Annotated in this window: 105 protein-coding genes, 2 tRNA genes and 2 pseudogenes (2 of these 109 running past the window's edge); 65 read left to right on the forward strand and 44 right to left on the reverse strand. The window is 67.1% G+C overall.

Going from position 1 to position 113355, the window contains the following annotated elements; genetic code table 11:
- A protein-coding gene (locus FG323_RS05340) for an aminotransferase class IV family protein (protein WP_141453474.1) crosses the window boundary here: on the reverse strand, positions 1-438 show its 5' portion. 360 nt of this gene lie to the left of the window's left edge; the window shows 438 of its 798 coding nt (coding positions 1-438); it begins with the start codon at positions 436-438; its stop codon lies off the left edge, out of view.
- Positions 439-560: 122 nt separating this feature from the next.
- A complete protein-coding gene (gene ffh / locus FG323_RS05345) occupies positions 561-1931 on the reverse strand; it encodes a signal recognition particle protein (protein ID WP_141453476.1) in 1371 nt (456 codons plus the stop codon).
- 123 nt (positions 1932-2054) lie between these two features.
- On the opposite strand from ffh, the gene ccsA reads away from it, so the two are divergent.
- Together ccsA and FG323_RS05355 are read left to right on the forward strand one after the other, a co-directional pair.
- Positions 2055-2846: a cytochrome c biogenesis protein CcsA gene (gene ccsA / locus FG323_RS05350; RefSeq protein ID WP_141453478.1), complete on the forward strand. Its 792-nt coding sequence runs from the start codon at positions 2055-2057 to the stop codon at positions 2844-2846.
- A gap of 143 nt (positions 2847-2989) precedes the next feature.
- The gene (locus FG323_RS05355; protein WP_141453480.1) at positions 2990-4291 is read left to right on the forward strand and encodes a S41 family peptidase; all 1302 of its coding nucleotides are present in this window, start codon (positions 2990-2992) and stop codon (positions 4289-4291) included.
- Here FG323_RS05355 and radA read toward each other — a convergent pair.
- Entirely contained in the window at positions 4227-5603 is a 1377-nt protein-coding gene (gene radA / locus FG323_RS05360) for a DNA repair protein RadA (RefSeq protein WP_141453482.1), read from the reverse strand. The two genes, FG323_RS05355 and radA, sit on opposite strands and share 65 nt — an antisense overlap.
- A 341-nt stretch (positions 5604-5944) precedes the next feature.
- Here radA and FG323_RS05365 point away from each other — a divergent pair, with 341 nt between their 5' ends.
- Positions 5945-6802, forward strand: coding sequence for an AraC family transcriptional regulator (locus tag FG323_RS05365; RefSeq protein WP_141453484.1), 858 nt, complete (start codon positions 5945-5947; stop codon positions 6800-6802).
- A 48-nt stretch (positions 6803-6850) separates the two neighbouring features.
- Here FG323_RS05365 and FG323_RS05370 read toward each other — a convergent pair whose 3' ends face one another.
- Positions 6851-8752, reverse strand: coding sequence for a M61 family metallopeptidase (locus FG323_RS05370; protein ID WP_141453485.1), 1902 nt, complete (start codon positions 8750-8752; stop codon positions 6851-6853).
- Between the two features lie 126 nt (positions 8753-8878).
- Here FG323_RS05370 and FG323_RS05375 point away from each other — a divergent pair, with 126 nt between their 5' ends.
- Complete coding sequence (locus FG323_RS05375) at positions 8879-9202, forward strand: hypothetical protein (protein WP_141453487.1); 324 nt, start codon at positions 8879-8881, stop codon at positions 9200-9202.
- A 247-nt stretch (positions 9203-9449) separates the two neighbouring features.
- Here FG323_RS05375 and FG323_RS05380 read toward each other — a convergent pair whose 3' ends face one another.
- The 4 genes from FG323_RS05380 to FG323_RS05395 form a co-directional block, all read right to left on the reverse strand.
- On the reverse strand, positions 9450-9674 hold the full coding sequence (locus tag FG323_RS05380; RefSeq protein WP_141453489.1) for a hypothetical protein: 225 nt from the start codon (positions 9672-9674) through the stop codon (positions 9450-9452).
- Between the two features lie 393 nt (positions 9675-10067).
- Positions 10068-10310 (reverse strand): hypothetical protein, encoded by a 243-nt coding sequence (locus FG323_RS05385; RefSeq protein ID WP_141453491.1) that lies wholly within the window; start codon positions 10308-10310, stop codon positions 10068-10070.
- Positions 10311-10568: 258 nt separating this feature from the next.
- Positions 10569-10644 (reverse strand) — tRNA-Thr (locus tag FG323_RS05390).
- Between the two features lie 256 nt (positions 10645-10900).
- Positions 10901-11905 carry a glycoside hydrolase family 16 protein gene (locus tag FG323_RS05395; RefSeq protein ID WP_141453493.1) on the reverse strand — a complete coding sequence of 335 codons (1005 nt, stop codon included), beginning with the start codon at positions 11903-11905 and terminating at the stop codon, positions 10901-10903.
- Between FG323_RS05395 and FG323_RS05400 the strand changes: the two genes are divergently transcribed.
- The 3 genes from FG323_RS05400 (at position 11904) to FG323_RS05410 (ending at position 13234) form a co-directional block, all read left to right on the forward strand.
- Positions 11904-12143 carry a hypothetical protein gene (locus tag FG323_RS05400; protein ID WP_141453495.1) on the forward strand — a complete coding sequence of 80 codons (240 nt, stop codon included), beginning with the start codon at positions 11904-11906 and terminating at the stop codon, positions 12141-12143. The genes FG323_RS05395 and FG323_RS05400 overlap by 2 nt on opposite strands.
- A 336-nt stretch (positions 12144-12479) precedes the next feature.
- Positions 12480-12806, forward strand: coding sequence for a hypothetical protein (locus tag FG323_RS05405; RefSeq protein ID WP_141453497.1), 327 nt, complete (start codon positions 12480-12482; stop codon positions 12804-12806).
- Between the two features lie 17 nt (positions 12807-12823).
- The gene (locus tag FG323_RS05410; protein WP_255470041.1) at positions 12824-13234 is read left to right on the forward strand and encodes a hypothetical protein; all 411 of its coding nucleotides are present in this window, start codon (positions 12824-12826) and stop codon (positions 13232-13234) included.
- A 9-nt stretch (positions 13235-13243) separates the two neighbouring features.
- Here FG323_RS05410 and ispH read toward each other — a convergent pair whose 3' ends face one another.
- The 5 genes from ispH to murJ form a co-directional block, all read right to left on the reverse strand.
- Complete coding sequence (ispH, locus tag FG323_RS05415; protein WP_141453499.1) at positions 13244-14194, reverse strand: 4-hydroxy-3-methylbut-2-enyl diphosphate reductase; 951 nt, start codon at positions 14192-14194, stop codon at positions 13244-13246.
- Between the two features lie 80 nt (positions 14195-14274).
- Positions 14275-14784 carry a signal peptidase II gene (lspA, locus tag FG323_RS05420; RefSeq protein WP_141453502.1) on the reverse strand — a complete coding sequence of 170 codons (510 nt, stop codon included), beginning with the start codon at positions 14782-14784 and terminating at the stop codon, positions 14275-14277.
- 287 nt (positions 14785-15071) lie between these two features.
- The gene (gene ileS, locus FG323_RS05425; protein ID WP_141453503.1) at positions 15072-17903 is read right to left on the reverse strand and encodes an isoleucine--tRNA ligase; all 2832 of its coding nucleotides are present in this window, start codon (positions 17901-17903) and stop codon (positions 15072-15074) included.
- Positions 17900-18847 carry a bifunctional riboflavin kinase/FAD synthetase gene (locus FG323_RS05430; RefSeq protein WP_141453504.1) on the reverse strand — a complete coding sequence of 316 codons (948 nt, stop codon included), beginning with the start codon at positions 18845-18847 and terminating at the stop codon, positions 17900-17902. Before FG323_RS05430 ends, ileS begins: the two co-directional genes overlap by 4 nt.
- An 82-nt stretch (positions 18848-18929) precedes the next feature.
- A complete protein-coding gene (gene murJ / locus FG323_RS05435) occupies positions 18930-20540 on the reverse strand; it encodes a murein biosynthesis integral membrane protein MurJ (RefSeq protein ID WP_141453505.1) in 1611 nt (536 codons plus the stop codon).
- A 110-nt stretch (positions 20541-20650) separates the two neighbouring features.
- On the opposite strand from murJ, the gene rpsT reads away from it, so the two are divergent.
- Positions 20651-20920 (forward strand): 30S ribosomal protein S20, encoded by a 270-nt coding sequence (gene rpsT, locus FG323_RS05440; protein ID WP_141453506.1) that lies wholly within the window; start codon positions 20651-20653, stop codon positions 20918-20920.
- A 532-nt stretch (positions 20921-21452) separates the two neighbouring features.
- Here rpsT and obgE read toward each other — a convergent pair.
- The 3 genes from obgE to rplU form a co-directional block, all read right to left on the reverse strand.
- A complete protein-coding gene (gene obgE, locus FG323_RS05445) occupies positions 21453-22505 on the reverse strand; it encodes a GTPase ObgE (RefSeq protein WP_141453507.1) in 1053 nt (350 codons plus the stop codon).
- A 202-nt stretch (positions 22506-22707) separates the two neighbouring features.
- On the reverse strand, positions 22708-22968 hold the full coding sequence (gene rpmA, locus FG323_RS05450) for a 50S ribosomal protein L27 (protein WP_141453508.1): 261 nt from the start codon (positions 22966-22968) through the stop codon (positions 22708-22710).
- A gap of 12 nt (positions 22969-22980) precedes the next feature.
- Complete coding sequence (gene rplU, locus FG323_RS05455; protein WP_141453509.1) at positions 22981-23289, reverse strand: 50S ribosomal protein L21; 309 nt, start codon at positions 23287-23289, stop codon at positions 22981-22983.
- 382 nt (positions 23290-23671) lie between these two features.
- Between rplU and uvrA the strand changes: the two genes are divergently transcribed.
- Together uvrA and FG323_RS05465 are read left to right on the forward strand one after the other, a co-directional pair.
- The gene (uvrA, locus tag FG323_RS05460; RefSeq protein ID WP_141453510.1) at positions 23672-26596 is read left to right on the forward strand and encodes an excinuclease ABC subunit UvrA; all 2925 of its coding nucleotides are present in this window, start codon (positions 23672-23674) and stop codon (positions 26594-26596) included.
- On the forward strand, positions 26593-27012 hold the full coding sequence (locus FG323_RS05465) for a thioesterase family protein (protein WP_141453511.1): 420 nt from the start codon (positions 26593-26595) through the stop codon (positions 27010-27012). The genes uvrA and FG323_RS05465 overlap by 4 nt, the downstream gene beginning before the upstream one ends.
- A gap of 121 nt (positions 27013-27133) precedes the next feature.
- Here the strand turns inward: FG323_RS05465 and FG323_RS05470 are convergent, their stop codons facing one another.
- Positions 27134-27583 carry a copper chaperone PCu(A)C gene (locus FG323_RS05470; protein WP_141453512.1) on the reverse strand — a complete coding sequence of 150 codons (450 nt, stop codon included), beginning with the start codon at positions 27581-27583 and terminating at the stop codon, positions 27134-27136.
- Positions 27584-27621: 38 nt separating this feature from the next.
- Between FG323_RS05470 and FG323_RS05475 the strand changes: the two genes are divergently transcribed.
- Entirely contained in the window at positions 27622-28398 is a 777-nt protein-coding gene (locus tag FG323_RS05475; RefSeq protein ID WP_141453513.1) for an enoyl-CoA hydratase/isomerase family protein, read from the forward strand.
- Positions 28399-28416: 18 nt separating this feature from the next.
- The gene (locus FG323_RS05480; protein WP_141453514.1) at positions 28417-29343 is read left to right on the forward strand and encodes a restriction endonuclease; all 927 of its coding nucleotides are present in this window, start codon (positions 28417-28419) and stop codon (positions 29341-29343) included.
- Positions 29344-29355: 12 nt separating this feature from the next.
- Here FG323_RS05480 and FG323_RS05485 read toward each other — a convergent pair whose 3' ends face one another.
- The 4 genes from FG323_RS05485 to FG323_RS05500 form a co-directional block, all read right to left on the reverse strand.
- A complete protein-coding gene (locus FG323_RS05485; RefSeq protein WP_141453515.1) occupies positions 29356-30693 on the reverse strand; it encodes a substrate-binding domain-containing protein in 1338 nt (445 codons plus the stop codon).
- A 111-nt stretch (positions 30694-30804) separates the two neighbouring features.
- Positions 30805-31659: a sulfurtransferase gene (locus tag FG323_RS05490; RefSeq protein ID WP_141453516.1), complete on the reverse strand. Its 855-nt coding sequence runs from the start codon at positions 31657-31659 to the stop codon at positions 30805-30807.
- Positions 31659-32459, reverse strand: a complete 801-nt coding sequence (locus FG323_RS05495; RefSeq protein ID WP_141453517.1) for a DUF1289 domain-containing protein — start codon at positions 32457-32459, stop codon at positions 31659-31661. The genes FG323_RS05490 and FG323_RS05495 overlap by 1 nt, the downstream gene beginning before the upstream one ends.
- A 114-nt stretch (positions 32460-32573) precedes the next feature.
- Positions 32574-33275, reverse strand: a complete 702-nt coding sequence (locus FG323_RS05500) for an FKBP-type peptidyl-prolyl cis-trans isomerase N-terminal domain-containing protein (protein ID WP_141453518.1) — start codon at positions 33273-33275, stop codon at positions 32574-32576.
- Between the two features lie 171 nt (positions 33276-33446).
- Here FG323_RS05500 and FG323_RS05505 point away from each other — a divergent pair, with 171 nt between their 5' ends.
- From FG323_RS05505 to FG323_RS05590, 17 genes are all read left to right on the forward strand, one after another.
- Positions 33447-34229 carry an enoyl-CoA hydratase-related protein gene (locus FG323_RS05505; protein ID WP_141453519.1) on the forward strand — a complete coding sequence of 261 codons (783 nt, stop codon included), beginning with the start codon at positions 33447-33449 and terminating at the stop codon, positions 34227-34229.
- A gap of 7 nt (positions 34230-34236) precedes the next feature.
- Positions 34237-34614 (forward strand): hypothetical protein, encoded by a 378-nt coding sequence (locus FG323_RS05510; protein WP_141453520.1) that lies wholly within the window; start codon positions 34237-34239, stop codon positions 34612-34614.
- A gap of 7 nt (positions 34615-34621) precedes the next feature.
- A complete protein-coding gene (gene nth / locus FG323_RS05515) occupies positions 34622-35293 on the forward strand; it encodes an endonuclease III (RefSeq protein ID WP_141453521.1) in 672 nt (223 codons plus the stop codon).
- Positions 35294-35724: 431 nt separating this feature from the next.
- Positions 35725-36891, forward strand: coding sequence for an OprO/OprP family phosphate-selective porin (locus tag FG323_RS05525; protein ID WP_141453523.1), 1167 nt, complete (start codon positions 35725-35727; stop codon positions 36889-36891).
- Between the two features lie 310 nt (positions 36892-37201).
- Positions 37202-38218, forward strand: coding sequence for a phosphate ABC transporter substrate-binding protein PstS (gene pstS / locus FG323_RS05530; RefSeq protein WP_141453524.1), 1017 nt, complete (start codon positions 37202-37204; stop codon positions 38216-38218).
- Positions 38219-38593: 375 nt separating this feature from the next.
- The gene (pstS, locus tag FG323_RS05535) at positions 38594-39691 is read left to right on the forward strand and encodes a phosphate ABC transporter substrate-binding protein PstS (RefSeq protein ID WP_141453525.1); all 1098 of its coding nucleotides are present in this window, start codon (positions 38594-38596) and stop codon (positions 39689-39691) included.
- Between the two features lie 77 nt (positions 39692-39768).
- The gene (pstC, locus tag FG323_RS05540; RefSeq protein WP_141453526.1) at positions 39769-40740 is read left to right on the forward strand and encodes a phosphate ABC transporter permease subunit PstC; all 972 of its coding nucleotides are present in this window, start codon (positions 39769-39771) and stop codon (positions 40738-40740) included.
- 1 nt (position 40741) lies between these two features.
- Positions 40742-41593, forward strand: a complete 852-nt coding sequence (gene pstA / locus FG323_RS05545) for a phosphate ABC transporter permease PstA (protein WP_141453527.1) — start codon at positions 40742-40744, stop codon at positions 41591-41593.
- Positions 41586-42404 (forward strand): phosphate ABC transporter ATP-binding protein PstB, encoded by an 819-nt coding sequence (pstB, locus tag FG323_RS05550; RefSeq protein ID WP_141453528.1) that lies wholly within the window; start codon positions 41586-41588, stop codon positions 42402-42404. The genes pstA and pstB overlap by 8 nt, the downstream gene beginning before the upstream one ends.
- 122 nt (positions 42405-42526) lie before the next feature.
- Positions 42527-43237, forward strand: coding sequence for a phosphate signaling complex protein PhoU (gene phoU, locus FG323_RS05555; RefSeq protein WP_141453529.1), 711 nt, complete (start codon positions 42527-42529; stop codon positions 43235-43237).
- A gap of 132 nt (positions 43238-43369) precedes the next feature.
- Positions 43370-43906, forward strand: coding sequence for a sigma-70 family RNA polymerase sigma factor (locus tag FG323_RS05560; protein ID WP_141453530.1), 537 nt, complete (start codon positions 43370-43372; stop codon positions 43904-43906).
- A 65-nt stretch (positions 43907-43971) separates the two neighbouring features.
- The gene (locus tag FG323_RS05565) at positions 43972-44418 is read left to right on the forward strand and encodes a calcium-binding protein (RefSeq protein ID WP_141453531.1); all 447 of its coding nucleotides are present in this window, start codon (positions 43972-43974) and stop codon (positions 44416-44418) included.
- A 77-nt stretch (positions 44419-44495) separates the two neighbouring features.
- The gene (locus FG323_RS05570; RefSeq protein ID WP_141453532.1) at positions 44496-45350 is read left to right on the forward strand and encodes a DUF692 domain-containing protein; all 855 of its coding nucleotides are present in this window, start codon (positions 44496-44498) and stop codon (positions 45348-45350) included.
- Positions 45343-46092, forward strand: coding sequence for a putative DNA-binding domain-containing protein (locus FG323_RS05575; protein WP_141453533.1), 750 nt, complete (start codon positions 45343-45345; stop codon positions 46090-46092). The genes FG323_RS05570 and FG323_RS05575 overlap by 8 nt, the downstream gene beginning before the upstream one ends.
- 78 nt (positions 46093-46170) lie before the next feature.
- On the forward strand, positions 46171-46794 hold the full coding sequence (rnt, locus tag FG323_RS05580; RefSeq protein ID WP_141453534.1) for a ribonuclease T: 624 nt from the start codon (positions 46171-46173) through the stop codon (positions 46792-46794).
- A gap of 48 nt (positions 46795-46842) precedes the next feature.
- On the forward strand, positions 46843-47424 hold the full coding sequence (locus FG323_RS05585; RefSeq protein ID WP_141453535.1) for an isoprenylcysteine carboxylmethyltransferase family protein: 582 nt from the start codon (positions 46843-46845) through the stop codon (positions 47422-47424).
- Entirely contained in the window at positions 47424-47936 is a 513-nt protein-coding gene (locus FG323_RS05590) for an O-acetyl-ADP-ribose deacetylase (RefSeq protein WP_141453536.1), read from the forward strand. Before FG323_RS05585 ends, FG323_RS05590 begins: the two co-directional genes overlap by 1 nt.
- Positions 47937-47957: 21 nt before the next feature.
- Here FG323_RS05590 and rhtA read toward each other — a convergent pair whose 3' ends face one another.
- Complete coding sequence (gene rhtA, locus FG323_RS05595) at positions 47958-48848, reverse strand: threonine/homoserine exporter RhtA (protein WP_141453537.1); 891 nt, start codon at positions 48846-48848, stop codon at positions 47958-47960.
- Between the two features lie 116 nt (positions 48849-48964).
- Between rhtA and FG323_RS05600 the strand changes: the two genes are divergently transcribed.
- Complete coding sequence (locus FG323_RS05600; protein WP_141453538.1) at positions 48965-49504, forward strand: XRE family transcriptional regulator; 540 nt, start codon at positions 48965-48967, stop codon at positions 49502-49504.
- A 15-nt stretch (positions 49505-49519) separates the two neighbouring features.
- On the opposite strand, the gene FG323_RS05605 is transcribed toward FG323_RS05600, so the two are convergent.
- From FG323_RS05605 to rnr, 3 genes are all read right to left on the reverse strand, one after another.
- Positions 49520-50653 (reverse strand): P1 family peptidase, encoded by a 1134-nt coding sequence (locus FG323_RS05605; protein WP_141453539.1) that lies wholly within the window; start codon positions 50651-50653, stop codon positions 49520-49522.
- 95 nt (positions 50654-50748) lie between these two features.
- Entirely contained in the window at positions 50749-51495 is a 747-nt protein-coding gene (rlmB, locus tag FG323_RS05610) for a 23S rRNA (guanosine(2251)-2'-O)-methyltransferase RlmB (protein WP_141453540.1), read from the reverse strand.
- 103 nt (positions 51496-51598) lie between these two features.
- Positions 51599-54031 carry a ribonuclease R gene (gene rnr, locus FG323_RS05615; protein WP_141453541.1) on the reverse strand — a complete coding sequence of 811 codons (2433 nt, stop codon included), beginning with the start codon at positions 54029-54031 and terminating at the stop codon, positions 51599-51601.
- 95 nt (positions 54032-54126) lie between these two features.
- On the opposite strand from rnr, the gene FG323_RS05620 reads away from it, so the two are divergent.
- The 4 genes from FG323_RS05620 to FG323_RS05635 all read left to right on the forward strand — a co-directional run bounded on the left by FG323_RS05620 (position 54127) and on the right by FG323_RS05635 (position 57742).
- Positions 54127-54211: transfer RNA gene (locus FG323_RS05620), tRNA-Leu, on the forward strand.
- Between the two features lie 134 nt (positions 54212-54345).
- Complete coding sequence (locus FG323_RS05625) at positions 54346-54723, forward strand: carboxypeptidase-like regulatory domain-containing protein (protein WP_181444095.1); 378 nt, start codon at positions 54346-54348, stop codon at positions 54721-54723.
- A gap of 116 nt (positions 54724-54839) precedes the next feature.
- Positions 54840-57083, forward strand: coding sequence for a DNA topoisomerase IV subunit A (gene parC, locus FG323_RS05630; RefSeq protein ID WP_141453543.1), 2244 nt, complete (start codon positions 54840-54842; stop codon positions 57081-57083).
- Entirely contained in the window at positions 57083-57742 is a 660-nt protein-coding gene (locus FG323_RS05635) for a thiopurine S-methyltransferase (protein WP_141453544.1), read from the forward strand. The genes parC and FG323_RS05635 overlap by 1 nt, the downstream gene beginning before the upstream one ends.
- Positions 57743-57794: 52 nt before the next feature.
- Here the strand turns inward: FG323_RS05635 and bfr are convergent, their stop codons facing one another.
- The 7 genes and pseudogenes from bfr to map form a co-directional block, all read right to left on the reverse strand.
- Positions 57795-58280 (reverse strand): bacterioferritin, encoded by a 486-nt coding sequence (gene bfr, locus FG323_RS05640; RefSeq protein ID WP_141453545.1) that lies wholly within the window; start codon positions 58278-58280, stop codon positions 57795-57797.
- 96 nt (positions 58281-58376) lie between these two features.
- On the reverse strand, positions 58377-60050 hold the full coding sequence (asnB, locus tag FG323_RS05645; RefSeq protein ID WP_141453546.1) for an asparagine synthase B: 1674 nt from the start codon (positions 60048-60050) through the stop codon (positions 58377-58379).
- 294 nt (positions 60051-60344) lie between these two features.
- Complete coding sequence (gene dapE, locus FG323_RS05655) at positions 60345-61481, reverse strand: succinyl-diaminopimelate desuccinylase (RefSeq protein ID WP_141453547.1); 1137 nt, start codon at positions 61479-61481, stop codon at positions 60345-60347.
- Positions 61478-61849, reverse strand: coding sequence for a Spx/MgsR family RNA polymerase-binding regulatory protein (locus FG323_RS05660; protein ID WP_141453548.1), 372 nt, complete (start codon positions 61847-61849; stop codon positions 61478-61480). Before FG323_RS05660 ends, dapE begins: the two co-directional genes overlap by 4 nt.
- 102 nt (positions 61850-61951) lie before the next feature.
- Positions 61952-62785, reverse strand: a pseudogene (dapD, locus tag FG323_RS05665) (2,3,4,5-tetrahydropyridine-2,6-dicarboxylate N-succinyltransferase); the annotation flags it as partial.
- A 50-nt stretch (positions 62786-62835) separates the two neighbouring features.
- A complete protein-coding gene (gene glnD, locus FG323_RS05670; protein ID WP_141453550.1) occupies positions 62836-65547 on the reverse strand; it encodes a [protein-PII] uridylyltransferase in 2712 nt (903 codons plus the stop codon).
- Positions 65469-66263: a type I methionyl aminopeptidase gene (gene map / locus FG323_RS05675; RefSeq protein ID WP_141453551.1), complete on the reverse strand. Its 795-nt coding sequence runs from the start codon at positions 66261-66263 to the stop codon at positions 65469-65471. Before map ends, glnD begins: the two co-directional genes overlap by 79 nt.
- Positions 66264-66582: 319 nt before the next feature.
- Between map and rpsB the strand changes: the two genes are divergently transcribed.
- The 26 genes and pseudogenes from rpsB to FG323_RS05800 all read left to right on the forward strand — a co-directional run bounded on the left by rpsB (position 66583) and on the right by FG323_RS05800 (position 93633).
- Complete coding sequence (gene rpsB / locus FG323_RS05680; protein WP_141453552.1) at positions 66583-67386, forward strand: 30S ribosomal protein S2; 804 nt, start codon at positions 66583-66585, stop codon at positions 67384-67386.
- 132 nt (positions 67387-67518) lie between these two features.
- Positions 67519-68397, forward strand: coding sequence for a translation elongation factor Ts (gene tsf / locus FG323_RS05685; protein ID WP_141453553.1), 879 nt, complete (start codon positions 67519-67521; stop codon positions 68395-68397).
- 206 nt (positions 68398-68603) lie between these two features.
- The gene (locus tag FG323_RS05690) at positions 68604-70094 is read left to right on the forward strand and encodes a GGDEF domain-containing protein (RefSeq protein ID WP_141453554.1); all 1491 of its coding nucleotides are present in this window, start codon (positions 68604-68606) and stop codon (positions 70092-70094) included.
- 109 nt (positions 70095-70203) lie between these two features.
- Positions 70204-70929: a UMP kinase gene (gene pyrH / locus FG323_RS05695; protein ID WP_141453555.1), complete on the forward strand. Its 726-nt coding sequence runs from the start codon at positions 70204-70206 to the stop codon at positions 70927-70929.
- 86 nt (positions 70930-71015) lie between these two features.
- The gene (locus FG323_RS05700; RefSeq protein ID WP_141453556.1) at positions 71016-71933 is read left to right on the forward strand and encodes a cation diffusion facilitator family transporter; all 918 of its coding nucleotides are present in this window, start codon (positions 71016-71018) and stop codon (positions 71931-71933) included.
- Between the two features lie 87 nt (positions 71934-72020).
- Complete coding sequence (gene frr / locus FG323_RS05705) at positions 72021-72578, forward strand: ribosome recycling factor (protein ID WP_141453557.1); 558 nt, start codon at positions 72021-72023, stop codon at positions 72576-72578.
- An 8-nt stretch (positions 72579-72586) separates the two neighbouring features.
- A complete protein-coding gene (gene uppS, locus FG323_RS05710; protein WP_141453558.1) occupies positions 72587-73342 on the forward strand; it encodes a polyprenyl diphosphate synthase in 756 nt (251 codons plus the stop codon).
- Entirely contained in the window at positions 73339-74196 is an 858-nt protein-coding gene (locus FG323_RS05715) for a phosphatidate cytidylyltransferase (protein ID WP_141453559.1), read from the forward strand. The genes uppS and FG323_RS05715 overlap by 4 nt, the downstream gene beginning before the upstream one ends.
- A gap of 1 nt (position 74197) precedes the next feature.
- The gene (locus tag FG323_RS05720; RefSeq protein ID WP_141453560.1) at positions 74198-75391 is read left to right on the forward strand and encodes a 1-deoxy-D-xylulose-5-phosphate reductoisomerase; all 1194 of its coding nucleotides are present in this window, start codon (positions 74198-74200) and stop codon (positions 75389-75391) included.
- Positions 75392-75421: 30 nt separating this feature from the next.
- Positions 75422-76783 carry an RIP metalloprotease RseP gene (gene rseP, locus FG323_RS05725; RefSeq protein WP_141453561.1) on the forward strand — a complete coding sequence of 454 codons (1362 nt, stop codon included), beginning with the start codon at positions 75422-75424 and terminating at the stop codon, positions 76781-76783.
- Positions 76784-76890: 107 nt separating this feature from the next.
- Complete coding sequence (bamA, locus tag FG323_RS05730; protein WP_141453562.1) at positions 76891-79368, forward strand: outer membrane protein assembly factor BamA; 2478 nt, start codon at positions 76891-76893, stop codon at positions 79366-79368.
- Positions 79369-79480: 112 nt separating this feature from the next.
- A complete protein-coding gene (gene lpxD, locus FG323_RS05735; RefSeq protein ID WP_141453563.1) occupies positions 79481-80497 on the forward strand; it encodes a UDP-3-O-(3-hydroxymyristoyl)glucosamine N-acyltransferase in 1017 nt (338 codons plus the stop codon).
- 2 nt (positions 80498-80499) lie between these two features.
- Positions 80500-80958, forward strand: coding sequence for a 3-hydroxyacyl-ACP dehydratase FabZ (fabZ, locus tag FG323_RS05740; RefSeq protein ID WP_141453564.1), 459 nt, complete (start codon positions 80500-80502; stop codon positions 80956-80958).
- A complete protein-coding gene (gene lpxA, locus FG323_RS05745) occupies positions 80955-81737 on the forward strand; it encodes an acyl-ACP--UDP-N-acetylglucosamine O-acyltransferase (RefSeq protein ID WP_141453565.1) in 783 nt (260 codons plus the stop codon). The genes fabZ and lpxA overlap by 4 nt, the downstream gene beginning before the upstream one ends.
- Positions 81738-81739: 2 nt before the next feature.
- Positions 81740-82909 (forward strand): annotated as a pseudogene (lpxB, locus tag FG323_RS05750) (lipid-A-disaccharide synthase); the annotation flags it as partial.
- Between the two features lie 9 nt (positions 82910-82918).
- Positions 82919-83536 (forward strand): ribonuclease HII, encoded by a 618-nt coding sequence (rnhB, locus tag FG323_RS05755; protein ID WP_141453567.1) that lies wholly within the window; start codon positions 82919-82921, stop codon positions 83534-83536.
- 193 nt (positions 83537-83729) lie between these two features.
- Positions 83730-84245, forward strand: coding sequence for a hypothetical protein (locus tag FG323_RS05760; RefSeq protein WP_141453568.1), 516 nt, complete (start codon positions 83730-83732; stop codon positions 84243-84245).
- 131 nt (positions 84246-84376) lie between these two features.
- Positions 84377-87940 carry a DNA polymerase III subunit alpha gene (dnaE, locus tag FG323_RS05765; RefSeq protein WP_141453569.1) on the forward strand — a complete coding sequence of 1188 codons (3564 nt, stop codon included), beginning with the start codon at positions 84377-84379 and terminating at the stop codon, positions 87938-87940.
- A 94-nt stretch (positions 87941-88034) separates the two neighbouring features.
- Complete coding sequence (locus tag FG323_RS05770; RefSeq protein ID WP_141453570.1) at positions 88035-88994, forward strand: acetyl-CoA carboxylase carboxyltransferase subunit alpha; 960 nt, start codon at positions 88035-88037, stop codon at positions 88992-88994.
- Between the two features lie 44 nt (positions 88995-89038).
- Positions 89039-89731 carry a transglycosylase domain-containing protein gene (locus FG323_RS05775; RefSeq protein ID WP_181444096.1) on the forward strand — a complete coding sequence of 231 codons (693 nt, stop codon included), beginning with the start codon at positions 89039-89041 and terminating at the stop codon, positions 89729-89731.
- A complete protein-coding gene (locus tag FG323_RS05780; protein ID WP_141453572.1) occupies positions 89728-90480 on the forward strand; it encodes a tetratricopeptide repeat protein in 753 nt (250 codons plus the stop codon). The genes FG323_RS05775 and FG323_RS05780 overlap by 4 nt, the downstream gene beginning before the upstream one ends.
- 176 nt (positions 90481-90656) lie before the next feature.
- Positions 90657-90800 (forward strand): hypothetical protein, encoded by a 144-nt coding sequence (locus tag FG323_RS19615; protein WP_181444097.1) that lies wholly within the window; start codon positions 90657-90659, stop codon positions 90798-90800.
- A 158-nt stretch (positions 90801-90958) separates the two neighbouring features.
- Positions 90959-91144, forward strand: coding sequence for a hypothetical protein (locus FG323_RS05785; RefSeq protein WP_141453573.1), 186 nt, complete (start codon positions 90959-90961; stop codon positions 91142-91144).
- Positions 91145-91174: 30 nt separating this feature from the next.
- Positions 91175-92458 carry a tRNA lysidine(34) synthetase TilS gene (gene tilS / locus FG323_RS05790; RefSeq protein ID WP_141453574.1) on the forward strand — a complete coding sequence of 428 codons (1284 nt, stop codon included), beginning with the start codon at positions 91175-91177 and terminating at the stop codon, positions 92456-92458.
- A 46-nt stretch (positions 92459-92504) separates the two neighbouring features.
- Entirely contained in the window at positions 92505-92765 is a 261-nt protein-coding gene (locus FG323_RS05795) for an exodeoxyribonuclease VII small subunit (protein WP_141453575.1), read from the forward strand.
- Positions 92755-93633: a farnesyl diphosphate synthase gene (locus FG323_RS05800; RefSeq protein WP_141453576.1), complete on the forward strand. Its 879-nt coding sequence runs from the start codon at positions 92755-92757 to the stop codon at positions 93631-93633. Before FG323_RS05795 ends, FG323_RS05800 begins: the two co-directional genes overlap by 11 nt.
- 82 nt (positions 93634-93715) lie before the next feature.
- On the opposite strand, the gene FG323_RS05805 is transcribed toward FG323_RS05800, so the two are convergent.
- Together FG323_RS05805 and pmbA are read right to left on the reverse strand one after the other, a co-directional pair.
- Positions 93716-94144 (reverse strand): DUF4870 domain-containing protein, encoded by a 429-nt coding sequence (locus FG323_RS05805; protein ID WP_141453577.1) that lies wholly within the window; start codon positions 94142-94144, stop codon positions 93716-93718.
- An 89-nt stretch (positions 94145-94233) separates the two neighbouring features.
- Entirely contained in the window at positions 94234-95592 is a 1359-nt protein-coding gene (gene pmbA, locus FG323_RS05810) for a metalloprotease PmbA (RefSeq protein WP_255470050.1), read from the reverse strand.
- A gap of 109 nt (positions 95593-95701) precedes the next feature.
- Here pmbA and yjgA point away from each other — a divergent pair, with 109 nt between their 5' ends.
- Positions 95702-96259, forward strand: a complete 558-nt coding sequence (yjgA, locus tag FG323_RS05815) for a ribosome biogenesis factor YjgA (RefSeq protein ID WP_141453579.1) — start codon at positions 95702-95704, stop codon at positions 96257-96259.
- A 44-nt stretch (positions 96260-96303) separates the two neighbouring features.
- Here yjgA and tldD read toward each other — a convergent pair whose 3' ends face one another.
- The 4 genes from tldD to FG323_RS05835 form a co-directional block, all read right to left on the reverse strand.
- The gene (gene tldD, locus FG323_RS05820) at positions 96304-97746 is read right to left on the reverse strand and encodes a metalloprotease TldD (protein ID WP_141453580.1); all 1443 of its coding nucleotides are present in this window, start codon (positions 97744-97746) and stop codon (positions 96304-96306) included.
- A 54-nt stretch (positions 97747-97800) separates the two neighbouring features.
- Positions 97801-101688 carry a YhdP family protein gene (locus FG323_RS05825; RefSeq protein WP_141453581.1) on the reverse strand — a complete coding sequence of 1296 codons (3888 nt, stop codon included), beginning with the start codon at positions 101686-101688 and terminating at the stop codon, positions 97801-97803.
- Positions 101689-101832: 144 nt separating this feature from the next.
- Positions 101833-103320: a ribonuclease G gene (rng, locus tag FG323_RS05830; protein WP_141453582.1), complete on the reverse strand. Its 1488-nt coding sequence runs from the start codon at positions 103318-103320 to the stop codon at positions 101833-101835.
- A 63-nt stretch (positions 103321-103383) separates the two neighbouring features.
- Complete coding sequence (locus tag FG323_RS05835; protein WP_141453583.1) at positions 103384-103953, reverse strand: Maf family protein; 570 nt, start codon at positions 103951-103953, stop codon at positions 103384-103386.
- Between the two features lie 153 nt (positions 103954-104106).
- Between FG323_RS05835 and FG323_RS05840 the strand changes: the two genes are divergently transcribed.
- The 3 genes from FG323_RS05840 (at position 104107) to FG323_RS19835 (ending at position 106777) form a co-directional block, all read left to right on the forward strand.
- Entirely contained in the window at positions 104107-104847 is a 741-nt protein-coding gene (locus tag FG323_RS05840) for an SIMPL domain-containing protein (RefSeq protein WP_141453584.1), read from the forward strand.
- 202 nt (positions 104848-105049) lie between these two features.
- Positions 105050-105718, forward strand: a complete 669-nt coding sequence (locus FG323_RS05845) for an energy transducer TonB (RefSeq protein ID WP_141453585.1) — start codon at positions 105050-105052, stop codon at positions 105716-105718.
- 213 nt (positions 105719-105931) lie between these two features.
- Positions 105932-106777 carry a hypothetical protein gene (locus tag FG323_RS19835; protein WP_255470051.1) on the forward strand — a complete coding sequence of 282 codons (846 nt, stop codon included), beginning with the start codon at positions 105932-105934 and terminating at the stop codon, positions 106775-106777.
- A gap of 504 nt (positions 106778-107281) precedes the next feature.
- Here the strand turns inward: FG323_RS19835 and rlmH are convergent.
- Positions 107282-107752, reverse strand: coding sequence for a 23S rRNA (pseudouridine(1915)-N(3))-methyltransferase RlmH (gene rlmH / locus FG323_RS05855; RefSeq protein ID WP_141453586.1), 471 nt, complete (start codon positions 107750-107752; stop codon positions 107282-107284).
- Between the two features lie 119 nt (positions 107753-107871).
- Between rlmH and FG323_RS05860 the strand changes: the two genes are divergently transcribed.
- Positions 107872-109428, forward strand: a complete 1557-nt coding sequence (locus tag FG323_RS05860; RefSeq protein WP_141453587.1) for an alkaline phosphatase PhoX — start codon at positions 107872-107874, stop codon at positions 109426-109428.
- A gap of 73 nt (positions 109429-109501) precedes the next feature.
- Here the strand turns inward: FG323_RS05860 and rsfS are convergent, their stop codons facing one another.
- From rsfS to leuS, 5 genes are all read right to left on the reverse strand, one after another.
- Complete coding sequence (gene rsfS, locus FG323_RS05865) at positions 109502-109924, reverse strand: ribosome silencing factor (protein ID WP_141453588.1); 423 nt, start codon at positions 109922-109924, stop codon at positions 109502-109504.
- A gap of 31 nt (positions 109925-109955) precedes the next feature.
- Positions 109956-110633, reverse strand: coding sequence for a nicotinate-nucleotide adenylyltransferase (gene nadD / locus FG323_RS05870; protein ID WP_141453589.1), 678 nt, complete (start codon positions 110631-110633; stop codon positions 109956-109958).
- 68 nt (positions 110634-110701) lie between these two features.
- Positions 110702-111733 (reverse strand): DNA polymerase III subunit delta, encoded by a 1032-nt coding sequence (holA, locus tag FG323_RS05875; protein ID WP_141453590.1) that lies wholly within the window; start codon positions 111731-111733, stop codon positions 110702-110704.
- Complete coding sequence (gene lptE / locus FG323_RS05880; protein ID WP_141453591.1) at positions 111723-112298, reverse strand: LPS assembly lipoprotein LptE; 576 nt, start codon at positions 112296-112298, stop codon at positions 111723-111725. The genes holA and lptE overlap by 11 nt, the downstream gene beginning before the upstream one ends.
- 331 nt (positions 112299-112629) lie before the next feature.
- Positions 112630-113355, reverse strand: the final stretch of a protein-coding gene (gene leuS, locus FG323_RS05885) for a leucine--tRNA ligase (RefSeq protein ID WP_141453592.1). 1905 nt of this gene lie beyond the right edge of the window; 726 of the gene's 2631 nt are visible here — the last part of the coding sequence; the start codon falls outside the window, past its right edge; the stop codon is at positions 112630-112632.

The raw sequence follows: 113355 nt of genomic DNA on the forward strand, positions 1-113355 counted from the left end.
CTGCCGCCGGTAGTGGAACAGCGGGAAAGTCCCGACATGCTTCAGGTGCGGCTGCGACCGCTCGAATGGATACGATTTCACCCGCAACGGCGGCTTGTCAGCCGGAGCGGCCGGGCCGAGCGTGATCAACACGTCCGGCTCCACCGGCCGCAACGGCTGGCGGTAGTCGAATCCGCGCGCGAACACGGTGAAGCGCAGCGAGACGTCGGCGGGACCGGCCCGCAGCGCGGCGACCAGTTCGGCGACGACGCGCCCGCGCGGCAACTCGGTGCCGAACAGTTCACGGGTGGCGCGCTGCAATCGCGCGACGTGGAAATCCAGTCCCTGCACCGCCCGATCGCGCACCTGCATCGCGGTGAAGTGGCCGTAATTGACCACCGCCAGCGCGCGCAATGCATCGGCGTCGGCGGGCTGTCCGTTGAGCAGGGCGATGGACATGGTTCCGTCTCAGCCGTTGTTGTCGAACACCATTGTGGGAGCGACGTCAGTCGCGATTCGACGGCGTTGGAACATCCGGGATTTCGCGACTGACGTCGCTCCCACAGGATGAGCCACCAGGACTAGCGGAACGGCAGGCCGCCGCGCGCGCCCATCATGCCCTTCATGCCGCGCATCAGGCCCTTCATGCCGCCGCCGGCCATCTTGCTCATCATCTTTTCCATCTGCTGGTACTGCTTCATCAGCTTGTTGACGTCGGCCGGCGTGGTGCCGGAACCGCGCGCGATGCGGGCGCGGCGCGAGCCGTTGAGCAGCGCCGGATTGCGGCGTTCCTTCTTGGTCATCGAGCCGATGATCGCGATCATCCGCGGTACTTCCTTGCCCTGGCTGACCTGCTGCTTCACGTGGTCGGGGATCTGGCCCATGCCCGGCAGCTTGTCGAGCAGGCCGCTGATGCCACCCATGTTCTGCATCTGCTCCAGCTGATCACGCATGTCGTTGAGGTCGAACTTCTTGCCCTTGGCGACCTTGGCGGCGAGTTTCTCGGCCTTCTCGCGGTCGACGTTCTGCTCGACCTGCTCCACCAGCGACAGCACGTCGCCCATGTCGAGGATACGGTTGGCGACACGCTCGGGGTGGAACACGTCCAGGCCGTCGGGCTTCTCGCCCACGCCGATGAACTTGATCGGCTTGCCGGTGATGTAGCGCACCGACAGCGCGGCGCCGCCGCGCGCGTCGCCGTCGGTCTTGGTCAGCACCACGCCGGTCAGCGGCAGCGCCTCGCTGAAGGCCTTGGCGGTGTTGGCCGCGTCCTGGCCGGTCATCGCGTCGACCACGAACAGCGTTTCCACCGGCTTGACCGCCGCGTGCAGCGCCTTGATCTCGGTCATCATCGCTTCGTCGATCGCCAGGCGGCCGGCGGTGTCGACCAGCAACACGTCGACGAACGACTTGCGCGCGTCGTCGATGGCGGCACGCACGATGGCTTCCGGCTTCTGCGAGGCCTCGGACGGGAAGAACAGCACGTCCACCTGCTCGGCCAGGGTCTTGAGCTGCTCGATCGCGGCCGGACGGTACACGTCGGCGCTGACCACCATCACCTTCTTCTTGCGACGTTCCTTCAGGTGCTTGGCAAGCTTGCCCACGGTGGTGGTCTTGCCCGCGCCCTGCAGGCCGGCCATCAGGATGACCGCCGGCGCCGGCACGTTGAGGTTCAGATCGGCGGCCTGGGATCCCATCACCGCGGTCAGCTCGTCGCGGACGATCTTGATCAGCGCCTGGCCCGGGGTCAGCGACTTGAGCACTTCCTGGCCGACCGCGCGCACCTTGATGCGCTCGATCAGCGCCTGCACCACCGGCAACGCCACGTCGGCTTCCAGCAGGGCGATGCGGACCTCGCGGGTGGCCTCGCGGATGTTCTCCTCGCTCAGGCGGCCACGGCCGCGCAGCCGCTCGATGGTGCCGGAAAGACGCTGGGTGAGGGATTCGAACATGGGGAGCGGGAACCTGGGAAAAACGGAGGCGGATTATAGCCCGGCGGGGCGGAAGGTCCCGGCGCGCGGCTTTCCCGCGCCCTCGCGCTGTTCCCGGTTCCGGCCCTATGCGACACTTCGCCGATGACAATCGTTCTCATCGCCATCCTCGGCTACCTGACCGCCACCGCCCTGCTGGTCCGCGCGGCCGCGCAATCGGCGCTGGACGTGCGGCGGGGCTGGCTGTGGCCGGCGCTGATCGCGGTAATCCTGCATGGCGGCTACCACCTGCTGGTGGCCTGGCGCACCGCCGGCGGACCGGACATGCATTTCTATTCGGCGCTGTCGCTGGTCAGCCTGGGCATGGCCGCGCTGACCGCGCTGGCCGGCGCGCGCGGGCGGATGGCGACGCTGGGCGTGGTCGCCTTCCCGCTGGCGGCGGTGCTGCTGCTGGCCTATCACGAGTTCGGGCACGCACCTTCTCCGGGCCTGGACTGGCGCCTGCAATTGCACGCCTGGCTGGCCCTGCTGGCCTACGCCACGCTGGCGGTCGCGGCACTGCTGGCGATCATGCTGCTGGTGCAGGAACGCGCGCTGCGGCGACGCCAGTTCCATGCTTGGTTGCGCGCCCTGCCGCCGCTGACCGAACTGGAGGATCTGCTGTTCCGGACGATCGCGGTCGGTTTCGCCCTGCTCACCGCCACCCTGCTGACCGGCGTGCTGTTCGTGGAGAACCTGCTGGCCCAGCACCTGGTCCACAAGACCGTGCTCAGCGTGCTGTCGTGGCTGGCTTTCGGCGCGCTGCTGGTCGGCCGCTGGCGCTACGGCTGGCGCGGCAGCAAGGCCGCCGGCTGGACCCTGTTCGCGATGGCACTGCTGCTGCTGGCGTTCTTCGGCAGCAAGTACGTGCTGGAACAGGTGCTGCACCGCGCCTGAGCCCGGAACGGCGGCGCTGCCGCCAGTTTCATACCTGCTACACCCGGGTTCGTCGCCCGGCAGCGCCTTCCATCGGATCCGCCGGCTTTCCCGCATCCGCCCTCGCTATGGTCGCGTCTTCCGCCGTCAAGGAATGAACGCGCATGGCCGCATCGAATGTTGTTGCCCGCCCTCCCCGCCGCTGGCGCTGGCTGCGGCGGTTCTGCCTTGCCATCGTTGCGCTGGTGCTGGCGGCGATCGCCTGGGACGTCGCCAGCTACGACGCACGCCCCTGGCTGGCCGACTACCAGCGGCTCAAGCACGACATGGCGCAGGGCTATGCGAACCTGGACTGGATCGCCACGCACCGGCGACTGGATCTGGCCGCGCTGGATCGCGACACCACCGCCGCATTGAATCGCGCGCATTCGCGCGTGCGTGCCTTCCTGGCGCTGCGCGGCTTCGTCAAGCGTTTCGGTGACCCGCACCTTCGGCTGGAACCGGCGCAACGTCCGGCGTCGCAGCCGTTGGCCTCCACAACCGACCGCATGACCGAACCCGCCGATCCCGCGGCCGGCGCCGACTGCAAAGCCGCCGGCTACGAAGAAGACGAACACGCCTTCATCCTGCCGTTCGCAACGTTGCCGGACTGGCACGCCTTGCCGGGCAAGCACTTCCCCGCCGGCCGTTTCGGCGACGTCGGCGTGCTGCGCATCGCCCAATTCGGCGAGCAGCGTTATCTGGCCGCGTGCCGGCAGGTGTTCCGGGCGGGCGTCGGCCAACGCGCCCTGCAACTGAAGGTGCGCGCGTACCTTCAGTTGGAACTGGCCCGCACGCTGGCCGCCCTGCATGCAGGCGGCGCCCGCCGGCTGCTGGTCGACGTGACCGGCAACGGCGGTGGCAGTGAATGGGTCTCCGAAGTCATCGCCCTGCTTGCTCCCGGCGAGCTGGAGCGCGCCGCACCGCGGATGAGCGCGCCGACCTGTGATCGCGGCCGCGTCTGGTACGGCGAAACCGGCTGTCCGGTACTCGCGCCGGACGGCGAACGTGAACGCATCTCCGGGCGCGGCGCCTGGCCCGGCCGCATCTTCGTCCTCACCGACCACGGCACCGCCTCCGCATCGGAAGACCTGGTCGCCTGGTTGCAGCAGAACCAGGCGGCCACCGTCCTCGGCGAACGCACGCTCGGTGCAGGCTGCGGTTATGTCGATGGCGGCGGTCGCACCACGTTGAGCGTCGCGCCCTTCGATGTGGTCATGCCCAACTGCGCGCGCTTCCTCGCCGACGGCACCAACGAAATCGAAGGCATCGCGCCCGACGTGGCGATCGCGTTGCACGATGAGGACGGCATGCAGCGCCTGGTCACCGCGCTTGCGCAACCCGCCTTGCGCGCTGCGCTGGTTACTCCGCCGCCGCCTCCAGCGCCTGCGACAGCCGTTCCACCGCGATCACGTCCAGCCCCTTGAACGTGCCCGACTTGGGCGCGTTGCCCTTGGGCACGATGGCGCGCTTGAAACCGTGCGTGGCCGCCTCGCGCAGGCGTTCCTCGCCGTTGGGCACCGGGCGGATCTCGCCGGACAGGCCCACCTCGCCGAACGCCACGGTCTTCTCCGCCAGCGGCCGATCCCGCAGCGACGACAGCACCGCCAGCAGCACCGGCAGATCCGCCGCGGTTTCCTGCACGCGGATGCCGCCGACCACGTTGACGAACACGTCCTGATCGCCGACCACGATGCCGCCGTGGCGATGCAGCACCGCCAGCAGCATCGCCAACCTGTTCTGCTCCAGGCCGACCGCGACGCGACGTGGATTCGACAGCGGCGAGGCATCCACCAGCGCCTGCACTTCCACCATCAGCGGACGGGTGCCTTCGCGGGTCACCAGCACGCAACTGCCGGGCTGCTGCGCGCTGCCGCCGGACAGGAAGATCGCCGAAGGATTGGAGACTTCCTTCAGGCCCTTCTCGCCCATCGCGAACACGCCCAGTTCGTTGACCGCGCCGAAGCGGTTCTTGAACGCGCGCAGCAGGCGGAAGCGGCTGCCGCTCTCGCCCTCGAAATACAGCACTGCGTCGACCATGTGTTCCAGCACGCGCGGGCCGGCGATGCCGCCTTCCTTGGTGACGTGGCCGACCAGGAACACGGCGGTGCCGGTTTCCTTCGCATAGCGCACCAGCCGCGCCGCGCTCTCGCGCACCTGGCTGACCGACCCGGGCGCGGCGGTCAGCGACTCGGTCCACAGCGTCTGCACCGAGTCGGCCACGATCAGCCGCGGCCGCGCGGAGGACGCGTGCTGGAGGATGTTCTCGATGCCGGTTTCGGCCAATGCTTGAAGGTTGTCCAGCGGCAGATCCAGGCGCACCGCGCGCCCGGCCACCTGCGCCAGCGATTCCTCGCCGGTCACGTACAGCGCCGGGAAACTGGCCGACATCTTCGCCAGCGCCTGCAACAGCAGGGTGGACTTGCCGATGCCGGGATCGCCGCCGACCAGCACCACCGCGCCCTCGACCAGTCCGCCGCCGAGCACGCGATCGAACTCGCCGATGCCGGTGCTGACCCGCGCTTCCTCGCTGTGGCGAACATCCTTGAGCGCGGTGATCTTCGGCGCGTCGGCCTTGCCCGCCCAGCCGCTGCGACGGGTCGCCGGCGGGCCGGCGGCCGCTTCCAGCGCGATCTGGGTCAGCGTGTTCCAGGCATTGCACTCGCCGCACTGCCCCTGCCACTTGCTGAATTCCGCGCCGCACTCGTTGCAGACATACGTGGTCCTGGCCTTGCCCATCGTCTCGCCTTGCCAAACTGAAGGCGCTCAGGATACCGGAGCGGGATCGCAGGGATGGAGACGCGGTTGGCGCCGGCGGACATCCCGCGCAAATCCCCCGTCGGCCGCTGCGCGGCCGCCCGCCCCCTTTTTCAAAGGGGGCTAAAGCAGCTCTTCGGGCTCCAAAGCATTCGAAATCCTCAAGCAAGTCGCTTTTGCCTCCCCCTTGACCAGCCATTCGGCTGTTGAAAGCGAAAAAGGGGGATTGAGGGGGATTTGCTTCCACCACCCGCCACAATGCGCAACCCGGGTCAACGCCATCCCGGCAGGCTGTCCCCGCGCCCCGAGGAACCCCGGACCGAATGAAACGCCCCGCCACCCGCCGCAGCTACGCTGCCCGCATCGAGAAAGTAGTCACCCACCTGGTCGCCCACCTCGACCAGCCACTGACCCTCGAACACCTGGCGGAGATCGGCCACTTCTCGCCCTATCACTTCCACCGCATCTACCGTGGCGCGATGGGCGAGACCGTGGCGGACACGCTGCGGCGCATGCGCTTGCACCGCGCCGCGGTGGAACTGCGGCACGGCACCCGCTCGCTGTCGGCCATCGCCGGCCGCTGTGGCTACGGCAGCGCGGCCGCCTTCAACCGGGCATTCGCGCAGGCCTACGGGGTTCCTCCGGGCGCATTCCGCCAGCGCGGCATGGAAGCGACGCTTCCACCGCGCCCCGACCTGTCAGAACCCGAGGATTTCCCCATGTACGACGTCAGCATCCAGACCTTCCCCGATCTCACCGTCGCCGCCCTGCCCCATCGCGGCAATTACCAGGACATCGGCGAGAGTTTCGAGAAACTCGCCGCCTGGGCGGCCGGCCAGGGCGTGCCGCCGCAGGCACGATCGTTCGGCCTGTACTACGACGATCCCGAAAGCGTGCCCGCCGACGCGCTGCGCTCGGATGCCTGCGTGGAAATCGCCGCGACCGCCGACGTGCAGGCGCCGTTGCGCCCGCTGACCCTCGCCGGTGGCCGCTACGCGGTGCTGGTGCATGTGGGGCCTTACGCGGAGCTGGATCGCCCCTACCGCTGGCTGTTCAGCGAATGGCTGCCGGCCAGCGGCGAGGAAGCCGCCGACGCGCCGGTGATGGAGGAATACCTCAACGATCCGCGCAGCGCGCCGCCCAGCGAGTGGCGCACGGCGATCTGCCTGCCGCTGCGCTGAGCGAAGTTGAACGGTGCGGCGGCGACATCGCCGCCGCGCCTTCGCGCCTCAACGCGCCTTGTACAGCTCCGCCAACCGATCCGGCTTGCCGGCGATGCGCTCCAGGTGCGGATACTGCAGGCCGTCGAAGTACGGGATGCGCACGGTCTCGATACGGTCGAAGCGCTTGACCACCAGTTCGATCGGCGTCTTGCCGCCCTTGGCCGCGGTCACCGCGTCCTTCAGCGCTTCGGCGCTGTACTCGCGCCCGTTGACGCCCAGCAGGGTCATGCCCGGCGCCAGCCCGGCGTTGAACGCAGGGCCATCCCAGCGCACGTCGCCGAGCACACCCGCGCTGTTGGCGGACAGGCCCAGCGAATAGGTCAGGTTGGCGTCCTTGCGCTCGCTTTCCATCGCCTTGAACGCATCGCTGGGCTTGTCGGTGTAGACCAGCTTCCAGCCCGCCGCCTCCAGCCCGCCGATCAGCGGTCCGTGCCCGTCCACGCGCGAACGCAGGAAAGTCGCCCAGTCGAACGGTGCGATGCCATTGAGGGTGGCGACGATGTCGTCGAAGGTGTACGGATTCACCTCCCACACGCCGTTGTCCATGCCGAAGAACGCCTTGGCGAAATCGTCGATGGAACGCTTGTTGCCACTCAGCTCGCGCAGCTTGCCATCCACTTCCAGCCAGATCATCTGTCCGCCGGAGTAGTAGTCCTCGCTCATCTGGTAATTGCGGAACGGCAGCGAACGGCGCGAGGCGATGGTCGGATCGTTGGTGGTGTCCTGGATGTTGCGCCAGGCCAGGCCGGGACGGCCGCGGTCGTACACGCCGGCCACCAGCGCCAGCGAATCGCGCGCCTGCTCCTGGCTCCACAGGCCCGAGCGCGCGGCCAGCACGTGGCCCCAGAACTGGGTCTGGCCTTCGTACAGCCACAGCAGGCTGTCGCCCATCGGCACGTTGAAGCTGGGCGTGGCCAGATCCGCGCCACGGCGGTACTTGCCGTTCCAGGAATGGTTGAACTCGTGCGGCAGCAGATCCCGGCCCTGCCAGGTCTTGTCCCAGTCGGTGAAGTAACCACGATCACCGCTGTTCTCGCTGGAGCGGTGGTGCTCCAGGCCGATGCCGCCCAGCTTGTCGGTCAGGGCGAGCAGGAATTCGTAGTGATCGAAATGGCGCGCGCCGTAGAGCTTGCTGGCCTGGGTGACCAGCGCCTGGTGCGCCTTGATGTGCTCGGGCTTGGCTTCCAGATCCTTGGCCTCGTCGGCGAACACGTTCAGATGTACCGGCTGCTTCGCACCCGGATCCAGATCGATGCGCTTGTAGTGCTTGCCGGCGAACATCGGCGAGTCGACCAGATCGTCAAAGCGGATCGGCTTGAAGCAGACCGTATCGCCGTTGCGGGTGTCGGTGGTCAGCGCGGTGGCGTACGACCAGCCCGGCGGCAGCTTCACGCAGGCCTGCGCCTGCACGTTGCGGCTGTAGTAACCCGCCGGATACAGCGAGGTGGAATCCCATTGCAGGTTGAGCATGTCCGGGGTCATCACCACCCGCCCCTGCGACCCGCCCTGCGAGGACAGGAACTGGAACTCGGCGGTCACTTCGCTCACGCCCGCCGGCACCTCCACGTGGAAGGCATACACGTTGAACTGATCGCGCACCCACGGCAGCCGCTGGCCGTTGGCGGTGATCACCAGGCCTGCCATCTTCTCGATGGGACCGGCCGGCGAATGCTTGCCCGGCAGCCACTGCGGATACAGCAGGGTCAGCCGGCCCGCCTGTGCCGGAATGGTCTCGCGCACGCGAAAAATGCGGCGATTGAGATCGGTGGCATCCACTTCGATGCGCAATTGCCCGTTGAACGGCACATCCTTCGGCGCGGGCACTTCGTCCGCCCGCGCGGCGGACGGCGCGAGTCCGGCCAGGGGCATCAACAGGGACAACGAGACGGCAAGGGCAAGCGGCTTCATCAAGGATTCCACGAAACGGTAACCGCCCGATGCTAAGGGCTGGGTCCGGACGGGTCCGTAGGCCATTGGTCATGGTCGCCGCGACGGACTACCCTGTTGTCGACAACCGTCCCGACAGGATTTCCCATGGCAGAGTGGATCTGCACCGCCTGCAACACCAGCAACGAAGGGGCCTTCGACATCTGCTGGCAATGCGGTACCGGCCGCGATGGCGCGCCACCCGACCCGGCCTTCGACCGCAGCCAGGAAACCGTCCATGAGTCCTCCCGGACACTGCAATGCCTGCGCTGCCAGTCGCCCATGCGGCTCATCGGCACCCGGCGCTTCCACGAAGGCTCGCGCATGGCCCCCTTCCTGCTCGCCGAACTCGGCGGACTGCTGGTCAACCGCGAAAGCTTCGACCTCTACGCCTGCCACCAGTGCGGCAAGGTCGAATTCTTCCTCTCGTAGGGTGGTACAGGGCATACGCGCAGATGAAGAAAGCCGACAGGAGCCCAAGTTGCTGTCGATGGTGTGAGACGTAATCCCTGGAAGCCATTTTTCAGATGCACCGCGCTGCAAATGGCGGGCCAGCGGAAAGGTTGAAGGCGCCCCGCAAGCCACAATAGATCCCGGACGGCAAATAGCCCCCTTTTACAAAGGGGGCGGGCGCCTGCAAAGCAGGCGACGGGGGATTTGCGCGATCAACCGCCTCGGCTCAATGCCGATCCGCAGGCAAATAAACCAACTCGCCAAGAACCCCGTCCACCTCGTCGGCCATCCGCTCGAACTGCGACATCAACACCTCATCCGGAATCTTGAGCAGGGCCGCCGCCTCGCGGAACTGATCGGACCCGGACAACTGCCGGAACGTATCGCGCATCTGCACGAGCTGCGCGTGGGCTTCCTCGCTGATGATGTAGGCACTGTGGGAATGGGACATATCGCCTCCTGTTCTGTGGACCGCCGTGACCGGCGCACGGCATGTGCGCCGGGATGTCGGGAGGTCGAAAAACCGCACACACAGAACGGCGGACCTGTTCCCCGCAAGCGGGTCTTGTATTCGGTCCACTCCCGACGCGGAAACGCATCGGCCCAAGCCCGCAGGCGAGGAAGTCCACCGGCGAACCCGCCCTGGACCCAGGCTGTGTGTGAGGAGTTTCGACACTCCTTGGTCAGCGATTCTTGTCGGGACCAGGTGCAAGCTCAACTAACATTGGCGGTTTGGAGGTGGAAGGACAAAGCCTGCAAACCCGGATGTCCGTGGCTCCTGAAAAGCGGTCATTCGACATCGGCGCAAACAAAAGACCCGCCTTCACAGGCGGGCCTTCGGACGTCACTTGTCCCGCAGGGACATCCACCGCATTCGCCGGAGCACCCGGCCCAGATCATCGGACATGCCGGCAAAACAATCGGCCATCGCCTGCAACTTTATCGGCAGCCTCATGTGTTCGTCCTGCGGATTGCGCGGACTGCTGACGTCCGACATCAGCCGAAGCTGATCCCTCAGTTGCACCAATCGGAGCTGGTGCTCTTCACTCACCCAGTAACCCATGCTTGTATGGGACTTGCGGCTCATTGCATTGCTTCCTTGAAAAAGCCGCCGGATTTCGGTGGCGGCTTGCCGCTGTCTATCGGAGTTTCGACGCTCCAGGCCGGAAGTCTGCTCATGCCGGCAAAACCATTCAACCGGCTTTCCGGCCTGGATTGCGACTCAACAACGAATGCAAATGCATGCGGACAGAAGCCGCACGTCCCCTGTTTCCTGGTGAGCCATACGCGGTTTGCCCGGCCCGGAAAAACAAAAACCCCGCCGAAGCGGGGCTTTTGCCTGGACTGGTGCCGGAAATAGGAATCGAACCTACGACCTACGCATTACGAATGCGCCGCTCTACCAACTGAGCTATTCCGGCGGAACCGCAAATTCTAGGGGGCCGCCTGAATCCGGTCAATTGACCTTGCACAAGTGCTTGATGCCAAAGGATTCCAGCATCAAATGGCCTGCACGAACGTGGTCCTGGTAAGGGCCCAGCTTGGCCGTGCCGACGTCGCCAGGCCCGTCCGTGTGAGCGGACCACAGCCGACATTCGGTTCGACGCACTCACGACGCACGAAGACTACGGGGATGCCTGGGGCATCCCCGCGACAAACACCTTCAGGCAGTGCGACTCAAAGCCCGCAAGGCGACGGCAGCACCGGGTTCTGTTCCTTCACGTTGTCGATGTGCGCCACTTTCTTGCCGCGCAGGCCGGCGACCTGGGCTTCCACCTCGGCGGTGGACAGGGCGACGCCTTCTTGGAAGAATACCCAGTCGATGTCTTCCTGGTACTCGCGCATTTCCGGGGAGTCGACCGGGCCCAGCGAGCCGTCCGCGCCCTTGGGCATGAACCACAGGTTGAAGTTGATCGACATGAAGTCTTCCGGGTACACGGCGCTGCTGTGCTCGGAGAACAGTTGGCCGTCGACGTAATAGGTGACCTTGTTGTCGGCGACGGTCAGCACCAGCGTGCGCCAGCCGGCGTAGCTGCCTTCCTTGCGGGAGAACTCGTTCACCTTGGTCCAGGGTTCGAGCTGGAAGGTTTCCCAGGTGGTGGTCCACATCGCCGGCTTGGTGTTTTCGCCCCAGCCGCCGTTGGGCAGGTATTCGAAGTCGGTTTCGCTGTAGTCCTTGTCCATCGGCGCCTTCAGCGGGCTGATGGCATAGAAGGTCTGGATGACTTCATCGCCGTCCGGGCCGTAGCTCGGTTCGTCGCGGAAGAAGATGCGCGCGGCGTAGGTGCCTTCGCGGTACTTGCGGGAATGGCAGAACTGGGTCTGGCGGGTTTTTTCGGGCGTGCCGTTGGTGATCGAGCTCATCCGGACGGCGCCGCCTTCTGTTTCCGGAATGTCCGCATGGAACGTCAGGCCATCGCCCGACCAGGTCGCGCCCTTGATACCGGGATGGCCGGTTTCTGTCCGGACTTTCCAGCCATTTTTCTGGAACGCCGCGAAATCCGGATAGCTGAAATCATCGAAGAAAACCGGTGCCGTGGTGGGTGCCGTGGCAGGCGCGTCGGCCTTGGCTTCCGCAGGTGCGTTTGCCTGCTCCGTGGCTGTTTCGGTTTTTGAATCGCAGCCGACAACGGCGAGCGATGCAGCGAGCAGGCTTACGACGAAAATACGATTCCGCGCCATGTTCCTTTCCCTCTCCTGGATGATTCTTGATGGATTGAAGGGGGCGAATCTGGCGCATTGCAGACAACGTTGTCAAATGATCGGTGCGGGCTTGCATGCGGTGTCGGAAGCAATGCTTTCTTGTGGAATCACATCTGACACGATCCAAAATTCCGCTCTGGATCCATCACGTGCAGATCAACTTCGCAGTCCGGATTCGCTTGTTTCCCGAATTGTCCATTCGATGGAAACGGAATGACTCATCTTGTCGCCAATGAGCGTATTCACCTGACTTCCGAGACAAGCGACAGGCCAAGGCAGGAACCGTGCAGGACGCTCTACCGATGGCAGACGTTGTTGATGCTGGTTCCCGACGAAGGGAGCCTTGGCAGACATGCATCGACTACGAGTGATGGGAAGGGTTTGCTGAAAGCGCCCCCATCCCAGCCTTCCCCCGCAGGCGGGGGAAGGGGCAAAAGCTCGCGGCGGCACGCATACGGCCCCCTCCCCTGCCCGCGGGGGAGGGTTGGGGTGGGGGCAATCGGAACAATCGGCTGACGGGTACGATCCTTCCCTGGCATACGGAATCATGCCCGTGACGAACAATCCCTATGCCCCACCTCAATCCACCGAGCAGTCTCGCCGGGAGACGGACTGGCGCAGCACGCTACTGGCGCCTTTCCTGTCTTCGATGATCCTGGTGCCTGCCGGCCTGGCACTGATAGGTGCGCTGAGACGGATACCCGACCTGTTCACCCGTCCGGATTTCCTGCTGCCCCTCATCGCGGGATCCGCCGTGGCGGCGACCGTACTGCGTTGCTACCGCAGCGCCAATGGCCTGACCCGCACATTTCTGGCGCCGCCCATCGGCTTCGCCGTGTACTTCATAATCGTGGTCATCCTGCGCCTGGCATCCACCTGAAAAAAGGACACCGATACGTGAGCACGCAACCCACACTGATGCGCAGGCTGGGCCTGGGTCGCATGTCGACCGGCGAATATCAGGCCAACCTCAACGGATTGAACATGTTCTTCGGCGCGGTGCTCGGGCTGGTGCTGACCGGCACGGAAAAGCTGGACGCGTGGCAGTTCGGCGTCCTACTGTTCTGCCTGGCCGGGAACGTCATCACGATCCTGTTCATTTCATCGAGCCGGAATCGGGTGAGCTACGCGGTTTTCGCGCTCGTCAACGCGCTGCTTTTCCCCTACGTGATGGGTTTTCTCCTGCGGGCACCCGATCTGGTGCCGGACAAGATCCAGCCGACCCTGCTGGTCTGGACGGTGATGACCATCGTCGTGGAATTCTGGGCGCGGCAGAAGGAACCGGAAGCGACCGCGCAGGAAAACTGAGCGGCGCGCTCAGCTGACCAGTTGCAGCCGCAATTCCTTCGGCAGGGCGAACACCATATTTTCCGGTTCGCCGTCGAGTTCGCCGATGCTGGCGGCGCCCAGATCGCGCAGGCGCTGGATGACGCCATCGATGAGGATGTCCGGTGCGGAGGCGCCGGCGGTCACGCCGATGCGCTGCTTGCCCTGCACCCAGGCCGGATTGATTTCGTGGGCGCCGTCGATCAGGTACGACTCCACGCCATCGCGCTCGGCCAGCTCGCGCAGGCGGTTGGAGTTGGAGCTGTTCGGCGAGCCGACCACCAGCACCAGATCGCACTGCCTGGCCAGATCGCGTACGGCGTCCTGGCGGTTCTGGGTGGCGTAGCAGATGTCGTCGTTCTTCGGGCCCTGGATGGCCGGGAAGCGCGCCTGCAGGGCCTGGATGATGCCGATGGTGTCGTCCACCGACAGCGTGGTCTGGGTGGTGTAGAACAGGTTGCCGGGCTGGCCGACTTCCAGTTGCGCGACATCGTCGATGTCTTCGACCAGATAGATACGGCCGGTGCTGCCCTCGCGGTTCCACTGGCCCATGGTGCCTTCCACCTCGGGGTGGCCGGCGTGGCCGATCAGCACCACGTCGCGACCGGCGCGGCAATGGCGGGCCACTTCCAGGTGGACCTTGGTCACCAGCGGACAGGTCGCATCGAACACCTTCAAGCCGCGGCGATCGGCTTCGGCGCGGACCGCCTGGGAGACGCCGTGCGCGCTGAAGATGACGGTGGCGTTGTCCGGCACTTCGTCCAGTTCCTCCACGAACACCGCGCCACGGTTGCGCAGGTCGTCGACGACGAAGCGGTTGTGCACGACTTCGTGGCGCACGTAGATCGGCGCACCGAGGGTCTCGATGGCGCGCTTGACGATTTCAATGGCGCGGTCGACGCCGGCGCAGAAGCCGCGGGGGTTGGCGAGCAGGACATCCATGGCGGCGATTTTACCGGAGCCGGCGACGGGAACGGTGAATCGGCGCTTCCGGCCCGGAATCCCCTTCACCCGGCCCTGGCTCAAGCCTTGGCCGGCTTGTTGCGCTTGCCTTCGAACAGGCCGAACAGGGCGATGCCGATGGCGCCGGCGACGATCGCCGAATCGGCGAGGTTGAACGCCGGCCAGTAATGGTCGCGCCAGTACCATTGGACGAAGTCGATGACGTGCCCGTGGATGAGGCGGTCCACCACGTTGCCCAGCGCGCCGCCGATCACCAGTGAATACGGCAGCGCCTGGCGCCAGTCACCGCGCGGGGTGCGGCCCAGCCAGAAGGTCAGCAGGCCGCAGATGCCGATGGCGAGGGCGGTGAAGAACCAGATCTGCCAGCCGCCGGCGCCGCTGAGGAAGCTGAACGCCGCGCCGGTGTTGTAGGTGCGGAACCAGTTCCAGAAGCCTTCGATGACCGGCACGGCGGTGTACTCCGGCAACGAGGCCAGCACCCAGGCCTTGGTCCACTGGTCCAGGCCGATGATGACGGCCGAGAGCAGCAGCCAGATCAGGGCGTTGGGTTTGACGGCGGTTTGGCTCATGGGTCGGGGTCGCGGTTTCTGGAGGATGTTCTGAAGGGTGAGTATGCCGGGTAAGCCGTTCGGTGATGGCGCCCGGTGTCCTTCTACGGGGTATTTGGACGAAGGATCGAAGGCGTCGGGCCGGGCCTATCGGGGAGGCATTCTGGGAAGGGGTGGCTGGAGGGGGGCTGACTCGTGGACTTGGGTGGGCGGTTCCGGGGTTCCGGGTGGGGACTTCGGAATCACCGCGCTGCCCCCATCCGGCGCTGCGCGCCCCCTTCCCCCGCTGGGCGGGGGAAGGGGTTTGGTCAGAACCAACGGCGGTCTTCGCCGGGGCCGTCGACGTTGCTGGCGCAGCGGCCGCACAGTTCCGGATGGGCCGGGTTGGCGCCGATGTCGGCGCGGTGGTGCCAGCAGCGCACGCACTTGGCCTTGTCGGTCGGCTGGGCGAGCACGAACACCTCGTCCGCCTCCACCACGCCGACGCTGACGTCGCCGCTGATGAGGAAGAAGCGCAGCTCCTCGGCCAGCGGCTGCCACTTGGCGGCGAGCGCGGCGTTCACCGACACCGCGATCTCCGCTTCCAGCGCCGCGCCGATCTGGCCGTTGGCGCGCATCGGCTCCAGCACCTTGGCGACCTGTTCGCGCAGGGCCAGCAACTGGTCAAAATCGGCGGCCGTCAGGGTGGCGTCCGCCGGCAGCGGCGCCAGGCCGTCGTACCACGTCGCGAACAGCACGTTGCCGGCGTGCTCGCCGGGCAGGTAGCCCCACATCTCGTCGGCGGTGAAGCTGAGCACCGGCGCGATCCAGCGCACGAACGCCTCGGCGATGCGGTACATCGCACTCTGCGCCGAACGACGGCCGCGCGAGTCCTCGCGCATCGTGTACAGGCGGTCCTTGGTGACGTCCAGGTACAGCGAGCCCAGATCCACGCTGCAGAAGTTCAGCAGCGCCTGCACGATCTCGGCGAAGTCATAGCGATCGTAGGCGGCCTTGATCTTCTCCTGCACCTCCCAGGCGCGGTGCACGATCCAGCGGTCCAGCGCGACCATGTCCTCCAGCGGACGCAGGTCGCGTGCCGGATCGAAGCCGTGCAGGTTGCCCAGCAGGAAGCGCGCGGTATTGCGCAGGCGGCGGTAGGCGTCGGCGTTGCGCTTGAGGATCTCCTGCGACAGCGACATCTCGTTGCTGTAGTCGGCCGAGGCGATCCACAGGCGCAGGATGTCCGCGCCCAGGTTCTTCATGATGTCCTGCGGCTCGATGCCGTTGCCGAGCGACTTGGACATCTTGCGACCGTGCTCGTCCACGGTGAAGCCGTGGGTCAGGCACTGCCGGTACGGCGCGTGCTTGTCGATGGCCACGCCGGTGAGCAGCGAGGACTGGAACCAGCCGCGGTGCTGGTCCGAGCCTTCCAGGTACAGGTCCGCCGGCTTGCCCAGGCCGCGCTCCAGCAGCACGCCTTCATGGGTCACGCCGGAGTCGAACCAGACATCGAGGATGTCGGTGATCTTCTCGTAGTCGCCGGCCTCGTCGCCCAGCAATTCGGCCATGTCCAGGGTGTACCAGACGTCGACGCCGCCCTGCTCCACCCGATCGGCCACCGCCTGCATCAGTTCGACGCTGCGCGGATGCGGCTCGCCGGTTTCGCGGTGCACGAACAGCGCGATCGGCACGCCCCAGGTGCGCTGGCGCGAGATGGTCCAGTCCGGGCGGCCGTCGACCATGCCGGCGATGCGCGCTTCGCCCCACTGCGGGAACCAGCCGACCTGCTTGATCGCGGCCAGCGCGTCGCGGCGCAGGTGCGCCTGCTCCATCGAGATGAACCACTGCGGGGTGGCACGGAACGCGATCGGCGTCTTGTGCCGCCAGCAATGCGGGTAGCTGTGGGTCAGCTTGGCGAACGCCAGCAACGCGCCGCTGCCACGCAGCACCTCGACCAGCGCGTCGTTGGCCTTCCAGATGTGTAGCCCGGCCAGCGCGGTATCGCCCGCCGGCGGCGTGGACGGCAGGTATACGCCGCGACCATCGACAGGATTGAGCTGGCCAGTGGTGTACTTCTCGATCAGGCCATAGCGCTGGCCAACCACGAAGTCTTCCTGGCCATGGCCGGGCGCGGTGTGCACGGCGCCGGTGCCGTCTTCGGCCGACACATGATCGCCCAGCAGCACCGGAATCTCGCGCTCGGCATAGAACGGATGCGAGAGCACCACGCCCTCCAGCGACGAACCGGCAGTACGTGCGTGCACCACCGCTTCATTCACGCCGTAGCGCTGCAGCGCGCGCGCGGCCAGCGCGTCGGCCAGCACCAGCCAGCGGCGCTTGCCGTGGTGGGCCGGTCCCTCGACCAGCGCGTATTCCAGATCCGGGCCCAGCGAGACCGCCAGCGAAGCCGGCAGCGTCCACGGCGTGGTGGTCCAGATCGGCACCGCCACTTCCACGTCGTCGGGAACCTCGATGCCGAACGCCGCCGCCAGCGCCTTGCGATCGCGCACGCTGTAGCCGACGTCGATGGCCGGCGAGTCCTTCTCCTGGTATTCGATTTCCGCCTCGGCCAGCGCCGAGCCGCAATCGAAGCACCAGTGCACCGGCTTCACGCCGCGGGTCAGGTGGCCGTTGGCGACGATCTTGGCCAGCGCGCGGATCTCGTTGGCCTCGAAGCGGAAATCCAGGGTCTTGTACGGGTTGTCCCAGTCGCCGATCACGCCCAGCCGCTTGAAGTCCTTGCGCTGCAGATCGATCTGCGATTCGGCGTATTCGCGGCACTTCTGCCGGAACTCGACCGCGTCGAGCTTGACGCCGACCTTGCCGTATTTCTTCTCGATGGCGATTTCGATCGGCAGGCCGTGGCAGTCCCAACCCGGGATGTACGGCGCGTCGAAGCCGGCCAGGTACTTCGACTTGACGATGATGTCCTTGAGGATCTTGTTGACCGCGTGGCCCAGGTGGATCGCGCCGTTGGCGTACGGCGGGCCGTCGTGCAACACGAACAGCGGGCGGCCCTTGGCGTTGGCGCGCAGCTGCGCGTACAGGTCGTCGGCTTCCCAGCGGGCCAGGGTGTCCGGCTCGCGCTTGGGCAAATCGCCACGCATCGGGAAATCCGTCGCCGGCAGGTGGAGGGTGGCTTTGTAGTCCTGGCTCACGCCGTTGCTCGTTGGTTGTCGTTTGAAAGAAGGGCGCGCGCCTGTTCGGCGTCGCGGTGCATCTGCTCGGTCAGGCTGGGCAGATCGGGGAATTTCAGTTCATCGCGCAGCTTGGCGACGAATTCGACTTCGATGTGGCGCCCGTACAGGTCGCCGGCAAAATCGAACAGGTGCGCTTCCAGCAGCGGCTCCACGCCGTCCACGGTGGGACGGGTACCAAAACTGGAGACGGAAGCCCACGGCTGTTCCGCCACGCCATGCACCCAGGTCGCGTAGATGCCCGACAGCGCGGGCGTCTTCGGAAAGCGCAGGTTGGCGGTCGGAAAACCGAGCGTGCGGCCGAGCTGCTGCCCGCGCACCACCCGCCCGCCAATCGCGTAGGGCCGGCCGAGCAGGCGCGCGGCATCGGCGAAGTCACCCTGCTTCAGCACTTCGCGGATGCGGGTGCTGGAGATGCGCTCGCCCTGCGACTGCACCGCTTCGATCTCGTTGGCGGTGAAGCCGAGCTCGGCACCCATCGCCTGCAACAGTGCCAGATCACCGCCGCGCCGATGGCCGAAGCGGAACTCGGGGCCAATCCAGACTTCGCGCGCGGACAGCCGTTCCACCAGCATCCTGCGGACGAAATCCTCCGCGCTCATCGCCGCCATCGCCGCGTCGAAGCGCAGCAGGCCGACCGTATCGGCGCCCAGTTCGCGCAGGCCTTCGACCTTGGCGCGGGCCAGAGTCAGGCGCGGCGGCGGGTTCTCGCGGGCGAAGAATTCGCGCGGCAGCGGTTCGAAGGTCAGCGCGACCGCGTCCACACCCAGCGCGCGCGCGCGCGCGACCGTGTGGCGCACCAGCGCCCGGTGACCGCCATGCAGGCCGTCGAAAGCGCCGATGCAGACCACGCTTCCCCGGGGACCCAGCGGTCCACCGTCGACGTCACGAAACAGCCTGCTCATAGATTCCTGGTTGGATGGCCGCCTTTGCGGGCAGGCCGGCGCGAAACGCGCGAATCCCGAAGTATAGCCGCCCTCTCCGGTCTCAATGCCCCCGCAGATCGCGTGGACGGATGCCCTGCAGCCACAGCAGCGCGCCATACAGCGCCCCGCCGCTACCCACCAGCACCGCCAGCCGCCAGCCGCGCTCCCACCAGGCCCAGTCGGACCAGTCCGGCCAGACCCCGCGCAGCACCAGCAGCACCGCGGTCATCGCCAGCGAGGCCAGGCCAATCTGGCGCAGGAACCGTCCCCAGCCCGGCTGGCGCCGGTAGACCCCGGCCCGGCGCAGGTACCAAGCCAACTGCACCGCGTTGGTCCAGCCGGCGATGGCGATGGCCAAGGCCAGCAGGGCGTGCGCGCCCGGGATATGCGCCAGCGCGTCCAGGTACCGGCCGTCGGCCTTGGCCAGGGCGGCCTGGCCGATGTCGGTGAACTGCAGCAGGCCGGCGAACAGCAGGATCGTGGCGGTCGCGTTCACCAGCACCGACACCACCGCCGCCTTCACCGGCGTGCGGGTGTCCTGCCGCGAGTAGAACGCCGGCGCCAGCACCTTGACCAGCAGGAACGCCGGCACCGCGGTGGATTGCGCCATCAGGCTCCAGCTGCTCATCTGCGCGTGGAAAGCGGTGAACTTGTGGTACTGGAACAGCGTCGCCATCAACGGCCCGGCGCACAGGACTAGACCGATGCAGGCGGGCACGCCGATCAGCAGGCACAGCCGGAAGCCCCAGTCCAGGCCCTTGGAGAAGCCTTCCGGATCCGTGGCGGCGTGGCGGCTGGACAGGTGCGGCAGGATCACCGTGCCGATCGCCACGCCGAACATGCCCAGCGGGAATTCCAGCAGGCGATCGCTGTAATACAGCCAACTGACGCTGCCGCTCAGCAGAAACGCCGCCACCCAGGTGTTGAACAGCAGGTTGAACTGCACCACCGAGGAACCGAACAGGGTCGGCACCATCAGCTTCATGATCTTGCGCACGCCGGCATGGGCCAGGCCCAGCTTCGGACGCGGCAGCAGGCCCAGCTTCGCCAGCGCGGGCAACTGGAAAACCAGTTGCAGGATGCCGGCGACGAACACGCCCCAGGCCAGCATCATCACCGAGGCGCCACTCACGTAAGCCAGCCACGCCGCCGCGATCATCGACAGGTTCAGCAGGATCGGCGACAGCGCCGGAATCGCGAAGCGCTGATAGCTGTTGAGGACACTGCCCACCAGCGAGGCCAGCGAAATGAACAACGCATACGGGAAGGTAATGCGCAACATCTCGGTCAGCATGTCGTGATGCGCGCCGGTGTACTTGGACGCGATCAGGAAAGCCAGTTGCGGCGCCAGCAGCAGCACGACGGCGGTCACCACCAGCAGTGCCGCGGCGAGGGTGCCGGTGACCCGGTCAATCAATTCCTTGACCGCCTCCGGGCCGTGTTTCTCCTTGTACTCTGCCAGGACCGGCACGAAGGCCATCGAGAACGAGCCCTCGGCCGACAGCCGGCGCATGAAGTTGGGAATCCTGAACGCGATGAAGAAGATATCCATCGCGGCCGTGGCGCCGAACACGGCGGCATAGACCTGGTCCCGAACGAGCCCCGACAGGCGGGACAGAAAGGTCATGGCGCTGAAAATGGCGCTGGAGCGCAGGAGCCGGTTGCCGCTCATCGGGCGGCCTCCCCTGCCGGTTGACCCAGGTTGACGCAAGCTGCTGAATAGTCCATACTTTTTTGTCTATTTTCCCGTAACCCCATTATCCCAGCTTTCAGGAACCCATCGTGGCCAATATCAAGTCCGCCAAGAAGCGCGCCAAGCAGACCGTCGTGCGCAATGCGCGCAACTCTGCCCAGCGCTCCATGCTGCGCACCGCCGTCAAGAAAGTGCTCAAGGCGCTTGACGCCAACGACGCCGCCGGCGCGCAGGCCGCTTTCGCCGTCGCCCAGCCGATCCTGGATCGCTACAGCTCGCGCGGCCTGATCCACAAGAACAAGGCTGCCCGCCACAAGAGCCGCCTGACCGCCCGCATCAAGGCGCTCCAGGCCGCCTGACCAGGCGTCCACGGGAAAGCAAAAAAACCCGGCTCCGGCCGGGTTTTTTGTTGCCCCGGATCCAGCCCCCTCCCCCGCTTGCGGGGGAGGGTTGGGGTGGAGGCAGGACGAAGCCGGCTTGCTTCGAGCAGACGGAAACCCGTGAACGTTCCGGGCTTTCCTCACTCGGAATGCCATCGGCTGGATACCTGTCATAGGTTCCGGCTTGCCCCCATCCCGGCCTTCCCCCGCAAGCGGGAGAAGGGGCGAAATGGCGGCTATCGGAGCGGCTGGCTCAGCCGGCATTCCGGGCCTCTTCGGCCTGACGACTGCCGCAGAATCCAACTCCCTCCCCCGCGTGCGGGGGAGGGTTGGGTGGGGGCAGGACGAAGCCGGCTTGCTTCGAGCAGACGGAAACCCGTGAAGTTTCCAGGCTTTCCTCACTCGGAATGCTATCGGCTGGATACCCGTCATGGGTTCCGGCTTGCCCCCATCCCGGCCTTCCCCCGCAAGCGGGGGAAGGGGCGAAATGGCGGCTATCGGAGCAACTGGCTCAGCCGGCATTCCGGGCCTCTTCGGCCTCTTCGCGCTGGCGGTCGAAGAACGCCATCACGTCCTGCATGATCGGCCAGGTGCCCTCGCGGGAAATCGCGGAAATCTGGTACCAGGGATGCATCCAGTCTAGCTCCGCCACGATCTGCTCGGCGCGCTCGCGGGCCTCGTCCTCGAACATCAGGTCGGCCTTGTTGAGCACCAGCCAGCGCGGCTTCTCCAGCAGTTCCGGATCATGCTTCATCAGTTCCTGCTCGATGGCACGGACCTGTTCGGCCGGGGCGATGCCTTCCACCCCGCCCTCCATCGGCGCCATGTCCACCAGGTGCAGCAGCAGACGGGTGCGCTGCAGGTGGCGCAGGAATTGCGCGCCCAGGCCGGCACCATCGGCGGCACCCTCGATCAGGCCCGGGATGTCGGCGATGACGAAGCTGCGGTGCGCCTCGACGCTGACCACGCCCAGGTTCGGGTAGAGGGTGGTGAACGGATAGTCGGCGACCTTCGGCGTGGCCGCCGAGACCGCGCGGATGAAGGTGCTCTTGCCGGCGTTGGGGAAGCCCAGCAGGCCGACGTCGGCCAGCAGCTTCAGTTCCAGCTTGAGCAGGCGCTGCTCGCCCTCTTCACCCGGGGTGGCCTTGCGCGGGGCACGGGTCACCGAGCTCTTGAAATGCATGTTGCCCAGCCCGCCCTTGCCGCCCTTGGCGACCAGCAGGCGATCCCCGTGGCGGGTCAGGTCGCCGATGACCTCGTCGGTCTCGACGTTGGTAATGACGGTGCCGACCGGTACGGTGATGGTCAGATCCTCGCCGGCCTTGCCGTACATCTGCCGGCCCATGCCGTTCTCGCCGCGCTGGGCGCGGAAGTTCTTTTCGTGGCGGAAATCGACCAGGGTGTTGAGGTTCTCGTCGGCAACCAGCCAGACGCTGCCGCCGCTACCACCGTCGCCGCCGTCCGGCCCGCCCAGCGGAATGAACTTCTCGCGACGGAAGCCGATGCAACCGTTGCCGCCGTTGCCGGCGATGACCTGGATTTCCGCTTCGTCTACGAGTTTCATAATTGCCGGGAATCGGGAATGGGGAATGGAGAATCGAAAGCCGGCATGGGGGCTGGAGAATCTATCGGACTCACGGCCAGACCGCGGAACTCATGGGGTGCTTTCGCTTTCCCCCATTCCCGATTCTCGATTCCCTATTACCGGCTCTCAAAACGAAAAGCCCCGCACGCGGCGGGGCCCTTCGCTACGTGCGCGCGGCGCCTCAGGCTTCCGCGACCACGCTGACGGTGCGGCGCTTCTTCGGGCCCTTGATCGAGAACTCGACCTTGCCATCGACCAGCGCGAACAGGGTGTGATCGCGACCCAGGCCGACGCCCGAACCCGGATGGAACTGGGTGCCACGCTGACGGACGATGATGTTGCCGGCGTCGATCGCCTGGCCACCATAGACCTTCACGCCCAGCATCTTCGGATTGGAGTCGCGGCCGTTGCGCGAGGAGCCTACGCCCTTTTTATGTGCCATGACTGATTCTCCTTACTTGTTGATGCCGGTGATTTCGATTTCGGTGTAATGCTGCCGGTGACCCTGGCGCTTCATGTGGTGCTTGCGGCGGCGGAACTTGATGATGCGGACCTTGTCGGCGCGGCCGTGGCCGACGATCTTGGCCGAGACGCTCGCGCTCTTCAGCGCGTCGCCCAGGGTGACGCTTTCGCCGTCGCCCAGCATCAGGATGTTGTCGAACGTGACTTCCTTACCGGCTTCCGCATCGAGCTTCTCGACGCGCAGAGTCTCGCCCTTCATCACGCGGTATTGCTTACCGCCAGTGACCAGAACTGCGTACATTGGTGAATCCTCTTCTGTAGTTATTCTCTTGAACCCGACCACCATCGAGGGCGGTCAGAAGCGGAATTGTAGGGCTTTCAGCAGCTTAGGGTCAAGTCACCCCCTTCCCTGCCGCCCGGGCCCTCCTTGGGCCGGCATGGGCACGTCGCAGCCCCTGAGACGCCGCCGGGTTCCACTGTCCGGCAGGGCCCGCCAGCCGGGCCGGCGCCGGCGTGAACGGGACCGCAGCGGGCACCCCGGCGTGCGCTGCCGGACCTTTGCTGATGGCGATTTGCCCCCAAATAACGGAATCGCTACGCTGGGCGATTCGCTGGCGCGACCGGGTCGCGCCGGCGGATCCGGAGCCCTTCCCTCCCCTTTTCTGAACAGGCCACCCCACGGCATGGACAGCATCCGCATCCGCGGCGCACGCACCCACAACCTCAAGAACATCGACCTCGACCTGCCCCGGGACAAGCTGATTGTCATCACCGGGTTGTCCGGCTCGGGCAAGTCCTCGCTGGCGTTCGACACCATCTACGCCGAAGGCCAGCGCCGTTACGTCGAGTCGCTGTCGGCCTACGCCCGGCAGTTCCTGTCGGTGATGGAAAAGCCGGACGTGGACCACATTGAGGGCCTGTCGCCGGCGATCTCCATCGAGCAGAAGTCGACCTCGCACAACCCGCGCTCGACGGTCGGCACCATCACCGAGATCTACGATTACCTGCGCCTGCTGTACGCCCGCGTCGGCACTCCGCGCTGCCCGGACCACGGCTACCCGCTGGAGGCGCAGACGGTCAGCCAGATGGTCGACCAGGTGCTGGGCCTGGACGGCGAGCAGCGCTACATGCTGCTGGCACCCGTCATCCGCGAGCGCAAGGGCGAGCATGCGCAGGTGTTCGACCAGCTGCGCGCGCAGGGTTTCGTGCGCGTGCGGGTCGATGGTCAACTGCATGAAATCGACGCTGTGCCGCCGCTGGCGCTGCGCCAGAAGCACACCATCGAGGCGGTGATCGATCGCTTCCGTCCCCGCGAGGACATCAAGCAGCGCCTGGCCGAGAGCTTCGAGACCGCGCTGAAGCTGGGCGACGGCATGGCTTCGGTGATGTCGCTGGACAAGCCGGAAACCGATCCGCTGCTGTTCTCGTCCAAGTACTCCTGTCCGGTCTGCGACTACTCGCTGCCGGAACTGGAACCGCGCCTGTTCTCGTTCAATTCGCCGGTCGGCGCCTGCCCGACCTGCGACGGTCTGGGCGTGGCCCAATTCTTCGATCCGTCGCGGGTGGTGGTACATCCGGAACTGTCGCTGGCCGCTGGCGCGGTGCGCGGTTGGGATCGCCGCAACGCCTACTACTTCCAGCTGATCGCCTCGCTCGCCAAGCATTATCGCTTCGACGTGGACGCGCCGTGGCAGTCGCTGTCGGAGAAGGCCCGCCAGGCGGTGCTGTACGGCAGCGGCGAGGAAGTCATCACCTTCACCTACCTCACCGAATCCGGCGGCCGCACCCAGCGCAAGCATCGTTTCGAGGGCATCGTGCCGAACCTGGAGCGCCGCTACCGCGAGACCGAATCGCCGGCGGTGCGCGAGGAACTGGCCAAGTACATCAGCGAGCAGCCCTGTCCCGACTGCGGCGGCGCGCGCCTGAACAAGGCCGCGCGCAACGTGTTCGTCGCCGATCGGCCGTTGCCGGCGCTGGTGGTGATGCCGGTGGACGAGGCGCTGTCGTTCTTCCGCGGCCTGGCCCTGCCCGGCTGGCGCGGCGAGATCGCCGCCAAGATCGTCAAGGAAATCGGCGAGCGGCTGGGCTTCCTGGTCGACGTCGGCCTGGACTATTTGACCCTGGAACGCAAGGCCGACACCCTGTCCGGCGGCGAGGCGCAGCGCATCCGCCTGGCCTCGCAGATCGGCGCCGGCCTGGTCGGCGTGATGTACGTGCTGGACGAGCCCAGCATCGGCCTGCACCAGCGCGACAACGAACGTTTGCTCGGCACGCTCACCCGCCTGCGCGATCTCGGCAACACGGTGATCGTGGTGGAGCACGACGAGGACGCCATCCGTGCGGCCGATTACGTGCTGGACATCGGGCCCGGTGCGGGCGTGCATGGCGGCGAGATCGTCGGCGAAGGCAGCCTGCAGGACATCCTGAAGGCGCCGCGCTCGCTGACCGGCCAGTACCTGTCCGGCAAGCGCAGCATCGAAGTGCCCAAGGCGCGCCACAAGGCCAACCCGAAGATGATGCTGCACCTGCGCGGCGCCAGCGGGAACAACCTGAAGGACGTGGACCTGGACATCGCCTCGGGCCTGTTCACCTGCGTCACCGGCGTGTCCGGTTCCGGCAAGTCCACGCTGATCAACGACACCCTCTACGCGTTGGCCGCCAATGAAATCAACGGCGCCTCGCACAAGCCGGCGCCGTATCGCGAAGTGGTCGGCCTGGACCTGTTCGACAAGGTGGTCGACATCGACCAGTCGCCGATCGGCCGCACCCCGCGTTCCAACCCGGCCACGTACACCGGCCTGTTCACGCCGTTGCGCGAACTGTACGCGCAGGTGCCGGAAGCGCGCGCGCGCGGCTACTCGCCGGGCCGCTTCAGCTTCAACGTGCGCGGCGGCCGCTGCGAAGCCTGCCAGGGCGACGGCCTGATCAAGGTCGAGATGCACTTCCTGCCGGATGTGTACGTGCCCTGCGACGTCTGCCACGGCAAGCGCTACAACCGCGAGACGCTGGAGATCCTCTACAAGGGTTTCAACATCAACGACGTGCTGGAGATGACCGTCGAGGATGCGCTGAAGCTGTTCGAGCCGGTGCCGGCGATCGCCCGCAAGCTGGAAACGCTGATGGACGTGGGCCTGAGCTACATCAAGCTGGGGCAGAGCGCGACCACGCTGTCCGGCGGCGAGGCGCAGCGCGTCAAGCTGTCCAAGGAACTGTCCCGCCGCGATACCGGCCGCACCCTGTACATCCTGGACGAACCGACCACCGGCCTGCACTTCCACGACATCGAGCACCTGCTGGCGGTGCTGCACAAGCTGCGCGACGAGGGCAACACCATCGTCGTCATCGAGCACAACTTGGACGTGATCAAGACCGCGGACTGGGTGGTGGATCTGGGACCGGAAGGCGGTCATCGCGGTGGCCGCATCCTGGTCAGCGGGACGCCGGAGGACATCGCCGCGCATCCGGATTCGCATACCGGCCGGTTCCTGGCCAAGCTGCTGCCGGCCAGCAAGGCGCCCAAGGCCAGCAAACCGGCCGCGGTCGCCAGGCCCGACGTGCTGCCGCCGCGCAAGTCCGAGAAGAAAAAGAAGGCGGTGAAGGCCAAATGAGCACGACACCCGAAAACCCACCCGAACGCAGGATGCTGGCGGCGATTCCGATCAGCGTGCGCTGGCGCGACATGGACAGCATGGGCCACGTCAACAATGCCAAGTTCGTGTCCTATCTGGAAGAAGCGCGCGTACGCTGGATCCTCGACATCCCGGGCGTCTCGATGACCGATCGCATCGCGCCCGTGGTCGCCGCCAACAACATCAACTACCGGCGTCCGCTGACCTGGCCGAACGACATTCTGGTCGAACTGTACGTGGACCGGCTGGGCACCAGCAGCGTCACCATCGGCCATCGCATCGTCGACCAGGGAGGCGTGCTGTACTGCGACGGCAACGTGGTAGTGGTGTGGATGGACACCCACACCGGCAAGAGCGCGCCGCTGCCGGACGCCGTACGCAACGCGTCCGTTTGACGACGTCAGGTTCGTCCCTGTGGGAGCGACGTCAGTCGCGATGCTTTCCGATCCGGCAAAGAGCATTCGCGACTGACGTCGCTCCCACAATCAAGCTGCCCTTGGCTTCGAAACGCACAGGCTAAGGCGCCGCCTTGCGTACCTCGAAGGTCACCGGCAGGCTGCGGCCGTCCTTCAGCTTGAGCGTGATCACCGGCTTGTCGCCTTCCTTCACCGGCGCGTAGGGCTTGTACAGCATCAGGTGCAGGCCGCCGGGCTTGAATTCGACCGACTTGCCGGCGGCGACCGGCAGGGTTTCCAGTTCGCGCATCTTGTTGACGCCATCGACCTGGCGCGATTCGTGCAGCGACACCTCGGCGAAGGCCAGGCTGTCGGCGCCGGTGACTTCCACCGCCTTGGCGCAGGCGTTATCGATGCGGAGGAAACCGGCCATCATCGGCATGGCCGGCGATGGCGGCAGCCGTATCCACGCCTGACGGGCGGTGGGCAGGCATTCGGCGGCGTGGGCGGTGACGCTGCCGGCCAGCAGCAGCGCGACGGGGAGGATGGTGGATACAAGGCGACGATTCATGCGCCTATCATAGGCCCACACGCCCTTGGAGCAGATGAATGTCCTCGCTGATTGAAACCCGGGACCACGGCAGTGTCCGCGAGATCCGGCTGGCGCGTCCGCCGGTCAACGCCCTCAACACCGAGCTGTGTCGTGCCCTGATCCACGCGGTCGATACCGCCGTGGGCGATGGCGTGCGCGGCATCGTGCTGGCCGGCAATCCGAAGATCTTCTCCGCCGGCATGGATGTGCCCTACCTGCTGTCGCTGGGCGGGAACCGGCATGCGCTGATGGACGCCTGGCAGGCATTCTTCGGCGCGGCGCGCGCGCTGGCCGATTCGCGGGTGCCGGTAGTGGCGGCCATCGGCGGCCACGCTCCGGCGGGTGGCTGTGTGCTGGCGCTGTGCTGCGATTACCGGGTGATGGCGCGCAGCGTGGATCCGGCGCGCCCCTTCGGCATCGGCCTCAACGAAACCCAGGTCGGCCTGGTCGCTCCGGAAGGCATCCAGCGGCTGATGCGGCGCCTGGTCGGCCCGCATCGCGCCGAACGCCTGCTGGTGGCCGGCGAGATGGTGCCGGCCGAGCGTGCGCTGGAATTGGGATTGGTGGACGAACTCGCCGACCAGGACCAGGTCGACGCGCGCGCGCTGGCCTGGCTGGAGAACCTGCTGCGCCTGCCCCACCATCCGATGCTGCAGACCCGCGCCATCGCCCGTCGCGACGTGGTGGAAGCGATGTCGCCGGAATTCATCCAGTTGGACCGCTTCATCGACGCCTGGGACGCGCCCGACACCCAGACCGCGTTGAAGGCGCTGGTGGACAAGCTGAAGAAATAATCGACGGAGAGTGCATACATGGCAGTTCCCACCTACGACAAGTTCATCGAACCCATCCTGCGTTTCCTGGCGAACCATCCGGAAGGTTCCCCGGCCAAGGACGCACACGAAGCAGCGGCGAATGCGCTAGGAATTTCCGAGCAGGATCGCCACGAACTCCTGCCCAGCGGCGTGCAGCCGATCTATAAGAACCGCGCGGGCTGGGCACATGATCGGCTCAAACGCGCGGGCCTTTCCGCAAGCCCGCGCCACGGCTTCTGGAAGCTCACGGAACAGGGACGCACCTTTGCAACGCGCCATCCCGCACCCTTGAGTACCGACGAACTCGAGCAGATCGCTCTCGGCTACATCGATGTCCGCCTCAAGCCTCAAAGTTCTCCACCCGTGGGGCATCCGACGGCGGCGCCCTATCCGCAGGAGCTAGCCGTGGCAAGTCCCGACGATCGCCTTGGCCAAGCCGTCTCGGAGATTAGAACCACCGTTGCCGCCGCGCTGCTGGAAACTCTCGCGAACGTCTCCCCGACCTACTTTGAAACCATTGTGCTGGATCTGTTGCATCGTATGGGATACGGGACAAGCCGGTCCGATCTCCAACGCGTAGGAGGCTCTGGGGATGGAGGTATCGACGGCGTTATCTCGCTGGACAAACTGGGCCTTGAAAAGGTCTATGTTCAGGCGAAACGTTGGCAGCAGAGCGTAGGACGTCCGGAAGTACAGGCCTTCTACGGCGCATTGGCTGGTCAGCGCGCGAACAAGGGCGTGTTCATCACGACCTCGGCCTACACCGCCCAGGCCATCGAGTTCGCAAGATCGGTGGAACGGGTAATCCTGGTCGATGGCGCCCGCCTGGCTGACCTCATGATCGAACACGAGGTAGGTGTTTCTTCCCGCACCCTGCGCATCCCCAAAATCGATAGTGACTACTTCGATGAAGAATCGACCTAACGGTCGTCCGCCTCACCTCACCCACACTTCCACGCGCTCGTTTCGATAGCGCGTGGCCGCATCAGGGCCGCCGCCCAGCGCACGGGTGGCGCCCATGCCGATGGATCGCTGCACCGGAACGCCCTGCTTGACCAGATAGTCGGCGACCGTATCGGCATGCTGGTTGCTGCGCACGGTGGCGATCAGGCGGTTGCTGCCGTCGTCGTGCGAGAAGCCCACCACGGTCACCTGGCGTCCCTGGTTCTGCGGCAGCCGCATGTAAGCGATCAGTCGATCCAGATCATTCGCGCCCCGGCTGTCGAAGAAGGTGGTCAGCGACCCCGCATTGAAGCGCAGGCTCAGCGGCAGGCGTTCGGTACCGGCCACCGCCTGTCCGTACGGCTGCGCGGGATCGGGCGCGCCCGGCTGGCGCGCCGGACGCAGGGTCATCGCCAGGAATCCCGCCCGTTCCACCGCCTGCTGTGCGTCACGGCCGACGCTGTACTGGGCGAAGCTGCGGCCCAGCGCCGACATCAGCGGTCCGCCGTAAAGCCGGTAGCGCCGCACCAGCGGATAGTCCTCGCTCATGACGTTGATGCGGGTAGGCAGGATGGCCAGGCCACCGTCGGCGATGGCGAGCGTGCGGGTGCCGCGCGGGATCGCGCTGGCCACCCCGACCACCGCGACCGCGTCCGGATCCACGGCGACCGCGCGTGCGGCCTGCGCCAGGCTTGCATGCGTCTGCGCACCGGCTGCCGCCGGTGCCGTCCCCAGCACCCGTTCGCGCAGGAAGTCGCGGTTGCCGCTGGGCGCGCGCGCCAGGTGCAGGCGGATTGGCGCGTTGCGTCCCCCGAGCCCGGACCAGTCGCCGATGCGGCCGGTGACCAGCTCGCGCAACTGCGCGACCGACAGGCGACGGACCGGATTGCGCTCGTTGACCACCACCGCCAGGCCGTCGACGGCGACGACGAATTCCTGCTCCGGCGATTCGAGGTCCCCCAACTGCCAGGCGGCCTCGCGTTCCGCCGCGTCCGGCGCGCGCGCCAGCATCGCGATCTCGGCGTTCCCCTCGACCAGGTCGCTGAAGCCCGCCGCCGAGCCGCGCTTGCCGATCTCGACGATCAGCGGCATCCCGTCACGGGTTGCGCGGATCTCGGTCTGCTGCGCGGATACCGCCTTGCGGCGGATTCCGGTATAGCCGATGTGATGCAGCCAGGATTCGACCATCGCCGGGACCAGCGCGTCGCCCAGCGTATTGGAGCCATGGATGCGCAGACGCTCGGCGGAGCCATCATCCTGCGCGGACGCCGGCAGGCAGGCCGGCAACAACAGGCACATCGCCAGTGCGACGCGCGGCAAACGGTGCAGCATCGATCATCCCCCTGTGAAGCGCGGCAGCGTGACCGCGTCCGGTTACAGGGCGATGACGGTCAAGGCGACTTCGGATGGAGCGATGACATCGGGATGATGACGGTGGCGGCGTCAGCGCGCGCCGCGTTCGACCGGACGCGCCGGATCGGCGATCCAGCCGCTCCAGGAACCCGCGTAAACGCGCGCGCCCGACAGGCCGGCGTGTTCGAAGGCCAGCAGCAGATGGCAGGCGGTCACGCCGGAACCGCACATGAGCACCAGATCGTCCGGCCGCCGTCCGGCCAGCATCGGTGCCAGTTCGGCGCGCAGTTCCGCGGGTGGTTTGAATTTGCCGTCGCGCAGGTTGGCGCCGAAAGGGTGATTGAGCGCACCGGGCACGTGGCCAGCCACCGGGTCGATGGGTTCGACCTCGCCACGGAACCGTTCCGGCGCACGGGCGTCGAACAGCCAGCCGCTGTCCTCGTCGAGGCGCTGGTGCACTTCACCGGCGTCGGCGATGAGCCGCGCATCGAATCTGGCGGGATACGCCGGGAGGGGGCTGAACCGGGGTGATTCCGCCGTCTCCGGCAAGCCGCCTGCGCGCCACGCGGCGAGGCCGCCGTCGAGCACCGCCACCCGATGGTGGCCCAGCAGTCTCAGCATCCACCACAGTCGCGCGGCGGCCATGCTGCCGTCACCGGCGTCGTACACCACGACCTGATGCTCCGGCCCGATGCCCCATTCGCCGAGGCGTCGGGCAAAGGCTTCATCGTCCGGCAGCGGATGCCGGCCCAGGCCGGAACGCGACAGATCGGACAGATCTTCGTTGAGGTCGGCATGCAGCGCGCCTGGCAGATGCGACTCCGCATATGCCATGCGACCGGCGCCGGGATCCATCAGGGCAAAGCGCGCGTCGACGATCCGCAGGCCGGGATCGTCCAGCGCCGCGGCCAGTGCATCCACATCCACCAGCGTCGTCCAGTGCATCACGCGCCCTCCAGCCGTTGCCTCAGGTTGAACAGAATCGCCGCGGTTGCGCCCCAGATGCGCTGGCCGGGCCAGCCATACTCCAGCACCGCACGGCGACGGCCGCGGTAGTCCACTTCCACCCGGCGCAGGTTGGCCGGTGCCATCAGGTAATCCAGCGGTACTTCGAACACGTCCGCCACCTCGCCCGGTTCGGGCGTGGCGACATAGGCCGGATCGATCACCGCGACCACAGGCACCACCCGGAAACCGCTGATCGTCGTGAAGGGATCCAGGAAACCCAGCGGCGCGATCTGGCCGGCGGGGATGGCCAGTTCTTCCCAGGTCTCACGCAGCGCGGCGGCCACCACGCCCGCGTCGGCCGCCTCGATACGGCCGCCGGGAAAGCTCACCTGCCCGGCATGGTGACGCAGACCATCGGTCCGCCGGGTCAGGATTACCTGCGTGCCCTGCGAGCGCGGTACCAGGCCGGCCAGCACGGCGGCTTCCGCCGGTTCGCCCGGCGGCAACAGATCCAGCAGCTCTTCGTGGTTCCAGCCGCGCGTGGTGGGAATGTGGTCGAGCGGATGCAGCACGTGGCGCAGGCGCGCCGCCTCGGGCAGGCGCTGCTCGAACGGAAGCTTGCCCTGCTCGCGCGCGGGCAACACCGTTTCCATCAGACGCAGGCGTTCGTCATCGTTCATTCGGGACCAGCGGGCGATCTCGGCGGTCGTGCGCAGACAGCCTTCGCACAGCCCGTCATCACCCAGGGTACAGACGCCGATGCACGGGCTAAGCACGGCGCGAAAAGCGGAATTCATGAACCTTCATACCTGCGCAGCCTAGCGCGAAAACCGCGCCCGTGCCGCGCAAAACGCACTACGCCGGCCTGGGGCCGGCGTAGCGGGACTGCTGGGAAAAATCGACTGCTGGAATTACTTGGTGCTGAGCAGCTTGATTTCGAAAACCACCGCCACGTTCGGCGGGAAACCCGTGCGCGGATCCGCGCCGTAGGCCTTGTCCGGCGGCAGCGCGACTTCCCACTTGGCGCCCGACGGCATCTGCAGCAGCACTTCGCGCATGGCCTGCATTTCGATCTCGCTGACCTTCACGTTCGGCATCTGCTGGGCGGGACGCGCCTCGGCCGGCTTCTGGCCGAACGGATACGGACCGGCCACTTCCAGGCTGACCGTGCTGGCCTGGGTCGGCTTGGCGCCGGCACCGGCTTCGATCACGCGGTACTGCACGCCGCTGGGCAGCGACTGCACGCCGGCCTTGGCCTTGTTCTGGGCCAGGAACTGATCGCTCTTGGTCTTGTTTTCCGCGGCGACCTTGTCGTACTCGGCCTTGGCCGTCTGCGCGCGCTGCTGCTCGCGCTTCTGGAACGCTTCCAGCGCGGGCTTGAGCTGGTCGGCGGTCAGCGCCGGCTGCTTCTTGGCATACGCGTCCTGGAGGCCCTTGATGACGGTGTTGATGTCGAGCTGCTCGCCGCGACCGGTCAGTTCCGCCAGGTTGTTGCCGTAGTCGTAGCCGAAGTAATAACTCAACTTGCCTTTCTCGGACGTGGTGTCCTGAGCCAGGGCGCTACCGGCCATGGCGAATGCCGCGACAGCGACCACTAACGAACGCAACTTCATCAACGATTTCTCCAGGGTGGTGGTACAGGGCGGACGTACCGCCTCGAATGGACGCGCTAGGATAGCGGCCAGGGCGCTTAACCGCCACTGACAACCGCCGGGTACGACCGACGGGGCGGTCCAAGAGTTCAATTTCACTTAAAATTCACGAATTTACCGGGATCCCCGCGCATGTCCGACACCCCTGTTTCCGTCACCGACCAGGGCGCCATCCGGCGCATCACCGTCAACCGCCCGGACAAGCTGAATGCCCTGAACGCGGCCACCCTGGACGCCCTGCTCGCGGCGTTCGAAGCCGCCGCTGGCGATCCGGCGGTGCGGGTGGTGGTCTTGACCGGTGCCGGTCCCAAGGCGTTCGTGGCCGGCGCGGACATCGCCGAGATATCCGCCCTGAGCGCGGTCGAGGGACGCGACTTCTCCCTGCGCGGCCAGCGCCTGATGCGGCGCATCGAAACCCTGCCCAAGCCGGTGATCGCGATGATCAACGGATTCGCCCTGGGTGGCGGGCTGGAACTGGCGATGGCCTGCCACCTGCGGATCGCCTCGGACAACGCCAAGGTCGGGCAACCGGAAATCAATCTCGGCCTGATCCCCGGATTCGGCGGCAGCCAGCGGCTGCTGCGGCTGGCCGGCCGCGCGGCCACGCTGGAACTGTGCCTGCTGGGCGCGCCCATCACCGCCGAGCGCGCGTACCAGTTGGGCATCGTCAACAAGGTGGTCGCCGCCGATGCGCTGGAAGCCGAAACCACGCAATGGGCCGAACAACTGGCGCAGGCCGCGCCGCTGGCCCTGCGCGGCAACCTGGACGTCATCCATGTCGGGGGCGAATGCGCGATCGAGGAAGGCCTGCAGTACGAATCGGCGCAGTTCGGCCTGATGTTCTCGACCGAGGACATGCGCGAAGGCACGCGCGCGTTCCTGGAACGCCGCAAGCCGCAGTTCGCCGGCCGCTGAAGCCGTCATGGGCGATGCATCTCCTTCCCCCTGCCCGCAGGCGGTCCACGGCGAACGCCTGCTGGCGTTGCTGGCTCGGGACGACCTGGATGCCGCCCTCGACGCCGGACTCATGGAAATCGCGCCCTGCGCCGCGGACTGCGGCTGCGTCACGCGACTGGCACCCGTCTGGGACGCCCAGCACCGGCTGAAGACGGCATGGGAAGCACGCGATCGCCATCGCGCGCGCCAGGCACGCCTGCTCCGGCGTGCTGCCGAACGCGATGCCCGGCGCGCGCCGGCACCGTCGACGCCGCAGGCGCCCCGCCCGTCACTTCCTCCCTCCGCCGCCGCCATCCTGGCGCGCGCCAAGGCGCGCGCGGCCGGCCACAAGGCCACCGAATAGACATCGCATGACCGAACGCCGCAAACGCCGCAGCCGCACCCTGGGCAAGGCCGAGGTGCAGGAACTGTTCTCGCGCCTGCGCGAGCTCAATCCCAAGCCCACCACCGAACTGGAATACAAGACGCCATTCGAACTGCTGGTGGCGGTGACCTTGTCCGCGCAGGCCACCGATGTGGGCGTCAACAAGGCCACCCGGCGACTGTTCCCGATCGCCAACACCGCGGAAAAAATCCTGGCCCTCGGCGAGGAAGGGCTGAAGAAATACATCTCGACGATCGGCTTGTACAACGCCAAGGCCAAGAATGTAATCGCCACCTGCCGGATCCTGGTCGACCAGTACGGCGGTGAAGTACCGCACTCTCGCGAAGCCCTGGAGGCCCTGCCCGGCGTTGGCCGCAAGACCGCCAATGTAGTGCTGAACACCGCTTTCGGCGAACCGACCATGGCGGTGGACACCCATATTTTCCGCGTCGCCAATCGCACCGGCCTGGCGCCGGGCAAGAACGTGCGCGAAGTGGAGGACGGACTGCTGAAGACGGTCCCGGCCGAATTCCTGCACGACGCCCACCACTGGCTGATCCTGCACGGCCGTTATGTCTGCAAGGCGCGCAAGCCGGATTGCCCGCAATGCGTGATCCGCGATATCTGCCGTTATCCGGACAAGACGGTGGCGGATTGAGCGGGAAGGAAACGGGGAATCGCGCCGGCGCCGGTTCGCCGGGCGCGGCAAGCTGCAGGATGGCTATCGGAAGCTGACAAGCGGCTCGGGCGGCATTGGGCGGCTGCTGTCCGCGCCAGGAGCAAATCCCCCTCGGTCCCCCTTTTTCAAAGGGGGAGGCAAAGCCGAGCGCGTACTAAATCCCGGCTTTCAACGGCCGCATGGCCGTTCATCCCGAATCCCGAATCCCGAATCCCGAATCCCGAATCCCGATTCCCGATTCCCGATTCCCGATTCCCGATTCCCGAATCCCGAATCCCGAATCCCCAATCCCGGCCCCCAACCGCCATCAAACTGTCATCCCGACGAAATAAGACAGCGCTGTAACAATAACGCAACTTTTACCAACTAGCCTGCGCAGCGTCTTCCACACCTGCCCCAAGGGCTAACCCATGAAACTCTCCCGCAGCACCCTGACGCTCGCTCTGCTGGCCGCCGTCGCCGCGCCTGCCGCCCAGGCCGAGATTCCGATCGACGTGATTGGCGGTTCCGAAGTCTCGTTCGAAGGCCTGGTCCAGGCTGACTTCTACAAGTTCGACACCGACACCATCGATTACGGCGCCGATTCGTCTTCGGATCTGGATGGCGACGATTACTTGAACGAACTGCGCCGCGCCGAGCTGGTGCTCAAGGGCAAGGGCCCGGGCAACATCGAGTGGGTGCTGGGCTACGACGCCAAGGACGACAAGTTCCTCGACGCCAATGTCAAGTACAAGATCGGCGGCAACGCCAACCATTTCCTGCAGATCGGCCAGTTCAAGCAGCCGGGCGCCACCCTGGAAGAACTGTCCAGCACCAAGAACAACGACTTCATCTCCAAGTCGTCGATCACCAACTCGCTCGGCACCCCGCGCCGCGTCGGCCTGCAGTACAACATCGGCGACGCCAACTGGGGCGTGACCGCCAGCTTCTTCGGTCGTGAGCTGACCCGCAACCGCGAACACGGCGGCGGCTACTCGGCCCGCGGCTACTGGGCGCCGATCAACGAGACCGGCAACATCCTGCACCTGGGCCTGTCGTACACCGACAAGGACACCGATGGCGATGTGATCCGCCTGCGTGCCCGCCCGATGGCCGACATGGTCCCGACCCGCTTCGTCGACACCGGCAGCAGCGGCCTGCGCGCCAGTGACCGCAACAGCGTGATCGGCGCCGAAGCGATGTGGGTCAATGGCCCGTTCAAGTTGCAGGGCGAATACATGAAGACCGACGTCAAGCGCTACGGCAGCTTCGACGACTTCAGCGGCGACGGCTTCTACGTGTCGGGCCTGTGGAACATCACCGGCGAGACCTGGGGCTACAAGGCCGGCGTGCCGACCACCGGCCTGCCGAGCGACCCGGTCAAGGGCATGTGGCAGCTGGGCCTGCGCTACGACACCATCGACCTGACCGACGGCGCGGTGGTCGGCGGCGAGATGGACAGCTGGACCGCCGGCGTGAACTGGTACTGGCGTTCCAACTTCAAGTTCATGCTGAACTACGTCGCGGTCAAGCAGGAAAAGGGCGTGCTGAAGGACGACCCGAACGTGGTCGAAGCCCGCCTGCAGTTCTACTGGTAAGCAAGACGATCCCGACCGGGATTTCGGGAGGGCGCGGCGCAAGCTGCGCCCTCTTTCGTTGTTTTGCCGACGAGGTCGGTGGACGCGGGTCTTGTCGGTAGCCAGGCAAGCGCCCCCGGGCGAGGTTCCCGCGGAAGCGCCTTCCCCGGCACGAGTTCTTTTCCTCCACCCCAAGCGTTTCCCAGCAACCGGCGGCCCCTGGACGCCTGTCATCCGGCTGTCATGAAGGCGACATGGCGCTGTCACCCAAACGTCGTGAAATGCACGCCGACGGCACACCGTGCCGCTACGCCACTCCCAGGAGCCATCCGTGTTCAACTCGTTCAAGACCCGCGTCGCCGTGCTGGCCATCGCCGGCGCGCTCTCGGCCCAGGCCGCCGCCGCCGACGTCACCGGCGCCGGTGCGTCGTTCGTCTACCCGGTCATGACCAAGTGGTCGGCCGACTACGCCAAGGCCACCCAGAAAAAGGTCAACTACCAGTCCATCGGTTCCGGTGGCGGCATTGCCCAGATCAAGGCCGGCACGGTCGACTTCGGTTCGTCCGATGCCCCGCTGAAGCCGGACGAGCTGGCCAAGTTCAACCTCGCCCAGTTCCCGTCGGTGATCGGCGGCGTGGTGCCGGTCATCAACGTGCCGGGCGTGCCCTCGGGCGCGATGAAGCTCGACGGCGACCTGCTGGCCGACATCTTCCTGGGCAAGGTGAAGATGTGGAACGATCCGCGCATCGTCGCGCTCAACGGCGGCGTGCAGCTGCCGGCGCAGAAGATCACCGTCGTCCATCGTTCCGACGGTTCGGGCACGACCTTCAACTTCGTCAACTACCTGTCCAAGGTCAGCGGCGAGTGGAAGAGCCAGGTCGGTGAAGGCACCTCTGTGCAGTGGCCGACCGGCATCGGCGGCAAGGGCAACGAAGGCGTCGCCGCGTACGTCAAGCAGATCAAGGGTGGCATCGGCTACGTCGAACTGTCGTATGCGCTGCAGAACAAGATGGCCTATTCGCGCCTGAAGAACGCCGCCGGCAACTACGTGCTGCCCAGCGACGAGACCTTCTCGGCCGCCGCCGCCAGCGCCGAATGGGGCACCGCCAAGGATTTCTACCTGGTGATGACCAACGCCCCGGGCGCCAATTCCTGGCCGATCACCGCGACCAACTTCATCCTGGTCAGCAAGCAGCCGAAGAACCCCGCCGGCACCAAGGCCACCCAGGAATTCTTCAGCTGGGTCTACGCCAACGGCGACGGCCAGGCCAAGGCGCTGGACTACGTCCCGCTGCCGGATCCGCTGGTCAAGCAGATCGAAACCTACTGGTCGCAGAACCTGAAGTAATCCTCTCCCCGATCCCGGCCGCGTACCCCTCTCTCCCGCGCGGTCGGGATCCCCTCTCTCAAACCAACTGGCATCTTTTGTCCAAGCGGGCCTTCGGGCCCGCTTTTTTTGTGGCGGAGGGAATCTCTCCAGGTGGGAGCGGCTTTCCGGTCTGAACTTTCTGGCGGGATGAAAAGGGTCCCGCCCGCCCCTCCAGGACTATCCGATCCCCGGCAGGCGGCTTGCCGGAAAAGCCCGCGCCGGGGACGGCGCCCCTGCCACGGTTTCGTTGCGGGGCGCCGGAAATCCGACGCCGGCCACAATGTCATCACGCTGTAACAAAAACATCATTTCATAGCCGGCATGACACAAACCGCCCACGTTATGGAGTCCGCCATGTCCTTCGCCTCGCCGGTCCGCCTCGCGGCCCTCGCCGTCGCCGCCACCCTGTTCGTCGCCGGCTGCAAGCCCGCTTCCGACGCCCCGGCGGCCTCCGGCGCCACGCCCGCCGGCCAGGACGCCGGCACCGGCGCGGCCAAGGTGACCGCCGAGATCACCGGCGCGGGCGCTTCGTTCATCTATCCGCTGATGGCCCGCTGGTCCAGCGACTACAACCAGAGCACCGGCGCCAAGATCAACTACCAGTCGATTGGTTCCGGCGGCGGCATCGCCCAGATCAAGGCGGCCACGGTCGATTTCGGTTCCTCCGACAAGCCGCTGTCGCCGGAAGAACTGGCGCAGGCTGGCCTGGGCCAGTTCCCGTCGGTCATCGGCGGCGTGGTGCCGGTCATCAATGTCGCCGGTATCGAGTCCGGCCAGCTCAAGTTGAGCGGCCCGGTCCTGGCCGACATCTTCCTCGGCAAGATCACCACCTGGAACGACCCGGCGATCACCGCGCTCAACGCTGGCCTGAAGCTGCCGGCCGAGAAGATCAACAGCGTGCACCGCTCCGACGGCTCGGGCACCACCTTCAACTTCGTCAACTACCTGTCCAAGGTCAGCCCGGAGTGGAAGAGCAAGGTCGGCGAAGGCACCTCGGTGAATTGGGCCGGCGGCGTCGGCGGCAAGGGCAACGAAGGCGTGGCCGCCTACGTGCGCCAGCTGAAAAACTCCATCGGCTACGTCGAACTGGCCTACGCCGAGCAGAACAAGATGGCCTACGCTTCGCTGCAGAACGCGGCCGGCAACTTCGTGCAGCCGACCGCGCAGAGTTTCGCCGCCGCCGCGGCCAGCGCCGACTGGGCCGGCGCCAAGGACTTCAACCTGGTGATCACCAACGCGCCGGGCGCGGATGCCTGGCCGATCACCGCGACCAACTTCATCCTGGTCTACAAGCAGCCCAAGGACGCGGCGCGCGCGAAGAACACGCTGGACTTCTTCAAGTGGGCCTACGAGCAGGGCAAGCCGCAGGCGGAGCAACTGGACTACGTGCCGCTGCCGCCGGAACTGGTGAAGCAGGTCGAGGCGTACTGGGCCGCGGAAATCAAGCTCTGAACCGCGCCCCGCGCGTGGCTGCCTGATCGCGGCCACGCCTCCCGCCCACGCAACGCCGGCCCGGACTTCCCGACCGCATGAATACCGCCGCCCTCCCCGCTTCCCTGGTCGATCTGCGCACCGCCCGCGACGCGCGCGCCGATCGCCTGTTCCGCTGGACGCTCACCGCCGCCGGCCTGTTCGTCCTGATCTCCCTGATCGCCGCCGCCTTGTCGATGCTGTGGGGTGGCCGCGAAGCCCTGCAGACTTTCGGCCTGGGCTTTTTCACCAGCACCGAATGGAACGTGGGCACGCGCGAGTTCGGCGCGCTGGTACCGATCTACGGCACCCTGGTCAGCGCCACCATCGCGATGGTGATCGCGGTGCCGGTCAGCTTCGGCATCGCACTGTTCCTGACCGAGGTCGCGCCCACCTGGATGCGCGGGCCGGTCGGCATGGCGATCGAACTGCTGGCGGGTATCCCCTCGATCATCTACGGCATGTGGGGCCTGTTCGTGCTGGCGCCGCAACTGAGCGAATACGTCTATCCGTGGATCGACGAGAACCTGGGCCAGATTCCCGGCATCGGCATGCTGTTCTCCGGTCCGCCGCTGGGCATCGGCATGCTGACCGCCGGCCTGGTGCTGGCGATCATGGTCATCCCGTTCGTGTCCTCGGTGATGCGCGAGGTGTTCCTGACCGTGCCGGGCCGCTTGAAGGAATCGGCCTACGCGCTCGGATCGACCCGCTGGGAAGTGATGTGGGACATCGTGCTGCCCTACACCCGCTCGGCGGTGATTGGCGGCGTGTTCCTGGGCCTGGGCCGCGCGCTCGGCGAGACCATGGCGGTGACCTTCGTCATCGGCAACGCCTACGCCATCAGCGCCGCACTGCTCGAACCGGGCACTTCGATCGCGGCGACCATCGCCAACGAATTCGCCGAGGCCACCGACCCGCTGCATCGCGGCTCGCTGCTGCTGCTGGGCTTCACCCTGTTCCTGCTGACCTTCATCGTGCTGGCCGCCGCCCGCCTGATGCTGCGCCAGTTGGCCAAGCGCGAGGGCAACTGACATGTCCGCTTCCCTGTATACGTGGCGCAAGGTCAAGAACGTCATCGCGCTGACCCTGTCGATCGCCGCGGCGATCTTCGGCCTGATGTGGCTGGTCTGGATCCTCTGGACCACGATCACCAAGGGCCTGGGCAGCCTGAACCTTGACCTGTTCACCATGATGACGCCGCCGCCGAACGAGCCCGGCGGCCTGCTCAACGCCATCTTCGGCAGCGTGGTGATCAGCCTGCTGGCGATCGTGCTCGGCACGCCGGTCGGCATCGCCGCCGGCACCTACCTGGCCGAGTACGCCAACAAGCATTGGCTGGGCGAGACCATCCGCTTCGTCAACGACATCCTGCTGTCGGCACCGTCCATCGTGCTCGGGTTGTTCATCTACACCGTGATGGTGGCGCAGATGGGGCATTGGTCCGGTCTGGCGGGCGCGGTCGCGCTGGCCTTCATCGCCCTGCCCGTGATCGTCCGCACCACCGACGAAATGCTGCGGCTGGTGCCGCAGCAGATGCGCGAAGCCGCGCTGTCGCTGGGCGTGCCGCAATGGAAGGTGACCACCCAGGTGCTGCTGCGTTCGGCCATGCCCGGCGTGGTGACCGGCGTGCTGCTGGCGCTGGCGCGCATCAGCGGCGAAACCGCGCCGCTGCTGTTCACCGCCTTCAACAACCAATTCTGGAGCACCGACCTGATGCAGCCGATGGCCAACCTGCCCATGGTCATCTACCAGTACGCCATGAGCCCGTACGACTCCTGGAATTCGCTGGCCTGGGCCGGCGCGTTCCTGGTGACCGCGCTGGTGCTGCTGCTCAGTCTGTTGGCCCGGACCATCCTCCTGCGAAACAAGGTGACCCATGAATGACGTGGCCCGTATCACGGTCGCGACCCCGCAGCGCGAAGTCGAGGCCGGCGCGCCGGCCCGGGTGAAGCTGGCGGCCAAGAACCTGGATTTCTACTACGGCGGCTTCCATGCCCTGAAGGGCATCAACCTGGAGATCCCGGAAAAGCGGGTCACCGCGCTGATCGGCCCATCCGGCTGCGGCAAGTCGACCCTGCTGCGGATCTTCAACCGCATCTACTCGCTGTATCCGAAGCTGGAAGCCAAGGGCGAGGTGCTGCTGGACGACCAGAACATCCTGGATCCCAAGTACCCGATGAACCGCCTGCGCAGCAAGGTGGGCATGGTGTTCCAGAAGCCGGTGCCGTTCCCGATGACGATCTATGAAAACGTCGCCTACGGCATCCGCCACCACGAGCGCATCGGTCGTGCCGACATGGACGTGCGCGTGGAGCAGGCCCTGCGCCAGGCGGCGCTGTGGGACGAGGCCAAGGACAAGCTGAAGCAGAGCGCGCTGGGCCTGTCCGGCGGCCAGCAGCAGCGCCTGTGCATCGCCCGCGCGGTCGCCCTGCGGCCGGACGTGATCCTGCTGGACGAGCCGACCTCGGCGCTGGATCCCATCTCGACCAGCAAGATCGAACAGCTGATCGAGGAACTGAAGCAGGACTACACCATCGCCATCGTCACCCACAACATGCAGCAGGCCGCGCGCGTCTCCGACTACACGGCCTTCATGTACCTGGGCGAGCTGATCGAGCACGATGCGACGGCGACCATCTTCTCCAAGCCCAGCAAGCAGCAGACCGAGGATTACATCACGGGACGTTTCGGGTGAAACGTCCCGCGGGATTGGAGATTCGGGATTCGGGATTCGCAAAGCCCGGCTCCCACCCCCTCCCCGCTCCCGTCCGCTCCTGCCAATCCCGAATCTCCCATCCCCAATCCCGGCCCTCATCCATGAACACCCAACCGCACGAGCACATTGTGAAAAGTTACGACGAAGAACAGCGCCGGCTGGTGGCCGAGATCGTGCGCATGGGCGAGATCGCCGTGGCGCAGCTGGAAGCCGCCCTCGATGTCATCGAACGCCGCGACGACCGCGCCGCCCAGCGCATCATCGCCAACGACGAGGCCATCGACACGCTGGAACAACAAATCAGCCATGACGTGATGCACCTGGCCCTGCGCGGCCCGATGGCCCGCGACCTGCGCGAGATCCTCGCCGGCCTGCGCATCCCGGCGGACATCGAGCGGATCGGCGACTACGCCGCCAACGTGGCCAAGCGATCGATCGCCCTCAACGTGTCGCCACCGATGCCGCAGATCACCGGCCTGCGCACGCTGGGCAAGCTGGCCGCGCAGCAGGTCCGTGAAGTGCTGGTGGCCTACCAGAACAACGACGATGCCCGCGCCCTGCAGGTACGCGAACGCGACGCGGAACTGGACGCGCTGTACACCGCGCTGTTCCGCGAACTGCTGACCTACATGATGGAAGACCCGCGCAACATCACCCCCTGCACGCACCTGCTGTTCATGGCCAAGAACCTGGAACGCATCGGCGACCATGCGACCAACATCGCCGAGAACGTGTGGTTCCTGATCCACGGCGACCAGCCGCTGCCGGCCCGCGACAAGCGCGACGAGACCAGCACCACCGGCGCGGTCTGATCCCCGCTCCAGGGCTGAATACCGGCTGACCCAATCCGGGGGCGGGCGAATCCTTTCGTCCGCCCCCGTTCTCTTTCTGGCTGGCGGACATGGCGCGGACGCGCGATGCTGGCCGACGGAGAACGACGACGAATGAGTGGGGCCGCCACCGCCAGCATCGAGGACCTGACCGCCGCGCGCGCGGGCGACGCGGCGGCGTTGCAGCGGGTGCTGGTGATCTCGCGGCAGAACCTGCGCCGCTACGCGGAATACCACTGCGTGATCAACGACGCCGAGGACGCGGTGCAGGAGAGCCTGCTGCAGGTATCCCGCCGGATCGGCGACCTGCGCGCGGTCGAAGCGTTCACCTCGTGGCTGTTCCGCATCGTCAAGCGCGAATGCAACCGGCTCAAGCGCGGCGTGCGCCTGTTGACCGGCGAGGCGGTGACCGAAGACCTGCTGCCCCCCATCCATTTCGAACCGGTCGAACTCGGCCATGACGTCGCGCGGGTGCTGGAAACGCTTCCAGCCCACTACCGCCAGATTCTCCTGCTGCGCGACCTGGAAGGCATGACCATGGAAGAGTTGGCCGAACAGCTGCAGCTGACCCCGCAGGCGGTCAAATCCCGCCTGCACCGGGCCCGCGCGCTGGCCCGCGAATACCTCTGCGAAGACCCCACACTTCCCTAACAACGCCGGATTACACTGGCGCCCCCTGCCGTGCGGGCCCCCGCACCTCAACTGGAGAAACTGCAATGTCCAAGTCCAACCAGAAGCCCGTCGCCCTCGCCATGTGCACCGCGCTGGCCGGCGGCATCGTTCTCGCGGGTTCGGCTTTCGCGATGGAACCGCTCTCGCAGGGTTACCTGCTCGCCGCCCAGGATGCCAAGGCCGCCGACGCCAAGACGGCCGAGGGCAAGTGCGGTGAAGGCAAGTGCGGCATCGAGAAGGCCGACACCGACAAGGACGGCAAGGTCTCCAAGGCCGAGTTCGAAACCGCCCATCCCGGCAAGAGCGACAAGTTCACCGCCATCGACACCAACAAGGACGGCTTCATCGATGCCGCCGAGGCCAAGGCCCACCACGAAGGCAAGTGTGGTGAAGGCAAGTGCGGCGGCGACAAGAAGGATGGCGCCAAGGCCGACGGCAAGGCCGCGCACGAAGGCAAGTGCGGCGAAGGCAAGTGCGGCGGCGCGGCCTGATTCGACCGGCCCGTGTTCCGTGCCCTCCCCCGTCCGGGGGAGGGCGATGGCCGGGCCACCGCTTTCCTTCCGCCGACATGGTTTCCTCCAACCAGTCTCCCGCGCCTGCCTCCGCCGGCCTCGGCCTGCGCCGCGCGCTGCTGGATCAACTGCTGACCGCCGCGCCCGGCGACTTCGATTTCCTCGAATGCGCGCCGGACAATTGGATCGGCGTGGGCGGACGCCTGGGCGAAGCGCTGGGACGACTTACCTCGCGCATGCCGCTGACCTGCCATGGCCTGTCGCTGTCGCTGGGCGGGGTTGAACCGCTGGACGATACTTTCCTGGCGCGCACGCGTCGTTTTCTCGATCGCCACCAGGTCGCGCTGTATAGCGAACACCTGAGCTACTGCGCCGACGACGGCCATCTCTACGACCTGATGCCGATTCCGTTCACCGAGGAAGCGGTGCACCACGTCGCCGCACGCATCCGCCAGGTGCAGGACGTGCTGGGTCGGCGCATCGCGGTGGAGAACGTGTCCTACTACGCCGCGCCCTACCAGGCGATGGCCGAAGTCGATTTCGTCAACGCGGTGCTGGACGAAGCCGACTGCGATCTGCTGCTGGACGTCAACAACATCTACGTCAATGCCATCAATCACGGCTACGACGCGCGCGATTTCCTGTTCCGCATGCCGTCACGGCGCATCGCCTCGTACCACATCGCCGGTCACTACGACGAGGCCGACGATCTGAAGATCGATACCCACGGCGCCGACGTGAAGGAAGACGTCTGGACGCTGCTGGCCGACGCCTACCGCCTGCACGGCGTGCGCCCGACGTTGCTGGAGCGCGACTTCAATTTTCCGCCACTGGCGACGCTGCTGGGCGAGCTCGGCCGTGTCCGCGACTTGCAGGCCCAGGCCGCCCCGCGCGCGAGTTCGCATGGCTGAGCATTTGCGCGAGCAGCAGTTCGCGTTCGCGCGGCACCTGCGTGATCCGCAGCGGCATCCCGCGCCGCCCGGCATCGAGGATCGCCGCATGGCGATCTACCGGGATCTGTTCTTCAACAATATCCAGGGCTTGCTGGCCGGGAACTTCCCGGTCATCCGGCAGACCCTGGGCGATGCGGACTGGCGCGCCCTGGTGCGCGACTTCTACGCACTGCATCGCAGCCGTACGCCGCTGTTTCCGGAAGTGGCGCGGGAATTCATCCGTTTCCTGCAGGATCACCCGGTCCGCGAAGACGCACCGTGGCTGGCCGAGCTGGCGCACTACGAATGGGTGGAACTGGCCCTGCAGATCAGCGACGAACCCGCACCGCACCATGATCCGGACGGCGATCTGCTGGACGGCATGCCCGTCACTTCGCCATGGGCCTGGGCGCTCGCCTATCAGTGGCCGGTGCCGCGCATCGGGCCGGAGTACCGGCCGTTGGTGCTGCCGGAAACACCAACCTTGCTGCTGGTCCGCCGCGACATGGACCACGCGATCCGTTTCGCGGATCTGTCGCCGCTGGTCTATCGCCTGTTCGAACTGCTCGGCGAACACCGCCTGAGCGGCCGCCAGGCCCTGCAACAATTGGCGGCCGAAGCGGGCGTGCCGGGTGATGACGACTTCATCGCCCGGGGCGAGACGATGCTGGTGCGGATGCGCCGCGAAGGCAGCCTGCTGGGCACCGCCCTCCCCGGCTGAGTCCGTCACCGCACGACGCCCGTCGATGTTCATCCGCGCGCAGCAAAAGCGTCGCCACGCTCTGCTACCCTGTCGCCCATGAACGCCGCCGAGTTGCCCGCCACCACGCCCATGGCCCGCCGCTTCCGCGGCTACCTGCCGGTGGTGGTCGACGTGGAGACCGGCGGTTTCGACTGGAATCGCCATGCCCTGCTGGAAGTGGCGGCGGTGCCCATCGAACTCGACGAGAATGGCCTGTTCGTGCCCGGCCAGACCACCAGCGCGCACCTGCATCCCGCGCCGGGGCTGGACATCGATCCGAAGTCGCTGGAAATCACCGGCATCGTCCTGGATCACCCGTTCCGGTTCGCCAAGCCCGAGCGCGAAGCACTGGATCATGTGTTCGCCCCGGTACGCGCCGCGGTCAAGCGGCATGGCTGCCAGCGCGCGATCCTGGTGGGCCACAACGCCCACTTCGATCTCAATTTCCTCAATGCCGCGGTCGCCCGGGTGGGCCACAAGCGCAATCCGTTCCATCCCTTCAGCGTGTTCGATACCGTGACCCTGGCCGGCGTGGCCTACGGCCAGACCGTGCTGGCGCGCGCGGTGCAGGCCGCCGGTTTCGAATGGAGCGCGGAGGATGCGCACTCGGCGGTGTACGACGCCGAGCAGACCGCGCGGTTGTTCTGCAAGATCGCCAACGCCTGGCCTTCGCCGGTCTGATTCCTTGCCCGCGATGCGGCCGGTGTTCCTTCCAAGCCGGAGCCTGCGATGTACGAAACAATCCTGGGGTGGCTGCATCATCTGGCCTGGCTGGGCTTCCTGTTGTACTGGGTCGTCAGCGCGCTGCGCACCAAGCCGGTCGTCCGCGCCGAACCCCTGTGGCTGCGCCTGTGCGCCTACTGGTTGCCGCTCGCGCTCGCCGTCGCGCTGCTGGGACCCGGCGAGTGGTTCGGCGACAGCCTGTTGCAGGAGCGGTTCGTCCCGAAGAACGTTTCGGTCAAAACGGCTGGCCTGCTGCTGACCCTGGCCGGGCTGGGCCTGGCCTGTTGGGCGCGATTCCTGCTCGGACGCAACTGGAGCAGCGAGGTGCAGATCAAGCACGACCATGAACTGATCCAGGCGGGGCCCTACCGCCATGTACGCCATCCGATCTACAGCGGGCTCCTGCTCGCCTTCCTCGGCACCGCCATCAAGGTCGGCGACTGGCGCGGCCTGCTGGCGCTGGCCATCGTCGCCGCCTCGTTCCTGTACAAACTGAGCCACGAGGAGCGCTGGCTGCGCGAACGCTTCGGCGAACCCTATCTGGCCTACCTGCACCGGACCCGTGCGCTGATTCCGGGACTGTTCTGATGGCGGTCCGCCTGGACGCGCGCCACGCCGACATCACTACCCTGGCGATGGACGCGATCGTCAACGCGGCGAACAACTCGCTGCTGGGCGGCGGCGGCGTGGACGGCGCGATCCACCGTGCCGCGGGGCCGGCGCTGGTCGCCGAATGCCGCCTGTTGGGTGGCTGCAAGACCGGCGATGCGAAGATCACCGGCGGCCATCGCCTGCCGGCACGCCATGTCATCCACACGGTGGGACCGGTCTGGCGCGGCGGCGATCACGATGAAGCGGCCCTGCTGGCTTCCTGCTACCGCCGCAGCCTGCAGCTGGCACGCGCGCATCGCCTGCGCAGCATCGCGTTTCCCTGCATCAGCACCGGTATCTTCGGCTTTCCCGCGGAACCGGCCGCGCGCATCGCGATCGACACCGTGCGGGCGGAACTGGAGGGGGACGGAATGCCCGGTCCCGTCCTCTTCTGCTGTTTCTCCACTGACGATCTGGCGATCTATCAACGCCTGCTGGTTACCAGCTGACGTGCGCGGAGCCGCGGGCCGTCAGCCTTCGCCCGCACCGGGCTCGTGCACTGTCTTGCGCGCGGTCATCGCGGTGCCGGCCGATGCCAGGATGATCGCGCCGATCGCCAGCCATTGCGTTCCGCTGAGCTGCTCATGCAGGAACAGCAGGCCGGACATCGCGCCGAAGGCCGGCTCCAGGCTCATCAGCATGCCGAAGGTGCGGGTCGGCAGCCGCGTCAGCGCGACCATTTCCAGGCTGTACGGAATCGCCGTCGACAGCAGCGCGACCGCCAGCGCCACCGGCAGCAAGGCCGGCGACAGCAGATCGGTGCCGGCATGGGCGATGCCGAACGGCACCGCGACCGCGGCGGCGATGATCGAGCCCAGCGCCACGGTCTGTGGACCGTGTTCGGCGCCGGCTTTCTGTCCGAACAGGATGTACAGCGCCCAGCACAGGCCCGCGCCCAGCGCATAGGCCATGCCGACCGGATCCAGCGCCTGGCCTTGGCCCTTGGGCAGCAGCATCAGCAGGCCGGCCACCGCCAGCGCGACCCAGGCCACGTCGCGCAGCCGGCGCGAGCCGAACAGCGCGACCGCCAGCGGGCCGGTGAACTCCAGCGAGATCGCGATGCCCAGCGGGATGGTTTCCAGCGCCTTGTAGAACAGCAGGTTCATCAGGCCCAGCGACGCGCCGTAGACCAGCAGCGCCGGCCAGTGATCACGCTCGACCCGTACCCGCCATGGCCGGAACGCCACCGCCAGCAGCACGGTCGCCACGCCCAGGCGCAGCGCGGTCGCACCGGCGGCGCCCACGGCCGGGAACAGGCTCTTGGCTAGGGAGGCACCGAGCTGGATGGAGGCCATCGCAATCAACAGCAGGCCAATCGGCAGCCACAGCGATTGATGGGAGGAGGTACGGACGGTGTTCACGGCATGACCTGCGATCGCCGGGCCCGGGCCGGGCCGGCGCTTGAGAGGAAGGATTAGGTGCACTATATTGCGCACAGGCAGCTTAACCGCTGTGCAACATATTGCGCAATCACTCCATGAGCGTTCTGGAACACGTCGCCGAAAACGTCCGCCGCCTGCGCCAGGCCGCGGGCCTGAGCCAGCAGGCGCTGGCCGACGCCTCCGAGGTCAGCCGGCGCATGCTGGTCGGCATCGAGTCAGGCGATGCCAACGTCAGCCTCAACACGCTGGATCGGATCGCCGAGGCGCTGGGGGTCAAGTTCGCGGATCTGGTCCAGGCGCCGGTCGGCGCCAGCCGCGAGCGCATCGAAGCGCTGGCCTGGAGCGGCCGCGATCCCGCCTCGCAGGCGGTCCTGCTGGCCAGCGTCCCGGCCCGTGGCGAAGTTGAATTCTGGTCCTGGACCCTGATGCCGGGCGAGCGCTACACCTCGTTCGCCGACCCGGCCGGCTGGCACGAGATGTTCTACATCATCGAAGGCTGCCTGACCCTGGAATTGCCGGAAGGCGAACAGCGGATCGCCACGGGCGATTTCTTCGTCTTCCCCAGTGACCGCGACTACGCCTACCGCAATGACGGCGACGTTCCACTGCGCTTCGTCCGCAACGTGGTGCACTGAGCCTGCGGCGGAATCTCAGCGCGGGCGGATGCCGTACTTCGCCAGGATGGCCCGCACGCGGTCCAGTGGAATCGCCTCGACCGTCTGGCCATTGCCGTGCGTGGTGGTGGCCATGAACAGCGAGTTGTAGATCGCTTCCTCCACCGCCTCGGTGGTGGCCTGGAACACCGCGCTCATTTCATCATTGGCCAGTTCGGTGGTCGTGCGGCGCGGCTCGCCGAAGCGGCGACGCACCGATTCGGCGGTGGAGAACGCCAGCGCATAGTCGCCGCTGCCATTGGAGGCCGAACTGCCGGTCCTGCCCAGCCCCATCATCGCGCGGGAGGCAACCCGCCCGAGGTTGCGATCGCCCAGCGGCGCGTCGGTGGCGATCACGATGATGATCGAACCGTCGCCGCGATCATCGGCCAACCCCGCATTCGGCAGATTCGCGGCGACCGCTTCCTGGAAGGCGAACCGTTCCAGTTCGCGGCCGACCGGCGCGCCCTGCACCTGCAGCACACCGCCGAAGTTGCTCTGCACCAGCACGCCCACCGTCCAGCCGCCGAGCGAGGCCGGCAACGCCCGCGACGAGGTGCCGATGCCGCCCTTCCAGCCGAAGGCGACCGTGCCGGTGCCGGCGCCCACGCTGCCTTCCTGCACTGGTCCGTCGCGGGCGCCGGTCAATGCCGCGCGTATCGCCTCGGCCGTCACCGGGCGGGCGCGGATGTCGTTGAGACCACCGTCGTTGGTCTCGCCCACCACCGGATTGATCGATTGCACCTGCCGCATGTCCGGTTGTTCCAGCAGCCACGCCGCCATCGCGTCGGCGGCTTTCCAGACACACAGCGTGCAGGTCAGCAGAATCGGGGTTTCCAGTTCGCCCAGTTCGTTCACCTGGGTGGCGCCGATGAACTTGCCGAAGCCGTTACCCACATGCAGCGCCGCCGGTACCCGCGAACGATAGGTGTTGCCGGCGTGCGGCAGGATCGCGGTGACGCCGGTGCGCACGCGATCCCCTTCGCTCAGGGTGACCTGCCCCACCCGCACGCCGGCCACGTCGGTGATGGCATTGTGCGTGCCGGTGGGGAAGATGCCCGGAGCCACGCCCAGATCGCGGGCGCGCACGCGCTCGGACGACTGCGCCGACGCGGCACATGCAGCGGACATCAGGAGGATGGCGGCGAGCAGCCGCGTACGGAACGAAGGGAAGGGGCGCATGGGAGGCATGCGCGCCATCCTATCGTCTTAGCCGCCGGAGTGGCTCAACCCAGGCGCTGGCGGACCGCCTCGAACAGGGTGATGCCGGCGGCCACCGACACGTTGAGGCTTTCGATGTCGCCCGGCATCGGGATTTTCACCAGCCCGTCGCAATGCTCGCGGGTCAAGCGGCGCAGGCCATCGGCCTCGCCACCGAGCACCAGCGCGACGTTACCGCGCAGGTCGGTCGCATACAGCGACGCGTCGGCCTCGCCAGCCAGCCCATAGATCCATACACCCTGCTTCTGCAGATCGCGCAGGCAACGCGACAGGTTGGTCACCGCCACCACCGGAATGCGATCGGCCGCACCGGCCGAGGTCTTGCGCACGGTCGCGTTGACCGTGGCCGACTTGTCCTTGGGAATCACCACCGCGGTCACCCCCGCCGCCGCCGCGCTGCGCAGGCAGGCGCCGAGGTTGTGCGGGTCCTGCACGCCGTCCAGGACCAGCAGCAGCGCCTTGCCGTCGGCGGCGTCGACCAGTCCTTCCAGCTCGTTCTCGTCCCAGGTCCGCGCCGCCGCATAACGCGCGGCCACGCCCTGGTGGCGCACGCTGCCACCCACGCCGTCCAGCGCCTGCGCGGTCACCCGGCGCACCTCGATGCCCTTGCGGCGCGCGTTCTCCTCGATCTCGGTCAGGCGCGCGTTCTTGCTGCCGCCCTCGACCAGGACTTCGCGCACGTTATCGGCATCGTTCTCGATGGCCGAGGCCACCGCATTGACGCCGACAATCCATTGGTTCTGTTTGCTCATTTTGATTGGGGATTCGGGATGAGGGATTCGGGATGGGGACACGTCCTGGAAGATCCGCGGCAAGCCACCAATCCCCCAATCCCGAATCCCCAATCCCGGCTATTCAGTACGCCTGCTTCTTGCGCTTCGCCGGCTGGCCGCGCGGCGGGAGCGCCGGCACGCCCTGTTCCGCCTTGTCCGCGACCAGGCGGAAGTCGATCTTGCGTTCCTCCAGGCTGGCCTTGAGCACGATGATGCGCACGCGATCGCCCAGCCGGTACTGCTTGCCGCGGCGTTCGCCGGACAGGGTCTTGCGGATGGGATCGAAGTGGTAATAGTCGTGCGGCAGTTGGGTGACGTGGACCAGGCCATTGACCTTGGATTCGTCCAGTTCGACGAACAGGCCGAAGCTGGTGACGCCGCTGATGACGCCCTCGAACTGGCCGCCGATGTGCTTTTCCATCCACGCCGCGCGGTAGCGCTCGTCGACCTCGCGCTCGGCCTCGTCGGCGCGGCGCTCCCGCTCGGAGCACTGCAGCGCCAGCGCCGCCATCTCGTGCGGTGGATACAGGTACTTGTCGGGCTTGCCGCCCTTCAATGCGTACTTGATCGCACGATGCACCAGCAGGTCCGGATAGCGCCGGATCGGCGAGGTGAAATGCGCGTACGCCTCCAGCGCCAGACCGAAGTGGCCGACGTTGTCCGGCGCATACACCGCCAGGCTCTGGCTGCGCAGCAGCACTGATTCCAGCAGCGCGGCATCCGGGCGGTCGCGGATCTTCTTCAGCAGCCGGGTGTAGTCGCGCGGCTGCACCTTGCCCCAGGCCGGCAGGCTCAGCTTGAACTCTTTCAGGAACTCCAGCAGATCCTCGAACTTGGATTCCGGCGGCTTCTCGTGGATGCGGTACGGCGCGGGAATGCGCTTCTGCAGCAGGTACTTCGCCGCCTCCACGTTGGCGGCGATCATGCATTCCTCGATCAGCTTGTGGGCGTCGTTGCGCTGGAGCATGCCCGCCTGCGTCACCTCGCCGCGGTTGTCCAGCACGAAGCGGACCTCGGACGACTCGAATTCGATCGCGCCACGTTGCTGGCGTGCCTTGGCCAGCACCTGGTACAGCTGATGCAGGCGCTCGATCTGCGGCAACTGCGCGCCGACCTGCCGCTTCGCCTCTTCATCGTCCAGGCCGACCGCGTTCCAGACCTGGGTATAGGTCAGGCGCGCATGCGAGTTCATCACCGCTTCGTAGAACTTGGAGCGGGTGACCTGGCCGTCGTGATCGATCTGCATGTCGCAGACGAAACACATGCGATCGACCTTCGGGTTCAGCGAACAGATGCCGTTGGACAGGGTCTCCGGCAGCATCGGCACCACGAAACCGGGGAAGTACACCGAGGTCGCGCGCTTCTGCGCCTCGTCGTCCAGCGGCGTACCGGGACGGACGTAATGCGACACGTCGGCAATGGCGACGATCAACCGGAAGCCGGTGCGGTTCGCCTCGCAGTAGACCGCATCGTCGAAATCCTTGGCATCCTCGCCGTCGATGGTGACCAGCGGCACCGCGCGCAGATCCACGCGCCCGTCCAGCATGCCCTCCTCCACGACCAGCGGCACGGCGGTGGCCTCGGCCAGCACCTGCGGCGGGAACTCGTGGGGAATATCGTGGCCGTGGATGGCGGCTTCCACCACCAACGAGGGCGTCAGCTTGTCGCCGAGCACCGCCAGGATCCGGCCGATGGGCGGACGCCGCGCATCCGGTGGCTGGGTCAGTTCGCAGACCACCAGTTGGCCGTCGCGCGCGCCCTGGGTCGCGTCCGGTGGAATCTGCACGTTGCGCTGCACGCGCTTGTCGTCCGGCGCCACGTAGGCGATGCCGGCTTCGAAGCCGAAGCGGCCAATCAACCGGGTCAGGCGGTGTTCAAGCACGCGCGCGATGCTGCCTTCGCGACGACCGCGATGATCGATGCCGGTGACGTTGGCCAGCACGCGATCCCCGTGCATCACCTTGCGCATTTCATAAGGCGGCAGGAACAGATCATCGCCGCCCGCGTCCGGGCGCAGGAAGCCGAACCCGTCCGGATTGGCGATGACCACGCCGGCGACCAGGTCGGTCTGCTGCACCGGCGCATAGCCGCCGCGGCGGTTCTGCACCACCTGCCCGTCGCGCAGCATGGCCGCCAGGCGCTTGCCCAGCGCCTCGAAACGATCCGGCGCGGTCAGGCCCAGCCGGGGGGCGATCTCTTCGGCCGTCTGCGGGCCGTCCGATGCTTCCAGCAAGCCGAGGATGGCCTCGCGGCTGGGAATGGGATTGTCATAGCGCGCGGCTTCACGCGCGGCATGGGGATCGGTGAAGGAGGACGAGCCGCGCCCGCCGGGCCGCGGGCCACGCCCGGAGGAAGGTTTCGGCGCCGCGGCCTTGCCGCGCGACGGCGGCAGATCCGGCATCCAGGGCGGGAGCGCGGCCTTCTTGCGCGGACCGCCCGATGCGGCACCGGCGCCGCCCCTGCCGCCTTTTCCAGGTGCGGCCTTGCCGCCTTTCCTGCTTGTGTTTTTGCTCATGCGGCCATGTTACACCCCGCCTGAATGCCGGCCGTGAGAAAACAACCGTTGACAAAGTCCGACGCGACCTCCAAAATTCGCGGCCTGCACACCTCGCCCAGGTGGCGGAATTGGTAGACGCACTAGTTTCAGGTACTAGCGGGTAAAACCGTGGAGGTTCGAGTCCTCTCCTGGGCACCACTGCAAACCGGCGGAATCCGCCGACACGAAACCCCGCTCCGGCGGGTTTTTTTGTATCTGTAACCATGACTTCCGCCACTGTCCCCGCCCCGGGGCGGCGCGTGAATGTGCGCTCTCCTCAGGGAGAGAAGGACATGACCAAGGCATTCGGCAAGAAGGCGGGACTGTTCGCTGCGGCGATGGCGTTCCTGCTGGTGGCATTCACGGCGAGCGCACAGCGCGCCGACGGCAACATCAATGGCAACGCGTCGCCCGGCGACAAGGTGTACGTCGCCAACACCGGCACCGGGCTCAAGCGCGAGACGGTGGCCGATGAAGAGGGCAAGTACCGGTTTCGCTCGCTCCCGCTGGGCACCTATGAAGTGAAGATCGTCCGCGGCGAGGAGAATGTCCTCAACGCCACGGTGACCCTGCGCCCGGGCGGCACCGCGCGACCGCCGACCCCGCAGGCCGGCGACGCCGCGGCCGGGGCGGATCCCGCGCCGTCGCCGGCGCCGCCCGCCGGCAATTGAGTTTCGCCCGCGTCATCAGGAAGGCCCCGCACCGCGGGGCCTTTCTTTTGGGCATGGATCAGGCCATTGCCCGGTAGAATTGCCCGATTGGAACAAACCGCAGACCGACGCAACCGATGAGCGACACCATCCGCACCTCCTTCCACGGCTTCGAACAGATCCCCCTGCGCGAGTACGCCGAGCGCGCCTACCTGGACTACTCGATGTACGTGGTGCTGGACCGCGCCCTGCCCTTCATCGGCGATGGCCTGAAGCCGGTGCAGCGGCGGATCATCTATTCGATGAGCGAACAGGGGCTCAGCGCCGCCTCCAAGCCGAAAAAGTCCGCGCGCACCGTCGGCGACGTCATCGGCAAGTACCACCCGCACGGCGACAGCGCCTGCTACGAGGCGATGGTGCTGATGGCGCAGCCGTTCTCGTACCGCTATCCGCTGATCGAGGGCCAGGGCAACTTCGGTTCGCCCGACGATCCCAAGTCGTTCGCGGCCATGCGCTACACCGAGGCCAAGCTGACCCCGATCGCCGAAGTGCTGCTGGGCGAACTCGGCCAGGGCACGGTGGACTGGACGCCCAACTTCGACGGCACCCTGGAAGAGCCGACCTGGATGCCGGCGCGCCTGCCGCACCTGCTGCTCAACGGCACCACCGGCATCGCCGTGGGCATGGCCACCGATGTGCCGCCGCACAACCTCAACGAGGTCGTCAGCGCGTGCATCCGCCTGATCGATGATCCGGATGCCACCGTCGCCGATCTGTGCGAACACGTGCATGGACCGGACTATCCCACCACCGCGGAAATCATCACGCCGCTGTCGGATCTCCGGGCGATGTATGAAACCGGCAACGGCAGCGTGCGCGCCCGCGCCACCTACGCCAAGGAAAATGGCAACCTGGTCATCAATGCCCTGCCCTACCAGGTCTCGCCATCCAAGGTGATCGAACAGATCGCCACCCAGATGCGCGCCAAGAAGCTGCCCTGGCTGGAGGACATCCGCGACGAATCCGATCACGCCAACCCGGTGCGGGTGGTGCTGATTCCGCGTTCCAACCGGGTCGATACCGAACAGTTGATGGGCCACCTGTTCGCCACCACGGACCTGGAAAAGAGCTACCGGGTCAACCTCAACATCATCGGCCTGGACGGGCGTCCGCAGGTCAAGAACCTGAAGATGTTGCTGACCGAATGGCTCAGCTTCCGCTACGACACCGTCACCCGCCGGCTCAAGCACAGGCTGGAAAAGGTCGATCGCCGCCTGCACCTGTTGGAAGGCCTGCTGATCGCGTTCCTCAACCTGGACGAGGTCATCCGCATCATCCGCACCGAGGATGAGCCCAAGCCCGCGCTGATTGCGCGGTTCAAGCTGACCGAGGATCAGGCCGACTACATCCTCGACACCAAGCTGCGCCAGCTGGCGCGGCTGGAAGAAATGAAAATCCGCGGCGAGCAGGACGAACTGGCCGCCGAACGCGAGAAACTGCAGTCGATCCTGGACTCCAAGGCCAAGCTCAAGAAGCTGATCAAGGACGAGCTGACCGCCGACGCCAGGAAGTTCGGCGACGCCCGCCGTTCGCCGCTGGTGCAGCGCGACGCTGCGCAGGCGCTGGACGAGACCGAACTGGTGGCCGCCGAGCCGATGACCGTGGTGCTGTCGGAGAAGGGCTGGATCCGCGCGGCCAAGGGCCATGAAGTCGATGCGGCCGGACTGTCCTACCGCGAAGGCGACAGCCTGCTGGCGGCGGTGCGTTCGCGCAGCACCCAGCAGGTGGCGTTCCTCGACTCGGAAGGCCGCAGCTACTCGACCGGCGTGCACACCCTGCCCTCCGCGCGTGGCAATGGCGAACCGCTGACCGGCCGCTTCTCGCCGGCGCCGGGCGCCTCGTTCCAGGCCCTGGCCAGTGGCGACAACGACACCCGGCTGGTGCTGGCGTCCTCGCACGGCTACGGCTTCGTCACCCGTTTCGAGAACCTGACCGGCCGCCAGAAGGCCGGCAAGGCGATGTTCAACCTGACCACCGGCGCGCGCGTGCTGCAGCCGGCGCCGGTGAGCAACTTGGACACCGATCGCATCGTCGCGGTGACCACCGCCGGCCACCTGCTGGCGTTCCCGATCAGCGAGCTGCCGGAACTGGACAAGGGCAAGGGCAACAAGATCATCGACATCCCAAAGGCCAAGCTCGGCACTGAGCGGGTGGTCGCCATCGCCGCCATCTCGCCGGGCAATACCCTGCAGGTGCGCAGCGGCCAGCGCACGATGTCGCTGTCGTTCAAGGATCTGGACGCCTACCTCGGCGCGCGCGCGACCCGCGGCGGCCTGTTGCCGCGCGGCTGGCAGAAGGTCGACGGGCTCGGGGTGGAGTGATGCAACCGGAGTTCTGGCTGGAGCGCTGGCGCGAGGGCCGCATCGGCTTCCATCGGGAAGAGGTGATGCCGCTGCTGGTCCAGTACTGGCCTGCGCTTGCGCTACCCGCCGGCGGGCGTGTGTTCGTGCCGCTGGCCGGCAAGTCGCTGGACATGATCTGGCTGGCGGCCCAGGGCCATCCGGTCCTGGGGGCCGAACTGTCACCGCTCGCCGTGCAACAGTTCTTCGAGGAAAACGGCCTGCATCCGCAGGTCACCGACACGCCGGCCGGTCGCCTGCACGCGGTCGATGGCATCGAACTGATGCTGGGGGACGTGTTCGCGCTGGACGCCGCCACCCTGGCGACGTGCGAGGCCGTCTACGATCGCGCCGCGCTGATCGCGCTGCCACCGGAACTGCGCACACGCTATGCCGACGAGATCTACGGCCGGCTTCCCGTCGGCTGCCGGGGGCTGCTGATCACGCTGGAATATCCGCAACCGGAAAAGAACGGCCCGCCGTTCTCGGTCGACGAAGCCGAAGTCCAGCGCCTGTTCGCGAATCGCTGGGACATCGAGCGGCTGGAGCGCCGCGACATCCTCGCCAGCGAGGCCAGCTTCCGCGCCGAGGGCGTCACCGCCCTGCACACCGCGGTCTACCGGCTGCGAAAGCGCGCCTGAAAAAAAAACACCCCGGCGTCGCCGCCGGGGTGCGTTTCACCTTCCAGCGAAGTCACTCGGCCGAGGACTTCTGCGCGAGCCGCGCGGTCAGGTAGTTCTCCAGGCCGATGCGCTTGATCAGGCCCAGCTGCTGTTCCAGCCAGTGCGCGTGATCCTCCTCGGTATCCTTCAGCTGGGTCTGCAGGATCTCGCGGCTGACGAAGTCGCCGTGCCGTTCGCACAGCGCCACGCCCTTGGCGAGATTGGCGCGGACCTCGTACTCCACTTCCAGATCCCGCTGCAGCATTTCCTCGACCGTGCGGCCCGAGGTGAACGGCGTCGGGCTCATGTCAGGATTGCCCTCCAGGAACAGGATGCGCCGCAAGAGCGCGTCGGCGTGCTCGGTCTCCTCCTGCATCTCGTGGTCGATGCGTTCGTAGAGCGCGATCAGTCCCATGTCCTCGTAGCGACGGGAATGGATGAAGTACTGGTCACGCGCGGACAGCTCGCCACGCAGCAACTGCTTGAGGTAATCGACGACTTCGGGATGGCCTTTCATGGGTTCAACTCCTTGCAACTGCGCGCATGATGCCCGAAGCCGGGCGCCGGTGTTCTAATCGGAATCAGTCGCACTCGCAGCCGCTTTCGCGGCCCCTCACAGGGCCGCGTTGTGCACCCCCGCCACTGCCCGCCCGGATGGATCGGCGGCCGCGGCAAAGCTGGCGTCCCAGGCGATGGCCGCCGGCGACGAGCAGGCGATCGACTTGCCGCCCGGCACCGTCTCGGCACAGGCCTGGCCGGGGTAGAAGCGCTCGAACAGGCTGCGGTAGTAATAGGCTTCCTTGGTCTGGGGCGGGTTGATCGGGAAGCGCTTGTCCGCCGCCGCCAGTTCGCGATCGCTGACCTGCGCCTCGGCATGTGCCTTCAGTCCATCGATCCAGCCGTAGCCGACACCATCGCTGAACTGCTCCTTCTGCCGCCACAGGATCGAATCCGGCAGGTAGCCCTCGAACGCCTCGCGCAGCACCGCCTTCTCGATCCGGCCCTTGCCGGCCATCTTGTACTGCGCATCCATCCGCATCGCCACGTCGAGGAATTCCACATCCAGGAACGGCACGCGCGGCTCGACGCCCCAGGCCATCATCGACTTGTTGGCGCGCAGGCAATCGTAGTTGTAGAGTGCATCCAGCTTGCGCACCAGTTCCTCATGGAACTCGCGCGCGTTCGGCGCCTTGTGGAAATACAGGTAGCCGCCGAAGATTTCGTCCGAGCCCTCGCCCGACAGCACCATCTTCACGCCCATCGCCTTGATCCGGCGCGCGAGCAGGAACATCGGGGTGGAAGCGCGGATGGTGGTGACGTCGTAGGTCTCGATGTGGCGGATCACTTCCGGCAGCGCGTCCAGGCCTTCCTCGAAGGTGTACTCGAATCCGTGGTGGACGGTGCCCAGCGCCTGCGCGGCAACCTCCGCGGCGGCCAGATCCGGGGAACCCTTCAGGCCGATCGCGAAGGAATGCAGGCGCGGCCACCAGGCTTCGGAAGTGTCGTCGTCCTCCACCCGGCGCCGCGCGAAACGCGCGGCCACCGCCGCGACCAGCGAGGAATCCAGGCCGCCGGACAACAGCACGCCGTACGGCACGTCGGTCATCAGCTGGCGATGCACGGCGCGCTCGAACGCCTCGCGCAGCTCCTCGCGGGTGACTTCCACGCCCTGCACCGCGTCGTAGCTGCGCCAGGCCTTGCCGTAGTACGGCTTCAGTTCGCCGCTGTGGCTGTCGTAGTAATGCCCCGGCGGGAACTGCGCGACGTCCGCGCACAGATCCGCCAGCGCCTTCATCTCTGAGGCCACGCACAGGCGGCCTTCGCGATCGTGTCCCCAGTACAACGGGCACACGCCGATCGGGTCGCGTGCGATCAGGAAACGGCGCGCGGCCGCGTCCCACAGCGCGAACGCGAAGATGCCATTGAGGCGGTTGAGGAACGACTCCGGGGTGTCTTCACGGTACAGCGCGTTGATCACTTCGCAGTCCGAACCGGTCTGGAAGGCGTAGGGCTGGCGTAGTTCCTTCTTCAGTTCGCGGTGGTTGTAGATCTCGCCGTTCACCGCCAGCACCAGCCCGCCGTCGGCCGAGCGCAGCGGCTGCGAGCCGCCGGCCGGGTCGACGATCGCCAGGCGCTCGTGGACGAGGATGGCGCCGTCGTCCAGATGGACGCCGCTCCAGTCCGGGCCGCGATGGCGCTGCCGCTGGGAAAGTTCCAGCGCCTGCCGGCGCAGGACGGTGGCGTCGTCACCGGCCTGCAGGCCGAAAATGCCGAAGATGGAACACATGGGGAAACTCCTGGGAAATGGGGGTGGGGAGAGGAAGGGCTGGCGAAGGGCGAAAAAAAACCCGCATCTCGCGATGCGGGTTTTCTGTGTCCGGCTGGTACTTCTATGCCTAGTCGCAGACCCGCAGCGTCCACGCACGATTATTCGCACGCGCATTGTTGCGGCGGTTCGAATTGTTCGCGGCGGCGGTGGCGAGACGAAGCATGGAAGCGACCCTAACCGGTCCCGGCGGGGCTTGGCAAGTACCGGGCGCATTCCTTGTCATGGTTTCAGCCGCAACCATTCCCGGACCACTCAGGCAGCTGGCAGCAGCAGGCGTTCCAGCAACCGCTGGTAAAGCCCCGGAAGCGCTTCCAGGTCGGCCAGCGCAATATTCTCGTCGACCTTGTGGATGCTGGCGTTGACCGGGCCGATCTCGATGCACTCGGCCCCGAGCGGGGCGATGAAGCGCGCGTCGGAGGTGCCGCCCGCCGTGCTCTCTTCCGGCGGTGCACCGGAGAACCCGGCCAGCACCTGGCGCGCGGTCGCACGCAGATGGCCTTCCGGGGTGTAGAACGGCTCGCCGCCGCGGTGCCAGTGGATGGCGTAGTCCAGTTCGTATCGGTGCAGCACCGACTCGATCTCCTCTTCCAGGCGCGCGGCGGTCCAACTGGGATTGAAGCGCAGGTTGAACACCAGCTTCAGCTCGCCCGGAATGACGTTGCTGGCACCGGTGCCGGCGTTGATGTTGGAGATCTGCAGGCTGGTCGGTGGAAAGGTCTCGTAGCCATCGTCCCAGACCCGCGCGGCGAGTTCGGCCAGCGCCGGCAGCGCCTTGTGGATCGGATTGAGCGCCTTGTGTGGATAGGCCACATGGCCCTGCACGCCACGCACGCTCAGGGTGCCGGTGAGCGTGCCGCGACGGCCGACCCGCAGCAGGTCGCCCAGCACCTCCTTGGAGGAAGGCTCGCCGGTGATGCACCAGTCGATGCGCTGGCCGCGCTCGCGGAAGGTTTCGGCGACCAGCTTCACGCCATCCAGCGCGTCGCCCTCCTCATCCGAGGTCACCAGCAGCGCGACCGTGCCCGGATGATCCGGATGCGCGTCGACGAAACGCTCCAGCGCGATGGTGCAGGCCGCGACGCTGCATTTCATGTCGGCCGCGCCGCGCCCGTACAGCACGCCGTCGCGCACCGTCGGAATGAAGGGATCGCTGGTCCAGGCCTCCAGCGGACCGGGTGGAACCACGTCGGTATGGCCCAGCAGCACCAGCACCGGTGCGCCGCTGCCATGGGTGGCCCAGAGATTGTCGACATCGCCGAAGCGCAGGGATTCGCAACGGAATCCGGCGGAGGCCAGGCGGGTGGCCAACACCTGCTGGCAACCTGCATCATCGGGTGTCACCGAATGGCGGCGGATCAGTTCACTGGAAAGCTCGACGACATCGCTCACTTGCCGACTCCGAACAGCTTCTTGAAACCATTGTCACTGAAGCCCTGTGAAAACACGGTTTCACCGCCCTCCTCGCGCATGACCACGGGCCGGCGGATCAATTGCGGGTATTCCTTGAGCAGCAGTTTCCATTCCGCTTCGGAACCGGGCGACTTGCGGTTCTCCGGCAACTGCCGCCAGGTGGTGGAGGACTTGTTGATCAGCGCGTCCCAGCCCCCGGCGTGGTCGGCCCAGTCCTTCAACACCTCGGGCGCCTGCCGGTTGTCGCGGTAGTCGATGAAGGTGTGGGCCACGCCGAAGCGATCCAGCCACTTGGTGGCCTTCTTGCAGGTGTCGCAGTTCTTGAGTCCGTAGATCGTCGTGGTCATGCTCGAATCCTTTTTCACGGCCACGCGCCCCGCGATGGATTCCGCGTGCCCGTGCGCAACGTCATGCCGATGGACGCCTTCGCGTCCACCGGCCCGGGAAAATCAGTCGGCCAGTCCGCGCAGCAGTTCGTTGACGCTGGTCTTGCTGCGGGTCTTCTCGTCGACCTGCTTGACGATCACCGCGCAATACAGCGAGTGCGAGCCGTCGGCGGCCGGCAGCGAACCGGATACCACCACGCTGCCCGGCGGCACGTAGCCGTAGGTGATTTCCTTGGTCATGCGGTTGTAGATGCGGGTCGACTGGCCCAGGAACACGCCCATGCCGATCACGCTGTGGTGGCCGACCACCACGCCCTCCACGACTTCCGAACGCGCGCCGATGAAGCAGTGGTCCTCGATGATCGTCGGCGAGGCCTGCAACGGCTCCAGCACGCCGCCGATGCCGGCGCCGCCGGACAGGTGGCAATGCTTGCCGACCTGCGCGCAGGAACCGACCGTGGCCCAGGTATCCACCATGGTGCCCTCGCCCACGTAGGCGCCAATGTTGACGAAGCTCGGCATCAGCACCACGTCCTTGCCGAAGTGGCTGCCACGGCGGGCGATCGCGCCCGGCACCACGCGCACGCCGAGCTTGCGGAAATCGGCCTCGTCGAACGCGCCGAAGCGCGCTTCCACCTTGTCCCAGAACGGCGCGGGATAGGCTTCGACCAGTTCCATTTCGTTGACCCGGAAATACAGCAGCACCGCTTTCTTCAGCCACTCGTTGACCTTCCAGCCGCCCTTGCCGTCCGGTTCTGCCACACGCAGCTTGCCGCTTTCCAGTCCATCGATGGCACGCTCGACCGCGGCGCGGGTGGAGCCCTCGATCTCGACGGTGGTCAGCTCGGCGCGGCGTTCGAACGCGCTCTCGATGGTGGACTTCAGTTCTTCGACGGCGGTGGCTTTCTTCGGGCTCATCAATCCGGGTTCCTTGGGGGAGTATTTGGTCAATGGGTTTCCAGGCCGGCGCGCAACGCGTCGCGCAAAGCCTGTTGCTGCAGTTCCGACGCCAGCGGCAAATCGCCCTCGTCGGTGATCTGGAAAATGTCCTCGGCGCGTTCGCCGAAGGTGGCGATGCGCGCATCATGCACGCGCAGGCGCTGCGCGCGCAGCACCTGGGCGACATCCGACAGCAGACCTGGGCGATCCGGCGCGATCAGGCTGAGCACGGTGCGGCGGCCATCCGGTGTACGGGCGAATTCGATGCGCGGCGCGAAGCGGAAATGGCGGAGCTGGCGCGGCAACGCGCGCCGGGAAGTGCGCACCTTGTCCAGCGCGCCGGCGAGGGCAACGCTCAGGCCGTGCTCGACGTCGGCCGGATCGCGGGTGGCGTAGCTGTCGGCGGGCAGTACCTCGAAGGTATCGAACACCGTGCCCTGCGGCCCCACCAGCACCCGCGCCTGATGGATGGCGTAGCCCATGCGATCGAGCGTGGACAGGATCGCGGCGAACAGGCCGTCGCGATCGGGCGAATGCACGAACACTTCCATCGCGTTGGCGTCCTCGGCGATCAGGCGCGCACGCACGCGCGTCTCGCCCGGCCCCACGCCCCGCAGTGCTTCGGCCTGCCAGGCCAGTTGCTCCGGACGGAAGCGCAGGAAGCTCTCCTCCGGCATCGATGCGAACAGCGCGTCGGCATCCGCGTCCCCGATGGCGTGCAGGCGCAGCAGCACGCGCACCGATTCTCGCGCCTCGGCCAAGCGCGCGTCGACGTCGACCGGATGTTCCAGGCCCTCGCGCAGCACCCGGCGGGTGGCGAAGTAGAGATCCGCCAGCAACCGATCCTTCCAGGCATTCCACAGCTTGGGACTGGTACCGGCGATGTCGGCGCAGGTCAGCAGGTACAGGTAGTCCAGCCGCTCGCGATCGCCAATCAGGCGGGCGAACGCGTGGATGACGTCCGGATCGGAAATGTCCTGCTTCTGCGCGGTCACCGACATGCGCAGGTGCTGTTCGACCAGCCAGGCCACCAGATCGGTGTCGGAAGCGCTCAGGCCGTGCGCGGCGCAGAACTCGCGCGCATCGACCGCGCCGAGCTCGGAATGATCGCCGCCGCGGCCCTTGGCGATGTCGTGGAACAGGCCGCCCAGCAACAGCAGTTCCGGCTTGCGCAGGCGTGGCCAGACCTCGTGGGCGATGGAGAAGCGTTCGTCCGCGCGCCCGGAAGAGAAGGTGGCCAGGTTCTTCAGCACCATCAGGGTGTGCTGGTCCACGGTATAGACATGGAACAGGTCGAACTGCATGCGCCCGGACACCCGCGCGAACGCGGGCAGCCACTGGCCCAGCACGCCCAGCCGCGCCATCCGGGTCAGCGTTTCCACCGCGCGCGGCCCGCGCAGCAGGCCGAGGAACGCCTCGCGCTGCGCCGGGGTCGCCCGTGGATACGCGGTCAGTTTCGACAACGATTCGGCCAGCGCGCGCGCGGTCAACGAATGCAATCCACGCACCTGTGGCTGCGCGGCCCACATCGCGAACAGGGCGAACACCTGCGACACGTCATCCTGCGGCCAGGCCGGATCCCGCGCGGCCAGGTAGCCGTGGCGCAGCGCGAACGCGTCATCCAACGGCTCCGGCAGCGCCTCGCCGTCGAACTGTTCCTCGAACCGCTGCAGCAGGCGATCGCTGATGCGACGGACGATCGCCGCGCTGCGGTAGAAGCCCTGCATCATCTTCTCGACGCCCAGGTTCTCGGCGTCGTCGACGAAGCCCAGCCGCTGCGCGAGCGTCTTCTGGAAGTCGAAGCGCAGGCGCTCCTCGGGACGTCCGGCGATCAGGTGCAGGCCATAGCGCAGGCGGCCCAGCGCGCGGCGTTCGCGCGCCAGCGCGGCCGCCTCGTCGGGTCCCAACTGGCCCATGCCGACCAGCGGTTCCAGATCACGCACGCCGAAGGTGCGCAGCGCCATCCAGCCCAGCGTGTGCAGATCACGCAGACCGCCGGGGCCATCCTTGATGTTCGGTTCCAGGTTTTCGGAGGTGTCGCCGAAACGCGCGTGGCGAGCCGTCATTTCCTCGCGCTTGGCGAGGAAGAAATCGCGCGCGGGCCAGACCCTTGCCGCCGACACCGCATCAATCAGGCGCGCCTCGTCGACCGGTTCGGCCGCCACCGGGCGCGCCTCGATGAGCGCGGTCAGCACGGTCTGGTCGGCGGCGGCCTCGGTGCACTCGGCGGCCGAACGCACCGCATGGCTGATCGGCAGGCCGGCATCCCACAGCAGCGCGAAGAAACGCGCCAGCGCCTCATGGTGCCGCGCCTGTGCCGGCGCTTCGGCCAGCACCAGCAGGTCCACGTCCGAATGCGGAAACAGTTCGCCGCGGCCATATCCGCCAACCGCGAACAACGCCATCAGGCTGTCGGCGGGGATGCAGCGCTGCCAGGCGTCCCGCAGCAGGTGATCCACGCCGCGCGCGCGCAGCGCGAGGATCCGATCCATGCCGTCGCCGTGATCGAAACGCTTGCCCAGCCGCGCGTCGTTGTGGCCGAGCGCGGCGCGGGCGGCGGCGGACCAGGCCGCGTCATCCGCGATTCCGGGGCCGATCCCGGTCAGCCGCGGCAATGAATCAGTCGCGGCCTGGGAACTGCTCACAGGTCGTTGTCGTCGCCCGGCAGGCGGGTCAGGATCTCGACGCCGTCCTCGGTCACCGCCACGGTGTGTTCCCATTGCGCCGACAGCTTCCGGTCCTTGGTGACCACGGTCCAGCCGTCGGGCAGCACCTTGGAGAAGCGGGTGCCCTCGTTGATCATCGGCTCGATGGTGAAGGTCATGCCCGGCTTCAGCACCACGCCATCACCCGGGCGGCCGTAATGCAGCACCTGCGGTTCGTCGTGGTAGACCTTGCCGATGCCGTGGCCGCAGTACTCGCGCACCACGCTGAAGCGCTCGGCTTCGGCGAACTGTTGGATGGCGTGGCCGATGTCGCCCAGGGTCGCGCCCGGACGGACCGCGCGGATGCCGCGGAACATTGCCTCGCGGGTGGTGTCCACCAGCCGCTTCGCCATCACCGAAGGGGTGCCGACGAAGTACATGCGGCTGGTGTCGCCGTGCCAGCCATCCTTGATGACGGTCACGTCGATGTTCAGGATGTCGCCGTCCTTCAGCACCTTGCCCTCGCTGGGCATGCCGTGGCAGATGACATTGTTGACCGAGGTGCACACCGTGGACGGGAACGGAATCCGCCCGTGGCCGCCGCCATAGCCGATGTTGGCCGGGATGGCTTTCTGCACGTTGACGATATGATCGTGGCAGATGCGGTCCAGTTCGGCGGTGGTCACGCCCGGCTTCACGTGCGGCGCGACGATTTGCAGGACCTCGGCGGCCAGCCGGCCGGCGACGCGCATCTGCTCGAGTTCTTCGGGGGTCTTGAGGGTGATGGCCATGGCCGGGATTATCGCCGATTTCGCCCCCCTTTGAGCGCCCGGCAGGGGGTTTGTTGCCGGCAACTCATTGTTCCCGCTATACTTCCGCGGCTTGGCCGGACCCGTCCGTCCAGGCTGCCCACGCCGGGCGTCACCGGCGAATCCACACCTGCTGCCAACCTCCGTGCCGGGGTGCCTGAAAACTCCTTTGGGATCATTCCCTTAGGGTCGAAGGTTCGGACACGGAAGCCGCAGGGAGGCCCAACCCCGGAACCCTGCCCTCGCGGGCAACCGCCATCCCATTCCCGGCGGCCGGTTCCACGTTCATGGAGTTCAAGCAATGCCCCAAGTCACCATGCGCCAGATGCTGGAAGCCGGCGTCCATTTCGGCCACCAGACCCGCTACTGGAACCCCAAGATGGCGCCGTACATCTTCGGCGCCCGCGGCAAGATCCACATCATCAACCTCGAGAAGACCGTTCCGCTGTTCAACGATGCGATGAACTTCCTCTCGGGCGTGGCCCAGAAGCGCGGCACCGTGCTGTTCGTCGGCACCAAGCGCAGCGCGCGCGAAGCCATCAAGGAAGAAGCCGAGCGTTGCGGCATGCCGTACATGACCCAGCGCTGGCTGGGCGGCACCCTGACCAACTTCGCCACCGTGAAGAAGTCGGTCGCCCGCCTGAAGGAACTGGAAGCCGCTGAAACCGACGGCACCTTCGAGAAGCTGGTCAAGCACGAAGTGCTGGGCCTGCGCCGCGAGCGCGAGAAGCTGGAAGCCTCGCTGGGCGGCATCAAGGACATGAACCGCCTGCCGGACGCCCTGTTCGTCATCGACATCGGCCATGAAGATATCGCCATCAAGGAAGCCAAGAAGCTCGGCATCCCGGTGATCGCGGTGGTCGACTCGAACTACGACCCGGCCTTGGTCGACTACGCCATCCCCGGCAACGACGACGCCATCCGCGCCGTGCAGCTGTATGCCCGCGCCGCCGCTGACGCCGTGCTGGAAGGCAAGGCCGCTTCGCCGAACGCCGCGACCGTCCGCGAGGAAGAGTTCGTGGAATCGGACGAGGAAGGCAAGGGCCGCCGTGCCCCGGCCAAGAAGGCCGGCAAGAAGGCCGACGAAGCCGCCGCGGCCGAGTAATCGCGCTGCAACGCCGCCGCGCCACAGTGCGCGGCGGCATCCGATGCCTACAGGCGGGCCATGACCCGCCTTATTCAATCCGTCGGCGGGCTCCCCGCCCGCCCAACGAAATCCGCAAATCGAGGTAATCCCGTGGAAATCACCGCTTCCCTGGTCAAGGAACTGCGCGAGCGCACCGGCGCCGGCATGATGGAGTGCAAGAAGGCGCTCACCGAGAACAACGGCGACATCGACGTGGCCGCCGAATGGCTGCGCAAGTCCGGCCTGGCCAAGGCCGACAAGAAGGCCGGTCGCGTGGCCGCCGAAGGCCGCATCGCGGTCGCCCAGGACGGCGGCAAGGCCGTGCTGGTTGAAATCAACTCCGAGACCGACTTCGTCGCCAAGGACGGTAATTTCGTCGGCTTCACCGACACCGTCGCCCAGGTCGCCCTGGCCTCCGGCGCCGCCGATGCCGAAGCCCTGAAGACCGCCAAGTTCCCGTCCGGCGAAACCGTCGAGGAAGCCCGCGCCGCCGTCATCTCCAAGGTCGGCGAGAACGTGCAGGTCCGTCGCCTGGTCCGCGCCGACAGCAGCAACAACGTCGCGGCCTACGTGCACGGCGGCCGCATCGGCGTGCTGATCGAGGTCAAGGGCGGCGACGCCGAACTGGCCCGCGGCTTGGCGATGCACGTGGCGGCGATGAACCCGCCGTACATCAAGGCATCCGACGTGCCGGCCGACTTCGTCGCCAAGGAAAAGGAAATCGAGCTGGCCAAGATGTCCGACAAGGACAAGGCCAAGCCGGCCGAGATCCTGGAGAAGATCATCAGCGGCAAGATCGCCAAGATCGTCAACGAGGTCACCCTGTACGGCCAGCCGTACGTGCTGGATACCAACCAGACCGTCGAGGCGGTGCTGAAGGCCGCCGGCGCCGAAGTCGTCAGCAGCCAGCGCCTGGCCGTCGGCGAAGGCATCGAGAAGGTGGTCGAAGACTACGCCGCCGAAGTGATGAAGCAGGCCGGCCTGGCCTGATTTCCTCCTCGGAAGGAATCGAAGAAGCCGCGGGAAACCGCGGCTTTTTTTCGTTTTGGGAACCATGGTCGAGACCGCTTCCACTGGCGTTGCCGCCGTTCGTCGGCGCGCTTGCGGCGACCGCTAAACTTCCACGCGCATCGGCCGATAGCGAGGCGAGGGTGGCAGGAGCGCCACCGCCATACGACAAGGTCCAGCCGCGCGCGATGCGAGCCGAATTCGAAGCCAAGCTATCTTGCTGCCGCGATCTGCCCTCTCCGCCGGGGGTGGCACTGCGGATCCTCGCGCTTGCGCGGGATCCCGACGTCGTGATGGCCACCGCGGCCGACACCATCGGCCTGGACGCGGCGCTGACAGCCCGCATGCTGCGCATCGCCAACTCGCCGCTCTATGCCAGCCGCCGGCGGGTGGAGAACCTGAGCCAGGCACTCACCCTGCTGGGTCTCAATGCCACCCTGACCCTCGCGCTCGGTTTCTCGCTCGCTTCGGGAATGCGCTCGCGCCACCAGGCCGATGCGCAGTGCGAGGAAAAGGTCTGGCGGCGCAGCGTCATCGCCGCGCTCGCCAGCCGCCTGCTGGGCGAACGGATTGGCCAGCGCCGGCTCGAGGAACTGATGCTCGCGGGCCTGCTGCAGGACATCGGCATCCTCGGCCTGCTGCAACTGGACCGCAAAACCTATGCGCCGCTGCTGACGGCCAGCCCGGACAACGCCAGCCTGCTGCGACGCGAGCGCGAACAGTTCGGCTGCGATCACGCCGAAGTCGGGCACTGGATGGCGCGCTACTGGAACCTGCCCCCGCTGCTGCAGGACGCCATCGGAGCCAGCGAATCGAAACATGTCCCCTCGCCCTTCGACGCCTGCGTGGCCGTTTCCGGCTTCCTCGCGGATCTGTGGATCGAGGAGGACGCCGACGCCGCGCGCCTGCGCGCCATCGAGGCCGCGCACAGCCACCTGTCGCTGGATGTGGTCGCCGTGGACGGGGTCATCGAGCAGGTCGGCAAGATGTTGCCCGAAATCGCCACCATGTTCGAAGTGCGCATCACCCAGCCGCGCCGCATCGCCGCGCTCCTGCAGGAAGCGCGCGAACTGCTGGTGCTGCGGAACCTGCGCGAGATCCAGGACGCCGCGCGCGCGCGCAAGGATGCGGACGAGTTCGAGCACCGCGCCCGGCGCCTGGCCGAGGAGGCGCGACGGGATCCACTCACCGGCGTCTACAACCGCACCCAGCTGGAAAGCGTGCTGGAGAAGGAATTCGAAACCTCGTCCCGGCACGGCTGGCCCCTGTCCATCGCCTTCGTCGACCTGGACGACTTCAAGAAAATCAACGACGGCTGGGGCCATCTGGTCGGCGACCAGGTGCTGCGCAGCTTCGCCTCCACCCTGCAGCAACACCTGCGCGGCAGCGACATCGTCGCCCGCTATGGCGGCGAGGAATTCCTGATCGTCCTGCCCGGCACCGACGAGCGCGCCGCGCTGGGCGTGATGCGCCGGATCCTGGCCGAGGTCGGGCAGGCGCCGATGACCCGGGTGGATGGTCGCCCCCTGCACGTGACCTTCTCCGCCGGCCTCGCCACGCACGGCGCGCTGGAACAGTTCACCCACGTCGATCAACTGCTGCAGGCTGCCGACGAAGCGCTGTATGGCGCCAAGCGCGAGGGGCGCAACCGGGTCGTGGCCGGGCTCGTGGAGGACTGAACCGCACGCGACCGCGCCAGCTCCGGCAGGCGCGATCCCGCGATTGCGCCTGACGGCCCCGCTCCGCTCGGCTAGAATTGCGGCGTTTGCCCCTTCGCCGAGAGCCCCCATGACCACACCCCTCGCCTATCGCCGCATCCTGCTCAAACTTTCCGGCGAGGCGCTGATGGGGTCAGAGGACTACGGCATCGACCCGGTCGTGATCGGGCGGATCGCGCGTGAAATCATCGAAGCCCGCGACGCGGGCGCCGAAATCGGCTTGGTCATCGGCGGCGGCAACATCTTCCGCGGCGCCGGCCTGGCCGCCGGCGGCATGGACCGGGTGACCGGCGACCAGATGGGCATGCTGGCCACCGTGATCAACGCGCTGGCGATGCAGGACGCGCTGGAAAAACTGGGCGCCAAGGTCCGGGTGATGAGCGCGATCAAGATCAACGACGTGTGCGAGGACTACATCCGCCGCCGCGCCGTGCGCCACCTGGAAAAGGGCCGCATCGCGATTTTCGCCGCCGGCACCGGCAACCCGTTCTTCACCACCGATTCCGGCGCGGCCTTGCGCGCAATCGAGATCGGCGCGGATCTGCTGCTGAAGGCCACCAAGGTCGACGGTGTCTACGACAAGGATCCGAGCAAGCACGCCGACGCCCAGCGCTACGAGCAGCTGACCTACGACGAGGTCATCGCCCGCGATCTGCAGGTGATGGATACCGCCGCGTTCGCGCTCTGCCGCGACAGCGACGTGCCGCTGCGCATCTACGACCTGTCGGTCCCCGGCAATCTCATGCGCATCCTGCGCGGCGAAAACATCGGCACCCTGGTAAAGGGCCGCGGCTGAGCCGCCGGTCCGATCCCGAATCCCCAATCCAGAATTACCCCTCGCTGTAATAGTGTCCGCCGCGTCCGCGCGGCACCCTGTGCGGCATGGGACATTCACACGGCTCGCACGCCCACGCGCACGGTTCGGCCACCCGCACCTTCGCGCTGGTCACCCTGATCAACCTCGCCTACACCGCCCTGGAGGCGGGTTACGGCTTCTACACCAACTCGCTCGCGCTCCTGTCCGACGCCCTGCACAACCTGGGCGACGTGCTCGGACTCGGCCTGGCCTGGGCGGCGGCGGCGCTCGCGCGGCGTCCCCCGACCAGCAGCCACACCTACGGATGGCGCCGGGCCACCTTGCTCTCCCCGCTCGCGAATTCGGTTCTGCTGATGGTGTTCTCAGGCGCGCTGGGCTGGGAGGCGGTCCGCCGCTTCAGCGCGCCGCCGGCGATTCCCGCGACTCCGGTGATCGTGGTCGCCGCCATCGGCATCGCCATCAATCTGGGCGCCGCCTGGCTGGTCCGGGATGGGCACGCGCATGACCTGAACAAGCGCGGCGCCTTCCTGCACCTGATGGCGGACGCGGCGGTCTCGCTCGCGGCGGTGATCGCCGGCCTGGGCATGCTGGCGTTCGGCTGGGCCTGGCTCGACCCGCTGACCGCCCTGCTGATCGGCGTGGTCATCGCCATCGGGACCTTCGGCCTGCTGCGCGACAGCTTCAACGCGGCCATGGACGCGGTCCCGCCCAGCATCGACCAGGCCCAGGTCCAGGCCTTCCTGGCCGGCCAGCCCGGCGTGCAGGCGGTCCATCACCTGCACATCTGGCCGCTGGGTGCCGGCGAAATCGCCCTCACCGCGCACCTGGTGCGGCCGGAGGGCGAGGATCACGACGCCTTCATCGATGCCACCCTGCACGCGCTGGACCACCGGTTCGGCATCAACCACGCGACCCTGCAGATCGAGCGCGGCAGCCAGTGCGGGCACGACCTGCATGATGCCGCGCCGCACCATTCGCACTGAGCCTGCCCCGCCCCCGGGGCCGGAACGTCCGCAAAGGTGCCAGGAACGCCTATAATCGGGCGTTTAAGAATTGCCACGGAACCGCTGATGCTCAACGACATCAAGAAAGACGCGCAGGCGCGCATGACCAAGAGCATCGACGCCTTGCGTCACACCCTGATCAAGGTGCGTACCGGCCGCGCCTCCACCGCCCTGGTCGAACACCTGAAGGTCAACTACTACGGTTCCGACGTACCGCTGAGCCAGGTCGCCACCGTTGCCGTCTCCGACGCGCGTTCGCTGACCATCACCCCGTGGGAAAAGCAGATCGTCGGCGCGGTCGAGAAGGCCATCCTGGCCTCCGATCTGGGCCTGACCCCGAACACCGCCGGCACCACCATCCGCCTCAACCTGCCTGCGCTCACCGAAGAGCGCCGCCGCGAACTGTCCAAGGTCGTGCATGGCGAAGGCGAGGACACCAAGGTCGCCATCCGCAACATCCGCCGTGACGCCAACCAGCAGGTCAAGGACCTGCTGAAGGACAAGCAGATCACCGAGGACGAGGAGCGTCGCGCGGAAGAAGAGATCCAGAAGCTGACCGACAAGTCGATCAAGGACGTGGACGACGTGGTCAAGGCCAAGGAACAGGAATTGATGGCGGTCTGAGGACTGCCATGTCCACCGCCAGACCCGGGATTCCACGTCATCTGGCCGTCATCATGGACGGCAACGGACGCTGGGCGGAACGCCGCCGGCGTCCGCGCGTGATCGGCCATCGCGCCGGCGCCCGCGCGGTGAACGTGTGCATCGACTTCTGCCTGGAGCGCGGCATCGAGGCACTGACCCTGTTCGCCTTTTCCAGCGAGAACTGGGGCCGGCCGGAGGAAGAGGTCGGCGCGCTGATGAAGTTGTTCCTCAACGCGCTGGACCGCGAGGTCGACGAACTCGATCGGCGCGGCGTGCGGGTGCGTTTCATCGGCGAGCGCGAGCGCTTCTCGCCGGCGATCCGGCAACGCATGGAGGCCGCCGAGGCGCAGACCCGCGCCAATGCCCGGCTGAGCCTGGTCATCGCCGCCAGCTATGGTGGCCGTCAGGACATCGCCCAGGCCGCGCGCGCGCTGGCAGCCGAAGTCGCGGCCGGCCGGCTGCGGCCCGAGGACATCGACGAGGCGGCGATGGGCCGCTGCGTCGCACTGGCCGATCTGCCGCCTCCGGATCTGTTCATCCGCACCGGCGGCGATCACCGGGTCAGCAACTTCCTGTTGTGGCAACTGGCCTATACCGAACTCTGGTTCACCGAACTGCTGTGGCCGGACATGGACGCGGCGACCCTGCAACGCGCGCTGGACGACTATGCCGGCCGCGAGCGCCGCTTCGGCCTGACCAGCGCCCAGATCGCGCACGGCGCGACGGAGAACACTTCCGCATGAGCAATCCCGGCGGCACCAAGGTCCGCGTAATCGCGGCATTGACGATGGCGCCGATCGCCATCGCGGCCATCCTCCTGCTGTCCACACCCTGGCTGTCGGCACTGGCCGCGCTGGTGTTCCTGGTCGGCCTGTGGGAATGGTTCAAGCTGGCGGAAATCGACGACACCCTGCCGCGCACCCTGCTGCTGCTCGCCAACCTGCTGCTGATGGTGCTGCTGGTCTGGGCCTCGGCCGGCTCGCCGGATCTGGTGCCGTTGCGGCTGGTCTCCCTGTTGGGCGTGTTCTGGTGGGTGCTGGCGCTGCTGTGGCTGCGCTTCTTCGATTTCGCCTCGGATCACGAGACCTGGGCCCGTGGTTTCAAGCTGGCCGCCGGAACCCTGGCGATCGTGCCGGCCTGGTGCGCGCTCTGCCTGATCCATGCCGGCCAGCCCTACGGCCACCGCTGGTTGTTCGTGGCCCTGGCGATCGTCTGGGCCGCCGACAGCGGCGCCTACTTCGCCGGCCGTCATTTCGGCGGCCGCCTGTTCGGCCGCAAGCTGGCGCCGCGCATCAGCCCCAACAAGACCATCGAGGGCGTATTCGGCGGTGTCGTGGCTGGCCTGCTGGTGGGCGCGGCCGGTGCGTTCTTCGCCGGTGCCGGCCTGATCGAGCTGCCCTACGTGCTCATCGTCGCGGTGGCAACGGTACTGTTCTCGGTGGTCGGCGACCTGTTCGAGAGTCTGCTCAAGCGCCATGTCGGCGCCAAGGACTCCGGCGACGTCATCCCGGGCCATGGCGGCGTGCTCGACCGCATCGACGGCGTGCTGGCCGCGCTGCCGATCTTCGCGCTGGGCAAGGAACTGTTCGGGTTCTGACATGGCAACCGGCAGCACGCTCCAGCGGGTGGCGGTGTTCGGCGCCACCGGTTCCATCGGCGCCTCGGCGCTGGACGTGATCGCGCGCCATCCGCAGCGCCTGCAGGCCTCGGTGCTGGCCGCCGGCAGCCAGGTGGAAGCGCTGCTCGAACTGTGCCAGCGCCACCAGCCACGCCATGCGGTCATCGCCCGCGATGACCTCTATCCGGCCCTGCGCGACGGCCTGCGCGAGCGTGGGCTGGCCACCCAGGCCCACGCCGGAATGGACACGCTGGACAGTCTGGCCGCCGGCGGAGAATGCGACACCGTGGTGGCCGCGATCGTCGGCGCGGCCGGCCTCTCCTCGACCCTGGCCGCCGCGCGCGCGGGCAAGCGCCTGCTGCTGGCGAACAAGGAATCGCTGGTCCTCGCCGGCGAGTTGATGACCCGCGCCTGCGATGCCGCCGGCGCCGAAATCATTCCCATCGACAGCGAACACAACGCCATCTTCCAGTGCCTGCGTTCACGCCAGGCTAAGGACGACGTTCGCCGCATCGTGCTGACCGCCTCCGGCGGGCCGTTCCGCGGCCGCAGCCGCGCCGAGCTGGCCGGGGTCACGCCCGAGCAGGCGGTCGCGCATCCAAAATGGTCGATGGGACCGAAAATCTCGGTCGACTCCGCGACCCTGATGAACAAGGGCCTGGAACTGATCGAGGCGCATCACCTGTTCGGCCTGTCCGGGGACCGACTGGGCGTGCTGGTCCATCCGCAAAGCCTGGTGCACTCGCTGGTGGAGTTCGTGGACGGCTCCACCCTCGCGCAACTGGGCCTGCCGGACATGCGGACCGCATTGGCGGTGGGCCTGGGCTGGCCCGACCGGATCGATTCCGGCGTAGCCGGGCTGGACCTGCTGACGCAGGGGCGGCTGGACTTCGAGGCCCCGGATACGGACGCCTTCCCGTGCTTGCGGCTGGCCTGCGAGGCACTGGACGCGGGCGGCACCGCGCCCGCGGTCCTGAACGCGGCCAACGAAGTGGCCGTTTCAGCCTTTCTTCAGGGCAAAATCCGTTTCCTATCCATTCCCGCGCTGGTCGAGGAAGCCCTCGCCGCGCTGCCCGCCGCGCCGGCGGATTCACTGGAGGCGCTGCTGGAAGCCGATGCACGGGCCCGACGCATCACCGAAACCACCATCGCAGGTCATGCCGCCCGTGCTTGAGCGCCCTTTCACAACCCGTGAGCGGTTCCGATGAGCGAGGTGCTGGGCTCCCTGCTGTGGATGATCGTGGCCATCGGCGTGCTGGTCACCTTCCATGAGTTCGGCCACTACTGGGTGGCCCGTCGTTGCGGGGTCAAGGTGTTGCGCTTTTCGGTCGGTTTCGGCCGCCCGCTGTGGTCGCGCCGGAACCGTCATGGCACCGAGTTCGCGATTGCCGCCATCCCGCTGGGTGGCTACGTCAAGATGCTGGACGAGGCCGAAGGCGAGGTCACCGTCGCCGAGCAGCCCCAGGCGTTCAACCGCAAGCCGGTCCTGCAGCGGATCGCCATCGTCGCGGCCGGCCCGATCGCCAACCTGGTGCTGTGCGTGGCGCTGCTGTGGGCGATGTTCGTCATCGGCCGCCCGGACTATTCCGCCACCCTGGGACCGACCATCGGTATTGCCGCCGAAGCCGGCCTGCACGGCGGCGACCGCATCGAGGCGGTCGACGGCCGGACCATCAACACGTGGATGGAAGCGCTGCAGACCCTGACCATGGCGGCGATGGACGGCCGCGATGCGCGGTTGCGGGTCATCGACGCCAATGGCAACGAACAGGATCGGACCCTGGCCCTGTCCAGACTGCCGGTCGGCTTCAACCAGGAAAACGTGGGAGGGGCCGCCGGCCTCTCCTGGCGCCACCTGCTGCTGCCGGCGACCGTCGCCGCGATCAAGCCGGGCAGCGCCGCGGATGGCGTGCTCAAGCCTGGCGACACCATCACCGCGGTGGATGGCCAAGCCGTGCACCAGTTTGGCGACCTTTATCCGCTGGTCGACCAATTGGGCCGGCGCGGCGGCGCGGCCATGATCGAGGTCGACCGCGAGGGTTCGCGGCATGCCTTCGAACTGCAACCCCGGCAAATCAAGGATCCGGAAACCGGCAAGGTCGCCTGGGCGCTGGGCCTGGAGCCTCCCAGGTCGCTGCCACCGGCCGAGTACGACGCCCTTCAGCAGTTCGGCCCCCTCGCCGCCGTCCCGGCCGCCCTGCGCGAGACCGGCAAGATGACCGCCGATTCGCTGGGGATGATCCGGCGCATGCTGACCGGGCACGCCTCGGTCAAGAACGTGTCCGGCCCCATCACCATCGCCCGGGTCGCCAACAACACCGCCAAGCGGGGCGTGGCCTGGTTTCTCTATTTCCTGGCGCTGGTGTCGCTCAGCCTGGCCATCCTTAACCTGCTGCCCATCCCCGTCTTGGACGGCGGACACCTGCTGTATTACCTTATTGAGTTGGTCAAGGGCAGTCCGTTGAGCGAACGCAGCATGGTGACCGGGCAGTACATCGGCCTGGCCCTGCTGGCGGGCCTGATGGGTCTGGCGTTCTACAACGACATCCTCCGTCTGGTGACTTGATGCTTTTGAACTTTTTTGTGCCGGTCTGCTCAAAGCCCGCCAGCCCCCAGCATGACTTTTCCCGGCAAACGCCTGCAGTGCAGGCCCGCCACCTACCGGATGTGATGATGACGCGACAGCCCACCCGCCGCCTGCTCGCCCTGGCCCTGGCCTCGGCCCTTACCGCCCCCGCCTGGGCGCAGACGGCCCTGCCCCCCATCGTCGCTCCCGCCGAAGCAGAGGCAGGCAGCTTCACCGCCAGCGACATCCGCATCGATGGCCTGCAACGCATCTCCGCCGGTACCGTCCTGACCTACCTGCCGATCGAACGTGGCGACACCGTCACCTCCTCGCGCGTGGGCGATGCCATCCGTGCGCTGTACAAGACCGGCTTCTTCCAGGACGTACGGCTGGATCGCCAGGACAACATCCTGGTGGTCACCGTGGTCGAACGACCCGCCATCAACAAGCTGACCGTCACCGGCAACAAGGACATCAAGACCGAGCAGTTGATGACCGGCCTGAAGGACATCGGCCTGTCCGAGGGCGACACCTTCGATCGCCTCAGCCTGGACCGTGTCACCCAGGAACTGATCAAGCAGTACAACAACCGCGGCAAGTACAACGTCGAAATCACCCCGACGGTCAGCCCGCTGGACCGCAACCGCGTCGACATCACCATCGCCATCAAGGAAGGCAAGGCCGCCAAGATCCGCCACGTCAACCTGGTCGGCACCGAGAAATTCCAGAACGAGGACATCCTCAAGACCTGGGAATCCAAGGAGCACAACTGGCTGTCCTGGTACCGTCGTGACGATCAATACTCCAAGGAAAAGCTCTCCGGCGACATGGAGAAGCTGAACTCCTGGTACCTGGATCGCGGCTACGTCGACTTCAGCATCGATTCCACCCAGGTGTCGATCAGCCCCGACAAGCGCGACATGTTCCTCACCGCCGGCATCACCGAGGGTGAGCAATACAAGGTCTCCGAGGTCAAGGTCACCGGCGATACCGTGCTGCCGCAGGAGAACGTCGAGCGCATGGTGATCGTCAAGCCCGGCCAGATCTTCTCGCGCCGGCTGCTGGAAATCACTTCCGATGGCATTACCGCCACCCTCAGCAACATCGGCTACGCGTTCGCCCAGGTCAACCCGATTCCGTCGGTGGACCGCGAGAAGCGCACCGTCGCGCTGAACTTCCAGGTCGTGCCCGGCCCGCGCGTCAACGTCCGCCGCATCGTCTTCAAGGGCAACGCGCGCACCTCCGACGAGGTCATGCGCCGCGAGATGCGCCAGTTCGAAGGCTCCTGGTATTCGCAGGCGGCGATCGACCGTTCCAAGATCCGCCTGCAGCGCCTGGGCTACTTCGAGACCGTCGATGTCGAGACACCCGCGGTCCCCGGCACCAACGACCAGGTCGACGTGGTCTATACGGTCAAGGAAACCACTTCGGGCAGCTTCGTGTTCGGCCTGGGCTACTCGCAGCTGTCCGGCATGACCACCTCGATCCAGCTGTCGCAGAACAACTTCCTCGGCAGCGGCAACCGCGTGTCGGTGGAGGCGCAGCGCAGCGACTACCTGCAGCGCTACTCGTTCTCGTTCCTGAACCCGTTCTTCACCGACGAGGGCATGTCGCTCGGCTACAACCTGTGGTGGCGCGAGTACGACTATTCCGACTTCAACACCGCGCAGTACTCCAGCACGAGCGCCGCGGCGCAGGCCGTCCTGGGCCTGCCGTTGACCGAAACCGACAGCGTGTCGCTGCTGTTCGGCATCGATCGCAACCAGATCAACTACAACAGCGCGACGCCGAGTTCGATCGTGGATTACATCAACGCGATCGGCCAGCGCACCTTCCACGCCTGGCGCTCGGAAATCGGCTGGGCGCGCGATACCCGCAACGACTACTTCATGCCCACCGCCGGTACCTACCAGCGCGTGTCGGCCGAAATCACCCTGCCCGGTTCGACGGTGGAGTACTACAAGCTCAATTACGAGTTCTCCAAGTACTGGCCGCTCACCCCGTCGCTGGTCCTGAATACCCGCTTCGATTTCGGTTATGGCGATAGCTGGGGTAGCGACACCAGCCGCAACGTCTGTCGCATGCTGCCCACCGACCCTTCGATTCCCGGCCAGGCCAATCCGGCGGCAGCGACGGACAGCACCGGCGCCTGCGCACCTGGTTCGGTGCTGGATCGCACCCTGACCGCCACCGGCCTGCCGTTCTTCGAGAACTTCTACGCCGGCGGCGTGCGTTCGGTGCGCGGCTTCAGTGACAACACGCTGGGACCGCGTTCGGAAGCCAATGGCTACTACTGGCGCGGCCAGCCGCTGGGCGGCTCGCTGAAGACGGTCGGTTCGCTGGAAATGTATTTCCCGCGCCTGTTCGATTCCAACGCGGCACGCATTTCGGCATTCTTCGACTTCGGCAACGTGTTCGACGGCTACGACAACTTCGATGCCGGTGAACTGCGTGCGTCCGCGGGCGTGGCGCTGCTGTGGCGCGCACCGGTCGGTCCGATCTCGATCAGCTATGCGTTCCCGCTGAAGAAGAAGGACGGCGACGAAATCGAACGCCTGCAGTTCACCTTCGGCGGCGGCTTCTGATCGAAGGCGCCGCGTACGGGGGCTCCATCGCCCCCCGTATGGTGTAGCCCGTATTTCCCGTGTCCCGGGGGGTACGGTGACCAAAGGGAGCGAGGCGCTACAATTGCGCCCCATGACCGTTTCCCCCCTTTCCGCCGCCGCGCTCGCCGAGCGCTTCTCGCTGGGCCTGCATGGCGATGGCGCCGTGGCCGTCGACGGCGTGGCGACCCTCGCCCGCGCCGGCCGCCACCAGCTCGCCTTCCTGGCCAACTCCCGCTACCGCTCGCAGCTGGCCGAATCGGCCGCGGGCATTGTCGTGCTGCGTGCCGATGACGCCGAAGCGGCGCCGGGCACGGCACTCATCGCCAAGGATCCGTACACGGCTTTCGCCAAGATCGCGGCGCTGTTCGAACAACGCCCCGCCCGCCCAGCGGGCATCCATCCCAGCGCGGTGATCGATCCCTCGGCCCGGGTATCGCCCGGCGCGCATGTCGGTCCCTTCGTCAGCATCGGCGCCCGTGCCGAACTCGGCGAGGGTTGCATCATCGGCCCGCACTGCGTCATCGGCGACGATTGCGTCGTCGGGGCCGGCAGCGAGCTGATCGCGCGGGTCACCCTGGTCGTCCGTGTGCGCCTGGGTCAGCGTGTGCTGATCCACCCGGGCGCTGTGCTGGGCGCCGACGGTTTCGGGCTGGCGATGGATGCCGGCCACTGGATCAAGGTACCGCAACAGGGTGGCGTGGTGGTCGGCGACGACTGCGAGATTGGCGCCAACACCACCATTGATCGCGGCGCGCTCGACGATACCGTGCTGGAAGAAGACGTTCGCCTGGACAACCAGATCCAGATCGGCCACAACGTGCGCATCGGCGCGCATACCGCGATGGCCGGCTGCAGCGCCGCCGCCGGCAGCGCGAAGATCGGCCGCTACTGCCTGATTGGCGGCGCCGCCGGCGTCCTCGGCCACCTGGAAATCTGCGATCGGGTGGTCATCACCGCGATGTCGCTGGTCACCAGCTCCATCCATGAGCCGGGCGAATACTCGTCCGGCACCCCGCTTACCGACAACCGGACCTGGCGCAAGAACGCCGCCCGGTTCAAGCAACTCGACGCACTGGCACGCCGTGTGCTGGCCGCGGACAAGGAATGAACATGACCGAAACCGAAGTAAAGCTGCCCATCGACGTCGTCACCATCCAGAAGCTGCTGCCGCACCGCTATCCATTCCTGCTGGTGGACAAGGTGGTGGAGTTCGAAGCGCACAAGCGCATCGTCGGCATCAAGAACGTGACCATCAACGAGCCATTCTTCCAGGGCCACTTCCCCGGCCATCCGGTGATGCCCGGTGTACTGGTGATCGAGGCCCTGGCACAGGCCGGCGGCGTGCTGACCCAGATTTCGCGGGGCCTGTGCGGTGGCGACAGGCTGTTCTACCTGGTCAAGGTCGACAACGTCCGCTTCTCGCGCATGGTGGTACCCGGCGACGTGCTGGAGCTGCATGTGGAAATCAAGCGGGTCATCCGCAACATGACCCTGTACACCTGCGTGGCCAAGGTCGCCGGCAACGAGGTCGCCAGCGCCGAGGTGTTGTGCGCCGAGACCCCGGCATGAGCACCGATATCCATCCGAGCGCGGTCATCGATCCGGGCGCGCGCCTGGGGTCTAACGTGCGCGTCGGTCCGTTCAGCCTGATCGGCGCCGGCGTCGAGATCGGCGATGGCAGCGTCATCGGCCCGCATTGCAGCGTGACCGGTCCCACCCGCATCGGCCGCGACAACCACCTGGTCGGCCATGTCGCCGCGGGCGGGGATCCACAGGACAAGAAGTTCGCCGGCGAGCGCACCGAACTGGTCATCGGCGATCGCAACATCATCCGCGAGTTCGTCACCCTCAACCGGGGCACCGGCACCGGCGGCGGCATCACCCGCATCGGCGACGACAACCTGCTGCTGGCCTATACGCATGTCGCGCACGACTGCGTCATCGGCAACCACTGCGTGTTCTCCAACAACTCGACCCTGGCCGGGCACGTCACCGTCGAGGACTGGGTGATCATGAGCGGCTTCTCCGGCGCCCACCAGTTCTGCCGCATCGGCGCGCACGCCTTCATCGGCATGGGCGCGCTGGTCAATGGCGACGTCCCGCCGTACACCATGGTCGGCAGCGATTCACTGGGCCGGCCACGTGGCATCAACAGCGAGGGTTTGAAGCGTCGCGGCTTCGACAGCGAACGCATCAGCGCGATCAAGCGTGCCTACCGCACCCTGTACGTGGCTGGACTGCCGCTGGCCGAGGCCAAGCAGCAACTGGCCGAACAGGCGCAGTCCAGCGATGACGTTCGTGCCCTGCTCGACTTCATCGAACGCGGCGAGAGGCCGCTGCTGAGATGAATTCCCCCGCGCGCCGCCCGCGCATCGCGCTGGTGGCCGGCGAGGCTTCCGGCGACGGGCTGGGTGCCGGCCTCATCGCCGCATTGCGCGAACGCTGGCCCGATGCCGAGTTCGCCGGCATCGGCGGCGATGGCATGCGGCGCGAAGGCTGCCAGACCTGGTTCGACGCGGGTGAGCTGGCGGTGATGGGCCTGTCCGAGGTGCTGCGCCATCTACCCCGCCTGCTGAAGCTGCGGCGCGCGTTCCGTGATCGCGTGCTGGCCTGGCGACCGGATGTGTTCATCGGCATCGACGCCCCCGACTTCAACCTGGGCGTGGAGCGCTGGCTCAAGCAGCGCGGGATCCGCACCGTGCATTACGTCAGCCCCTCGGTCTGGGCCTGGCGCGAGAAGCGCGCGCAGAAGATCGGCGCCAGCGCCGATCGCGTGCTGTGCCTGTTTCCGATGGAACCGCCGATCTACGCCCGGCATGGCGTCGATGCGCGCTTCGTCGGTCATCCGATGGCCGACGACATGCCGCTGCAACCGGACCGCGCCGCCGCCCGGCAGGCGCTGGATCTGCCGGCCGACGCGCCGGTGCTGGCACTGTTGCCCGGCAGCCGGTTGGGTGAAATCCAGCGGCTCGCACCGCCTTTCCTGGCGGCGGCCCAGCGCGTCGCCCGCGCGGTCCCGGGACTGCGCGTATGCGTTCCGGCCGCCAACGCCGCCTGCCGCGAACTGCTGGAAACCCTGTTCGCCGATCCGCAACTGGCGGTACCGAACCTGGACCTGCTCGATGGCCGCGCCCGCACCGCGCTGTATGCAGCCGACGTGGTCCTGCTGGCCTCCGGCACGGCAACCCTGGAAACCATGCTGGCGAAGCGCCCGATGGTGGTGGGCTACAAGGTCGCGCCGATGACCTATCGCATCGTCAAGGCACTGGGGTTGCTGAAGGTGGAGCGCTATGCCCTGCCCAACGTACTGGCCGGCGAGGATCTGGCGCCGGAACTGATGCAGGACGACTGCACGCCCGACAAGCTGGCCGACGCCGTGCTGCACTGGTTCCGCGCGCCACAGGATGCCGCCGCCCTGCAGCCGAAATACCTGCACCTGCACGAGCAATTGCGCCAGGACGCTTCCGCGCGTGCCGCCGATGCCGTGACGGAACTGCTGGAACCCGCTGCCGTCCGCTAGAATCGCGCCATGCTTCCGAACGGTTCGCTGTTTCCCGCCCCCGTGTTCCGCCTGATCGCAGGCGTGGACGAAGCCGGCCGCGGCCCGCTGGCCGGACCGGTATCGGTGGCGGCGGTGATCCTGGATCCGGATCGCCCCATCGATGGCCTCAACGATTCCAAGCAACTGACCGAAGTCCAGCGCGAGGCGCTGTATCCGCTGATCATCGAGCGCGCGCTCGCCTGGCGGGTCGAATTCGTGCAGCGCGAGGAAATCGACACCCTCAACATCCTGCAGGCCACGATGGAAGGCATGCGCCGCGCGGTCCGCGCGTTGCAGCCCGCAGCTGAACTCGCTCGTATCGACGGCAACCGGATTCCCACCCGCCTGCCCTGCCCCGCCGAGGCGCTGGTGGGCGGCGATCGGCTCGATGCCGCGATCATGGCCGCCTCCATCCTCGCCAAGGTTACCCGCGACCGCGCGATGGTTGAATTGCACGCGAAGTTCCCGCAGTACGGTTTCGCCAGCCACAAGGGCTATTCCACGCCCGAACACCTGGCCGCGCTCACCCTGCATGGCCCCTGCCCGCTGCACCGCCGCAGCTTCGCGCCCGTGCGCATCGCGCTGGAAGCGCACGGCATGGCCTGAGCGCGGAGTTCCCGCGCCCACCCGCCGCCGGTCGGATGAACAGGACGCCCTGTCCTTGGTCACGCCGACTTCCAGCAGTCGAAAGGATTCCCGCAACCCTGCACGCTGTTCCCGCATCTTCTCCAGGAGCAATGCCGGCTTCCAAGGATCACGGTGACACGCACCGGCCCCCGACGGTCTCGCGAGAACTGCCATGAACCTGCATCCCAACACCCTCGCTCCGGATTCCGGAGCGCCGTCCCCCGAGCCCCGTTCCGGTCCCAGCGCCGGCAACGGCCTCTCCCTCCATCAACGCCTGGACGCGCTGGTCCGCGAGATTTGTCCGCAGGCGCCATCGCCGGGCACCGATGGTCCGGAACGAATCGCCGCACTGCTGGAAGACGCCAGTTGGGAGTGCGAACCCGAGGTGAGGGCGGGCCTGGCCACCTTGCTGGCGCGGCTCGCTCAACCCGCCGGGCAGCCGCCGGACACCCTGCCGCAGGACCTGTCCTGGCCCCGCCTGTGGCGTGAAGTCGAGGCCCACGATGACTTCCTGCGCCTGCGTGGTGTCGAGTCAAGCCTGCGGCACGAGGAGGTTGGCGCCTTCCCGTTCGATCGGCACGACTGGGAACACGCGCGCGAGGAGGAATGCGCCCTGCGCGAGCACCACCGCCAGGTCCGCGAAACCAGCTACGTGCCCGCGCAACCGGAGATGTTCCGGGTGCATTGAGCCGGCCATTTGGACGGCCCGCACCTGCCATGCGCCCCGGCAGTCCGGGCCCGCCGGCCCGGGCGCCGATGTCAAGCCTTGCCCCTCCCCACCCCCGCCGGTAACCTGCCCGGACAGTCTTCCGAGCCGGCATGTCCTCCCGCTTCGTTCATCTCCACCTGCACACCGAGTTCTCGATGGCGGATTCGATCATCCGCGTGCCCGAGAAACCGGATCAGGCCGACCCCAAGAAAGCCAAGCAGGCCAACCTGCTCAGCCGCGCGGTGGAATTGCGCATGCCGGCGCTCGCGGTCACCGATCGCAACAACCTGTTCGCCCTGGTCAAGTTCTACAAGGCCGCCGAGGCCGTGGGCATCAAGCCCATCGCCGGCGCCGACGTGCTGGTGGCCGAGGGCAACGAGACGCCATGGCCGGTGACCCTGCTGTGCCGGGATCGCGAAGGTTACCTGTCGTTGTCGCGCCTGCTCACCCGCGCGTGGATGGAGGGCCACCGCAACGACGGTGTCGCCATCGATCCGCAATGGCTGCACGAGGATCGCCAGGGCCTGTTCGCCCTGATGGGCCGCCAGAGCCACGCCGGCCGACTGGCGCTGAGCGGACGGCACGAACTGGCCGAACAGCACCTGGCCGAATGGCAACGCAGCTTCGGCGAGGATCTGCATCTCGAACTGACCCGCACCCAGCGTGACGGCGAGGAGGCGTTCAACGCCTTCGCGCTGCATGCCTCGGCCAAGCGCGGCCTGCCGGTCATCGCCAGCAACGATGTCCGCTTCCTGTCGCCGGACGGGTTCGACGCGCACGAGGCGCGCGTGTGCATCGCCTCCGGCCGCGTGCTGGACGACCCGAAGCGGCCGCGCGAGTACAGTCCCGAGCAGTACATGAAGTCGGCCGAGGAAATGGCCGCGCTGTTCGCCGACGTGCCCGACGCCATCGACAACACGCTGGCGCTGGCGCAGCGCTGCAACATCGAGATGCGGCTGGGCACCTACTTCCTGCCCGCCTATCCGGTGCCCGAAAACGAGACCCTGGACAGCTGGATCCGCAGCCAGGCCCGCGCCGGCCTGGAAGAACGGCTGGGGAAGAACCCGCTCGCCCCGGGCAAGTCCCGCGAGGACTACTTCGAGCGGCTGGAATTCGAGCTGGACACCATCATCAAGATGGGCTTCCCCGGCTACTTCCTGATCGTGGGCGACTTCATCCAGTGGGGCAAGAACCACGGCATCCCGATCGGCCCGGGCCGCGGGTCGGGTGCCGGTTCGCTGGTGGCGTGGGCGCTGAAGATCACCGATCTGGATCCGCTGCCCTACAACCTGCTGTTCGAGCGCTTCCTCAACCCGGAACGCGTGTCGATGCCCGACTTCGACATCGACTTCTGCATGGACCGGCGCGACGAGGTGATCGACTACGTCGCGCGCAAGTACGGCCGCGACCGGGTCAGCCAGATCATCACCTACGGCACCATGGCGGCGAAGGCGGTGGTGCGCGACGCCGGCCGCGTGCTGGGCTTCCCCTACGGTCTGGTCGATGGCGTCGCCAAGCTGATCCCGAACATCCTCGGCGTGACGCTGAAGGACGCGATGGGCGAAGGCAACAGCGAAATGGCTTCGCAGGAGCTGATCGAACGCTACAACAGCGAGGACGATGTCCGCGATCTGATCGATCTGGCGCGCCAGCTGGAAGACCTGACCCGCAACGCCGGCAAGCACGCCGGCGGCGTGGTCATCGCGCCGTCGCCGCTGTCGGACTTCTGCCCGCTGTTCGCCGAACACGACGAAGGCATGCTGGGCCGGAACCCGGTCACCCAGTTCGACAAGAATGACGTCGAGGAAGTCGGCCTGGTGAAGTTCGACTTCCTGGGCCTGCGCACGCTCACCATCATCGACTGGGCGGTCAAGGCCATCAACCGCCGCCACGAGCGCGCGGGCCTGCCGCCGGTCGACATCGCGACGATTCCGCTGGACGACGCCGCCACCTATCGCCAGGTGTTCGCATCCGGCAACACCGGCGCGGTGTTCCAGTTCGAATCCTCCGGCATGCGCCGGCTGCTGAAGGACGCCAAGCCCGACCGTTTCGAGGATCTGATCGCGCTGGTGTCGCTGTACCGACCCGGCCCGATGGACCTGATTCCCAGCTTCGTCGACCGCAAGCACGGGCGCGAGGAAGTCGAATATCCGGATCCGCGCACCGAAGCAATCCTGAAGGACACCTACGGCATCATGGTGTACCAGGAGCAGGTAATGCAGATGGCGCAGATCGTCGGCGCCTACTCGCTCGGCGGTGCCGACCTGCTGCGTCGCGCGATGGGCAAGAAGGTGCCGGCCGAAATGGCCAAGCACCGCGAGATCTTCCGCGAGGGCGCCGGCAAGGGCGGTGTCGACGAGAAGAAGGCCGACGAAATCTTCGACCTGATGGAGAAGTTCGCGGGCTACGGCTTCAACAAGTCGCACGCCGCCGCCTACGCGCTGGTGTCGTACCAGACCGCGTGGCTGAAGTGCCATTACCCGGCCGAGTTCATGGCCGCGGTGCTGTCCTCGGACATGGACAACACCGACAAGGTGGTCGGCTTCCTGGACGAGGCGCGCGGACTGTCGCTGACCGTGCTGCCGCCGGAGATCAACCATTCGGACTACATGTTCGAGGCGACCGACCCGCGCACCATCCGCTATGGCATCGGTGCGATCAAGGGCGTCGGCCAGGGCCTGTGCGAGACCATCGTCGCCGAACGCCAGCAGGGTGGCGAATTCCGCGATCTTCTGGATTTCTGCAAGCGGGTCGATTCCTCCAAGCTCAACCGGCGCGCACTGGAAGCGATGGTGAACGCCGGCGCGCTCGACGCGCTGGGCCGCAACCGCGCCTCGCTGATGCTGCAGTTGCCCGAAGTGCTGAAGGCCACCGACCAGTTGGCCAAGGAGCGCGCGGCCGGCCAGAGCTCGCTGTTCGGTGGCGGCGATGCCGCGCCCGCGCTGGAAGTGGTGCTGACCGAATCGGACGAATGGCCACTGAGCCAGTTGCTCAATGGCGAACGCGAGACGCTGGGCCACTATCTCAGCGGTCATCCGATGGATCCCTATCGCGAGGATCTGCGCGCGCTGGTCGGCAGCGACCTGGGCGATCTGGAAAAACTCTGGAGCAACCAGTCGCCGGGCGAAAAGAAGGGCTGGCGCCCGGAAGTCAGCGCGCTGATCGCCGGCCAGGTGGTCGGGGTGCGCCGCAAGGGCGACAGCCAGGTGTTCGTGCAACTGGAGGATGGCCGTGGCCGGATCGAATGCAGTGCGTTCTCCGACGCGATGGCCGAGTTCGGGCCGTTGCTGACCCGCGACCGCATCCTGATCATGAAGGGCGGCCTCCGCGAGGACGAGTTCAACGGCGGCTTCAGCCTGCGCATCCGCCAGTGCTGGGACTACTCGCAGCTGTGCGCGCAGCAGGCGCAGCGGCTGTCGCTGCGGCTGGACCTGCGCGAACCGGGGCTATGGTCACGGGTGGAAGCGCTGCTCGCCCGCCACCGCCCCGGCAACACCCCCCTGCGCCTGGATCTGGTGCTGCCCTCCGGCAAGTCGGCCACCGCCGGCATGCTCGACGTCAACGGCGGCCTGTCGGTGCGGGTCGATACCGAACTGGTCGACGCGCTGCGGGCCACGCCCGGCGTGCGCGCGGTCAAGCTGGCGGTGGGCCGCCCCTGGACGCAGAACCACTGAGGCCCGGTTTCCGGGCTCCAGACCGTACTGCACGGCTCGGTATGGAGGCCCTGGCTGGGATAAACTCCCCTCTTTCCGGCCCATGGCCCGCTTGATGAATCCGAACTACCTCGATTTCGAACAACCCATCGCCGATCTGGAAGCCAAGATCCAGGAGCTGCGCAACGCCAGCGCGGGGCCGGCGGTGAATGTCGATGCCGAAGTCCATGCCCTGCAGGACAAGCTGCGCGTCCGCACCGCCCAGATCTTCCGCGACCTGACGCCGTGGCAGGTGTCGCAGCTGGCCCGCCACCCGGCCCGCCCGTACACCCTGGATTACGCGCGCGTGATCTGCGACGAGTTCCAGGAGCTGGCCGGCGATCGCGCGTTCGCCGACGACAAGGCGATCGTGGGCGGCCTGGCCCGCATCAACGGGCGCTCGCTGGTGATCATCGGTCACCAGAAAGGCCGCGACACCAAGGAAAAGATCAAGCGCAACTTCGGCATGCCCAAGCCGGAGGGTTACCGCAAGGCGCTGCGGCTGATGAAGCTGGCCGAACGCTTCCGCCTGCCGGTGCTGACCTTCATCGACACCGCCGGCGCGTGGCCGGGCATCGATGCCGAGGAGCGCGGCCAGTCCGAGGCGATCGCACGCAACCTGCTGGAGATGTCGGAACTGAAGGTCCCGGTGATCTGCACCGTGATCGGCGAAGGCGGCTCCGGCGGCGCGCTCGCCATCGGCGTGGGCGATCGCACCCTGATGCTGGAATACAGCACCTACTCGGTGATCACCCCGGAAGGCTGCGCCTCGATCCTGTGGAAGTCGGCCGACAAGGCCAAGGACGCCGCCGAGCAGCTCGGCCTGACCGCCAAGCGCCTGCATTCGCTCGGCCTGGTGGACAAGGTGGTGCGTGAACCCATCGGCGGCGCCCACCGCAACCCGCGCCAGATGGCGACCCGCCTGAAGGCGGTCCTGCTCAACGAACTGGACGCACTGGAACAGATTCCGGTCGAACAACTGCTGCAGCGTCGCTACGAGCGCCTGCGCAGCTACGGGGCCTACGAGGCCGCCTGAGGGCAAACGCGATGAGCTGGCAGAAATGGATGTCTGCCCTGCTGATGGTGCCGGTGGTCGGCTACGTGACGCTGTGCCTGGGCGTATATCTGTGGGGTGCAGGCGCGCTTCCCGCCGATCGCCGACCGAACACCAGCGCGATACCGCCCTCGATGCGAGCGCAGTATCGCGCCATCCACGGTGTAGATGATGACTCGGCCATCCGCCTGGATCCGTTCACGATGCCCTGGCATCTTTTTCGGCAACCCGGAGGAACGGATGAGTTGCGGCTTCCCACCCGGGCCGGCCGCATCCTCCTGCAGCGCTCGGACCGCCCTGCGGATGGCGCGCGTCGCCTCGCCGCCGACATCGCCGCCGTGATATTCGTCAGCCGCGCCTGGTCGGTGGACGAACAGATCAGCACGGTGTTGAACGAAGCGTTCTACGGCCGAGGCGCATTCGGCCTGCGTGACGCCGCCGAGGCTTGGTACGGCCAGTTCCCGGAAACCCTGCGACCGGAAGAATTCCTGGCGCTGCAGGTCCTGGAGCGAGGGCCGTCATCCTATGACCCGGTGTGTCGCCCGGTTCGCTTCGAAGAACGCTTCCGCTTCGTATCCGCGCAGCTGAGCGTCGTGGATATCGATGCCGCGCTGGCACGTGCACGCGAACGACTGCGAGCCCTTCCTTCCGCCTGCAATGGCGTCTCCGCGCCGGCCGCCACCCGGCTCTCCATCCCCGTATCCAGCCAAGCCGCATGAGCCCAATCATCATCCTCTCGCTGATCCTCCAGGTCGCCTGCTGCGTACACGTCGTTCGCACCGGGCGGCCGCTGTACTGGGTCTTCATCCTGCTGCTGTTCTCGTACATCGCGGTGCTGGTCTACTTCATCGCCGAAGTGCTGCCGGATCTGCGCCACAACCCGTCGGCGCGCCGGGCGGCGCGCAGCGTGCGCTCGCGCATCGATCCCGAACACGAGAAGCGCAGGGCGGATCGCAGGCTGGGGCTTTCCGATACGCCGGAAACCCGCCGCCAACTGGCGGAAGAATGCCTGCGCAGCGGGGATTTCGCGCGCGCCGAGGATCTGTTCGGCAACGCGCTCAAGGGCTTGTACCGCACGGATCCGGATCTGATGCTCGGCCTGGCCAAGGCCCAGTACGGACAGGGCAAGGCACGCGAGACGCGCGCGACCCTTGATGCGCTCATCGCCGCCAATCCGAACTTCCGCTCCAGCGACGGCCACCTGCTGTATGCGCGCGCCGTGGAAGACCTCGGCGACGCGACCGCCGCCCTGCACGAATACGAAGCCGTCGTGCAGGGCTACCCCGGCGAGGAGGCGCGGGCGCGCTACGGCCTGTTGCTCAAGCGCCAGGGCGAACGGGTTCGCGCCCGCGCGGTGTTCCAGGAAATCCTGACCCGCTCCGATGCCCTGCCGAAGTACTACCAGCGCGATCAGCGCGAGTGGATCGCGTTGGCGCGCAGCGAACTGGCGAACCTGTCCTCGTCCTGATTCAAGTGGAGGATGGCAGTCCTGACTGTCGTCGCCGCGAATCCCGCTGGGTCCGCTCGGGCACGCACTGCGTCGGAATGCCCAGGGGTTCGGGCCGAACCAACAAACGGAGTCATTTCCGTTCCGGGAAACCTGGTATTCAATGACGGGTGCTCCACAACGGCATGGATACCCCCATGTTCGAAGCCATCACCCAATTGCTGGATCATTGCCTTGACCTGTTCGGTCAGGCGGGTAGCCGCCGCGCGTGGCCGATCCTGGTCGGGTTACTCCTGCTGATTTCAATCTTGTGCGCGGTGGCCTTCTGGACCTATTCCTGAGCCATGCCCGCCGCGTCACTTCCGGTGGCAAGCTTGGCGGCACATCAGCGTCCGGGTCTCGGCGTCATCCCTCCCGCGACGATCCGCCGCAGGCGCGGGTGTGCCGACGGCGCTAGGATGGGATAGCCGGCACAGGCCGGCTCACGGGGGAAAACGTGATGGACCTGTTGCATCCATGGTGGCTGGTTCCGCTCATCCTGTTCGTCCTGCCGATGGTGGTCGGCCTGTTCTACAACCGTCTGCGCTGGCACCGGAACGGAGTCAACCAGAACTGGGTTCTGGGCCTGTTCGTCAGTGTCTGCTGGCTGGCCGCCATCATCGTCATCCTGAACAAGCTGCGCTGAGCCGCGGGCCTGCCGGCTAGACTGGGTGGCATGTTCGCCCTGCCACCCGCACCCGCCGTCGTGCCGTCCCTGCTGATCGGTTTCAGCGGCGGTCTGGATTCGACGGTCCTGCTGCACCGCCTCCATGCGGACCCGGCGTTCAACGGCATCCTTCGGGCCATCCATGTCCATCACGGCCTGCAGCCGGCGGCCGACGACTGGGCCGCGCACTGCCAACACGCCTGCGATGCCTGGGAGGTGCCGTTGCGGATCGTGCGCGTGCGGGTTCCCGCCGATGCCGGACAGGGCATGGAGGCGGCTGCCCGCGATGCGCGCTATGCGGCGTTCGCCGAGGCGATGTCGCCCGGCGAGGTGCTGGTGACCGCGCATCATCTGCAGGACCAGGCGGAAACCTTCCTGCTGCGTGCCCTGCGCGCTTCGGGTGTGGAGGGTCTGGCGGCGATGCGCGACTGGCGCGCCTTTGCCGGTGGATGGCATTGGCGTCCGCTGCTGGGCACGTCGCATGCCGTGCTTGAAAGCCACGCCAGCCGGCATGGTCTGGCGTGGATCGACGATCCCAGCAACCTGCACACCGCGCACGACCGCAACTTCCTGCGCCAGCAGGTCATGCCGCTGCTGCAACAGCGCTGGCCGCATGCCGCGGCCGCATTCGCGCGCAGCGCCGCGCTGGCGCGGGAAAGTGCCGAGCTGCTCGATCGCGAAGACGCGCAGGCGCTGGCGATGAGCCGCACGCTGGATCCAGCGGCACTGTCGGTGACCGCCCTGCTCGCGCTTCCGCCCGCGCGGCGTGCCCGCGTGTTGCGCCGCTGGCTGTGCGAACGGAGCCTGCCGCCCCTTCCCGCCGAGGGCGTATGTCATATCGAGCAGGATCTGCTGGCCGCGGCGGCGGACGACGAAGCCGAATTCAGCTGGCAGGGCGCGGTCGTACGCCGCTGGCGCGATCTGTTGCATGCCGAGTCGATGCGACCTCCGCTGCCGGCCGACTGGCAAGTCGAATGGGACACGCACCAGCCCCTGCGGCTGCCGACCGGCGACCGGCTGGTCCTGGAAGGCGCGACCTGGCCGACACCGCTGCGGGCCGCCGCGCGCCTGGGCGGTGAGCGCCTGCGCCAACCTGGCCGCGCGCACAGCCAGGCGCTGAAGAAACTGCTGCAGGCCGAAGGCATTCCCCCTTGGGAACGCCGCCTGCTGCCGTTGCTGTGGGATACCGATGGCGAACTGCTCGCGGCCGGTGACCTGCTGCTGGGGGCACGCCTGGACGAATGGCTGCGCCGGCACGGAGCGAGCCTGCGCTGGGAGCGGATGGGGGCCTGAGCGCCGCGCGTTGACCTTCACGCGACGGCTCCGCACACTTTCCCGCATGGCCAAGAAAAATACCCCCGACGCGTCCCCGGTGGCGAACTTCGAACAGTCGCTGGAAGAACTCGAACGCCTGGTCGACCGGATGGAACACGGCGACCTCAGCCTGGAAGACTCGCTGGCCGCCTACGAGCGCGGCGTCGGCCTGTACCGCCAGTGCCAGGCCGCGCTGGAGCAGGCGGAAATGCGGGTCCGGCTGCTCAGCGATCCCGCCAGTCCGGAGAGCGCCGAGCCGTTCGCGCCCCTGCCCGATGGCAACTGAGGCCCGTTTCGCGGCCTGGGCCGCGCGCACCGAAGCCACCCTCGAGCAGGCCCTTCCATCCCCGGATCAAGCGCCCGGACGCCTCCACGCGGCCATGCGCCACGCCGTGCTCGGCGGCGGCAAGCGGATGCGCCCCCTGCTGGTCTACGCCGCCGGCAGCGTTTCCGGCGCGCCGGAAACGCTGCTGGACGCACCCGCCGCCGCGGTTGAACTGATCCACGCCTATTCGCTGGTCCACGACGATCTGCCGGCGATGGACGACGACGACCTGCGCCGCGGCCGGCCGACGGTGCACGTCGCCTTCGACGAGGCCACCGCCATCCTCGCCGGCGACGCCCTGCAGACGCGCGCCTTCGAGGTGCTGGCGCAGGCTTCCGCCGATGCCGATATCCGCCTGGCCTGGGTGCAGGCCCTGGCCGACGCGTCCGGCGTCGCCGGCATGTGCGGTGGACAGGCGCTGGACATCGACGCGACCGGACGCCAGCAGAGCCTTGATGAACTCGCCCGCATGCATGCCTGGAAAACCGGGGCGCTGATCCGCGCGGCGGTGCGACTCGGCGCGCTGGCCGGTCGGGCCACGCCGGATGTCCTGGTACGCCTGGACGGATTCGCCTCGTCGCTGGGCCTGGCCTTCCAGATCCGCGACGACATCCTGGACGTGGAAGGCAGCTCCGAGCAGCTCGGCAAAACCGCGGGCAAGGATGCGGCCCAGGCCAAGTCGACCTATCCAGCCCTGCTGGGCATGGACGGCGCGAAGGCGCGCTTGAACGAACTCGACGCGGCCATGCGCGACGCGTTGTCGCCGTTTGGCGAAGCCGCCGACGCCCTGCGCGTGCTTGGCGAAATGGCGGTCCGCCGCAATCATTGACGCCAGGAATGCCGGATGGGCATCGCCGTAATGAAAAAGGCCCGGTCAGACCGGGCCTTTTTCTTCGACTTGAGAACTTCGTTTACTTGATCAGGCGCAGCGTCAGCGGATAGCGATAGGCTTCGCCGTTGTTGGCCTTGATCGCGGCGATGATGGTGAACACCAGCCAGGCGATGCCGACGATCACCATCAGCGGCAGCGTGATCAGCGCGCCGATGCCCAGGGTCACGATCGTGAGCAGGAACAGTGCCAGGAAGATGATGCCGACGGTGATGTTGAAGTTCAGCGCTTCCTTGCCCTGATCGTTGACGAAGGGCATGGTGTCCTTCTTGACCAGCCAGATGATCAGCGGACCGATGAAGCAGCCGAGGCTGCCGGCCCAACCCGAGGTGACGATGCCGCCGACCAGCGCGGACAGGTGTGCGAACAGGGCCCACTGGCGCTCTTCCGCACTCGGGCTTCCCGAAGTCGGCGGCGGCGGCGGTGCGGTGACGTTCTCGAACTCGCTCATGCGTGTATCCCCATTCCTTGTTGACGTTGATGGTATGGAACAACCCCGCCCGCCACTTTCGGGGCCGCGGGGGATCCTGTCAAGACACGTCAATCGGATCCGGCAACGGTCATGCGTCCGAGCAGGATGGAACCGCAGGCCACGTGCGAACGCGGATCGACATCGTTTCCGACCGCCTCCACGCCCGCGAACATCTGCTTGAGGTTGCCGGCGATGGTGATGCCGTCCACCGGATGGGCGAGTTCGCCGTTCTCCACCCAGAACCCGGCCGCGCCGCGCGAATAGTCGCCGGTGACCGGATTGACGCCCTGCCCCATCAGTTCGGTGATGACCAGGCCACGTCCCATGCCGCGCACCAGTTCCCCGAAACCGCCGGCGTTGGCCGAGACCTGCAGGTTGTGCACGCCGCCGGCATTGCCGGTGCTCTGCAACCCCAGCTTGCGCGCCGAATAACTGCCCAGCAGGTAGCGTTCGAGCACGCCGTCGCGTACCAGCGGCGCATCGCGGGTGGCGACGCCCTCGGCGTCGAACGCGGCCGAGCGCCAGCCATGGCGCAGGAACGGACGCTCCTCGATCGAGAACCAGTCCGGGAAGATCCGCTGGCCCGCATGATCCAGCAGGAAGCTCGCCCGCCGGTACAGCGCCGAGCCGGAAACGGCGCCCAGCAAGTGGCCCACCAGCGAGCGCGCCACCTCGGCGGCGAACAGGACCGGGTACTGGCCGGTCGCGACCGTACGCGGCTCCAGCCGGGCGACGGTGCGCTCGGCCGCTTTGCGCCCCACCCGTTCCGCCGCTTCCAGCGCGGACGCGGCCAGCGCCGTCGTGTACCAGCCGTCGCGCTGCATGCCGTCGCCCTCGCCGGCGATCAGCGCGCAGCCGAGGGTGTGCTGGGTGCTGCGTTCGCGTCCGACGAACCCGTGCGAATTCGCATACACCGAAAGACTCTCCGAGCTGCCTACCGAGGCGCCGTCGGAATTGCCGATCCGCGAATCCGCCTCGCGCCCGGCGTTCTCGCAGGCCAGGGCCAGATCCAGCGCTTCGTCGGCCTGCACCGGCCAGGGATGCCAGAGGTCGAAATCGGGGAACTCCGCCGCCATCCGGTCCGCATCGGCCAGTCCGGCGGCTTCGTCATCCTCCGTATAGCGGGCGATGGCGCAGGCCTGCTCGACCGTGGCCTCCAGGCTCTCCTCGCGCAGATCCGCGGTGCTGGCGCTGCCCTTGCGCCGGCCGAAGTAGACGGTCACGCCGATGCCGCGGTCGCGGGTCGATTCGACCGTCTCGACCTCGCCCAGGCGCACGTTGACGTTCAGCCCTCGCTCCTCGCTGCAACTGACCTCGGCCTGGCTGGCGCCGCGCGCGCGGGCGGCCGCCAGCAGGCGCTGCGACAGCTCGGCGAGGGTGTCCAGCCGGGCCAGGCTGTCGTCGACGGAAACGGTGATGGCGTTCAATGGCTTATCCTTATGCGATGCAGGAAGCCGGACCTCCCGGCTTCCCCCGTGAAAGATGTCCCGGCGCGCCATGCAGGCGCCGCCGCGTGACCGGCAACCGAGATCGACCATGCGCGGACGCGACCCCGAAACCGGCGAATTCTATAGCCCCAGCCGCACCCAGCAGCGCGAGGAAGCGCTCGAGGTGCGCAGCCTGGCCGAGCAACTGGTGGCGCTGCCGCCGGCGCGCCTGGCCAAGCTGCCGATTCCCGAAGACCTGATGCCGCACATCCTGGAAACCCAGCGCATCACCTCGCACATCGCGCACAAGCGCCAGTTGCAGTACCTGGCCAAGCAGATGCGCCGCGAGGACGATGAAGTGCTGGCGGCGATCCGCGACGCGATGGACGAAGGCGGCGACGCCGCGCGGCGCGAAGCAGCGCAGCTGCATCGCGCAGAACACTGGCGCGATCGCCTGCTGGCGGACGGCGACGGCGCGCTGGGCGAGTTGCTGGAGGAGTTCCCGCAAGCCGATCGCCAGCGCCTGCGCCAGTTGATCCGCAACGCCGGCGAGGAACGCGCGAAGAACAAGCCGCCGCATGCGTTCCGCGAACTGTTCCGCGAGATCCGCGAATTGCTCGCGGAGGGCGACGACGCGCCCGACGACACGGACACCGACGAAGGCTGAGCCACGTGCCGGCGCCCGCACGGCGCCGTCCACCCGCCCGCGGTTCACGCGCGGGTGCCGCCCACCGTCAGGCCTTCGATCAGCAGCGATGGCTGGCCGACGCCCACCGGCACGCTCTGTCCGTCCTTGCCGCACACGCCCACCCCGGCATCCAGCGCGAGATCGTGCCCAACCATGCTGACCTTCTGCATGGTTTCCGGTCCGTTGCCGATCAGGGTCGCGCCCTTGACCGGCGCGGTGACCTTGCCATCCTCGATCAGGTAGGCCTCGGTGGCCGAGAACACGTACTTGCCGCTGGTGATGTCGACCTGCCCGCCGCCGAAGTTGACCGCGTACAGGCCCTTCTTCACCGAGCGGATCATCTCTTCCGGATCATGCTGTCCGGCCAGCATGTAGGTGTTGGTCATGCGTGGCATCGGCAGGTGCGCGAACGATTCGCGACGACCGTTGCCGGTGGGCGCCATGCCCATCAGGCGCGCGTTGAGCGTGTCCTGCATGTAACCGACCAGCACGCCATCTTCGATCAGCGTGGTGCAGTTGGTGGGCGTGCCTTCGTCGTCGATGTTGAGCGACCCGCGCCGGCCCGGCAGGGTGCCGTCGTCGACGATGGTCACGCCGGGCGAGGCGACCCGCTGGCCCATGCGGCCGGCGTAGACGCTGGTGCCCTTGCGGTTGAAATCGCCTTCCAGGCCGTGGCCGACCGCCTCATGCAGCAGCACGCCGGGCCAGCCGGACGCCAGCACCACCGGCATGACCCCGGCCGGCGCATCGATGGCGTCCAGGTTCACCAGCGCCTGCCGCAGCGCTTCGCGCGCCAGTTCCTCGGGGCGGCCGTCGCCCAGCAGCTCGGCATAGGAATAACGTCCACCCATGCCGGCGTAGCCGGATTCCCGTCGGCCGTTCTGCTCCACCAGCACCTGCACGTTCAGGCGTACCAGCGGACGCACGTCGGCGGCCAGCACGCCGTCGCTGCGGGCCACCAGTACCGTGTCCAGTCCGCCGGACAGGCTCACGGTCACCTGCTGCACGCGCGGATCGGCCGCACGCAGGAAACGGTCCACCGCGCGCAGCGCCTCGACCTTGGCGGCGTTGTCCATCGCGTCGATGGGATCGTCGGCGCCGTAGAGCGCGCGTCCGCCGCCCCGCACCAGCGCGCGCGGCGCATGCGCAGCGCCGTCGCGTGCGATCGCGCGCGCCGAGCGCGCGGCATCCAACAAGGCGACCGAGTTGATGTCGTCGGAATAGGCGAAGCCGGTCTTCTCGCCCGAAATCGCCCGCACGCCGACACCCTGCTCGATCGAATGCGCGCCGTCCTTGACGATGCCATCTTCCACCGTCCAGCTCTCGCGCCGGGCATGCTGGAAATAGAGGTCACCAAAATCGATGCCTGGGCCCAGCAAGGCACCGAAGGTACGGTCCAGGCCGTGCTGGTCGAGGCCGGCAGGCAGCAGAAGGCGGGTTTCGGCGAGCGTCAGGGAAGCAGTCATGGCAGCAAGGTGGGGGTTGGGGCGGGCGAGCGCAAGGCGATGCGACGCCGCGGTTCAGGGCAGGCCCGCGCGTGCGGCCGGGGATGGCGCCTGTTCACGTGATTGCTCGCGCGAAACAGCCTCCACCTTGGGTTCCTTCCACGGGCCGGTCACCCGATAAGTCTTGGCACCCATTTCGCCCAGCGGGCGCTTGAGCACCGCGTTGGCGACCGCGCCGACCGCCGCGCCCAGCGGTCCGGCGGCGACCGCGCCGACCGCGGTCAGCACATTGGCCGATTTGGGCAGTACATCCACCACCTGATCGAACTGTTCGGCACGCAGGTCGGTCGTGCCGCTGATCCGGATCTCGGCGGCGGGACCGTCAATCACCAGCGCATCGGTGCGGGCCAGGCCGTTGCCCAGGGCCACGTCGCCTTCCATCCGGTTGAACGCGAACCCCTTGGAGAAGAAGTCGCTGAAATCCAGGGTCAGCCGGCGACGCAGTTCGGCCACGCTCAACAGACCGAGCACGCGGCCTGCGCCGGGCTCCAGTTCCAGCAGATGGCCATCGCGCGCATCCACACTGGCCTTGCCATCCAGTTCGCTCAGCCGGAACGCGCCGGGGCTGCCGCGCCAGCCGGCGGTGGCCTGCACGGTGCCATGGCCGCCGCGGATGCGGCCACCGTAGCCGGCATCGGCCAGCAGCGCGCCGAAATCGCGGCTCGCCACCTTGGCCTGCAATTGGGTTCGCGCATGCGCGCCCTTCCCCAACCAGGTACCGGCCACGTCGATGTCGTGCTGCGGGGAACGCAACTGAAGTTGTTCAATCTGCATACCGGCGGGCAGTTGGCGCGTACGCAGGCGGGCGCTACCCAGTTTCGCGCTGCCGACCCGCAGTTCGTCCACATCCAGCGACAGCGGCGGAATCGCCGACGGATCCAGGTCGTCGTCGACGGGCGGTACCGGCGGCGCGCCAGGCATGCCGATCGGCGCGCCCGCATAGGTCCGGGTCGGCATCGTGGCGGTCGCGGTCGCGGTGCCGGCCGGCGATGCGTTCAGCCAGTACAGGCGCGACAAGCGTCCGACGATGGCACCACCGCGCGTCTCCGGCACCAGCAGGCCACCGGCCAGCGCGGGACCTTCCAGGGTCACCGCCAGTGCATTGGGAGCCGGTGCCAGTTGCAGGCGCGTATCGGGGAACACCGATCCGATCATCAGCAGGCGCGCGGCGGTGACATCGACATGACGCAACTTCAGGCCATCGTCGCCACCATCGCCCTCGCCGCCCTTGAACAGCGCGATCCAGTCCATCGCGTCCAGTTGCCGCGTGCGGCCGCTGACGATCAGTCCGGACGCGGGCGGAGCTTCGGCGACGTTGTCGCTGCCCAGCACCACCCGCACGCCGGTCTGCTGGCCGTTGTTGCGCGCACGCAGCGCCAGGCGCTGGCCGAACGCGACCTCGATCTGCCCGCTGCCCAGCGGCATCGAGGTGCGCACCACCGTCGGCAGCGCGGCGAATGCCGGCTTTTCCAGCGGCGCCGGCAGGCTCAGGGCCGTGCCGACCAGTTGCGAACGCAATTGCAATTGGCTCGGCGTATTGCTGGCCGCGCCCTCGGGAATGGTGACCGCGACATTCCAGTCCGAACGTCCATCGATGTAGGGCTTCAGCCAGGCCATTTCCGGCGCGCGATCCAACAGTTCCTTCGCATCCAGGCGCGCGGCGAGTTCGGCTTCGAACGCCTGCTGCGGATCCCGCGCGCCGCTGCCCGCGCGCAGCGACAGCACACCGGGCTGGCCCTGCAGCATCACCTTCATCGGTTCGGAGGCGAAACCGCCATTGTCGTAGCGCGTCGTGCCGGTGACATCGGTGAAAGCGAGATTCCAGCGCTTTTCGGCCAGCTTCGCCGCGGTCAGATCCACTTGGCCTTCCATCCGCTGGCGGGTGGGCGAGTCCTTCTTCAGCGGTTGCAGCAGATGGAAGCTGGCGCGGGTGGCGCCGGAGGCTTCCAGGTTGGCGAAGGTGTCGGCATGGGTCTTCTGCAGTGGACTCTGTCGCAGCATCGCCAGCAGCTTGCCCGCGTCGGTGTGCGTGTCGGCGTCGACGCGCAGGTTGGAGTCGCGGAAGTCAGCGATGCCGGCGCTGAAATGCTCGACCGCCACGCCGGCCAGGCTGCCGCGACCTTCCAGCGAGAACCCGTTGCCGATGAAGGCGACGTCCGCGTCCACTTGTTCCAGCGCCGGCCAGTCGCGCTGGAACTTGAACTGCCCGCCGTCGATGTGCGCGACCGCCTCGAAGCGGCCGTTGTTGCGGACGAACGGCCAATCGTCGAGATCGCCGGAAACGATGGCGCGCCCGTTGTTGACCTGGCCGCCGACCAGCGCGGCGTTGAGCCAGTCCACCGCCGCCTTCGGCATCTGGTGATGGACCCAGAAGCCTTGAGCGGCCGGCACCGGCGCCTGATCGAGATCCGCGGCCAGATCGATCCAAGGCCGCGTGCCGTCGTTCTGGAACCACAGGCCGCCACGCACCTGCGCGCCATAATTCTTGCCGCGCACCCGCAGCGCCGGGGTGCCGACACGCCAGCCGGCGCCTTCGCGCCAACCGACGATCTCGCCATCCAGGGTGACGTCGTGGACGACACCGAAGCCGCTGGGCCAATTGAACTGCAGGCGCGACGCCGGCTTCAGGCGCAGGCGCATGCCTTCGGCGTCGCCCTCGAAATCGCCGGCCAGCCCGCTCATTCCCGGCGCGTGGCCGACCGGTGCGAAACCGACCTCCAGCAGTTCGCCGCTGGCGCGCAGGCCACCCTGGCGATTGCCGGCGACCTCCACCCGCGCAAGCCGCGCGGTCGGACGTGCCTGGCCCAGCCAGCGGCGCGTGTCGTCGTCCACCCGATCGCTCAATCCCAGCACCGCGAACAGCGGCGCCGCATCCAGTTGGCGCGCGACCAGCGCGGTCTCGCGGCCACCGGCCAGCAACAGGCCATCCAGGGTCTGCATGGTCTCGCCGCTGCCGACCCGCAGCAGCGGTGCATCCAGCCGCCAGCCGCCCGGGACCAGGCGCCAGCGCAGTCTCCCATCCAGTTGTTCGAAGGCCGCGCGCGGCAACGGTCCGCCGCCCACCAGCGGCGCGCCGCGCAGCCCGAGCTTCTGCACGTGCGCCTCGGCGGTGACCATCACCACGCGATGCCGGTACAGGGACATCCAGCCTTGCAGCTGCCCGCTGCCGGAATCGGCCACCACACCCGCGTAGCGCAGCAGCGGCGACCACACGCCGATGTCGGCGGCGGTCACCTCGGCGTAGGCGTGGCCGTCGCCCTTGCGACGATTGAAATCGACGGCGACATTGAGCGGCGCGCTGCCCGCGCGGATATGCGCGCGCGCGCCGACCCGCACGCGATCGCCATTCACCCGCAGGCGCATGTCGATGTCGGGTACCCGCAGTTGCCAGCCAATGGACGGCGCGTCGATGTCCAGGCGGCCGTCGATGATCTGCAGTTCGCCCAACCCCTCCAGGCTGGACAGCGGATCCCCGCCCGGCTGCTGCTGCCCGGGCAGGCCGCGCACCGACCAGGTGCCGTCGTCGGCGCGCTGCAAGGTCAACGACAGGCCGCGCAGGCGCAGTTCGGTGAACGATCGGCCCGGCAGCAGGCCACCGTACATCGACACCAGCACCTCGGCCTGGCCGATGCGGACGCCACCCTCACCCTCGCCGATCCGCAGCCCATCCAGTTGCAGCAGCGGCCCGCGCCGGGTCCACTGGGTCTGCACCCGATCGAACGTCACCGGTCGCCCGGCACGCTCGCTCAACCACGCCGCGACGCGCTCGGGATGGCGTTCGGCCAGCGGCAGCACCTGGCTGGCGATGCCCAGCACCACGGCCATGCACACCAGCACGATCGCGACACCGTAAACGGCACCACGTCGGGCCAGGCGCAGGCGACGGCGCATCGGGGTAGGCATCAGGCTTTTGCCGGGAATGGGGAATCGGGAATCGGGTGTCGGCAAAGCGAACTCCGCACGGCCGTTGTCTTCCGCGCGTGGAAATCGTTGCCGTTCAAGCGCGGTGCGCTCTCACGATTCCCGATTCCCCATTCCCGATTCCCGTCAAAGCAGCACGACATCGAACTGCTCCTGCAGGTATTGCTCGTCGGCCTGGAAGCGGATCGACTTGCCGAGGAATTCCTCCAGTTCGGCCACCGACTGCGATTCCTCGTCGGTGATGCGCGCCACCACCTTGGGCGATGCGATCACCAGCAGGCGCGCGGCCTCGAACTGGCGCACGGCGCGGGTGATCTCGCGGAAGATTTCATAGGTGACGGTTTCGGCGGTCTTGATGCTGCCGCGGCCGCCGCATTCCGGGCACGGTTCGGACAACTGCCGCTCCAGGCTCTCGACCGTGCGCTTGCGTGTCATCTCCACCAGCCCCAGCGGCGAGAACTCGTACACCGTGGTCTTGGCGTGATCGCGCGAGAGCGCCTTCTCCAGCGTGCGCAGCACCTGGCGGCGGTGCTCGGGATCGTCCATGTCGATGAAATCGATGATGATGATGCCGCCCAGGTTGCGCAGGCGCAGTTGCCGCGCGACCGCCTGCGCCGCCTCCAGGTTGGTGCGGTAGACGGTTTCCTCCAGGTTGCGCTGGCCGAGGAAGGAACCGGTGTTCACGTCGATGGTGGTCATCGCCTCGGTCTGGTCGATGACCAGGTAGCCGCCGGACTTCAGCGGCACTTCCTTGTCCAGCGCGCGGCCGATTTCGTCCTCCACCCCATACAGATCGAAGATGGGACGCTCGCCGCTGTAGTGCTCGATGCGCTCGGCCAGCACCGGCATGTACTTGGCGGCGAACGCCTGCAGCCGCTCGCTGGTCTCGCGTGAATCCACCCGTACCTTCTCGACATCGCGCCGCATCAGGTCGCGCACCGCGCGCAGCGGCAGGGTCAGGTCCTCGTAGATGCAGGTACCCACCGCGGCATCGCGGCTGCGCTGTTCCACCAACGCCCAGACCCGCGCCAGGTAGGAAATGTCCTCGGCCAGCGCCTCGGCCGGCTGGCCTTCGGCATTGGTGCGGATGATGTAGCCGTGGCCACCATGCGCGGCGGCCAGATCGGTCACCAGCGACTTCAGGCGCTGGCGTTCGGCTTCGTCCTCGATGCGCGCCGACACCCCCACCACCTTGGACTGCGGCAGCAGCACCAGGTAGCGCGAGGGAATGCTGATCTGGGTGGTCAGCCGCGCGCCCTTGCTGCCGATGGGATCCTTGACCACCTGCACCACCACGTCCTGCCCGTCGCGCAGCAGGTCCATGATGGGCACCGACGGCGGCGGCGGCAGCGGCGTCTCCACCGCCTCGCCGTTGGCGACCGGCGCGGGGCGCACGATGTCGTTCGCGTGCAGGAAGGCCGCGCGATCCAGGCCGACCTCGACGAACGCCGCCTGCATGCCCGGCATCACCCGCTGCACCTTGCCCTTGTACAGGTTGCCGACCACGCCGCGACGCCAGCCGCGCTCGATGTGCAGTTCCTGCAGCATGCCGTTCTCGATGACGGCCACGCGGGTTTCGCGGGGGGTGACATTGACCAGGATTTCTTCGCTCATGTCACCGTCCGATGGAAGGAAAAGAAGAGGACCGGCGGCGGGCGGCCAGCGCCGCGCCTGCCGTCATGCCAGCACCCCGAACCCACGCAGCAGGCGGGCGGTCTCATGCAGGGGCAGCCCCATCACGCCCGAGAAGCTGCCCGAAAGCCGGGTCACGTATTGTTCGGCGCGGCCCTGGATGCCGTAGGCCCCGGCCTTGCCCATCGCCTCGCCGCTGGCGACGTAGGCGGCGATGTCCGCGTCCGAAAGCTCGGCGAAGCTCACCTCGGAAACGGACACCGCCTGCTCCTCGCGGCCTGCATCGACCACCGAGACCGCCGAGATCACCTGATGGGTCCGGCCCGACAGCCTGCGCAGCATGGCGACCGCGTCGGCGGCATCGGCCGGCTTGCCGAACACCTCGTCGTCCAGGATCACCTCGGTGTCCGCGCCCAGCACCACCGCGCCCGGGACGGTCATCACCTTCAGCAGTCCGGCCCCGGCCTTTTCCCGCGCCACCCGGCGCACGTAATCTTCGGCGGACTCGCCTGGCTGGCGGTGTTCGGGGATATCCAGATCGATGCGCCCGAAGGTCAGCCCCAGGCGGGTCAGGAGTTCGGCGCGGCGGGGGGATTGGGAGGCCAGATGCAGCATCGGGAAAGAATAACCTGAGGCGACTGACTGAACGCCCGTTGAGCGTTCCCGTGGACGGCCAAACCCGATTCGACTCACAACGCGTTCATCGTGTACTGAACACGCTTCACTCCCACTGGCCCTCGGGCCACCGACGCATACCAAGGAGATCCCATGCGCCACCACCCGCTCCGCCCGCTGCTGCTCGCCCTGTCCCTGGCCCTAGGAACCGTCACGATGACCGCCCAAGCCCAGACCGCCCCCGGTTACGCCGTACCCGCCGACGGCACCCTGCTGAACGTTTCGGCGCAGGCCGAGGCCTCGCGCGTGCCCGACGTGGCGACCCTGTCCGCCGGCGTGGTCACCCAGGCAGCCGACGGCAACGCCGCCATGCGCCAGAACGCCGAGCAGATGGCCAAGGTGGTTGCCGCCATCAAGGCCGCGGGCATCCCCGAGAAGGACGTCCAGACCAGCGGCATCAGCCTCAACCCGCAGTACCGCTATGCCGAGAACGAACCGCCGAAGATCACCGGCTACCAGGCCAGCAACACGGTCAGCCTGAAGGTCCGCGACATCGCCAAGCTCGGCAAGGTGCTGGACGCGCTGGCCGCGGTCGGCGCCAACCAGATCAACGGTCCCAGCTTCGAGATCGACCAGCCCGAGCCGGTCTATGACGAAGCCCGCCTGGCCGCACTGAAGAAGGCCCAGGCCCGTGCCGAGACCTACGCCAAGGCGCTCGGCCTGCGGGTCCGCCGCATCGTCAGCATCTCCGAGGGCGGCGGCGGCTTCCGCCCGGTGCCGATGATGACGATGGCGATGGACGCCAAGGCCGGCAGGATGGAGTCCACCCCGGTGTCCCCGGGTGAAACCACCCTCTCGGTCAATCTGGACGTGGTGTTCGAACTGGGCCGCTGAGCCCCGCCGCTCCACTCCAGGCAACGGCGCCTCCGGGCGCCGTTGTCGTTTCCGGCGTCCGGAACGGCATTCGACCTTGGTCGCCCCCCTCTTGCGGCCACCACACGGCGGAGTACAGTCTGGAGCTGCGGCGCGGGGGCGTTGCAACCCCACTCCTCGCGGCCGAGCGTTGTTCCTGTCACAGCCCTTCAGGAGGTGGACCATGGTTCGCGCACTACCCTTCCGCACCCCGACCCGTCTGGACATCGGCCGCATCCTGGCCATCGCCGCGGCCATCGCCCTGCACGTGTTCGCCCTCCTGCTGCTGCTGATGCCGATGGCGGCGCCGCAACTGGTCCCGGCCGTCGCGCCCAAACCCGTCATCCGCTGGATCGAACGGGAAAAGCCGATAGAACCGATTCCCGTGGAGATCACCAGGAAGCAGCCGGTGACCGAAACCAAGCCGCAGCCGTCTCCCCGGGTGCAGCCGAAGGAAACCACGCCAATCACCGATACACCGGTCATCGTCGATGGCGGTACCGAACCGGCGGTAGCCACGCAGACCAGTGAGAGCGTGACGGACGCGGTGGGGCCGGTGGTTCCCAGTGGCCCGATCGCCGCCAGCCACCTGGAATACATCAGTGCGCCCGCCCCTCGCTATCCGCCGGAACTGGTCCGCACCGGTTTCACCGGCACCGTGATGCTGCGCGTACTGGTGGACGTGGATGGCACACCGCTCGAGGTCACCATCGAAAGCAGCAGCGGCAATCGCAAGCTGGATCGCGATGCCAGCCAGCATGTGCTGAAGAAATGGCGCTTCAAGCCCGCGCTGCAGAATGGTGTCGCGGTGAAGGCCTACGGCATTGTGCCGATTGCTTTTACGTTGCAGTAGCGATTGAAACTCCGCTTAAAAAAGGCCCGCTCCAGCGGGCCTTTTCTTTTCTCATTGTTCGATAACAAAAGAAAATACAAAGCAAAGCCTCCATCCATATGTAATTTCCATCTCATGCATCCAAGCCAGCAGGACATACCTCACGTTCCCTTTCAAAGTTAGTTGACGGCTATCGCTCCACTCCAATAAAAACGACCTCTGTCAACACAAGCCATGGCACGCACTCGTAGTCAAGCACGGATTCGACTCAACCAGTCAATCAAAGAACCGGCAATCATCAGGAATGCGTTAGTGAAAATAAGATTTTTTTACAGATTTCTCCTTCCCGTCGCCATGGTTATTCTCACGAACGCGTGCGGTGGCGACATGGTCGAAACAAATGCAGATGGCGCCATCAAAAACAAGGACGCCGTCCAGACATCTCCTGCCACTCCAACCAGGGGAAACTCAGAGCCCACCGCCACTTCGGACAGTAATCGTCCGGGATCGGACGATTCTCTTAAGCATCCATTTCCGGAGATACCTCGAAACCGGAACGATCTCGACTTTGAAGACGACCCGTTCGGGCCAACAAGCGCAGCGGAGCAGCACTGGCTCGACGCCCATGGATTTCCCAACGCAAGACAGTGGGAGACCTACTCAACCACTTCCGAATATCTGCTCGAACGAGCCGCAAACTCAGGCGACGCCGTAGCAAAAACCATGTTGGATACACGTCGTCTCCCCGTGGATCCAGATGCAAAAACGAGGCTGTTCTTTGCCGGCGCGGAAGGAAACATATTTGCACTCAATAGCCTTGCTTCCTATATGGCCGGCAGCAAGGACGGCGACCTGCAAGTGGGCTATTCCCTTTCTCGCGTGGCGGAGATGCGGGGTGACACCCGTATCGCGATGGCCCGCGACGTCATGATGCCGCGAAGCCTGAACGAAATCGAGAGAATGCAGGCGGAGGCTGACGCGTTAAGAATGAACCATCAACTGGATGGCATCTATCGAGACAAGCACGGCTCTCCACCCCCGCCTGTCGTTCGCAGGCCCGTGATTGAGCTCGAAAACTGAAAGGGTGCAAGGATGAAAAGGAAGACCTTTCTTGGCATTTTCTTAATGCTTGGCGCTAGTGTTGGACTAGCGTGCTCCACGAATGCCATGCCGCCATTGGGTGTTATCAAGGTTAGCGCCTTCTCGATTGCCAAAGAAATCCGGTCAGGCGGGACCAAAGGTGCGTTGCATAGAGCATTCCTTAAATCGCTGGACAAGAGGGCTGAAACCCTACTAGGCACAAGCGTCTGGCAGGACAATGGATGGAAAGGTCATGTCACCTACTCCACACCAGTTGGTGGCATGTACCTTGTCTACATGGAGAAGGAATGTGGGCGGAAAGCAGCAGACAAGCCGACACAACCGCCGACATCTTCCAACGGTGGGAGCGGCGGCGGCGGGGGAGCAGGTGGTACAGGGGGCGGCAGTCTAATAGGGGGTGGCTGCTACGGAAACTGTGGAAAAAAGCCTACTGTCGATGTGGGTGATATCCAACCAATATGAGGTCCACGGACTGCTCACTCGTCACGCGCGATGGTACGGATGATTCGCCAGCATCGCCGCCGCCCGATAGATCTGCTCGGCCACCACCAGTCGCACCAGCATGTGCGGCAGGGTCAGCGGGCTCAGTGACCACTTCTCGTGCGCGGCGGCCAGCACGTCGGCGGCGTGGCCTTCCGGACCGCCGATCAGGAAGGCAAGATCCCGCCCCTGCCCGCGCCAGTGCTCCAGGCGTTGCGCGAGTTGTTCGGAGGAATACGGTTTTCCGGTGACTTCCAGCGCCACGATGTGGGCGTTCTTCGGGATTGCCGCCAACACCCGCTTGCCCTCGTCCTCGATGGCGCGCTGCGGATCCCGGCCCTTGCCGCGCAGGCCGGGCTCGATTTCCACCAGTTCGAACGGCAGCCAGTGCGACAGGCGTTTCTGGTATTCGGCAAAGCCCTGCGCCACCCAGGCCGGGGCGCGCTCGCCGGTGGCGATCAACCTGCTCTTCATCCCGCAATGATACCGGCGCCACGCTTTCGCCGGGCCGGATGCAAGCGTCATGCCTTTGTCATCCGACGGTTACACGGAGTGCCTAGCGTCACCAGCTCCCCGCCAGCTGGAGTCGCATGATGACCGTCTTCGATCCTGCCCGCCGCAACGTCCTCAAAGGCAGCGCCGCCGCCATGGCGATGGGCGCCATGGGCAGCCTGGGCGCGCTGTACTCGCGCCAGGCCCTCGCCGCCACCGAATCGGTGCGCCTGTCCCCCGTTCCCAGCCGCTACGGAACGATCGCCCCGGTCGCGGACCGCACCACCGGCCTGCCGCTGCTGCAGTTGCCGCGCGGCTTCAGCTATCGCTCGTTCGGCTGGAGCGGCGACCGGATGGATGACGGGCAACCTTGCCCGGATCGCCATGACGGCATGGCCGTGGTCGCCACCCGGCTGGCGCGACGCGGCCGTGGCCACGGGCATGGCCGGGGTCATGGACATGGCCACGGCGGCCTGGAATACGTGCTCATCCGCAATCACGAACGCGGCGCTGGCGTGCCCATCCGCGCGCCAGGCATGTACGACACCGGTACCGTCGACGGCAGCCAGGTCGCCGGCGGCGGCACCACCACGCTGACCTATCGCGTTGGCGATGGCTGGAACGCGCTGGAACCCAGCCTGGGCGGCACCCTGGTCAATTGCGCCGGTGGCCTGACCCCGTGGGGCACCTGGCTGAGCTGCGAGGAAATCAAGACCGACGCCACCTCCAGCGCCGGCCGGAAGCATGGCTACGTGTTCGAGGTGGATCCGGACAACGAACGCACCAGCGGGCGTCCACTGTTCGGCCTGGGTCGTTTCAGCCACGAAGCGGTGGCGGTGGATCCGCGCACCGGCATCGTCTACCTGACCGAGGACGACCGCAACAAGGCTGGCCTGTACCGCTTCATTCCCAATGATCGCCGCGGCCGCAACGGCTCGCTGGAAAACGGGGGGCGCCTGCAGGCGGCGCGGGTGCGTGGCAAGCGCAACGCCGACCTCACCGTGGCGACCATCGGCGACCGCTACCAGCTGGAATGGGTCGACGTGCCGGAACCGGATCTGGACACCATCGCCGCTCCCGCGGGCTTTCCCGACATCTCCGCGGGCGAGACGCTCAGCGGCCCGTTCGCCCAGGCCTGGAGCGACGGCGCGCTGCGCATGAGCCGTGGCGAGGGCATCTGGTACAGCTACGGGAAGATGTTCATCGTCGACACCAGCACCGGCGTCGACGAGCGCGGCCGCAAGGGCCGCGGCAACGGCGCGGTATGGGTGCTGGATCTGTTCACCCAGCAGTTGAAGGCACTGTTCGTCAGCGGCCACCAGCTCGCCGCACACAATCCCGACAACATCACGGTCAGCGCACGTGGCGGCGTGGTGCTGTGCGAGGACGGTGGCGAAAGCCCGGACGAGTACGGGCCGGGTGCGCGCCTGATTGGCCTGACCCGCGCGGGCGAATCGTTCTACCTGTGCAAGAACAACGTGCAGTTGACCTCGACCGAGATTGCCAACGCCGGCAAGACCATCGCCGAGGGCGACTATCGCGACACCGAGTTCTGCGGCGCGTGCTGGGACCCGTTGTCGCGCACCCTGTTCGTCAACATCCAGACCCCGGGCATCACCTTCGCGATCACCGGGCCGTGGGAGCGCGGACCGCTGTAGGGCGTCGCGCGCAGCCTAAAAACGACAACGGCGCCTTTCGGCGCCGTTGTTTCATCCGGCTTCCGCTACCGGCCTACAGCCGGTCCTCGGCGCGGGTCTCGACTTCGTCCTGCTCCGGCGGCTGGTCACCCACCGTCCACAGCCGCTCCAGCGCGTAGAACTCGCGCACGCGCGGCAGCATGATGTGGACAATCACGTCACCCAGATCCACCAGCACCCACTCGGCTTCGCGCTCGCCTTCCACGCCCAGCGGCATGACGTCGAGCTTCTTGGCGAACTTGACCACTTCGTCGGCGATCGACTTGACGTGGCGGGTGGAGGTGCCGGACGCAATCACCAGGAAATCGGCGACGCTGGACTTGCCGCGCACATCGATTTCAACGACATCCTTGGCTTTCAGTTCTTCCACCGCCGCGTGCACGTTGGCGAGCAGGACCGGCACGGCCGGCGGGGGGCTGGGAAGACGGGTCTTGATGACTTGCGCTTGGCTGGACAAAGGTCTGGTGACTCCGGGAACTCGGCGCCGATTATACCGGACCGTCCGCCGCCGCCGACGTGAAGTAGAGCCGTTCGTCCGCGATATAGGCGGCCACGGCGGGCGGGACCAGGTCTTCCCAGGGCAGGCCTTCGGCGATCCGCCGGCGGACGTCGCTGGCCGACTCTGGCTGCAGCGGCTGGTGCAACCGGTGTATCCGTCCCGCCGGAGACTCGCGCAGGTCGCCGGCATTGAGGGTCAAGCGGCCAGCGATCGCGGAGGCGAGTTCAACCGGCAACTCGCCGTCCAGCGGACTGCCCGGGCGTTCGGCGACCACGAAATGCGCCAGTTCGAACAGTTCCCGCCATGCATGCCAGGTGGGCAGTCCGACCAGGCTGTCGGCTCCCACCAGCCAGGCAATCGGCGTGCGCGCGCCGAGTTCGCCACGCAATTCGCGCAGGGTGTCCACGGTGTAGGAACGGCGCTCGGGCTGGCGCAGCGCACGGCGAAGTTCGCGGCGATCGACATGCAGGCCGGCCTCGCCGTCGATGGCCAGTTCCAGCATCCGCGCGCGCTGTGCCGCGTTGGCGCCCGGGGCTGCGCGATGCGGCGGATCCGCGGCGGGTGTGAGCGCAACCAGGGTGTCGAGTTCGTCGCGGGCCGCTCGCGCAATGGCCAGATGCCCGTTGTGGACGGGGTCGAAGGTGCCGCCGTAGAAAAGGTGGAGCATGCGGTGTCGGGGCCGTCGCGGAGACCGTGGCAGTGTGCGGGGATCGCCGGCGCGGGAAAAGATCCGCCTCAGGCCACCAGCAGGCGCACCGCGCGCGCCTCCGCCACGGCCAGCAGCAGCCGTTCCATCGCCACCCAGGCGTCGCCCGGCGCGCGGCCCTTGGCGATGCGGTCGATGCGCGAAGCCTCGGCGACGAAACGCTCCCAGCGTTGCGGCGCGGCGTGCCGTTGCAGCGCCCGCTTGAACGGCGCCTGCTTGGATTCCCAGATGCCCTGGGATTTCATTTCCGCGGCCAGGTTGCCGCCGGCCGCCTGTACCCGCGCCAGATGCGCGGTGCGCAGCAGTTCCTTGACCACCATCGGCATCAGGCCGGCGACCATGTCGCCCTCGGCGCGCAGCCCAGCCAGCATCCGCGACACCTGCGGTCCCTGCCCGGCCAGCATGGCGTCGGTCAGCCGGAACACGTCGTAGCGCGCGGCGTCGGCCACCAGCGATTGCATGGTTTCCGCCGACAGGCTTCCGCCCTGCGCCAGCAGCGCCAGCTTGTCGATCTCCTGCGCCGCCGCCAGCAGGTTGCCTTCCACCCGCTCGGCCAGCGCCTGCACCGCGTCGCGGTCGGCCCGCAGTCCACGCGCGCGCAACCGGCTTTCGATCCAGCCGGGCAACTCGTGCGGCTTGATGGCCCAGGCGACGGCGATCACGCCGATCTGCGCGATCGCGTCGGCCCACTTGCCGTGATGGGCCTTGGACCATTCTCCGGCGGTGATCAGAAGGACCACATCCGGCGGCGGATTCGCGCAGAACCGGCTGACGACCTCGGCGCCCTCCTTGCCCGGCTTGCCGCTTGGCAGGCGCACCTCGACCAGGCGCCGCGCGCTGAACAGGCTCGGGGCATTGAAGCTGGCGTCAAGTGCGTCCCAGTCGAAATCGCGCCCGTCGGCGTCGAATACCTCGCGCTCGCCAATGCCCTGCGCACGCGCCTGCGCGCGCACCGCGTCGGCGGCTTCCAGCACCCGCAGCATTTCCGGCCCGGCAATCAGGTACGCCGGGAGCAGCGGCTCGTCGGCGCGCGCGGCGATCTGCTCGGGCTTAAGTTCCATCGGCCGGCTTGACCAACTGGCCGGCGCGCACCACGCCATCGACCCGACGCAGGATCGAGGCGGACATCTCGCGGCGCAGTTCGTCGGCCAGGATCTCGCGCTCGGTCGTGGTACCGGTGGCGTTCTCCGGCGGCGACACGTAGTCGCGCGATAGTTCCACCACCTGCTGCGGTACCAGATCGGTGCCGTCAGCCTTGCGGAACACGAACACGACGGCATAGCGCAGGCTGTACTCCTGGGCGCGGCCCAGCGAGTCCACCGCGATCGGCAGATCACCCCATCGCTCTGAAACGATGACCAGTTCCGCCTTTTTGGGGACCGTCTCGCCGCTGGCGACGGCAGCCTTCTCCGCCTCCTGATCCGCCGTCGTGGGTGTATGCGCATCCGCACCAGCCACCTGCAACCCGCGCACCAGCTTGTAGGCCAGATCGCTGTAGGTCGCGGAAGACCGGACCAGGACCGGCCCCAGGTCGGAAGGAAGCGCGATACGGCTGCGCAGGTGGAATCCACAGCCGGCCAGCATCAGGGCCAGGGCGGCGGTGGCAAGGAATCGGGTTCGGATCATGGGCGAAGTCTGGACGAGGCCGCGAAAGGCGGCAATAGCCTAGCCGGCCCGCAGGTGAATACGGGTCGGGATTCGGGATGCCGGATGCCGGATGCCGGGAATCCTGGCCGCTGCCCTCTTGGTCGTCATTCCAGCGAACGCTGGAATCCATTTCCGCGCCGCACCGTGGTGATATGGGGGCTTCACCTTTGCACGAGAATGGATCCCGGCCTTCGCCGGGACGACAGCGAAGGGGACGGATGCCATGGGGAACCGGAAATCCCCGCAAAGAACGGAACGCGATCAGGGACGGACGCGGCGGTCCAGGCCGACGGGCCGCCTCGAAGCCGGTTCAGCCGGCCACGATATTGACGATCTTGCCCGGCACGATGATCACCTTGCGGATGGTCGTGCCTTCCAGGAACTTGGCGGTATTCGGTTCGGTCCTGGCCAGCGCCTCGACATGCTCGCGGGCGGCGTCGGCGGCCACCTCGATGGTGCCGCGCAGCTTGCCGTTGACCTGCACCGCCAGGGTCACCGAATCGCGCACCAGCGCGGCCGGGTCGACCTGCGGGAAGGCAACGTCTTCCAGCAGGGTTTCCGGATGGCCCAGGGCCTGCCACAGCGCGTGGCTGGCGTGCGGGGTGATCGGATTGAGCAGCAGCACCGCCGCTTCCAGCGCCTCCTGGCGCACCCCGCGGCCATTGCTGCTGGCGTCGTCGAATTTCGACACCGCGTTGGACAGTTCCATCACCGCGGCGATCGCGGTATTGAAGCTGTGGCGCTTGCCGTAGTCGTTGCCGACCTTGTCGATGGTTTCGTGGGTCTTGCGGCGCAGCGCCTTCTGCTCCGCGCTCAGTGCGGCGAGATCAGCCGCGGGCGCGGGGCCATCCGCGGCGTGTTTCTGCACCTGCGTCCACAGGCGGCGCAGGAACCGCGCCATGCCTTCCACGCCAGCCTCGTTCCATTCCAGCGACTGCTCCGGCGGCGCGGCGAACATCGAGAACAGGCGCACGGTATCGGCGCCGAACCGGTCGACCATCGCCTGCGGGTCCACGCCATTGTTCTTCGACTTGGA

Origin of the sequence: Pseudoxanthomonas sp. z9 (assembly GCF_006542425.1) — a bacterium.
Taxonomy (GTDB): Bacteria; Pseudomonadota; Gammaproteobacteria; order Xanthomonadales; family Xanthomonadaceae; genus Pseudoxanthomonas_A.

Excerpts from the sequence above, each read along its gene's own strand:
- FG323_RS05840 (WP_141453584.1), top strand. The coding sequence starts at position 104,107 with ATGCGCCACCACCCGCTCCGCCCGCTGCTGCTCGCCCTGTCCCTGGCC.
- map (WP_141453551.1), bottom strand. The coding sequence starts at position 66,263 with ATGGCCATCACCCTCAAGACCCCCGAAGAACTCGAGCAGATGCGCGTC.
- FG323_RS19835 (WP_255470051.1), top strand. The coding sequence starts at position 105,932 with ATGGCACGCACTCGTAGTCAAGCACGGATTCGACTCAACCAGTCAATC.
- FG323_RS05470 (WP_141453512.1), bottom strand. The coding sequence starts at position 27,583 with ATGAATCGTCGCCTTGTATCCACCATCCTCCCCGTCGCGCTGCTGCTG.
- rng (WP_141453582.1), bottom strand. The coding sequence starts at position 103,320 with ATGAGCGAAGAAATCCTGGTCAATGTCACCCCCCGCGAAACCCGCGTG.
- FG323_RS05560 (WP_141453530.1), top strand. The coding sequence starts at position 43,370 with ATGAGTGGGGCCGCCACCGCCAGCATCGAGGACCTGACCGCCGCGCGC.
- FG323_RS05785 (WP_141453573.1), top strand. The coding sequence starts at position 90,959 with ATGGACCTGTTGCATCCATGGTGGCTGGTTCCGCTCATCCTGTTCGTC.
- bamA (WP_141453562.1), top strand. The coding sequence starts at position 76,891 with ATGACGCGACAGCCCACCCGCCGCCTGCTCGCCCTGGCCCTGGCCTCG.
- FG323_RS05805 (WP_141453577.1), bottom strand. The coding sequence starts at position 94,144 with ATGAGCGAGTTCGAGAACGTCACCGCACCGCCGCCGCCGCCGACTTCG.
- rpmA (WP_141453508.1), bottom strand. The coding sequence starts at position 22,968 with ATGGCACATAAAAAGGGCGTAGGCTCCTCGCGCAACGGCCGCGACTCC.
- dnaE (WP_141453569.1), top strand. The coding sequence starts at position 84,377 with ATGTCCTCCCGCTTCGTTCATCTCCACCTGCACACCGAGTTCTCGATG.
- lpxA (WP_141453565.1), top strand. The coding sequence starts at position 80,955 with ATGAGCACCGATATCCATCCGAGCGCGGTCATCGATCCGGGCGCGCGC.
- FG323_RS05600 (WP_141453538.1), top strand. The coding sequence starts at position 48,965 with ATGAGCGTTCTGGAACACGTCGCCGAAAACGTCCGCCGCCTGCGCCAG.
- rnhB (WP_141453567.1), top strand. The coding sequence starts at position 82,919 with ATGCTTCCGAACGGTTCGCTGTTTCCCGCCCCCGTGTTCCGCCTGATC.
- tldD (WP_141453580.1), bottom strand. The coding sequence starts at position 97,746 with ATGACTGCTTCCCTGACGCTCGCCGAAACCCGCCTTCTGCTGCCTGCC.
- FG323_RS05430 (WP_141453504.1), bottom strand. The coding sequence starts at position 18,847 with ATGAGCAGGCTGTTTCGTGACGTCGACGGTGGACCGCTGGGTCCCCGG.
- rnr (WP_141453541.1), bottom strand. The coding sequence starts at position 54,031 with ATGAGCAAAAACACAAGCAGGAAAGGCGGCAAGGCCGCACCTGGAAAA.
- FG323_RS05860 (WP_141453587.1), top strand. The coding sequence starts at position 107,872 with ATGACCGTCTTCGATCCTGCCCGCCGCAACGTCCTCAAAGGCAGCGCC.
- obgE (WP_141453507.1), bottom strand. The coding sequence starts at position 22,505 with ATGAAACTCGTAGACGAAGCGGAAATCCAGGTCATCGCCGGCAACGGC.
- FG323_RS05835 (WP_141453583.1), bottom strand. The coding sequence starts at position 103,953 with ATGCTGCATCTGGCCTCCCAATCCCCCCGCCGCGCCGAACTCCTGACC.
- FG323_RS05365 (WP_141453484.1), top strand. The coding sequence starts at position 5,945 with ATGAAACGCCCCGCCACCCGCCGCAGCTACGCTGCCCGCATCGAGAAA.
- pstA (WP_141453527.1), top strand. The coding sequence starts at position 40,742 with ATGTCCGCTTCCCTGTATACGTGGCGCAAGGTCAAGAACGTCATCGCG.
- FG323_RS05770 (WP_141453570.1), top strand. The coding sequence starts at position 88,035 with ATGAATCCGAACTACCTCGATTTCGAACAACCCATCGCCGATCTGGAA.
- radA (WP_141453482.1), bottom strand. The coding sequence starts at position 5,603 with ATGGGCAAGGCCAGGACCACGTATGTCTGCAACGAGTGCGGCGCGGAA.
- FG323_RS05500 (WP_141453518.1), bottom strand. The coding sequence starts at position 33,275 with ATGAAGTTGCGTTCGTTAGTGGTCGCTGTCGCGGCATTCGCCATGGCC.
- lspA (WP_141453502.1), bottom strand. The coding sequence starts at position 14,784 with ATGAGCCAAACCGCCGTCAAACCCAACGCCCTGATCTGGCTGCTGCTC.
- FG323_RS05720 (WP_141453560.1), top strand. The coding sequence starts at position 74,198 with ATGGCAACCGGCAGCACGCTCCAGCGGGTGGCGGTGTTCGGCGCCACC.
- nadD (WP_141453589.1), bottom strand. The coding sequence starts at position 110,633 with ATGCTCCACCTTTTCTACGGCGGCACCTTCGACCCCGTCCACAACGGG.
- FG323_RS05475 (WP_141453513.1), top strand. The coding sequence starts at position 27,622 with ATGTCCTCGCTGATTGAAACCCGGGACCACGGCAGTGTCCGCGAGATC.
- FG323_RS19615 (WP_181444097.1), top strand. The coding sequence starts at position 90,657 with ATGTTCGAAGCCATCACCCAATTGCTGGATCATTGCCTTGACCTGTTC.
- FG323_RS05465 (WP_141453511.1), top strand. The coding sequence starts at position 26,593 with ATGAGCACGACACCCGAAAACCCACCCGAACGCAGGATGCTGGCGGCG.
- FG323_RS05495 (WP_141453517.1), bottom strand. The coding sequence starts at position 32,459 with ATGAATTCCGCTTTTCGCGCCGTGCTTAGCCCGTGCATCGGCGTCTGT.
- phoU (WP_141453529.1), top strand. The coding sequence starts at position 42,527 with ATGAACACCCAACCGCACGAGCACATTGTGAAAAGTTACGACGAAGAA.
- rnt (WP_141453534.1), top strand. The coding sequence starts at position 46,171 with ATGAACGCCGCCGAGTTGCCCGCCACCACGCCCATGGCCCGCCGCTTC.
- FG323_RS05845 (WP_141453585.1), top strand. The coding sequence starts at position 105,050 with ATGGTTCGCGCACTACCCTTCCGCACCCCGACCCGTCTGGACATCGGC.
- FG323_RS05590 (WP_141453536.1), top strand. The coding sequence starts at position 47,424 with ATGGCGGTCCGCCTGGACGCGCGCCACGCCGACATCACTACCCTGGCG.
- parC (WP_141453543.1), top strand. The coding sequence starts at position 54,840 with ATGAGCGACACCATCCGCACCTCCTTCCACGGCTTCGAACAGATCCCC.
- FG323_RS05565 (WP_141453531.1), top strand. The coding sequence starts at position 43,972 with ATGTCCAAGTCCAACCAGAAGCCCGTCGCCCTCGCCATGTGCACCGCG.
- ffh (WP_141453476.1), bottom strand. The coding sequence starts at position 1,931 with ATGTTCGAATCCCTCACCCAGCGTCTTTCCGGCACCATCGAGCGGCTG.
- FG323_RS05605 (WP_141453539.1), bottom strand. The coding sequence starts at position 50,653 with ATGTCCGCTGCATGTGCCGCGTCGGCGCAGTCGTCCGAGCGCGTGCGC.
- FG323_RS05525 (WP_141453523.1), top strand. The coding sequence starts at position 35,725 with ATGAAACTCTCCCGCAGCACCCTGACGCTCGCTCTGCTGGCCGCCGTC.
- rlmH (WP_141453586.1), bottom strand. The coding sequence starts at position 107,752 with ATGAAGAGCAGGTTGATCGCCACCGGCGAGCGCGCCCCGGCCTGGGTG.
- tilS (WP_141453574.1), top strand. The coding sequence starts at position 91,175 with ATGTTCGCCCTGCCACCCGCACCCGCCGTCGTGCCGTCCCTGCTGATC.
- FG323_RS05510 (WP_141453520.1), top strand. The coding sequence starts at position 34,237 with ATGGGCGATGCATCTCCTTCCCCCTGCCCGCAGGCGGTCCACGGCGAA.
- FG323_RS05485 (WP_141453515.1), bottom strand. The coding sequence starts at position 30,693 with ATGCTGCACCGTTTGCCGCGCGTCGCACTGGCGATGTGCCTGTTGTTG.
- FG323_RS05635 (WP_141453544.1), top strand. The coding sequence starts at position 57,083 with ATGCAACCGGAGTTCTGGCTGGAGCGCTGGCGCGAGGGCCGCATCGGC.
- fabZ (WP_141453564.1), top strand. The coding sequence starts at position 80,500 with ATGACCGAAACCGAAGTAAAGCTGCCCATCGACGTCGTCACCATCCAG.
- FG323_RS05760 (WP_141453568.1), top strand. The coding sequence starts at position 83,730 with ATGAACCTGCATCCCAACACCCTCGCTCCGGATTCCGGAGCGCCGTCC.
- nth (WP_141453521.1), top strand. The coding sequence starts at position 34,622 with ATGACCGAACGCCGCAAACGCCGCAGCCGCACCCTGGGCAAGGCCGAG.
- FG323_RS05380 (WP_141453489.1), bottom strand. The coding sequence starts at position 9,674 with ATGTCCCATTCCCACAGTGCCTACATCATCAGCGAGGAAGCCCACGCG.
- asnB (WP_141453546.1), bottom strand. The coding sequence starts at position 60,050 with ATGTGTTCCATCTTCGGCATTTTCGGCCTGCAGGCCGGTGACGACGCC.
- uvrA (WP_141453510.1), top strand. The coding sequence starts at position 23,672 with ATGGACAGCATCCGCATCCGCGGCGCACGCACCCACAACCTCAAGAAC.
- FG323_RS05570 (WP_141453532.1), top strand. The coding sequence starts at position 44,496 with ATGGTTTCCTCCAACCAGTCTCCCGCGCCTGCCTCCGCCGGCCTCGGC.
- FG323_RS05385 (WP_141453491.1), bottom strand. The coding sequence starts at position 10,310 with ATGAGCCGCAAGTCCCATACAAGCATGGGTTACTGGGTGAGTGAAGAG.
- pstS (WP_141453525.1), top strand. The coding sequence starts at position 38,594 with ATGTCCTTCGCCTCGCCGGTCCGCCTCGCGGCCCTCGCCGTCGCCGCC.
- murJ (WP_141453505.1), bottom strand. The coding sequence starts at position 20,540 with ATGAGCGGCAACCGGCTCCTGCGCTCCAGCGCCATTTTCAGCGCCATG.
- pyrH (WP_141453555.1), top strand. The coding sequence starts at position 70,204 with ATGACCACACCCCTCGCCTATCGCCGCATCCTGCTCAAACTTTCCGGC.
- FG323_RS05585 (WP_141453535.1), top strand. The coding sequence starts at position 46,843 with ATGTACGAAACAATCCTGGGGTGGCTGCATCATCTGGCCTGGCTGGGC.
- pstB (WP_141453528.1), top strand. The coding sequence starts at position 41,586 with ATGAATGACGTGGCCCGTATCACGGTCGCGACCCCGCAGCGCGAAGTC.
- bfr (WP_141453545.1), bottom strand. The coding sequence starts at position 58,280 with ATGAAAGGCCATCCCGAAGTCGTCGATTACCTCAAGCAGTTGCTGCGT.
- FG323_RS05775 (WP_181444096.1), top strand. The coding sequence starts at position 89,039 with ATGGTGCCGGTGGTCGGCTACGTGACGCTGTGCCTGGGCGTATATCTG.
- FG323_RS05355 (WP_141453480.1), top strand. The coding sequence starts at position 2,990 with ATGGCCGCATCGAATGTTGTTGCCCGCCCTCCCCGCCGCTGGCGCTGG.
- FG323_RS05400 (WP_141453495.1), top strand. The coding sequence starts at position 11,904 with ATGTTCCTTTCCCTCTCCTGGATGATTCTTGATGGATTGAAGGGGGCG.
- FG323_RS05375 (WP_141453487.1), top strand. The coding sequence starts at position 8,879 with ATGGCAGAGTGGATCTGCACCGCCTGCAACACCAGCAACGAAGGGGCC.
- pstC (WP_141453526.1), top strand. The coding sequence starts at position 39,769 with ATGAATACCGCCGCCCTCCCCGCTTCCCTGGTCGATCTGCGCACCGCC.
- ccsA (WP_141453478.1), top strand. The coding sequence starts at position 2,055 with ATGACAATCGTTCTCATCGCCATCCTCGGCTACCTGACCGCCACCGCC.
- glnD (WP_141453550.1), bottom strand. The coding sequence starts at position 65,547 with ATGGGAACACACCGTGGCGGTGACCGAGGACGGCGTCGAGATCCTGAC.
- uppS (WP_141453558.1), top strand. The coding sequence starts at position 72,587 with ATGTCCACCGCCAGACCCGGGATTCCACGTCATCTGGCCGTCATCATG.
- lptE (WP_141453591.1), bottom strand. The coding sequence starts at position 112,298 with ATGATCCGAACCCGATTCCTTGCCACCGCCGCCCTGGCCCTGATGCTG.
- yjgA (WP_141453579.1), top strand. The coding sequence starts at position 95,702 with ATGCGCGGACGCGACCCCGAAACCGGCGAATTCTATAGCCCCAGCCGC.
- FG323_RS05690 (WP_141453554.1), top strand. The coding sequence starts at position 68,604 with ATGCGAGCCGAATTCGAAGCCAAGCTATCTTGCTGCCGCGATCTGCCC.
- FG323_RS05575 (WP_141453533.1), top strand. The coding sequence starts at position 45,343 with ATGGCTGAGCATTTGCGCGAGCAGCAGTTCGCGTTCGCGCGGCACCTG.
- holA (WP_141453590.1), bottom strand. The coding sequence starts at position 111,733 with ATGGAACTTAAGCCCGAGCAGATCGCCGCGCGCGCCGACGAGCCGCTG.
- FG323_RS05660 (WP_141453548.1), bottom strand. The coding sequence starts at position 61,849 with ATGACCACGACGATCTACGGACTCAAGAACTGCGACACCTGCAAGAAG.
- FG323_RS05825 (WP_141453581.1), bottom strand. The coding sequence starts at position 101,688 with ATGCCTACCCCGATGCGCCGTCGCCTGCGCCTGGCCCGACGTGGTGCC.
- rplU (WP_141453509.1), bottom strand. The coding sequence starts at position 23,289 with ATGTACGCAGTTCTGGTCACTGGCGGTAAGCAATACCGCGTGATGAAG.
- FG323_RS05480 (WP_141453514.1), top strand. The coding sequence starts at position 28,417 with ATGGCAGTTCCCACCTACGACAAGTTCATCGAACCCATCCTGCGTTTC.
- FG323_RS05780 (WP_141453572.1), top strand. The coding sequence starts at position 89,728 with ATGAGCCCAATCATCATCCTCTCGCTGATCCTCCAGGTCGCCTGCTGC.
- ispH (WP_141453499.1), bottom strand. The coding sequence starts at position 14,194 with ATGGATGTCCTGCTCGCCAACCCCCGCGGCTTCTGCGCCGGCGTCGAC.
- rpsB (WP_141453552.1), top strand. The coding sequence starts at position 66,583 with ATGCCCCAAGTCACCATGCGCCAGATGCTGGAAGCCGGCGTCCATTTC.
- frr (WP_141453557.1), top strand. The coding sequence starts at position 72,021 with ATGCTCAACGACATCAAGAAAGACGCGCAGGCGCGCATGACCAAGAGC.
- FG323_RS05505 (WP_141453519.1), top strand. The coding sequence starts at position 33,447 with ATGTCCGACACCCCTGTTTCCGTCACCGACCAGGGCGCCATCCGGCGC.
- lpxD (WP_141453563.1), top strand. The coding sequence starts at position 79,481 with ATGACCGTTTCCCCCCTTTCCGCCGCCGCGCTCGCCGAGCGCTTCTCG.
- FG323_RS05700 (WP_141453556.1), top strand. The coding sequence starts at position 71,016 with ATGGGACATTCACACGGCTCGCACGCCCACGCGCACGGTTCGGCCACC.
- rseP (WP_141453561.1), top strand. The coding sequence starts at position 75,422 with ATGAGCGAGGTGCTGGGCTCCCTGCTGTGGATGATCGTGGCCATCGGC.
- FG323_RS05490 (WP_141453516.1), bottom strand. The coding sequence starts at position 31,659 with ATGCACTGGACGACGCTGGTGGATGTGGATGCACTGGCCGCGGCGCTG.
- FG323_RS05795 (WP_141453575.1), top strand. The coding sequence starts at position 92,505 with ATGGCCAAGAAAAATACCCCCGACGCGTCCCCGGTGGCGAACTTCGAA.
- FG323_RS05715 (WP_141453559.1), top strand. The coding sequence starts at position 73,339 with ATGAGCAATCCCGGCGGCACCAAGGTCCGCGTAATCGCGGCATTGACG.
- rlmB (WP_141453540.1), bottom strand. The coding sequence starts at position 51,495 with ATGAGCAAACAGAACCAATGGATTGTCGGCGTCAATGCGGTGGCCTCG.
- FG323_RS05800 (WP_141453576.1), top strand. The coding sequence starts at position 92,755 with ATGGCAACTGAGGCCCGTTTCGCGGCCTGGGCCGCGCGCACCGAAGCC.
- FG323_RS05625 (WP_181444095.1), top strand. The coding sequence starts at position 54,346 with ATGACCAAGGCATTCGGCAAGAAGGCGGGACTGTTCGCTGCGGCGATG.
- FG323_RS05395 (WP_141453493.1), bottom strand. The coding sequence starts at position 11,905 with ATGGCGCGGAATCGTATTTTCGTCGTAAGCCTGCTCGCTGCATCGCTC.
- FG323_RS05370 (WP_141453485.1), bottom strand. The coding sequence starts at position 8,752 with ATGAAGCCGCTTGCCCTTGCCGTCTCGTTGTCCCTGTTGATGCCCCTG.